General features: G+C 47.8%; 99 protein-coding genes and 1 other annotated feature (1 of these 100 running past the window's edge). Of the genes, 80 read left to right on the forward strand and 19 right to left on the reverse strand.

The window, feature by feature from the left end; translation table 11 throughout:
* Both J7E85_RS12615 and J7E85_RS12620 read left to right on the forward strand, forming a co-directional pair.
* Positions 1 to 134 (forward strand): IS3 family transposase (locus J7E85_RS12615; protein ID WP_215158454.1); only part of this gene is annotated, 134 nt, incomplete at its 5' end.
* 300 nt (positions 135 to 434) lie between these two features.
* Positions 435 to 1,367: a helix-turn-helix domain-containing protein gene (locus tag J7E85_RS12620; RefSeq protein ID WP_215158266.1), complete on the forward strand. Its 933-nt coding sequence runs from the start codon at positions 435 to 437 to the stop codon at positions 1,365 to 1,367.
* Between the two features lie 414 nt (positions 1,368 to 1,781).
* On the opposite strand, the gene J7E85_RS12625 is transcribed toward J7E85_RS12620, so the two are convergent.
* On the reverse strand, positions 1,782 to 2,651 hold the full coding sequence (locus tag J7E85_RS12625) for a cation diffusion facilitator family transporter (RefSeq protein WP_215158268.1): 870 nt from the start codon (positions 2,649 to 2,651) through the stop codon (positions 1,782 to 1,784).
* 226 nt (positions 2,652 to 2,877) lie between these two features.
* The gene (locus tag J7E85_RS12630) at positions 2,878 to 4,824 is read right to left on the reverse strand and encodes a GTP-binding protein (RefSeq protein ID WP_215158270.1); all 1,947 of its coding nucleotides are present in this window, start codon (positions 4,822 to 4,824) and stop codon (positions 2,878 to 2,880) included.
* A 282-nt stretch (positions 4,825 to 5,106) separates the two neighbouring features.
* On the opposite strand from J7E85_RS12630, the gene J7E85_RS12635 reads away from it, so the two are divergent.
* From J7E85_RS12635 to J7E85_RS12660, 6 genes are all read left to right on the forward strand, one after another.
* Positions 5,107 to 5,547 carry a GNAT family N-acetyltransferase gene (locus J7E85_RS12635; RefSeq protein WP_215158272.1) on the forward strand — a complete coding sequence of 147 codons (441 nt, stop codon included), beginning with the start codon at positions 5,107 to 5,109 and terminating at the stop codon, positions 5,545 to 5,547.
* 171 nt (positions 5,548 to 5,718) lie between these two features.
* Complete coding sequence (locus tag J7E85_RS12640) at positions 5,719 to 6,102, forward strand: BlaI/MecI/CopY family transcriptional regulator (protein WP_483311314.1); 384 nt, start codon at positions 5,719 to 5,721, stop codon at positions 6,100 to 6,102.
* A 56-nt stretch (positions 6,103 to 6,158) separates the two neighbouring features.
* On the forward strand, positions 6,159 to 8,120 hold the full coding sequence (locus J7E85_RS12645) for a M56 family metallopeptidase (protein WP_215158274.1): 1,962 nt from the start codon (positions 6,159 to 6,161) through the stop codon (positions 8,118 to 8,120).
* Positions 8,121 to 8,359: 239 nt separating this feature from the next.
* The gene (locus tag J7E85_RS12650; RefSeq protein WP_215158276.1) at positions 8,360 to 9,124 is read left to right on the forward strand and encodes a metallophosphoesterase family protein; all 765 of its coding nucleotides are present in this window, start codon (positions 8,360 to 8,362) and stop codon (positions 9,122 to 9,124) included.
* Positions 9,125 to 9,165: 41 nt separating this feature from the next.
* Entirely contained in the window at positions 9,166 to 9,654 is a 489-nt protein-coding gene (gene infC / locus J7E85_RS12655; protein ID WP_076326055.1) for a translation initiation factor IF-3, read from the forward strand.
* A gap of 88 nt (positions 9,655 to 9,742) precedes the next feature.
* Positions 9,743 to 10,001 (forward strand) — a binding site (T-box leader).
* 78 nt (positions 10,002 to 10,079) lie between these two features.
* A complete protein-coding gene (locus J7E85_RS12660; RefSeq protein WP_215158278.1) occupies positions 10,080 to 11,762 on the forward strand; it encodes a glutamine--tRNA ligase/YqeY domain fusion protein in 1,683 nt (560 codons plus the stop codon).
* 112 nt (positions 11,763 to 11,874) lie between these two features.
* Here the strand turns inward: J7E85_RS12660 and J7E85_RS12665 are convergent, their stop codons facing one another.
* A complete protein-coding gene (locus J7E85_RS12665; protein WP_215158280.1) occupies positions 11,875 to 12,738 on the reverse strand; it encodes a pentapeptide repeat-containing protein in 864 nt (287 codons plus the stop codon).
* 356 nt (positions 12,739 to 13,094) lie between these two features.
* Here J7E85_RS12665 and J7E85_RS12670 point away from each other — a divergent pair, with 356 nt between their 5' ends.
* From J7E85_RS12670 to J7E85_RS12735, 14 genes are all read left to right on the forward strand, one after another.
* Entirely contained in the window at positions 13,095 to 13,520 is a 426-nt protein-coding gene (locus J7E85_RS12670) for a DMT family transporter (protein ID WP_215158282.1), read from the forward strand.
* 52 nt (positions 13,521 to 13,572) lie between these two features.
* Positions 13,573 to 14,274 carry a Crp/Fnr family transcriptional regulator gene (locus J7E85_RS12675; protein WP_215158284.1) on the forward strand — a complete coding sequence of 234 codons (702 nt, stop codon included), beginning with the start codon at positions 13,573 to 13,575 and terminating at the stop codon, positions 14,272 to 14,274.
* Positions 14,275 to 14,313: 39 nt separating this feature from the next.
* Complete coding sequence (locus tag J7E85_RS12680; RefSeq protein WP_215158286.1) at positions 14,314 to 14,775, forward strand: DMT family transporter; 462 nt, start codon at positions 14,314 to 14,316, stop codon at positions 14,773 to 14,775.
* A gap of 33 nt (positions 14,776 to 14,808) precedes the next feature.
* Positions 14,809 to 15,213 carry an NUDIX hydrolase gene (locus J7E85_RS12685; RefSeq protein ID WP_215158288.1) on the forward strand — a complete coding sequence of 135 codons (405 nt, stop codon included), beginning with the start codon at positions 14,809 to 14,811 and terminating at the stop codon, positions 15,211 to 15,213.
* A gap of 339 nt (positions 15,214 to 15,552) precedes the next feature.
* The gene (locus tag J7E85_RS12690; RefSeq protein WP_215158290.1) at positions 15,553 to 16,800 is read left to right on the forward strand and encodes an MDR family MFS transporter; all 1,248 of its coding nucleotides are present in this window, start codon (positions 15,553 to 15,555) and stop codon (positions 16,798 to 16,800) included.
* Positions 16,801 to 16,988: 188 nt separating this feature from the next.
* Positions 16,989 to 17,441, forward strand: a complete 453-nt coding sequence (locus J7E85_RS12695) for a DoxX family protein (protein ID WP_215158457.1) — start codon at positions 16,989 to 16,991, stop codon at positions 17,439 to 17,441.
* A gap of 28 nt (positions 17,442 to 17,469) precedes the next feature.
* Complete coding sequence (locus J7E85_RS12700) at positions 17,470 to 18,096, forward strand: TetR/AcrR family transcriptional regulator (RefSeq protein ID WP_215158292.1); 627 nt, start codon at positions 17,470 to 17,472, stop codon at positions 18,094 to 18,096.
* Complete coding sequence (locus J7E85_RS12705) at positions 18,093 to 18,554, forward strand: DUF2269 family protein (protein WP_215158301.1); 462 nt, start codon at positions 18,093 to 18,095, stop codon at positions 18,552 to 18,554. Before J7E85_RS12700 ends, J7E85_RS12705 begins: the two co-directional genes overlap by 4 nt.
* Positions 18,555 to 18,730: 176 nt before the next feature.
* Positions 18,731 to 21,238 (forward strand): WG repeat-containing protein, encoded by a 2,508-nt coding sequence (locus J7E85_RS12710; RefSeq protein WP_215158303.1) that lies wholly within the window; start codon positions 18,731 to 18,733, stop codon positions 21,236 to 21,238.
* 112 nt (positions 21,239 to 21,350) lie between these two features.
* Positions 21,351 to 21,764, forward strand: coding sequence for a hypothetical protein (locus J7E85_RS12715; RefSeq protein WP_215158305.1), 414 nt, complete (start codon positions 21,351 to 21,353; stop codon positions 21,762 to 21,764).
* A 26-nt stretch (positions 21,765 to 21,790) separates the two neighbouring features.
* Positions 21,791 to 23,011 (forward strand): MFS transporter, encoded by a 1,221-nt coding sequence (locus J7E85_RS12720; protein WP_215158307.1) that lies wholly within the window; start codon positions 21,791 to 21,793, stop codon positions 23,009 to 23,011.
* 142 nt (positions 23,012 to 23,153) lie between these two features.
* Complete coding sequence (locus J7E85_RS12725) at positions 23,154 to 24,740, forward strand: alkaline phosphatase family protein (protein ID WP_483311315.1); 1,587 nt, start codon at positions 23,154 to 23,156, stop codon at positions 24,738 to 24,740.
* Between the two features lie 276 nt (positions 24,741 to 25,016).
* Positions 25,017 to 26,144: a histidinol-phosphate transaminase gene (hisC, locus tag J7E85_RS12730; RefSeq protein ID WP_215158311.1), complete on the forward strand. Its 1,128-nt coding sequence runs from the start codon at positions 25,017 to 25,019 to the stop codon at positions 26,142 to 26,144.
* A gap of 246 nt (positions 26,145 to 26,390) precedes the next feature.
* Positions 26,391 to 27,083, forward strand: coding sequence for an FMN-dependent NADH-azoreductase (locus J7E85_RS12735; protein WP_215158313.1), 693 nt, complete (start codon positions 26,391 to 26,393; stop codon positions 27,081 to 27,083).
* A gap of 27 nt (positions 27,084 to 27,110) precedes the next feature.
* Here J7E85_RS12735 and pdxR read toward each other — a convergent pair whose 3' ends face one another.
* Positions 27,111 to 28,544 (reverse strand): MocR-like pyridoxine biosynthesis transcription factor PdxR, encoded by a 1,434-nt coding sequence (gene pdxR, locus J7E85_RS12740; RefSeq protein WP_215158315.1) that lies wholly within the window; start codon positions 28,542 to 28,544, stop codon positions 27,111 to 27,113.
* 131 nt (positions 28,545 to 28,675) lie between these two features.
* On the opposite strand from pdxR, the gene J7E85_RS12745 reads away from it, so the two are divergent.
* Positions 28,676 to 29,650 carry a DMT family transporter gene (locus J7E85_RS12745; protein ID WP_251035678.1) on the forward strand — a complete coding sequence of 325 codons (975 nt, stop codon included), beginning with the start codon at positions 28,676 to 28,678 and terminating at the stop codon, positions 29,648 to 29,650.
* Positions 29,651 to 29,979: 329 nt separating this feature from the next.
* Here the strand turns inward: J7E85_RS12745 and J7E85_RS12750 are convergent, their stop codons facing one another.
* Positions 29,980 to 30,492, reverse strand: a complete 513-nt coding sequence (locus J7E85_RS12750) for a DUF3231 family protein (RefSeq protein WP_215158317.1) — start codon at positions 30,490 to 30,492, stop codon at positions 29,980 to 29,982.
* Between the two features lie 195 nt (positions 30,493 to 30,687).
* On the opposite strand from J7E85_RS12750, the gene J7E85_RS12755 reads away from it, so the two are divergent.
* From J7E85_RS12755 to J7E85_RS12790, 8 genes are all read left to right on the forward strand, one after another.
* Positions 30,688 to 31,542, forward strand: coding sequence for a manganese catalase family protein (locus J7E85_RS12755; protein ID WP_215158319.1), 855 nt, complete (start codon positions 30,688 to 30,690; stop codon positions 31,540 to 31,542).
* Positions 31,543 to 31,739: 197 nt separating this feature from the next.
* On the forward strand, positions 31,740 to 32,333 hold the full coding sequence (locus J7E85_RS12760) for a DJ-1/PfpI family protein (RefSeq protein ID WP_215158321.1): 594 nt from the start codon (positions 31,740 to 31,742) through the stop codon (positions 32,331 to 32,333).
* 172 nt (positions 32,334 to 32,505) lie between these two features.
* Complete coding sequence (locus tag J7E85_RS12765; protein ID WP_215158323.1) at positions 32,506 to 33,489, forward strand: phosphotransferase; 984 nt, start codon at positions 32,506 to 32,508, stop codon at positions 33,487 to 33,489.
* A 15-nt stretch (positions 33,490 to 33,504) separates the two neighbouring features.
* A complete protein-coding gene (locus tag J7E85_RS12770; protein WP_215158325.1) occupies positions 33,505 to 34,035 on the forward strand; it encodes a GNAT family N-acetyltransferase in 531 nt (176 codons plus the stop codon).
* Positions 34,036 to 34,233: 198 nt separating this feature from the next.
* On the forward strand, positions 34,234 to 34,794 hold the full coding sequence (locus J7E85_RS12775) for an RNA polymerase sigma factor (RefSeq protein ID WP_237566386.1): 561 nt from the start codon (positions 34,234 to 34,236) through the stop codon (positions 34,792 to 34,794).
* Complete coding sequence (locus J7E85_RS12780; RefSeq protein WP_251035679.1) at positions 34,755 to 35,717, forward strand: hypothetical protein; 963 nt, start codon at positions 34,755 to 34,757, stop codon at positions 35,715 to 35,717. Before J7E85_RS12775 ends, J7E85_RS12780 begins: the two co-directional genes overlap by 40 nt.
* Before the next feature lie 117 nt (positions 35,718 to 35,834).
* Positions 35,835 to 36,626, forward strand: a complete 792-nt coding sequence (locus J7E85_RS12785) for a hypothetical protein (protein WP_215158327.1) — start codon at positions 35,835 to 35,837, stop codon at positions 36,624 to 36,626.
* A gap of 131 nt (positions 36,627 to 36,757) precedes the next feature.
* Positions 36,758 to 36,877, forward strand: coding sequence for a YjcZ family sporulation protein (locus J7E85_RS12790; protein WP_215158329.1), 120 nt, complete (start codon positions 36,758 to 36,760; stop codon positions 36,875 to 36,877).
* Between the two features lie 52 nt (positions 36,878 to 36,929).
* On the opposite strand, the gene J7E85_RS12795 is transcribed toward J7E85_RS12790, so the two are convergent.
* Both J7E85_RS12795 and J7E85_RS12800 read right to left on the reverse strand, forming a co-directional pair.
* Entirely contained in the window at positions 36,930 to 38,000 is a 1,071-nt protein-coding gene (locus J7E85_RS12795) for an anthranilate phosphoribosyltransferase (RefSeq protein WP_215158331.1), read from the reverse strand.
* On the reverse strand, positions 37,997 to 38,620 hold the full coding sequence (locus J7E85_RS12800; RefSeq protein WP_215158333.1) for an ANTAR domain-containing response regulator: 624 nt from the start codon (positions 38,618 to 38,620) through the stop codon (positions 37,997 to 37,999). Before J7E85_RS12800 ends, J7E85_RS12795 begins: the two co-directional genes overlap by 4 nt.
* A 355-nt stretch (positions 38,621 to 38,975) precedes the next feature.
* On the opposite strand from J7E85_RS12800, the gene nirB reads away from it, so the two are divergent.
* From nirB to J7E85_RS12830, 6 genes are all read left to right on the forward strand, one after another.
* Positions 38,976 to 41,408, forward strand: a complete 2,433-nt coding sequence (gene nirB, locus J7E85_RS12805) for a nitrite reductase large subunit NirB (protein WP_215158335.1) — start codon at positions 38,976 to 38,978, stop codon at positions 41,406 to 41,408.
* Between the two features lie 12 nt (positions 41,409 to 41,420).
* Positions 41,421 to 41,741, forward strand: a complete 321-nt coding sequence (gene nirD / locus J7E85_RS12810) for a nitrite reductase small subunit NirD (RefSeq protein WP_213644803.1) — start codon at positions 41,421 to 41,423, stop codon at positions 41,739 to 41,741.
* A gap of 25 nt (positions 41,742 to 41,766) precedes the next feature.
* Positions 41,767 to 42,642 carry a formate/nitrite transporter family protein gene (locus J7E85_RS12815; RefSeq protein ID WP_215158337.1) on the forward strand — a complete coding sequence of 292 codons (876 nt, stop codon included), beginning with the start codon at positions 41,767 to 41,769 and terminating at the stop codon, positions 42,640 to 42,642.
* A gap of 8 nt (positions 42,643 to 42,650) precedes the next feature.
* Positions 42,651 to 43,406 carry a uroporphyrinogen-III C-methyltransferase gene (cobA, locus tag J7E85_RS12820; protein ID WP_251035680.1) on the forward strand — a complete coding sequence of 252 codons (756 nt, stop codon included), beginning with the start codon at positions 42,651 to 42,653 and terminating at the stop codon, positions 43,404 to 43,406.
* Positions 43,407 to 43,726: 320 nt separating this feature from the next.
* Positions 43,727 to 45,376 (forward strand): FAD-binding dehydrogenase, encoded by a 1,650-nt coding sequence (locus tag J7E85_RS12825; RefSeq protein WP_215158341.1) that lies wholly within the window; start codon positions 43,727 to 43,729, stop codon positions 45,374 to 45,376.
* 146 nt (positions 45,377 to 45,522) lie between these two features.
* A complete protein-coding gene (locus J7E85_RS12830; RefSeq protein WP_215158343.1) occupies positions 45,523 to 46,854 on the forward strand; it encodes an MFS transporter in 1,332 nt (443 codons plus the stop codon).
* A gap of 49 nt (positions 46,855 to 46,903) precedes the next feature.
* On the opposite strand, the gene J7E85_RS12835 is transcribed toward J7E85_RS12830, so the two are convergent.
* Together J7E85_RS12835 and cypC are read right to left on the reverse strand one after the other, a co-directional pair.
* Complete coding sequence (locus J7E85_RS12835) at positions 46,904 to 47,821, reverse strand: aldo/keto reductase (protein WP_213644798.1); 918 nt, start codon at positions 47,819 to 47,821, stop codon at positions 46,904 to 46,906.
* 213 nt (positions 47,822 to 48,034) lie between these two features.
* Positions 48,035 to 49,291: a CYP152 family fatty-acid peroxygenase CypC gene (cypC, locus tag J7E85_RS12840; RefSeq protein ID WP_215158345.1), complete on the reverse strand. Its 1,257-nt coding sequence runs from the start codon at positions 49,289 to 49,291 to the stop codon at positions 48,035 to 48,037.
* A gap of 238 nt (positions 49,292 to 49,529) precedes the next feature.
* On the opposite strand from cypC, the gene J7E85_RS12845 reads away from it, so the two are divergent.
* Both J7E85_RS12845 and J7E85_RS12850 read left to right on the forward strand, forming a co-directional pair.
* Positions 49,530 to 50,039 carry an AraC family transcriptional regulator gene (locus J7E85_RS12845; RefSeq protein ID WP_215158347.1) on the forward strand — a complete coding sequence of 170 codons (510 nt, stop codon included), beginning with the start codon at positions 49,530 to 49,532 and terminating at the stop codon, positions 50,037 to 50,039.
* Positions 50,036 to 50,188, forward strand: a complete 153-nt coding sequence (locus J7E85_RS12850; RefSeq protein WP_215158349.1) for a hypothetical protein — start codon at positions 50,036 to 50,038, stop codon at positions 50,186 to 50,188. The genes J7E85_RS12845 and J7E85_RS12850 overlap by 4 nt, the downstream gene beginning before the upstream one ends.
* 132 nt (positions 50,189 to 50,320) lie before the next feature.
* Here J7E85_RS12850 and J7E85_RS12855 read toward each other — a convergent pair whose 3' ends face one another.
* From J7E85_RS12855 to J7E85_RS12865, 3 genes are all read right to left on the reverse strand, one after another.
* The gene (locus J7E85_RS12855) at positions 50,321 to 50,854 is read right to left on the reverse strand and encodes a serine hydrolase domain-containing protein (protein WP_215158460.1); all 534 of its coding nucleotides are present in this window, start codon (positions 50,852 to 50,854) and stop codon (positions 50,321 to 50,323) included.
* 131 nt (positions 50,855 to 50,985) lie between these two features.
* Positions 50,986 to 51,705 carry a glycosyltransferase family 2 protein gene (locus J7E85_RS12860; RefSeq protein WP_215158351.1) on the reverse strand — a complete coding sequence of 240 codons (720 nt, stop codon included), beginning with the start codon at positions 51,703 to 51,705 and terminating at the stop codon, positions 50,986 to 50,988.
* A complete protein-coding gene (locus J7E85_RS12865; protein WP_215158353.1) occupies positions 51,702 to 52,442 on the reverse strand; it encodes a glycosyltransferase family 2 protein in 741 nt (246 codons plus the stop codon). The genes J7E85_RS12860 and J7E85_RS12865 overlap by 4 nt, the downstream gene beginning before the upstream one ends.
* 124 nt (positions 52,443 to 52,566) lie before the next feature.
* Between J7E85_RS12865 and J7E85_RS12870 the strand changes: the two genes are divergently transcribed.
* From J7E85_RS12870 to J7E85_RS12880, 3 genes are all read left to right on the forward strand, one after another.
* Complete coding sequence (locus J7E85_RS12870; RefSeq protein ID WP_215158355.1) at positions 52,567 to 53,550, forward strand: phosphotransferase family protein; 984 nt, start codon at positions 52,567 to 52,569, stop codon at positions 53,548 to 53,550.
* A 193-nt stretch (positions 53,551 to 53,743) separates the two neighbouring features.
* Positions 53,744 to 54,655: an NAD(P)/FAD-dependent oxidoreductase gene (locus J7E85_RS12875; protein WP_215158357.1), complete on the forward strand. Its 912-nt coding sequence runs from the start codon at positions 53,744 to 53,746 to the stop codon at positions 54,653 to 54,655.
* Between the two features lie 238 nt (positions 54,656 to 54,893).
* Positions 54,894 to 56,630 carry an ABC transporter ATP-binding protein gene (locus J7E85_RS12880; RefSeq protein WP_215158359.1) on the forward strand — a complete coding sequence of 579 codons (1,737 nt, stop codon included), beginning with the start codon at positions 54,894 to 54,896 and terminating at the stop codon, positions 56,628 to 56,630.
* A 119-nt stretch (positions 56,631 to 56,749) separates the two neighbouring features.
* Here J7E85_RS12880 and J7E85_RS12885 read toward each other — a convergent pair whose 3' ends face one another.
* Positions 56,750 to 57,574, reverse strand: a complete 825-nt coding sequence (locus tag J7E85_RS12885; RefSeq protein WP_215158361.1) for a TerC family protein — start codon at positions 57,572 to 57,574, stop codon at positions 56,750 to 56,752.
* Between the two features lie 266 nt (positions 57,575 to 57,840).
* On the reverse strand, positions 57,841 to 58,764 hold the full coding sequence (locus tag J7E85_RS12890) for a DMT family transporter (RefSeq protein WP_215158363.1): 924 nt from the start codon (positions 58,762 to 58,764) through the stop codon (positions 57,841 to 57,843).
* A gap of 127 nt (positions 58,765 to 58,891) precedes the next feature.
* On the opposite strand from J7E85_RS12890, the gene J7E85_RS12895 reads away from it, so the two are divergent.
* The 3 genes from J7E85_RS12895 to J7E85_RS12905 all read left to right on the forward strand — a co-directional run bounded on the left by J7E85_RS12895 (position 58,892) and on the right by J7E85_RS12905 (position 61,678).
* Entirely contained in the window at positions 58,892 to 59,761 is an 870-nt protein-coding gene (locus J7E85_RS12895) for a LysR family transcriptional regulator (protein ID WP_215158365.1), read from the forward strand.
* A gap of 158 nt (positions 59,762 to 59,919) precedes the next feature.
* Entirely contained in the window at positions 59,920 to 60,513 is a 594-nt protein-coding gene (locus tag J7E85_RS12900; RefSeq protein WP_215158367.1) for an RNA polymerase sigma factor, read from the forward strand.
* Positions 60,479 to 61,678 (forward strand): DUF4179 domain-containing protein, encoded by a 1,200-nt coding sequence (locus J7E85_RS12905; RefSeq protein ID WP_215158369.1) that lies wholly within the window; start codon positions 60,479 to 60,481, stop codon positions 61,676 to 61,678. The genes J7E85_RS12900 and J7E85_RS12905 overlap by 35 nt, the downstream gene beginning before the upstream one ends.
* Before the next feature lie 56 nt (positions 61,679 to 61,734).
* Here J7E85_RS12905 and J7E85_RS12910 read toward each other — a convergent pair whose 3' ends face one another.
* Positions 61,735 to 62,355, reverse strand: coding sequence for a flavin reductase family protein (locus tag J7E85_RS12910; RefSeq protein WP_215158371.1), 621 nt, complete (start codon positions 62,353 to 62,355; stop codon positions 61,735 to 61,737).
* A 100-nt stretch (positions 62,356 to 62,455) separates the two neighbouring features.
* Between J7E85_RS12910 and J7E85_RS12915 the strand changes: the two genes are divergently transcribed.
* Positions 62,456 to 63,145, forward strand: a complete 690-nt coding sequence (locus J7E85_RS12915; protein WP_215158373.1) for an ArsR/SmtB family transcription factor — start codon at positions 62,456 to 62,458, stop codon at positions 63,143 to 63,145.
* A 143-nt stretch (positions 63,146 to 63,288) separates the two neighbouring features.
* Here the strand turns inward: J7E85_RS12915 and J7E85_RS12920 are convergent, their stop codons facing one another.
* Positions 63,289 to 63,828: an NADPH-dependent FMN reductase gene (locus J7E85_RS12920; protein ID WP_213644784.1), complete on the reverse strand. Its 540-nt coding sequence runs from the start codon at positions 63,826 to 63,828 to the stop codon at positions 63,289 to 63,291.
* 307 nt (positions 63,829 to 64,135) lie between these two features.
* On the opposite strand from J7E85_RS12920, the gene J7E85_RS12925 reads away from it, so the two are divergent.
* Entirely contained in the window at positions 64,136 to 65,308 is a 1,173-nt protein-coding gene (locus tag J7E85_RS12925; RefSeq protein WP_215158375.1) for a GNAT family N-acetyltransferase, read from the forward strand.
* Positions 65,309 to 65,322: 14 nt separating this feature from the next.
* A complete protein-coding gene (locus tag J7E85_RS12930; RefSeq protein WP_215158377.1) occupies positions 65,323 to 66,105 on the forward strand; it encodes a GNAT family N-acetyltransferase in 783 nt (260 codons plus the stop codon).
* Positions 66,106 to 66,908: 803 nt separating this feature from the next.
* Here the strand turns inward: J7E85_RS12930 and J7E85_RS12935 are convergent.
* Positions 66,909 to 67,601 carry a DUF421 domain-containing protein gene (locus tag J7E85_RS12935; RefSeq protein WP_215158379.1) on the reverse strand — a complete coding sequence of 231 codons (693 nt, stop codon included), beginning with the start codon at positions 67,599 to 67,601 and terminating at the stop codon, positions 66,909 to 66,911.
* A gap of 480 nt (positions 67,602 to 68,081) precedes the next feature.
* Between J7E85_RS12935 and J7E85_RS12940 the strand changes: the two genes are divergently transcribed.
* The 3 genes from J7E85_RS12940 (at position 68,082) to J7E85_RS12950 (ending at position 71,232) form a co-directional block, all read left to right on the forward strand.
* Complete coding sequence (locus tag J7E85_RS12940; protein WP_202618922.1) at positions 68,082 to 68,228, forward strand: hypothetical protein; 147 nt, start codon at positions 68,082 to 68,084, stop codon at positions 68,226 to 68,228.
* A gap of 452 nt (positions 68,229 to 68,680) precedes the next feature.
* A complete protein-coding gene (gene thrS / locus J7E85_RS12945) occupies positions 68,681 to 70,591 on the forward strand; it encodes a threonine--tRNA ligase (protein ID WP_215158381.1) in 1,911 nt (636 codons plus the stop codon).
* 110 nt (positions 70,592 to 70,701) lie between these two features.
* A complete protein-coding gene (locus J7E85_RS12950) occupies positions 70,702 to 71,232 on the forward strand; it encodes a ClbS/DfsB family four-helix bundle protein (protein WP_251035682.1) in 531 nt (176 codons plus the stop codon).
* A 223-nt stretch (positions 71,233 to 71,455) separates the two neighbouring features.
* Here J7E85_RS12950 and J7E85_RS12955 read toward each other — a convergent pair whose 3' ends face one another.
* The gene (locus J7E85_RS12955) at positions 71,456 to 71,635 is read right to left on the reverse strand and encodes a hypothetical protein (protein ID WP_215158383.1); all 180 of its coding nucleotides are present in this window, start codon (positions 71,633 to 71,635) and stop codon (positions 71,456 to 71,458) included.
* Positions 71,636 to 71,865: 230 nt separating this feature from the next.
* Here J7E85_RS12955 and J7E85_RS12960 point away from each other — a divergent pair, with 230 nt between their 5' ends.
* From J7E85_RS12960 to J7E85_RS13050, 19 genes are all read left to right on the forward strand, one after another.
* Entirely contained in the window at positions 71,866 to 72,987 is a 1,122-nt protein-coding gene (locus tag J7E85_RS12960; protein WP_215158386.1) for a glycoside hydrolase family 88 protein, read from the forward strand.
* Positions 72,977 to 75,145 carry an alginate lyase family protein gene (locus J7E85_RS12965; RefSeq protein ID WP_215158388.1) on the forward strand — a complete coding sequence of 723 codons (2,169 nt, stop codon included), beginning with the start codon at positions 72,977 to 72,979 and terminating at the stop codon, positions 75,143 to 75,145. Before J7E85_RS12960 ends, J7E85_RS12965 begins: the two co-directional genes overlap by 11 nt.
* A gap of 68 nt (positions 75,146 to 75,213) precedes the next feature.
* Positions 75,214 to 76,938 (forward strand): sensor histidine kinase, encoded by a 1,725-nt coding sequence (locus J7E85_RS12970; protein ID WP_215158390.1) that lies wholly within the window; start codon positions 75,214 to 75,216, stop codon positions 76,936 to 76,938.
* Positions 76,935 to 78,524, forward strand: a complete 1,590-nt coding sequence (locus J7E85_RS12975; protein WP_215158392.1) for a response regulator transcription factor — start codon at positions 76,935 to 76,937, stop codon at positions 78,522 to 78,524. The genes J7E85_RS12970 and J7E85_RS12975 overlap by 4 nt, the downstream gene beginning before the upstream one ends.
* A gap of 292 nt (positions 78,525 to 78,816) precedes the next feature.
* Positions 78,817 to 79,737: a carbohydrate ABC transporter permease gene (locus J7E85_RS12980; protein WP_076326113.1), complete on the forward strand. Its 921-nt coding sequence runs from the start codon at positions 78,817 to 78,819 to the stop codon at positions 79,735 to 79,737.
* An 18-nt stretch (positions 79,738 to 79,755) separates the two neighbouring features.
* Complete coding sequence (locus tag J7E85_RS12985; protein ID WP_483311316.1) at positions 79,756 to 80,592, forward strand: carbohydrate ABC transporter permease; 837 nt, start codon at positions 79,756 to 79,758, stop codon at positions 80,590 to 80,592.
* Positions 80,593 to 80,744: 152 nt separating this feature from the next.
* On the forward strand, positions 80,745 to 82,127 hold the full coding sequence (locus tag J7E85_RS12990; RefSeq protein WP_215158396.1) for an ABC transporter substrate-binding protein: 1,383 nt from the start codon (positions 80,745 to 80,747) through the stop codon (positions 82,125 to 82,127).
* 122 nt (positions 82,128 to 82,249) lie between these two features.
* On the forward strand, positions 82,250 to 84,601 hold the full coding sequence (locus tag J7E85_RS12995) for a glycoside hydrolase family 95 protein (protein ID WP_215158398.1): 2,352 nt from the start codon (positions 82,250 to 82,252) through the stop codon (positions 84,599 to 84,601).
* 75 nt (positions 84,602 to 84,676) lie between these two features.
* Positions 84,677 to 85,936 (forward strand): alpha-L-fucosidase, encoded by a 1,260-nt coding sequence (locus tag J7E85_RS13000; protein WP_215158400.1) that lies wholly within the window; start codon positions 84,677 to 84,679, stop codon positions 85,934 to 85,936.
* 37 nt (positions 85,937 to 85,973) lie between these two features.
* A complete protein-coding gene (locus J7E85_RS13005; protein ID WP_215158402.1) occupies positions 85,974 to 87,833 on the forward strand; it encodes a glycoside hydrolase family 35 protein in 1,860 nt (619 codons plus the stop codon).
* A gap of 872 nt (positions 87,834 to 88,705) precedes the next feature.
* A complete protein-coding gene (locus tag J7E85_RS13010) occupies positions 88,706 to 93,685 on the forward strand; it encodes a polysaccharide lyase family 8 super-sandwich domain-containing protein (protein WP_215158403.1) in 4,980 nt (1,659 codons plus the stop codon).
* A 133-nt stretch (positions 93,686 to 93,818) separates the two neighbouring features.
* Positions 93,819 to 95,480: a hypothetical protein gene (locus J7E85_RS13015; protein ID WP_215158405.1), complete on the forward strand. Its 1,662-nt coding sequence runs from the start codon at positions 93,819 to 93,821 to the stop codon at positions 95,478 to 95,480.
* A 26-nt stretch (positions 95,481 to 95,506) separates the two neighbouring features.
* Positions 95,507 to 96,178 carry a bifunctional 2-keto-4-hydroxyglutarate aldolase/2-keto-3-deoxy-6-phosphogluconate aldolase gene (locus tag J7E85_RS13020; RefSeq protein ID WP_213644765.1) on the forward strand — a complete coding sequence of 224 codons (672 nt, stop codon included), beginning with the start codon at positions 95,507 to 95,509 and terminating at the stop codon, positions 96,176 to 96,178.
* 241 nt (positions 96,179 to 96,419) lie between these two features.
* Complete coding sequence (locus J7E85_RS13025) at positions 96,420 to 97,892, forward strand: spore germination protein (RefSeq protein WP_215158406.1); 1,473 nt, start codon at positions 96,420 to 96,422, stop codon at positions 97,890 to 97,892.
* Positions 97,893 to 97,949: 57 nt separating this feature from the next.
* The gene (locus J7E85_RS13030) at positions 97,950 to 99,161 is read left to right on the forward strand and encodes a Ger(x)C family spore germination protein (RefSeq protein WP_215158408.1); all 1,212 of its coding nucleotides are present in this window, start codon (positions 97,950 to 97,952) and stop codon (positions 99,159 to 99,161) included.
* A complete protein-coding gene (locus J7E85_RS13035) occupies positions 99,158 to 99,379 on the forward strand; it encodes a hypothetical protein (RefSeq protein ID WP_076323193.1) in 222 nt (73 codons plus the stop codon). Before J7E85_RS13030 ends, J7E85_RS13035 begins: the two co-directional genes overlap by 4 nt.
* 21 nt (positions 99,380 to 99,400) lie before the next feature.
* Positions 99,401 to 100,495 (forward strand): GerAB/ArcD/ProY family transporter, encoded by a 1,095-nt coding sequence (locus tag J7E85_RS13040; RefSeq protein WP_215158410.1) that lies wholly within the window; start codon positions 99,401 to 99,403, stop codon positions 100,493 to 100,495.
* 157 nt (positions 100,496 to 100,652) lie between these two features.
* Complete coding sequence (locus J7E85_RS13045) at positions 100,653 to 101,432, forward strand: MerR family transcriptional regulator (protein ID WP_215158413.1); 780 nt, start codon at positions 100,653 to 100,655, stop codon at positions 101,430 to 101,432.
* The gene (locus tag J7E85_RS13050) at positions 101,429 to 102,085 is read left to right on the forward strand and encodes a GAP family protein (RefSeq protein ID WP_215158416.1); all 657 of its coding nucleotides are present in this window, start codon (positions 101,429 to 101,431) and stop codon (positions 102,083 to 102,085) included. The genes J7E85_RS13045 and J7E85_RS13050 overlap by 4 nt, the downstream gene beginning before the upstream one ends.
* Positions 102,086 to 102,174: 89 nt before the next feature.
* Here the strand turns inward: J7E85_RS13050 and J7E85_RS13055 are convergent, their stop codons facing one another.
* Positions 102,175 to 102,873 carry an aspartate/glutamate racemase family protein gene (locus J7E85_RS13055; RefSeq protein WP_215158418.1) on the reverse strand — a complete coding sequence of 233 codons (699 nt, stop codon included), beginning with the start codon at positions 102,871 to 102,873 and terminating at the stop codon, positions 102,175 to 102,177.
* Between the two features lie 220 nt (positions 102,874 to 103,093).
* Here J7E85_RS13055 and metE point away from each other — a divergent pair, with 220 nt between their 5' ends.
* The 10 genes from metE to J7E85_RS13105 form a co-directional block, all read left to right on the forward strand.
* Positions 103,094 to 105,388, forward strand: a complete 2,295-nt coding sequence (metE, locus tag J7E85_RS13060; RefSeq protein WP_215158420.1) for a 5-methyltetrahydropteroyltriglutamate--homocysteine S-methyltransferase — start codon at positions 103,094 to 103,096, stop codon at positions 105,386 to 105,388.
* 261 nt (positions 105,389 to 105,649) lie between these two features.
* Complete coding sequence (locus J7E85_RS13065) at positions 105,650 to 107,086, forward strand: N-acetylmuramoyl-L-alanine amidase (RefSeq protein ID WP_215158422.1); 1,437 nt, start codon at positions 105,650 to 105,652, stop codon at positions 107,084 to 107,086.
* A gap of 92 nt (positions 107,087 to 107,178) precedes the next feature.
* The gene (locus J7E85_RS13070; protein ID WP_215158424.1) at positions 107,179 to 107,877 is read left to right on the forward strand and encodes a winged helix-turn-helix domain-containing protein; all 699 of its coding nucleotides are present in this window, start codon (positions 107,179 to 107,181) and stop codon (positions 107,875 to 107,877) included.
* Between the two features lie 3 nt (positions 107,878 to 107,880).
* On the forward strand, positions 107,881 to 109,338 hold the full coding sequence (locus tag J7E85_RS13075) for a sensor histidine kinase (RefSeq protein ID WP_215158426.1): 1,458 nt from the start codon (positions 107,881 to 107,883) through the stop codon (positions 109,336 to 109,338).
* Positions 109,335 to 110,474: a hypothetical protein gene (locus J7E85_RS13080; RefSeq protein ID WP_215158428.1), complete on the forward strand. Its 1,140-nt coding sequence runs from the start codon at positions 109,335 to 109,337 to the stop codon at positions 110,472 to 110,474. Before J7E85_RS13075 ends, J7E85_RS13080 begins: the two co-directional genes overlap by 4 nt.
* Positions 110,475 to 110,724: 250 nt before the next feature.
* A complete protein-coding gene (locus tag J7E85_RS13085; RefSeq protein WP_215158430.1) occupies positions 110,725 to 112,119 on the forward strand; it encodes an ABC transporter substrate-binding protein in 1,395 nt (464 codons plus the stop codon).
* Positions 112,112 to 112,993 (forward strand): carbohydrate ABC transporter permease, encoded by an 882-nt coding sequence (locus J7E85_RS13090; RefSeq protein WP_215158432.1) that lies wholly within the window; start codon positions 112,112 to 112,114, stop codon positions 112,991 to 112,993. The genes J7E85_RS13085 and J7E85_RS13090 overlap by 8 nt, the downstream gene beginning before the upstream one ends.
* A 15-nt stretch (positions 112,994 to 113,008) precedes the next feature.
* Positions 113,009 to 113,887, forward strand: coding sequence for a carbohydrate ABC transporter permease (locus J7E85_RS13095; RefSeq protein WP_215158434.1), 879 nt, complete (start codon positions 113,009 to 113,011; stop codon positions 113,885 to 113,887).
* Positions 113,888 to 113,911: 24 nt separating this feature from the next.
* On the forward strand, positions 113,912 to 115,054 hold the full coding sequence (locus tag J7E85_RS13100) for an efflux RND transporter periplasmic adaptor subunit (protein ID WP_215158436.1): 1,143 nt from the start codon (positions 113,912 to 113,914) through the stop codon (positions 115,052 to 115,054).
* A gap of 220 nt (positions 115,055 to 115,274) precedes the next feature.
* Positions 115,275 to 115,343 carry the 5' end (the start) of a hypothetical protein gene (locus tag J7E85_RS13105; protein WP_215158439.1) on the forward strand. Its footprint extends 387 nt past the window's final position, so the window shows 69 of its 456 coding nt (coding positions 1–69); the start codon lies at positions 115,275 to 115,277; its stop codon lies beyond the right edge, outside the window.

Here is a 115,343-nt window from a genome sequence, read left to right on the forward strand (position 1 = left end):
TCCAGAGTCTTCGCCATCTAAAGCTTGAATTATATGATTATGTGAACTGGTTCAACAAGCATCGCATTCATGGCACATTAGGATACATGACGCCAGTTCAGTACAAAGCTACAGCCCTTAAAAAGATTGTCTGATTTACTGTTGACAGTCCAGTATAATCTCAGGTCGAGATGCAATTTTCCTAGATAAGTTGAATTTTACATCATAAGTTCATAGTAAAGGGAATTTACTACTTCAATATGGTTGAACTAGACATAAGTTATACAAATGTATTGAGAGACGTTGAAGTGAATTCAAGTTTGATTGAAGTAATTGAATCAGATCTACTGACAACAATTAAAGATGTGCATGATTATTTCTTAACATAATTCGTTCATTTTTTGTAAAGTTATATAGCTAAAAATTCTTATAATTAAAATTGAAGGAGGTGGCCAATGGATAACTTTAAAGCATTTGAGGGTGTTGTGGAATATCTGGAGAACATAATTCCTAGCTCTGATGAAGTCGATTATAGTGTCATTTCTAGTATTGCATGCTGTCCATCTCCCTTATTTCAACGCATTTTTGTATATATTACAGGAATAACAATAGCTGAATATTTAAGGCGACGGCGATTGACTTTAGCGGGCTACGATATTAAAAATAGCAGTGATAAAATTATTGACATTGCTATGAAGTACGGGTTTAATTCCCATGCCTCATTTACAAGAGCATTCAACCAGCACCATAAGGTTTCACCATCTGGTATAAGAAAGGTCGGAGTAAAGCTAATTGAATATCCTCGAGCCTCCTTTACAAACATAAGAATAGTTGGAGGAAAACGAATTATGGCAGAACTAAAAAAAATAGAGTATGTAGAATATAGCCCTCGAAAAATTGTAGGAATGATGAAAATGACTTCATTTCAAAAAGCTGGGGAAGAATGCTGGGGCGTAGCATTTAACGAAAACTTATTTGACAGATTTTCTGAAATCGAGAAATGGATTTGCAAAGATATTGATAATTATATTGGACTCGGACATATGAGTAATTTTGTTGGTGAAGATAATTTCCAATACATCATAGGTAAATTTGTAGAGCTTGATGCATCTGTTCCAGAAAAAATGTATGCAGAGAATATATCCGCTGGAACCGTTGCGAAAATATGGATCGAAGCTGATAATCTTAATGATATTATTGATTCTGCATATTTTATTTGTTCTGAAGCGATAGAGAAAACAGGGTATAAAATTGATCATGAGAACTTTTATTGGTGTGATATTTACACGTATGATAGATATTGCACACCACTGGAAAAGGGACAAAAAGTAATTCTTGATTATTTATTGCCTGTAATTAAAGACAACAGAGATATCTGCGCTGACTAACTGCCGGAAACCCAGTCAGGCTTTCGGCCTTAAAGTCGCTTCTCCTATATTTGGAATGAGTAACTTCCTTAGAGATAAATCCACATGATATATAAGCCAACTAAATACACAAATGTATGGTTTGTTTCGAAGGATGGAAACTACAACGACTGGTTAATTAAAGACTTGCTTACTGTGTAGTCAAAGAAGTATAAAACTGCAGATAACATAGCATTAACGCAGTCATACCTGTAGGCCTCTTGATCTACAGAAGCTTATTCGGAGAAGCATGAGCAGCAGATAACCCTGCGAGGCTAAGTCTACGACACGTCGCTAAAGTTAATCGAAAATACAGAATAGACGATGAAAGGTCCGGCCAATAGGAATATGGCCGGACCTTCTTCGTTGGTTATGACACTTGGTAATTCTGAAGGTTTAACTCGGTTCTATATGAACATGTACGTCATAAACGCCGTGTGTTTCTTTTAATTCATGCTCTACCTGGTCAGATATATCATGGGCGACCCGGATATCCAGATTCGACCTGACCAGGATGACGATGTCGACAACCGTGTTGCTGCCGTAATTCCTTGCCCGAATGTCCTTGACACCCTTAACGCCAACCACTTGTTTTACGGTTTCTTTGTAGTCTTTGACAATGTTCTCATCGAATCCATCGGTTAAATGATGAGAGGCATCCCGGAATATATCCCAAGCGGTTTTACATATCAGGAAGCCTACCAATACGGCGGTAAGCGGATCGAGCCATGGCAGATGAAATTGAGCGCCGATGATACCGACGACCGTACCGATGCTGACCCAGGCATCCGAGAGATTGTCCTTGGCCGCTGCCATTACGGCTTGGCTGTTTACTTTGGTGGCCAGGCGCTTGTTATAGCGGTAGACCAAGTACATCACAATGGCGCAGACAATGCCGGTCCATGCGGATATGAGATCAGGCGATTCATGGTTTCCTTCAAACATGGAAGAGACGGCCCCGAACAAGACCTGGATCCCGACAGCCATCATAATAAAAGAGGCGATCAAAGAGGCTACCGTTTCCGCTTTCCAGTGACCGTATGGATGATCCCGGTCCGCAGGTTTTTGCGATAATCGCAGTCCGATCAATACAGCAATGGATGCCACGATGTCTGTAGCATTATTTAATCCGTCCGCCCGCAGGGCCTCGGAGTTCGCGGTGTACCCTATCCATAATTTAATTGCAGATAAACAGATATAAGCAATGATACTGATGATGGCACCTTTTTCACCCAATTTTAAATCATGATAACGTTGTTGTTCCAAATCTAGCCGACTCCTTCCGCACGCCCAAAAAATAGTACCTGACTATATTACCAAGCAGAGCAGGGGTGGGTCTAGAGCAACGTTTTTTCCTATCACTTAATAAGTGACAAGGGGCAAAAAGAGTTGCACCAGACTAAGAAAGATAGAGTGACGCTAGGATTTTAAGCACATCAAAATAGCGGGCGAGATCATCTCTCGGCACCGCTATGGATTGATACATATGTTCTTACATGATCTTGTTCAAATGAAGCATATATTCACCGCGGTTTAGCGGGTTGACTTGTCGCCGTTTATTCTCAGGGACGGTGGCTTGCACCTTCACGTAGCCTCCTGGTTTTACGGAGAGCATGCCCTCACCGCTTGTTAGAGAATGGACTTCGGCTTTCAGCAAGTCGGTCGTTCGCACGGGGATGGTACCATGAATGTGGACGGCATGGTTGTGGAATGTGGGTTCCTGATAGGTCCCTTCCAGTGCCGCCAATCTGGATAACGCTTTGCTCAAACTGGTTTCCGGCAGAATGAATTGGATCACGTTTATGGGCTCATATACTTCCGTTCCGGCTTTGTTGAGCGCAGCCATGAGGACGAGCGGGGTCAGACTGCGAAAATCCTTTGCCGTCGAAACCGGACTTGCGTAGCCGGTATGCGTCAGCGTCACGATCACATCGGTCACGGACCAGCCATACAGCCCCTCCTGCAGCACCTCAATCACGGTGTCTTTAATCGCTTTCTGAAAGGATAAGGGGAGGGAGCCCAGCTCCACTTCCAGTCGATAGTGAAGTCCAGTTCCTCTCTCGCCAGGTTCGACTCGTAAGCCAACAGTTGCATAAAAAGGACACTCGCCCATATATTCAACAGCCTCTCCCATCACAACAGGCTTCTCGATACAAATGACCCGCGGAGCTGAAAATACAGCTTCGATGCCGTATTGCTGCTGGATCGTTTCCAGCAGAATTTCTTGCTGGACTTTGCCGAATACGTGGATGATATGTTCCTTGGTATTTGTATCCTGGATATATTGCAGGAACGGATCCTCTTCAGTAAGATCGCTTAAGGCTGTGTGAAGTTGATGCTCCTCCGCAGGATTCTTGGCTGAGACTTGGACTTGAATCGGCGGCTTCTGAAAGTGAACCCGCTTCATCCTGTCGGAAACAGCACCGATGACGTCGCCCACCTTGAGTTCATCGGTAATGAGAATCGCAATGTCTCCGGCATCGATCTGATTCACCGAACTGGATTTGCCATGATCGAGAGCATGTAGGTGTTTTACCTTGAACATGGTGGTGTTTCCGTTCTGCGTGATCACCGTAATCTCGTCTCGCGCCTGGATACTGCCGGCGAACAGCCGGAGGTAGACGTTACGTTCCCCATTCGGAAGTTTGATTACTTTGAACACCAAGCCGGATAACGATTCATGCTGAAGCTCCGAGGCGTCATTAACGGGGAAACATTCACCAAGCGCATGAAGCAGCGGCTCGATGCTGATCCCTTTGGCTGCTGATCCTGCAAAAAGGGGGTATACTTTACCTTGCTGGGTTTGCCTGTGTAATTCTTCCTGCAGCCGTTCGCGAGATATGGGAATATCCTGAGCATAGTCGTTCAGTAGATCGTCATTGGTCAGTGCCAACATTTCGACCCACCCGGCGTTATGGGGATCGGCCACATCCACCCGAACGGCTGTACTGCCTTCCTGAGTTACAGAGCTCATCTCGCAAATATGTTCATCCAGCAGATTACGTATCATGGTAGTGACTTTCTCGTAATTCGCGCCCATTCGATCGATCTTGTTCATGAATAGAAGGGTGGGAATTCCTTGTTCTTTCAGTGTTTGCATGAGCACCCGCGTCTGGGCCTGTACGCCCTCAACCGCGGAAATGACCAGAATGACGCCATCCAGCACACTTAGTGAATGCTCGACCTCCGAGATGAAATCGGCATGTCCCGGCGTATCAATCAAGTTGATTTTTAGATCGCCCAGCATGAACGATACCGCAGCGGATTTTATCGTGATGCCTCGTCTCCGTTCAATGTCCAGCGAATCCGTGATGGTATTGCCTTGGTCAACGGAACCCGCTTGATCAATAATTCCGGATCTAAACAGGATTTGCTCCGTTAGTGTGGTTTTACCGGCATCAACATGGGCCAAAACCCCAATATTCAATATTTTCTTCATATATAATAACCCTCATTCGTTTCATTGTTAGTTGTCCTTTCCGTTGGTTGTTATAGTTGAATTGCCGCATAAAGAATCGCCTCCATGAAAAATAAAGTTACTTCTAGTTTATCCATTAAGAGATATTCGGAATATGTAATAAATGCTTATAATCATTCATTATCTTGTTCTCTATCTGGCAACGTGCAGCGTCATATTTGAATTTACATATTTAATACCGTGAAAAATGGTCGGCATTGGATTAGGATAAAGGCATACACCATATATGAAGGAGTCTTGCATTTGATAACACTTCATGCCATAGATAAGGACAATTGGGAGGATTGCATTCGTCTTAAACCGAGACCTGAACAGGAGAAGTGGATTGCCCCCAATCTATATTCAATAGCGGAAGCTCAATTCATGGAGGGCTTCGAAACGCGTGCGATCTACCATGATGAAGAGATGATCGGATTTGTAATGTATGGTCTGCACCCACACGATGATAACTACTGGATATACCGGTTTATGATCGATGGTAAGTTTCAGGGACTGCATTATGCCAAACCCGCGATTCGTTTGGTTCTCGAGGAGATTCGGACCTCGCCGGATACAACGGACGATGTTATGCTATGTTACAAACCCGAGAATGAGCGTGCAAAAAGGCTATATTCCGAAATTGGATTTAAAGAAGCCGGGTATGCCCCCTGGGGAGACGTGTTGGCTAAATATAGTTTTATATGAAATCAGATTCCCTCCCATTCATCTTAAAACCCGCATGTCGTGCGGGTTTTTTGCGTAGGAGGAAAATTAATCTTGCGGTAGTGACGAAAATGATTTGACAAATAACGATTACAACTGTAATCTAATAAACATCAATTGATTACATGCGTAATTTGAAGTAGGAGGATATGAATGATGAAGAAAATTCCGCGGATTTCTGAAGCTGAATGGGAAGTGATGAAGGTGATCTGGAACCAATCTCCGACAACAGCGAATGATGTCATTGCAGTATTAAGCCGTAATTCGGATTGGAAGCCTGCAACCATCAAATCTTTGATAAGCAGGCTGCTTAAGAAGGAAGCGATTGGATTTCACCAAGAAGGGAAGACCTATTCATATTTCCCCTTAGTTAGTGAAGAGGAGTGTATTAAAGCAGAAAGCAGTTCATTCTTGCAGCGGCTTTACGGCGGGGCCCTAAAACCGATGTTTGTTAATTTCCTCAAGGAAGAGAAGTTAACTGAAGATGAGGTTGAGGAACTGAAAAAAATGCTGGATGAGCGGAAAGGGAAGTCATGAATTTCGTTTCCGATTTTGTATCTTCCTTCATCGGTTGGTTAACCTTGAACTCATTCATGGCATCTGTAATGGTTGTTATCATCTTCGCGTTACGATTTACTCTGAAGAATCGTGTTCCCCTTCGGTGGCAATACCTAATGTGGATGGTTCTGATCATAAGACTACTGTTGCCATGGGCACCGGAGAGTCAATTCAGTCTGTATAATGTGTTCTCATTTACAGATCATCAGAGCACCAGGATCATTATTACAGCTGATTATCTTGAAAATACTAGACCAGTAATACCCGCGGAGGAGACGTTAGCATCTGGAAACCTGGAGTCGGAAACAGTGGCTCCATCCAATGTGACAAGTGATGAAAGGCCCCCAATACCATGGAAATATTTGATAATATTTGGTATCTGGTTAATGGGGGTCATCACATTTGCCTTCTATATGATCAAAGTTAACCGAAAGTTTAACCGAAGTATCGTGAACGACTCCACAGATGCTCTAGTCCCTAGTTCCCAATGGGTTCACGTGCTCGAGGATTGCAAAGTGAAGCTTGGTATGAAACGCAGTCTGCCGTTGCTTGTTACTAATGCTGTTAAAGGGCCTACCCTGTATGGATTCTTTCGTCCCCGAATTCTGCTTCCCAATGCGGGAATGGACGGTTTCAGCGATAAGGAACTGAGCTACATATTCCTCCATGAGCTGGTGCATTACAAGCGGAGAGATATACTTGTCAATTGGATTATGACCGTTCAACTGCTCCTACACTGGTTTAATCCGATTCTATGGGTGGCCTATCGAAAAATGCGGGAGGATCAGGAAATCTCCTGCGATGCTATTACCATTTCACATATCCGTGCTGATGAAATAAGAGAGTACGGATATACCATCGTCAAGATGCTGGAAAAAAAATCATCAAGATCACAACGCCTGCTGGCATCCGCTAATTTTTCGATGGGTTCATCACAACTTAAGAGGAGAATTAGAATGATAACGAGGTTTAAGAAAAATTCGTATAAATGGTCCGTAGTCGGATTATTAACTATGATATTGCTGACTACTGTATCACTGACCAATGCAAAAGCAGATCATATGAATCCAACATTGGTCAAAGAACTAGCTGCGATGGAAAAAAAGAATGCTCCTATTCTTGCCGATCTTAACTCTTCCATTCGTGGTGAGGTTGAGCAGACCATCTACGATGTGATGCATGATCTTGGTAAGGCTCTCCCGCTGAAGGAAATGAGTGCGGTTCCTGAGAGCCAGCAGTGGTTCCTTGAATTCATCGGTGATGGTACAGGGCACACCTATATTTGGGTGAATGAGAAGACAGGCAAGCTGGAACGAGTTAAACTTGGTATTGATTTGCCGCTGGACAGTGTGGATTCAACTATGTTGGGCCTCGCCAAACAGGCGTTGAAGGATGAAGGATATGAAGGGCTAACGGACTTTATGGCTCATCGCGTGATTGAATTTGATCCGGAACTAGATTATTCCTACGAGGTTCAAACCAGATTCGTTGACGGCCCTGCAGAAGTATTATTTTCGAATGATGAGATTAGCCAGGTATTCTTTGAGATGAATCCCGACCATGTGACGGAAGAACAGAATCAACGGGGACAAGCAGCCTTGTCTACCCTTCGGGAACAGGCTGGAGATCAATTAATCGCTGCCCACCGCCTGATCGCGGGCGAAGAGGGATATATCAATCTGCAGTACAAGGACGGCAGTCACGTGAATTACCACCCTGAATCGTATGAGATTAGCCAAATTGCGATTTCGGAGACGGCTGTGGAGAAGGAGCAAAAAGTCATTAGCATGACGCCAGAACAATTAACCAAGACAGCGGCTCCTATTGCTTCGGAATTGTTTCAAGTGGACTTAGGCGAATATACTTTGACGATGCATAAGAAAGTGCCTGGAACAGCGACGTTCAGTAAAGAGGGTCAGTTCAATATCCATGTCTCTTATAATAAATATGGGGAGATTTACTTTATCGACAGAAATAATCTGGATTATTCAAAATAGGCTATATTAGAAAAGCTGTGCGTCCAACCATTTCCTATGGCAGAACGCATGGCTTTTTAGCTCGATTCTTTATGGAGGCGGATGAATTAGGACTGTACACGAGTGTTTTTTTTTACCAAAAGCAGAGGTTTGCCAAGAGAAAGGAAGTTTGGTTCCTCACAAGGCGTAGCTCCGAATTCAATTGCATGTTGGTATGAAGGAGAATATGCTATTATACCTAAATAGCAAAGTTGCTCGGAATGGAGGGGACTACGATTCGAATATTAGCGATTAGCGACATTCATGGCTGCTACGATGAATTCAATCAGTTATTGTCTGACGTGCAGTACAATCCTGATAAGGACAAGCTGATCTTGCTCGGGGATTATGTGGATCGCGGATTAAGAAGCAGGGAAGTCATTGAGCAAGTGATGGAATTGCGCGATGAAGGTGCCATCACTCTTCGGGGGAATCATGATCAGATGATGCTGGATGCCATTTTGCTTGATACGGATGAAGTGAACTCACGCTGGATTCGCAATGGAGCTCGACATACGATTGAAAGCTACTGCGGCGCTGATTTTTTTGAGGGTGAAATGGAACGCGCCAGATATAACGAAGGTAAAGCCTATATTAAAAAAAAGTTCGAGCATCATTTATCTTTTCTTGATACGCTGGCTCTCTATTATGAAACAGACACTCACATATTCGTGCATGCAGGAATCAATCCGGGTGTTGATGACTGGAAGTTGCAGCCTCATCATGATTTCATCTGGATTCGCGATCCGTTCTATAATTATCCAACAGGCCTTAACAAAACCGTGGTGTTCGGGCATACGCCGGCCATGAACTTGCATGATTCGGAGGGGATTTGGTTCTGTGAAGAAGGGGACAAAATCGGTATCGATGGAGCGTGCGTGTACGGTAAACAGCTTAACTGCCTGGAAATCACGGAAGAGCAGGAATATCGAACGCATATTGTTCGGTTCATGCACAAAGATGTGAACGTAGAGGAAGAGCAATAAAATAAACGAATATATACTCTCGACAGGAGGATCTATCCACCATGTTAATTATGAATGAAAAGATAAAAGCTCGCGAAGTAGAGCTGACCGGCCTAAACGGCGAAGATCTGGGAGTCGTCTCCAGGGATGAGGCGCTTGCGCTGGCGAAAAGTCACAAAGCCGATTTGGTGTGTACCTCGCTATTCAGCAGTCCCCCGCCCTGCAAGCTCGTCAGCCGGGGGCAGGCGAAGCAGGAGGCCGTGATAGAGAAGAAGGGCCAGACAGCTTCATCAAGTCCGGTGAAAGTAAAGGAATTCCGCTTGTCTGTACATATTGAAGAGCATGATTATGACACCAAGCTGTCGCAAATGCATAAGCTGCTGGAAGCGGGCAAAGCTGTCCAGCCCGTTATTCGTATTCAGGGCAAGGAGGGCGAAGCCGCTCGCAAGCTGCTTGAGCGACTCGTTCAAGATCTGGCTGAGGTAGGCAAGAAGGAGACGGGCATTCAGGTCAGCGGCAAACAGGCTACCGTGAAGCTGCTGCCGATCTAAGCTGACGGAACGCATATTCAGGCGTTTCATTTTAGTGAGGTTCCATGGTTTACTTTTTTATATTTAGATGATACTATGGATCAAATTTGTAAACGCCATGAAGAGAAGAGTAGATGAGCAGGAATCCCCACAGAGAGCTCCGGTAAGCTGAAAAGGAGTTGGAAGCCATTCATTGAACCAAGTCTCTGAGCGGCGCATCGGAACTTATGGATAAGGGATGGTGCGACAGGAGCTCCTGTTACAGAGCTAGGGTATAAGCGATCGCGTGATGGCCGTACCTGATAAGGCTGGTATCGAGAGATATCGGCGAATAGGGGTGGCACCGCGAAACCAATCTCGTCCCCAAGACTTATGTCTTGGAGACGGGATTTTTTTGTTTTTTACGGAGTTACGGCAGAAAAAATCAACGTAAGGAGGAGTCAGGTATGAGCGAGAACAAAAACAAGGCAGAAGAAACGGTGGATTTTTTGACCAAGATGATCAAAGAGGATGTAGACAACAGCGTGTACCACAGGCCAGTGGCTATGCGATTTCCGCCGGAGCCCAACGGTTATCTGCATATCGGCAGCGCCTATGCGATTTACATCAATCATTCCATCGCCAGCCGGTTCCATGGGACTTTCAATCTTCGGTTCGACGATACGAATCCACTGAAGGAAGATATCAAATACGTGCATGCGATTCAGGAGGATATCCAGTGGCTTGGACTTAAGCCGGACGTTTATTTCGGGTCGGATTATGCGCATCAAATCGCTGAAGCGGCCAAGAAACTCATAGCTAAAGGGAAGGCTTACGTCTGTGATCTCACGCCTGAACAAATGACGGAATACCGGGGGACGCTGACAGAAGCTGGCATCAATAGCCCTTTTCGGGAGCGCAGCATTGAGGAGAATTTGGCGTTATTTGAGCAAATGATCGCAGGGGCATTTCAACCATCGGAAAAAGTACTCCGAGCCAAAATCGATATGTCTTCCCCTAACATGAACCTGAGAGATCCAGTCCTGTATCGTATCATTCATGCGGAGCATTACCGTACGGGAACAACGTGGTGTGTATATCCGATGTACGATTTTGCCCATCCGATCCAGGACTGGATCGAAGGAATTACCCATTCGTTATGCTCAGCCGAGTTTAAAGATCATCGCCCGTTATACGAGTGGGTGCTTACGGAACTGGAAGTGACGGAGCCTCCGAAGCAGCGGGAATTCGGAAGGTTGAATATCTCGGGATACGTAACGAGCAAGCGATACCTGAGGGAATTGGTGGAGGGAGGTTTTGTCGACGGATGGGATGACCCTAGACTGCCAACGTTAAAAGGATTACGGCGGCGAGGCGTGACACCTGAGGGCATCCGGCGTTTCCTGGGGGAACTCGGGGCGTCTCGCGGCAACAGCCTGGTGGACTCGGGCATGCTAGATCATTATATCCGTCAAGACTTGAAGGAACGGTGTTATAACGCGATGGCCGTCATGAGGCCGCTGAAGGTGATCATTACGAATGTTCCGGAAGATTACACCGAGATGCTGACCATACCGAATCATGAAAGTGACGAAACATTGGGTGAGCGGGAGGTTCCTTTTTCACGAGAGCTGTACATCGAACAAGAGGATTTTATGGAGGAGCCCGTTCCCGGATTTCATCGGTTATCCCCTGGCAAGGAAGTGCGCCTGAAAGGAGCCTACTTCATCCAATGCGAACATGTCGTGAAAGACCCAGCAACGGGGGAAATCATGGAGATCCACTGCACGTATGATCCACTAACGAAGAGCGGGAGCGGATTTAATGAGCGGAAGGTGAAAGCAACGCTGCATTGGGTGTCTGCGAAGCACGGGATTCAGGCGGAACTTCACTTGTATGATAAGCTGCTGAAGGAATCAGCCGAGTTATCAGAATCGGATAACGTCTGGGAGAATCTGATGAACACCGCATCGTTGATTCGAGTCGAAAACGCCATATTGGAGCCTTCCATGATGGAGGCGACGATGAACAGAACGTACCAATTCATCAGACACGGCTATTTCTGCGTGGATTCCAAATATACGACCGAACGTAGGCTGGTGTTCAACCGTATCGTTCCTTTGAAGGATTCATGGAAGAAACGCGCTTAAAGTCGTTGAGTATGAAGCATTTGGCTAATACCAAAAAGCCGGGAGCAAGTTAGCTGCCGGCTTTTTGATGTTTTTAGTAAATCATCATCTGTTCTATCCTATATATTGAGCGTTAACGCGTCCAATGTCCCGGTCGAGATAAGGAGGGGGGCAGCTTGGTGCTGGCGTCTCCTTTCGCTGCGTTAACCTGGAATTGAGTAAGGAAGAGGCTGGTTGCTAGATTGGCCCCCCTAAGGTCCGCGTCCCTGAAATCGGCACCGATCAGATCGGCAGCACGCAGATCGGCCTCTCTGAGGTCTGCGGCAATGAGATAAGCGCCTCTCAGATTGGCGTATCTCAGGTCTGCTCCCTTAAGCTTTGCTCCCATTAGGTCAGCACCGCGTCCTCCGATCTTTTGACGCACGGGCGGCCCTTTATGCTTCTTGCGCGCATCATCCCGCACAAGTTCACTGGTTCGAAGAAGCAGCTGATTCACTTCTGCCCGATGAGCTGCCACATCCAGCCGTAACAGGGATTCGGGAGGAAGCTGAGTCAACCGCCGCGTCTCTTCCAGCGACAATCTCAAATCGGTATGAATGTCTTGAGCCGGTTGCAAAGTCAGGGCTTCGTTCAGATACCATAACAGCTCGTGAAGCTGTCGCATGATCGGGAATACGTCGAACATTTCTTTTGCTGTCCCAGGGGCCTGCCGCCAGTCGCGTCCGTTATAGGTGACCTGTGAAACCATTTGACCTGCTCCAAAGCAGTCGTATACGGTGCAGCCTCTCATACCTCGCTGTCTCAAGCTGCTGTGCACACCGCAGCGGAAGTCGGATTGCAGATGGTGACAAGGGGTTCCGCCGCCTTTATCCATGGCAAAATCCGTGGAGGCGGCGAAGGGTAAAGCGACGCAGCATAATCCAAAGCAGCGTTCGCAATCCGCTTGTAATTGTAATCCGCCCTGTTCATCGGGGACTTGTTCTTGTTTGTCTAGCATAACGTTAGAGGAGCTCCTTCCAAGTCGGTGTTACGTCAATGAGTGACATCTAGTTATATTTTAAAACAAAATGATCATAGAGTCCTAGATGCAATCTTGGTTTAAACTGTTTTATACCGAGGGAATGGGTTAAAATCATAACCCCCCGATGCTATAATGCATCTTAAGCTGCCAAGGAAATTCCGGCAGCTTTTTGTATGTTATATGCAAAGCCAACCGATAGTATATAATGAAATTCGTGTCTATGGACATCGCTTTATTTGGAATTTCCGTCATTTCAGGACATATGTCCTTTCCTGAGTTTGGGGAATTAACTTTTAATAGTATACAGACCTATAGAAGAAGGAGTATGTATCGTGAGAGGAATCTTATTTGCATTCATTGGCGGTGCCTGCATTACGCTGCAAGGTGTGGCCAATGCCCGGATTAGTCAGGATATGGGCACCTGGCAAGCTGCCGCGGTTACGCAGTTGACCGGATTTATTATGGCCTTCATTATTCTGCTATTCGTTCGCGACGGAAGCAGACAAGGATTTGGACAAGTGAAGCCGCTGTATCTGATCGGTGGTGCCTTGGGGGCACCCATTATATACAGTGAGGTGACCGCGATTCAGAATATCGGTGTCACATTAACGATATCCGCGTTATTGATCGCCCAGTTATTCTTAACGTTCCTGATTGATAGCAACGGATGGTTCGGCGTGGTGAAAAAGAGAATGAGCTTGCCTCAATTCATCGGGATTGGGATGATGATCGCTGGTGTCGTGATTATCAAATTATAATGTGAAAGCAAGCGGTTCATTAGATGGAGTGCTCAGGAAAGGAGAGAGGGACGTGAAGGAAATTCATAATGCGGAGCTCATGCAGCATTTTTTGCTGAGCAACCAGATCCAGTCCGTATTTCACGATAATTTAATGCCTTATATGGTGTTATATCACTACGATCAGGGCGACATCGTCTGCACGCAAGGCGAACCGGCCGAGATGCTGTACATCCTGGTTCAAGGGAAGATTAAAATCTTCACGACCTCTGCGGAAGGTAAAGCGCTTGTGCTATCTTTCAAAACACCGCTTGAGGTGATCGGAGATATTGAATACATTCAAGGAAATCCGTTGATCAATACGGTACAGGCCGTATCACCTGTCTATATGATCGGCGTGCATTATCGCTGGCTTCGCAAATATGGACAGGAGCATCCGCCGCTGCTTCAATTTTTGCTGCGGATCATTACGCGAAAATTTTATATTAAATCCAATTTCATGAGTTTCAATTTGCTGCATCCGGTGGAGGTACGACTGGCGAGCTATTTATTGTCCGTTTCGGAGGGGGAGTCGGATATGTTCGCTACCAATAACCCGGCCGCGTTCAACCTGACCGATATCGCGAATTTACTTGGAACCAGTTATCGGCATTTAAACCGAGTGATCTTGAAATTCAGTCAGGAAGGGCTGATTGAGCGTCACAAGGGGTACATTCTGATTAAAGACCGGGATGCGTTAACGAATGTAGCGGGAGGCAATATTTACGAAGAATAACACACGGTGATGATGAAACATGAAGTAAGGAGATGGAACATGTTAGCAGGATTGGTATTGGCACTAATCGCGGGTTCATTGGTTAGTTTGCAGAACATTTTCAATAATAGAGTGAATGAGAAGACAGGCTCCTGGTCTACAACAACGTTGGTGTTAGGCATGGGCTTTGTGGCTTCGTTCGGCATGAGTCTTGCTGTAGAAGGCAAGGGGACGTTCGCCGCCCTTCGAAACATGGAGCCTTGGTACTGGATTAGCGGGTTGATTGGGGTCGGCGTGGTGATTTGCCTGGTGCAGGCGACAAAGCTGCTGGGTGCCACATTCGCCATTTCGATTGTCATGACCTCGCAGCTCGGTTTCGCACTGTTGTGGGACTCCTTGGGATGGTTAGGGTTAGAGAAGGTTCCGTTTACAATGAACCAGCTGATCGGTGTTCTTGTCATTGTCGGGGGGATACTGGTATTTAAATTAGGCGGAAAACGGGAACAACAAGAGACGGCTTAGCATGGAGTTTATAACATGAGGGGAGGAATCCGTATGATAACGGAGATTGACAAAATCGCTTGGATCCACATCGTGGACGGACGCATATTGGGCGCTCGTTCCAAAGGAAAGGATACGTACTATCTGCCGGGAGGAAAACGGGAACCGGGAGAATCCGATATCGATACGCTGGTGCGGGAAATCAAAGAGGAGCTGTCCGTTCGTATCAAACCGGAGACCGCGGCGAATGCAGGCAGCTTCCGGGCTGGCGCTCACGGCAAATCGGAGGGTGTTCGAGTAACGATGTCCTGTTACACAGCGGAGTATGAGGGAGAGCTAAGCCCGGCTTCAGAGATCGAAGAATTGGCTTGGTTAACGTATAAGGATCGGGACCGGGTCTCTGAGGTTTGCCAGATGATCTTCGATCATTTGCATGAATTGAAGAAGCTGGCTGATTAAGCCCCCGGTAGGGAAAGCAGACTGCATCCAGGCTTCCAACCTGATGAGTATAGTCTATATCATGCTGATCCAACGGAAGGATACATCAATATATCCATGCACCGAAAAAAGACGCTCCCGAGGGAGCGTCTTTTTTATTTAGAACAAATGTTCGTTTTGTGGAGCATCTAAATTAAATCGGTCGATATTCGGCTTTCATATTATTAGTATAACTTAGCGCTCATTATAAGTCTATATTTTGCCAGGGAAATGTTTTATAGTTTGTAATACCCCGGCCGGGGAACGTGCTATATTGTAAGGTTTATAACTTGTGCTGTTCGGATAGAGAGAGGGAGTCTTGTGCAAATACGATTATGGGATAACAATTTAAAGGTTCGATTATTGGGCGAAGCGCTGTTCAATATGCTGTTTTGGATGTACTTTCCCTTCATAACGGTTTATTTCGGAGCGGCTTTAGGCAATCATATCGCGGGAATCCTCATGACGGTTCCTCCGATATTCAGCATCATCGGCAGCTTGCTCGGCGGCGCTTTAGCTGATCGGCTGGGACGCCGCCCCATCATGCTGCTTGGCGCCTCGCTGCAGACAGTCATGTTTGCGCTGTTCGCGTTATCGCCTTCGCACTGGATCGATTATGCCGCTTTTATCGGCATCGGATTCGGGGGAGCCATCTATAGACCTGCCAGCTCCGCGATGGTTGCCGATCTGGTCCCGGTTCAAGAACGCCGGCAGGTATTTGCAACGTTTACGACTGCGAACAACTTGGGTGCCGTGCTTGGTCCGGCACTCGGTGCGATTTTCTTTTTTCAGTATCGGCAAGAGCTTCTGTGGTCTTGTTCTTTCGTATTGCTGATTTATTTTATCGCGATTTACTTCATCGTTCATGAAACCCTACCGGGGCCTGCCAAAAGTGTAAAGGCAACGGGGTCGATTCTTCAAGTATTCAAGGAACAGTGGAAGGGATATGGGATCATTTTTCGGGATAAAGTGTTCCTGGTGTACATACTGGCGGGGATTTTTGCCCTTGTGGCCATCATGCAGCTGGATCTGTATTTGGCGGTATATGTGATCGATTATGTACCATCCCAGGCGCTGTTCTCCTGGAACGGACATTCCCTTATGCTATCGAGCACGGAGATATTAGCGTGGGTCCTGGGGCTCAATGGTCTCTTGTTTGTTCTCTTTATTCTCCCGGTCACCAAGTGGCTTCGGAATTGGAAGGAGCGTGATGTATTCGTACTATCTTCCTTGTTATCCGGAGTAGGTACTTTTGCACTCGGATTGAATACGAACATCTGGTTCTTATTCTTTGTAACCATTATTTTCACTTTCGGCGAAATGGCTCGTTCCCCGGTGACGCAAAGCTTTATTAGTCGTTATGCTCCAGAGCATGCAAGAGGACAGTATATGGGAGCGGACAGCTTACAGTTTACGATCGGAAGATTTCTGGCTCCGATGACGGTATTTCTGTCCACTTGGCTGCCGCCTATGGGTATATTCAGCATCATCTTGCTATCGGCATTAATCAGTGTGGCGCTGTATATCCTGCTATTTAGAATGTATGTAGAAGAAAAAGACGCAGCATAGCTGGCCTATAATATCAAGCAGAAAAGAGGGCAAGCCCGGTTGTAGCACAGCCGCATGCTTGCTCTCTTTTTTAATAAGATACTGAACATGCCTGAAGTCTTTAAAGGAATAGATTTGAAATTCTTATTTACAAACCGATGGTCGGTATATATAATGAGATTACGAAATTCGGAAGGTTGGTGGAGTTGATGATACCCTTTGTCGCCATGTTGGTTTCGTTTCTTTTGTTTCGGACGCTGGGTTTTGCAGGCTGGGAGTATGTGAATGACTGGGTCATTTCGTTCAGGTTTGCGGTTGCGGTCCTGTTTCTGGTAACAGCTTCTGCCCACTGGGGAAAACGAAGACCCGATCTGATTGCCATGATCCCGCCGGGAATACCGAAAGCTGCGCTCATGGTTACCATCACCGGGGTGCTGGAGATTGCAGGCGCGATTCTCATCCTTATTCCGGCTACCACCGCTTTGGCATCTGCAGGTCTCGCCTTGATGCTGGCAGCCATGTTTCCTGCCAATGTATACGCGGCGAATCACCATTTGTCACTCGGCGGCAAGCCGGTCACTCCAATCGGGCAGAGAACGATTCTGCAAATCGTGTTCCTGGCAGCGGTTCTCATGGCGGGATGGCTTCCACCACTGGGGTAATCAATGATCATCAAGGAGGAATTATTAGATGAAGCAGGAAGAAAGACGAGAGCAAACCAAGCGAATACTGCTTGAAGCCACGGAAGAATTAATAAGGGAGCAAGGCTGCAGCCAAACCACCCTTAATGACATCATGAAGCGTTCGGGCTTGTCCAAAGGGGCCATATTTCATTATGTTTCAAGTAAGGATGAGCTGTTTGTGCACGTATTACGAGCTAAGCTTGCCGAGCAGAACGAGCAGTTCATGAGTGAAGTGAACAAGCAAGGGGACATTAAACAGTTTGAAGGACCGATGAATACCATTACCAACAGCATGTCGAGACTGGAAAGCCGTGACGATGTGAGCAACCTGATCTTAATGTACCTTATTGGCAAAAGCGATCAGCCCGAAATCGCCGACATTGTGGCTGGCTTCTATAGAGAAGCTACAGCGACTTCAAAGAAATGGATTGTTACAGGCCAGGAAGCGGGGGTCATACCGGAAACCATCGATGCGGAACGGACGGCAGAACTGTTTGAGCTGTTGTCGTTCGGACTGCGGATGCGGGGACTAATTGGCGTAAATAGTCATATATTCGGCACGAAAGAATATGCGGATTTCATCATCGATATTCTTCGGCCCGGGCACCGGGAAGAGGGGAAGGATGGCTTATGACATTGTGGTTATTTCTGCACATCGCCGGATGTGTGTTATTCCTCGGCAATATCATTACGGCGGCATTCTGGAAAGTAAGAGCTGATCTGAAAGGGGATCCGGCAGAAATCCATAACACGGTTAAGAATGTCATGTTAGCCGATATGGTATTTACCCTGCCAGGTTTGCTGCTGATCATCATTTCAGGCGTTTTGATGGCTGTTCAAGCCGGATATGGAATGGGCGGAATGAGCTGGCTGATGGCTTCATTGATTTTGTTTGGTATGACGGGGATCCTGTGGTGTGGTTTATTGATTCCGCTGCAAAAAGGGATGATTCGGCATAGTAAACAATCCATTAGGGATGGGGTCATTACAGCAGGTTATAAAAGAGCTTCGGCGTATTGGGCGGTAGGCGGGACGATAGCCACGCTGCTGCAGGTCGTTATTTTGTATTTCATGGTCAGCAAACCATTTTGAAGTGAAGAGAACGATCTGATTGCCTAACGTGATCAGGCCGTTTTTTTGTTTTGCGGTCATCCGCCAATGGAAACATGGGACTTAAGAAATGCTCTCCGCCCCGCCCGCAGGTGCATATTTAACCATCGTCTGCATACGATTAGGCGAGAAAGCTCTGAATAAGGGAGGGTGCCCAAATGTCCGTTAATGATCAGCAACTGGCACAAATCGCTATGGCCTATCTGCCGCACGGTGCTGAACTTGTACGAATCGATAAGCCTGCAGAACATCCTGCAGTTGTCGCAGTCGACATCACGGGAGATCACATCCCAGAGATTGTCGGTGTGTCCCGATTGAATCATGAGCTTTATTTATTTGTGCTGCTTTACCGCAATGGCGGATATGAGGTCGTTGCCAACGTCTTGGGGCAGGGATATGGGGTTACTTCATTGACGGCGGCCCCTGTGTTGAACCCAGGTATGAATCAATTAATCGTAGGTTGGCAGCTCGGTTCCATTTGGTCAAAATTGTCGATCTACGCTTGGACGCCAGAGGGCCTTCAAGATATCGCACCAGCTGATATATATTACAGTTATATCGATATTGCGGATATGCCGGGTGCTTCGGGTCCGGATGGTCAGGCTGAAATCGCGCTTTGGATTCACGATACAGGCGAAGCTTATCGAGTCGAGGTCGTCAGATGGAGCCAAGGGGCGTTAGTGACTGCACCGGATGTATACCCCTATTATTTCCCTGTCGTTGTAAGGTACTACGAGAGATTGACGCAAGAACATCCGGATTATTCTTATTACTGGTATTACCTGGCGGATGCACAATATCGGGCCGGGATGCCGGAAGCGGCCCTTGTGTCGGTCCGCAAAGCACTTACGTTCGCAGAACCCTACCCGGCGCGTGAAACGCTGCTGGATCTTGAGAGGCGAATCAAGGAGATGCTAGCAGGCAGAGGGCAGCCGCAGCAGCATGCCGGTTTATTTCCGGCATCCGTGAAGACGACGGACGGAACGAAGTGGGGATACATTGATCGTAGCGGAAGTATGGTCATTGAGCCAAAGTATGATGATGCACAGGATTTCCAGGACAATGGTCTTGCCATCGTAGGCGTGAACGGTAAGTATGGCCTCATTGACAGGTCTGACCGTTTCGTAGTGAAGCCTATATATCAGTCCATCAGCCCGTTCTCGGAGCATCGAGCGACCGTGATCGATGATCAAGGTTTTAAGATGATTAACGAACAAGGGGAAGTGCTGACACGACGAGGATTTCCGTATATAGCAGGGCTTCGAGAAGGAAGGGTGGTTTATTATGTAACTGATAATGGCAGTGGAGATGGAGCGAACAGCCGATACGGCTACCTCGATTCCGCGGGCCAAGAGGTGATCCCAGCGCAATATGAGGAAGCGAATGATTTTGTCAATGGCAAAGCTGTTGTGAAAATAAAAGACAATCTTTACGCGCTCATTGATCTCTATGGACGCCGATTGGCCAATTATCCGTTCGCCTACGTCGGACCGCCTGGCGATGGCTTGCTGGCCTTTCAGAAGGATAGTACTGGCAAATACGGATATATCGATGAGCAGGGGAACATCGTCATTCCGCCGACCTATACTTCGGCATTTCCTTTTCATCATGACAGAGCGATCGTTAACACGGCAGAAGATTACAAGTCGAAGTATGGCGTCATTAATAAGCAGGGCGAGTGGGTAATCAAGCCGGAATATAACGATATCCGGGACTTGAATGAAGACCGGTTTGCGCTTGGGCGTGCGATTAATCCTGAACAGCCTTATATTGGTTCGATGTATGCCATTGCAGATTGGGATGGAAAGAGGTTATCTGATTTTGTATATCGGGAAGTTTCTGATTACAAGCGAGGATTGGCCTCGGTTTATGATGCGAAGCAGACGTATTTTATTGACCGAACCGGCAGAGCGGCGCCGGGGTATCCTCGAGTGAACGGCAGCGGTTCGCTCACGCTGGAACCAGGCGGACTAATTAAAGCCCTGGTCGATCAGCGTCTATCTTACCTGGATCGGTCGGGTCACCTCATATGGAAGCAGAACACGGTGATTCCGCTGCAACCACCTTATAAGGTAATGGAAGAAAAGTATAAACCTAATCCGGATTATTTAGTCTACTACCCACAGATCGACGGAATAAGGGATCAAGCAGCTCAGCACACGCTGAATACGAAGCTTAAAGAAATGTCACAGGTGAAATTCATTCCTCCGAATCAACAGCTTGATTATACGTATACAGGCGATTTTGACGTCATTTTCTACAAGCAGAAACTGCTTGAACTGGAGTTGAACGGTTATAACTATCCCTCTGGTGCCGCACACGGCATGCCAACGAAAGTTTACGCCGTGGTCAATCTTGAGAACGGCAGGATGTATGAATTGAAGGACTTGTTTAAGCCGGGCAGCGATTATGTGAAGGAGCTCAGCCGCATTGTTGGTAAACAGATTCAAGAGGATCCGCAGTATTCGTATGTATTCCCAGATAGCTATAAGGGAATTGCAGCAAACCAGCCCTTCTATGTAACCGGGGACGCATTACATCTGGTGTTTGCACCGTATGAGATCGCCCCTTACGCAGCGGGTTTTCCGACGTTCACGATTCCTTTTGCCCAGATCAAGGACATAATCGATACCGAGGGTGAGTTCTGGAGGGCGTTTCATTCCTAACCTTCCATCTTCTAGAATTGAAGCCGTGTCGAATCTTTCCATATGACCGAACAAGGTTTAGAATAGATAAAACTCCCCTTAAATACGGCAGCTGGAACTAGGAGGTTTGGTTATGTCAGATGGTATTGCAGGCAAAGAAGATTTTCTTATCACATGCGAGGAGGATTGCGGGAACGCACCGAAGAAGGAGTTGCTGAAGAGACTCCACATCGCTTTGGCTGGCATGGATACACAATTTATGAATGAGAATTTCACGGATGGGATTCAGATGAGTTACGTTGGGGAAAGAATCGTTCATGGGAAGGATCAAGTGATTGAATCGTTATGTCAGGTGAAGTATGGCAAGACAGCCGAACTGCATATTCATCATCTGATAACGCACGGCAGCACCGGTGCAGCGGACGGAATCCTTGTATTCGATGACCGGAAGCGCCTGGCATTTTGTAACGTATACCGGTTTAGCAGCACCCTTAATGCTGCCAAAATTAAGGAGATTACTTCCTATTTCATCCCATTGTCTGAATGATCACAGCGTAGAAAGGACCATTATTTGTGGTAACATTTTTTCTTCTAATTATTTATTTGGCCTTTATCAGTTTAGGGCTTCCGGATTCCTTGCTCGGGGTCGCCTGGCCGGCCATGCAGCCGGATATCGGTGCTGCCTTCGAATCCGCAGGGTTGCTATCGATGGTCGTAACCGGAGGCACGATTGTATCCAGCTTGATTAGCGGGAGCGTAATCGAACGCTTCGGGACGGGTATGGTTACGCTTGTCAGCTGTTTGTTGACAGCGAGTGCGCTGCTCGGTTTTGCGTATGCGCCATCGCTGTTCTGGCTCATTCTGCTGGCGATTCCGCTGGGTTTAGGCGCAGGGGCCGTCGATACGGGATTGAACCATTATGTGGCAAACCATTATAAGGCCCACCATATGAGCTGGCTGCACTGCTTCTGGGGCGTGGGCGCAACTTTAGGGCCGATTATCATGTCCTATTCCATGGGTGCTAACGATACATGGAGAGACGGATATTATACCGTATCCATGCTGCAGTTCGTTCTGGTCTTCATCCTGCTGCTCACGCTCCCACTCTGGAGGATCGTGGCAAGTCAGCATCGGCAGCCCGAAGGCATGTTTGAAGAACAAACGGGAAATGAATCAACGAACAGCGATGAAGCCATTGTCCAGAAGCACGGAAAACCGCTCCAAATTAGAGGGGTAAAGATAACCCTGTTGGCGTTTTTGTTCTATTGCGGAGTGGAAGCGACCGTCGGTTTATGGGGAGCGAGCTTTCTCGTAGGAACCCGAGATCTGCCTCCGGAAACAGCAGCAGTATGGGTGTCCATGTATTATGGAGGCATCACATTCGGCCGATTTATTACAGGATTCGTAACGCTGAGGTTGAACAATCGGACGCTCATCCGTGCAGGGCAAGTGACGGCCATTGCCGGTGCAGTCCTCTTATTGCTGCCGCTGCATTCCTATCTTTCTCTCATCGGACTCATTGTTATCGGACTCGGGCTTGCACCCATATTCCCTTGTTTGCTGCATGAAACACCGGCCCGCTTCGGCAAAGCCCAATCGTCCAGAATCATGGGTTATCAGATGGCTGTTGCCTATACCGGCACCACGATATTACCCCCTCTGTTTGGTATCGTTGCAGCTCAAATATCGATAGGTTTATTACCCGTCGTTATTCTGTTGTTTGCCCTGATCATGCTGGTGAGCTCCGAGAAGGTGAACCGGATCCTTTCTCAAAGCAGGAAAAACGAGGCTTGATTTGAACCGGCGAACATCATATTTGAACATAAATGGATCATCGTAATATGCAAAATATCCCTCGAATGACATTTCCACTTTAGTGACAAAATGTACTAAGGTGGTGAATGTGAAAATGCGGATAAACAGGATGATCCTCGTAATGCTGTCCCTTGTACTGATCACGGTCATGGGATGCCGACATCAAAAACCTGCCGAACAGGATTTGCTGCGGGTTAAATCCGAACAAGGTCCTACACATAAGAAAGTCATATTCCTGATGGTCGACTCATTAATGGCACAGGCGATTGATAAGGGCATTTCTCAAAAACAGCTGCCCACCTTTCAATATTTGATCGAACATGGACAATATTACAAGGAGCTGGTCAGCTCTTTTCCTACGATGTCTGTCACGATTGACAGCACGATGTCGACGGGAAAATATCCGAATGGCCATGGCGTACCAGGGCTCCTATGGTATTCGTCCGACGATAAAAAGATGATCAACTACGGAACCGGACCGATGGAAATCCTCAAGCAAGGCATCAATCCGGTTCTGACGGATGCATTAATCCATTTGAACGGGAAACATTTAAATCCGAATTCACGTACGATCTACGAAGAATTAGCCCGTCTTGGCTTGAAATCAGGGTCGATTAACGGCTTAATATATCGGGGACCGATCGAGCATACGCTGACGATCCCGGATTGGATTCAAGGTCCGACTTCCCTGCAGAAACACATAAAAGTCAAAGGTCCGGATTTTTTAACCCTGGGAGCCTTGTCCAATCCCCTGGAAGGCTCTAAAGATACCAAGAATCTGCCTGACGATCTCACGGATCGGATGGGGCTGAACAATAAGTATGCAATCGAAGCCGTAAACTATCTGATTCAAGCCAACAAGCTGCCTGATTTTTTGTATGTTTATTTACCGGACTTGGACCAGAAGCTTCATAAAAAGGGTCCGTCAGAGCTTGAAGGCGTCAAAAAAGTGGATCAGCAGCTCCAAGCCTTACTAAATGCCTTCGGATCGCCGGAAAAGGCGTTCAAAGATGCGATTTTTGTCATCGCTGGGGATAGCGGAATGACACAGCTTCTTCCGGCGAAGCAACGTTCGGAGATTGATATGCCCGCTATGCTGAAAGGCATCTCCGTTCTAAAGCCGGGTGAAGAGGTGAAAGCGGAAACCGAGGTCGCCCTCGCAGTCAATGAAACGATGGCTTATGTATATAATTTCAAGCCCAGTCGTTCCCTGCGAAGCTTGGCGAATATCCTGAGCAAGGATGACCGCATCGATTTTGTTGCTTGGAAAGAAAATGGATGGATTCATGCTCTTCAAGGATCCACTTCGAAGGAACTCCGATATAAGGCGAAAGGTAACCTGATCGATCGCTATAAACAAACGTGGACCGTGAAGCAGGATGCCGAGGTGCTGGACCTTAAATTGAATGCCGATCATCGAACCTTGGATTACGGACAGTATCCCGATGTGCTGGAGAGGTTGTCCGGTTCGCTAAATTCTCATAAAGGAGAATTTTTGGTCGTGACGGCTAAACCGGGATACGAATTGGCGGACCGGAGCTCTCCGACGCATGCGGGGGGCGGAGGGCACGGCTCGATTCGCCAAAAGGAGTCGCTTGTCCCGCTGATCATTGTTGGAACTAACGAAAAGCCTACGTATCTACGAATGGTTGATCTCAAAGCCTTTTTGCTTGATCTGTTGACAAATCACGCACAGAAGACAAAATAATTTGCAAGATATTAGGCACTCTTTTCGATTTTCATGGAAAAGGGTGCCTTTTTCGTAGCGATTTATTTGAACTTTACCGTTATAATATGATGTAACTTCGGCTTCTCGATGATGATTGAGTACGAAGCTGATTATGAAGCCTATGTGCATCCGCAGCATGTTGAATTCGTAGAGAACCGCTGGAAGAAGGTAGTGCGAACAGTTTTTGGAGATTTGATTACAGCGAAGTATAGAAGATGAATACACATAAATCCACGGCAACGGAGGGAGAACATATTGAATCAAGCTGAGGAAGATAAAAAGCTGCAAATAACACCGAGGCAGGCATTAGGACGGTTGATGCCTTACACGGCAGGTAAGCCCATCTGGGAAGTGCAGCAGGAATACGGCTTGGCTCGCGTCATCAAATTGGCTTCCAATGAAAATTCACTCGGTCCTTCGCCCAAAGCATTGAAAGCCATCCAGGAGAAGCTGCCTGATCTGCACCGTTATCCCGACGAGCGTTCTTCAGGTCTTACTCAAGCGCTTGGCGAGCACTTGGGATTGGCAGCGAATCAATTCATTGTGACAAACGGCGGTGATGAGCTGATCATGCTAATTTCTCGGGCGTACCTTGAGCCTGGTGACGAGATCGTCGTTCCTGATCCGACATTCAGCGAATACGAGTTTGGTGCTTTTCTTATGTCCGGTACGGTCATTAAGGTACCGCTGCGTGAGCAATATGCTTTCTCTGCAGAAGATATACTGGACGTGATGACGGAAGGAACCAAAATCTTGTATCTATGTACTCCCAATAATCCAACAGGCACCTACATTTCCGAGCTTGAAATGAAAAAGCTTCTGGATCGTCTTCCTACTCGTGTTCTGGTTGTGATCGATACGGCATATCGTCATTACGCCACAGCTCCTGATTACTCGGACGGGATTCGTTTCATCAAGATGGGATATCCGGTCATCACCCTGAATACCTTCTCCAAAATCTACGGACTCGCGGGTATTCGCATCGGCTATGGCGCTGCTTCGGAAGGCATCATCCGCACACTGCTTAAGGTTAAGGAGCCCTTTAATGTCAATGCGCTGGCACAAGCGGCGGCATTGGCCGCACTTGGAGATGGGGAGCACGTCCAGGCATCATGCCGGATGAATGAACAAGGCAGACAGCAAATCTATGAGGGACTGAGTCGGTTAGCGATTCCTTACTACGAGAGCATGAGCAATTTCATTCTGGCGGAGCTTGGAGAACATGCAGACATTATATACCACAAGCTGCTGGAGCGGGGGATTATCGTCAGGTCCGCCAAAGGCTGGGGACTCCCAGGGCATATCCGGATTTCGGTAGGAACAGCGGAAGAAAATCAAGGATTCCTTGATGCTTTAGGCGAAATCTTAGTGCATACCACGTAACCTTATGGTAAGTATAAAGTGTTAAAAAGTGATGCTGGCATCCGGCAAAAGCACGCAGCAAGAGCAGGTATGCTAAAATACGATAAGGACCGCAGATGTGGTCCTTTTTTTGATGGATTTTAACTAACTATTAGATATTATTTCCATCGCGGCCTTCGATTTATGCATAAAATCATAAGTTGATGTCACAATTGGATCGCCTTATTTGTCTACATTATGAAATAGATGAAAAAGGAGAGATATCCGATGGAGAACATGCTCATTATCAACGCACATCCGAAGGTGGAGTCAGCAACATCTGTCAGCTTGCGGGTGCTTCAGCATTTTTTGGAGGCGTACACGAAATGGAATCCAGCAGGAGCTATAGAACAAATTGATTTATACCGTGATTCTATACCCGCCATCGATCATATGGTTCTAGAGTTATGGAGCAAACAGGGAAGAGAGGAGCCGCTTAACGAAGAGGAGCAACAGATAACGGACCGCATGTCCGCCATCCTGCAGCAGTTTAAGGCAGCACGGAAGTATGTTATCGTCATGCCGATGCACAATTTCAACATTCCTTCCAAGCTTAAAGATTATATCGACAACATCCTGATTGCACGCGAGACATTTCAATATACGGAGAATGGATCGGAAGGTTTGCTAACCGATGGCCGCAGTCTGCTGGTCATTCAGGCAAGCGACGCCATTTATACGAATCATGACTGGTATGCCGAGGTGGAATACTCTCATAAATACCTTAAGTCTATGTTTAATTTTATGGGGGTAATGGATTACCAGATCATCCGGGCACAGGGAAATGCAATCCTGGATCGAGACCAAATCCTCGCACATGCCTTTCAGGAAGCCGGAGAAGCTGCGAAACGGCTGGCGAGCACGAAGCCAACGATAAAGATTAATAGGAATGGACGCATGGAGAACAGAATGGTGACTTAAGTATTAAAAGGCTGCCTGATGGAGCCTTCACTGTTTGGATGGAAGCTTGAAGGAATCTTGAGGTTGTGATAAGTATCCTTGATTCTTCAAATAAGCCTGCAGCAGGGAGATGCCACCGTGGATTTTAGCAGGTTCCAGATGACCGTAGCCGAACAATAACTTGTTTGCATGGATCCCTTTTTGAATACAATGGTAGTCCAGCGGCGTGATGCGTATCTGATCCTGCCGGGCTTTCTGCCTGAAAGCCTCGTCAAAGACCGCCCCGGGAAATTCAACAGCCAGATGCAGACCGGCTGCATCTCCCCAGGAACGCCAAGTATCTCCGAAAAACTCATGTAGCGAAGATAACAGGACCTGCCTCCGCTCGCCGTAGATCTTGCGCATTTTCCCAATATGCCTGTCAAATTTCCGGGTGTGTAAAAACTCGGCTAAGGCAGCTTGCTCAAAAGGGGGATTCTGCACATCGGTATGGGTACGCAGATGCCCCCAGCGCTGTTGAAGCTTACGGGGCACAATCGCATACCCTATCCGAAGGGCCGGGAACAGAACTTTGCTGAAGGTGCCAACATAAATGACCCTATCGGGATCCATGGCATATAAAGGTGCGACCGAATCCCCGCTATATCGGTACTCGCTATCATAATCGTCCTCGATGATATAGCTGCCATTTTTTCTGGCGTAGCGGATGAGCGCAGCACGACGATCAGCCGGCAGAATCCCTCCAAGCGGAAATTGGTGAGAGGGTGTTACGTACACGGGACATCCAGGCTTGTCGTTCAAGTGCTCAGTCTGAATCCCGTGTTTATCCACGGGGACATGATGAATTCGATACCCTTTGTTTATAAACGTCTGTAGCATCTCGATGTTGCAGGGATCTTCAAACCATATTTCCTGATTTTCATGGTAGAGTAAGTTTGCAAGGATATTCAGTGCATGTGTCGCACCTGCCGTTATGTATATATCTTGAGGATCAACCTTGAGGCCTTTGCTGCGATAAAGCCACAATGAAATTTCGTCACGAAGGGCGGGCAGGCCCTGAGGACCTGTATAACCTAGCAGCGTGGGGCTCATATCGTTGAGCGTTTTCATTGAAATTTGTTGCCATACGTACTGTGGAAATAGCCGGAGTTCAGGCTGTCCTGTCCGGAAATCCACTGCAAATTCAAGAGGAGCTTCTTTCTGCGGCGGCGGATCTACCTCAGCCAGGGTATCCAGTACAATGCCTTTCGCAACCCGTGTCGGAGCCCCTTGTCGGCTAACGACGTAGCCTTCGACGTTCAACATGTCAAACGCTTCATTGACCGTGTTACGAGATACCTTGAGTTCTATCGCCAATTGACGGGATGAGGGCATGGCTTCTCCTGGCTGCAAGAATCCTTGAACAATCCTTTCTCTTATAGCTAAATAAATTTGCCGTTTAAGCGATACTTCGCTGCTTCGGTGCAGTGTGATTCCCCACATGAGGCTCGTCCTCCAACTGGTCTGCATAAATTCACGTTTAACTGGATCTGTAACCATACCAGTCTATTCCCTATGATTGTAGCATAGATTCAGTTGCTATTGATCTGTGATATCTGGGGGATGTGATCTAATTGGAACGATGGAAAGGGATACTTTATTTATGCGGGGCGTTCACGTTTGCAGGGACTTCGGTCATCACGGCATGGTTTTTGAACGGAAAATTAGGGACGTTTACGATCACAGCGACCAGCTTGTTATTGGCTTTGTTATGTACGCTTCCTCTATGTAGGAAGGAACTGGTGAGGTCGGTTCGACAGTTAACACGCCGAGAGTGGGCGCTTCTGTTCTTTCAGGCGTTACTTGGGATGTTTCTGTTTCGGATGCTGCTGCTGCAAGGTCTTCTTCATACCAGCACGGCAGAAGCAGGAATTCTAACAGGCGCAACACCCGCCTTTACTGTCATGCTGGCATTTGGGCTCCTGAAAGAATCGGTGAACGGCATGAATTTGGCAGGCATTCTTAGCACGGTGGCAGGCATTATGATCATACAAGGAATACTCACGCCGGGCCATGCATTCGAGGTACAACATCTGTACGGTAACCTGCTTGTGCTCTGCGCAGCATGGAGTGAATCCGGCTTTAACCTGCTGTCCCGCATCGGTTCGATGCAGCAAACGGCTTCACAAAAAAAAGCCATTCATCCTATGGTCCAGACGACGCTGGTCTCGGTGATCGCCTTGATGTTATGCCTGATACCCGCAGGGTTCGAGAATCCGCTGGCTTCACTGGCAGCAATAGGTTTGCAGGAATGGCTTGCGCTTGTTTGGTATGGACCAATCGTGACGGCCTTGGCCTTCATGCTGTGGTATGCCGGTATCAAGCGCTGCCATGTATCAACAGCTGCCGCTTTTTCTGGTATGATGCCTTTTACGGCTTTGTTGTTATCGGTCATCGTATTAAAAGAATCCGCAGGATGGGAGCAATGGTGCGGCGGTATCCTGGTCATTCTAGGCATGTTCCTCATCGGCTGGCATCAGGCAGCCATTAACCCGCTGCCCCAACAGCACCCGCCGGAACATGGAATCATCGTTGGCGCCAAGGAATGAGTTGAAAACAACAAAAAGAAGCAGCATCCAAGCTGGCTTCTTTTTGTTGTACATAGAAAAGGGTTAGCGTCTCAGCAGATTAAGATGCCAACTGTCTGAGCGACTAAGCGAGCGCTTGTTACGTGCTGTATTCACGGCGCTTACAAGTAAGAAAATCAAGACAGAAGAACTTACATTCTATTCATGAGGGGGTCATATGGAAATAGACAGATCGAAAATGAAAAGTTTTTAAGCGATAAAAGGTTATAAAAGATACAAACGAGATTAATAGAACTGAACAGCAAAAACACTCTGAGCCTCATCAGATCAGAGTGTTTTTTTGTTATAAGCTATTTTTCTTCGGGTCTCTTGATTTGAAGCGGCGGCGGAATGAGCCAGCCTTTTTCCTTATTCATCTGTAGGATCCGCACACCCAGCGCAGTCTTGGTGAGATGATATTTAGCAAATAACGCGCCAATATCTTCCCGGATGGATTGTCCCATGGTTTGACTGCATGATACCAATCCGAGTGATGTATCAGCAGCGATTTTGGCCGCAATTTCCGGATCCGTGAATCTTGCGCCCGCCGGAATATCCTCAAGTTTGACCGGGGGTCTTTCGGGAAGTACCGGTGCAGGGGCGATTCCGTTGTCGGTAAGCAATTCATCACATTCTTTAATCTCAAGTTTAGCTTGATCCAACAGATCATTGAGGATTTTTTTGAGGTCTTTATCGCCTGCATGATTCAAATAAGCCTCGTAGCAGGACACCATGCCTTTTGCCAACGTGGATGCTGTCCATACGCTAAATATTTCCCCATAATGCATGGGCTCATTTTTAGGATTACCGCTTAAAATTCCCAATCTAATTCGCTCCTTTAATATTTATTCAAACAGAGTTATTATGCACAGGAGATTGTTATTTAATTCTTTCGAGGTAAGCAGAATAGGCCTATGGCAATTTTTAGGAAATCATTGTGACGGATGCAGGTGCATGGAAAATGGAATGGAAACGCAAACTGGATTCGTGACTATATTGAGGAAGCGGGAGGATATTACATGTATTTTTATAAAGAGGACCTGATCAATCTGATCGTTCCGGATCAACCTGATCCAGCAGCTGCAAAGGTGTTGCAGGAAACGTTAGGCGGCCGATTCGGCGAAATGCGGACGATGATGCAATTCTTCTTTCAGAGCAGCAATTTCCGAGGGAATGCCATTCAATATCGCGACTTGATCCGTGGCGTTTTCTTGGAAGAGATAAGCCATGTCGAGTTGGTTCAACATACAATAAACCAGCTGCTTACCGGCGCTGGCGCAGAAGGCGCCGGTAATTCCGGTATGGACGAGGCCCCGCTCGATGAAGCGATCAAGCATGCGAATCCGCATCACTTTATCATGGGAGCCCAAAGTTCTTTGCCTGTTGATGCCGCAGGAAACCCATGGCAGGGAAATTATGTGTACGATCACGGAAATTTGGTTAGTAATTTGCTCGATAACGTTGTGCTCGAATCAACGGGAGTGCTTCAAAAAACGCGAATCTATGAGATGAGCACTAACAAAACTTTCCGTGAGACGTTGGCTTTCCTGATTGTCCGGGATAATGCGCATCAAAATGCGTTTGCCAAAGCGCTGGAGACGCTTGGCGTTGAATGGGGTAAAATATTCCCTGTTCCAAATTACGACATCCATAAATATCCGGAATGTCAAAAATACGTAGATATGGGCTTCCATAACGCACAGTTCAACTTCAGGCTGGATGATACGCGAATCGGCGAAATTTTTAGCGGTCAAACACCAAGCAGAAATGGCGGGGAGCTACAAGTGGTTCAACCTCCGGAAGGGTTTCCGTTACCTGTAATGCCTGAGCTGGCCAACGAGCACGCACCTGGGTTATATGATTTAAATCATTAATTCAACATCCGTTCAGATATGCAGGTTATTGAACAAACAGAGGCAGTCATCGGGCTGCTTCTTTCGTATTATCAGGTTAGCCAGAATCTTCTGGTTGGCCTTTTTTTGTGGTCGTTTTACGATGGGGGGAGCCGGGAGAACGTGGCGGCTTTAGGGGCAATGATCCCGTAATAAAAACTGTTCTCTCACGATGGCTTATGAAGAAAGTGCTTTTGCTGTTGGCGGATGGATTTGAAGCTGTGGAAGCGAGTGTATTTACCGATGTACTAGGGTGGAACAAGCTGGAGGGTGACGGGACCACCGAGGTTGTGACCGCGGGACTGCATAACAGGTTGAAAAGCACGTGGAACTTTACCGTCATTCCTGAGGTCACACTGGACTCGGTTAAGGTGGAGGATTACGATGCTCTGGCGATTCCTGGCGGGTTCGAGGAAGCGGGCTTTTATAACGATGCATATGACTCCAGGTTCTCCAGGATCATTCAGGAATTTCATGCGCAGGGCAAGTGGATTGCTACGATTTGCGTTGCAGCCCTTACGCTTGGCAAAGCCGGCGTGCTGAAGGGACGACGAGCCACGACTTATGATCACCCAACCAGTATCAGAAAATCGCAGCTGCGGGAATTCGGTGCCCATGTCGTGGAAGAACAGATTGTTGTTGATGGTAACCTGATCACTTCATGTAACCCGGCAACGGCTTTTGATGTGGCTTTCACTTTGCTGGAAAAGCTGACATCCTTGGAAAATACCCTGCATGTGAAAGAACTTATGGGATTTACAAGCAAATCCTGATCGAAGACGAAATGGATTGAAGCAGTGAGCCTGTCCGAAAGAAGACAGCGCTTATTGCTTTTTTTTGTGAGTACGACGTACCGTGGTTTATATAAAAAATAATTATAATCATACACCCTATATGTAAGAGTGTGTCGGGGATGATACCCTTGAATGCAAGGAGGGATTTGGGTTGAGTTTATTTCCTGTCACTTACTCGCTTCTGTCTAAACAAGCGGTAGGGTTGCATATCCAATACAATTATGAGATAGGTTCCGTTGTAAATATTCAGTATTTTCTGCGGGGTATGAACGATACGTACGAAGTAAAAACGGATGTTGATAAGTATATTTTCCGTATCTACAGGGCTGATCGAAGAAGCCGGTCTGACATCGAGTTTGAATTGGAATTGCTGCGGTTTCTCAGTGCGAACGGGATCAGCCTGTCAGAGCCGATTCCGGGAAAAGACGGTGCATACCTTAGAGGGTTTGATGTCATGGAGGGAATTCGATACGGGGTCCTATTTCAATATGCGGAAGGGCACGAAAGGCCGATTCTCGCCGCTGCGGACAGTTACCGATTCGGTGAATCCATTGGCCATATGCATAAGGCGGCGGAACATTTTGAAAGTCGTCATGCAAGGGAACAGTTGGATATGGAGTTTCTTATAGATAGGCCTCTATCCATCATCAGACCCTATATGGAGCATCGATTGACGGATTATAACTACCTAAGTGAAATGGCAACGGAACTAAAGAAACGAATCTCGGATCTCGAGGTTAAAGGTTTAGATTGGGGCGTATGCCACGGAGATCTTCATGGAAATACGAATGCCGCATTTGCAGAGGACAGAAAGTTGACCCATTATGATTTTGATCTATGCGGTTACGGCTGGAGAGCTTACGATATTGCCGAGTTTAGGTTGGCCAGAGAGATACATAGCGGGCATGACCCGGAGGAAGTGGAAGGATTATGGGACGCCTTTCTGAGAGGATATTGTAGTGTCAGATCTCTCAGCGAATATGATCTTGCTGCTGTCCCTGTTTTTGTTGCCATTCGGCAGCTTTGGCTCTTTGGACTATGTTTTCAAGACTCGGAATTTGTAGGGATTGCCGACTTTGATGAAGGTTTTATAGATAGCAAAATGCAGTATTTCAAGAGTTTGGATTACGTCTAGGACGGAGGAGAACATATGAAAGTTTCCGTGGAGCTAACCGATACTTCCACCAAATTTATCATTAATAATATATATCCACTGTATTTGCATGATTTATCAGGGATATGGGGGTGGAAGCCGAATCGATATGGCGTCTATGAGGATGATGACACAAGAACCTTGAATGACCAGATCCAAGTTTTTGATATATGGTGGGAGAAACCCTCGATTTTGTTTCCTTATCTGATTCGAGTGGATGGCATCCCGGCAGGATTTGCTCTGGTCGCAACCCCGCCATACACATATGGCAGTGAATTTTACATGAATGAGTTTTTTGTTATGAAACCCTTCCGAGGCAAACATGTTGCGGAGAATGCTGCATCACAAGTTTTCGACAAGCATGCCGGCAGCTGGGAAGTCCAGACGAATGCCACGGATCGCAATAAGCGGGCGCAGGCATTTTGGAGAAAGACGATGAACAACTATGTTTTGGACTCGCGCGTGCAGGAATTTGTTGCTACGAGGGACGACAATGAGAAGTTGATCTTTCAGATTGAATCATCGTGAGTGCAGAGTCTGTCGCACATATCGTTTTCTGAACAAAAGAAGTGATCGACATTGTAGAAAAACAATTCATACTTGAGGTATGAGTTGTTTTTTTATTTACGTTACAGGTGTCCCTTTTTTGGAAGAAGAGGTGTTATACAAACGTAAATAAGATTTACGCGGAGGTGCGTCTTCGAATTGGATTCGATAGAGGAGTGCGTGAGGCGCGTTAAGGCCGGTGAGGTGGATTGTTTCGAGCCTATCGTCGAAACGTACAAAAAACAGATCTACATATATTGCTGCCGGATGCTCGGCTGCAAGCAGGACGCGCAGGATGCCGTCCAGGATATCTTCATCAAAGCGTTCACCAAGCTTCATACCTATGAAGCGAAGGCTTCGTTCTCATCATGGTTATACAAGATTGCCTATCATCATTGTCTCAATCTGCTTCGCAAGAGACAAGTTCGCATGCGAGTGAGCCGACTCATCGGATCGAGAGGGTATGCTGATAGCGTGGAACAGACACTGGAGCGCAGGTGGTTCAGCGAACCGCTGGAATATGCCATGACCAAGCTCTCGGTGGAAGAGCGGAATCTGCTCGTACTGCGGGTGTTCGAAGATAAACCGTTCTCGGAGATCGCGCAGATTCTGGATAAGAATCTCAGTGCAGTGAAGAAAAAGTATGCTCGTATGAAACTGAAAGTCATCAAGCTGATCCAGGAGAAGGAGGGGACGGAGTTATGCGAGATTCGGGACAGTCGGAGCAAGATCGAATTCTGAGAGGCATGGAATTGCACTCCGTGGAAGAAGAGGTGGACGTAACCCCCGCCATCATGCACAAGGTGCGTCAAATTCACCAGAAGAAACAAGGAAGAAATGACGGAAATCGTAAGAAGACCTTGATTATTGCGATGCTTACAGCGATTTTGATTCTTTCGTCGAGTGTTTACGCAAGTAATTACTTGATTCAGATCAGGAACAAGGAAGGCGAAGTCATTCTGTCTACCATAAAGCCATGGAAATATTCCAAATCGGAATATAATGCCAAACGTGTAAAAGAGTCGGAAGAAGAGCTGAGTAAGAGGTTAAAGCCGGGAGAACAGGCTGTATTTTATATCAAGGATCTACACATGACTCCACTCGTCAAAGAACAACCACTGAATTATTTTTATATGTTGACTAAGCATTCAAATTATCAGGAACTCGCAAAAGAAATCGAGGAGAAGGGTGCGCCATTGCTTGGAGAACCTGATTATGTACCGGAAGGGTATCGATTTGATTTTGGACAGATTCAAATTAGGAACACGCCCGTATGGAATACGCCGGAGTATAAAATTCTTGTGAATGAACTCAAAGCGCAGGCTGAGAAGTCGGATGAAGAACAGGGACTGTTCTATAAGATTGTTCCTTGGCTCGATATTGCCTCTACAGGAATGGAATATCGTAAAGGCGAAAATCGGATCAAGATAGTTGCTTTTGCACGAGAGAAGGGCTCAAAAGCCGGGGTGCCCACAAACCAAGCCGTAAAAATAAAGGTGAAAGGGAAAGAAATGATTTTGTCAGCCAGTCCATCAAGCCCCTCGCGCAACTTGACTTGGTTAAGCGACAGTGAAGAGGTACTGTATATTATTACGGATGATTCAAAGGATCCGCTATCCAAGGAAGAGTTTGCGAAGATTGCAGCCGGTCTTGTTTCGGAATAAAAAGATTTCTACTTTTTTTGGATAAATGTCCCTTTTGTTGTCGGCAAGGTGTTATACGAGATGTATTTAAAAAATAACTTTAAAGGCCTTACCGCCGAAAGGAGCACGAATTTTACCATGATGAAAAACAAAATGAAAGTTGCATTATTTATTGCAACAACGATGATGGTCGGATCCGCGAATGTTTACGCAGCAAGTAATGCAAGTACATCTGTTCCACAGACGACAGCAGCGGTTTCTGCTGCCATACCGGAGAATACATCCGTTTCATTTGATGATCGTATTAAGGAGTTGAGTAACAAACTTAAGGCAGGACAGATGGTTGCCTATTATGTTGCGGACCAGGAATATAACCGGCTAGATGAAATCTATTTTACATCCAAAGGTTTTGCCTATACCAAGTATGCGGACTATGTGGCAAACGCGAAGGTCATGAACGCTCCAACGCTAACCATTCCTGCTGACTTGCCGCAGAGTTATTCATTCCAGAACGCGATTTTGTACTTAAAGAGTCCTGAAAGAACGTCAGACTTGTACGAGAAGCTGGACCAGGAATTGAAGGAGAAGGCCGCAAATGGCGAGCAATTTGTTTACTCCGACATCATGAAGATGAATGAAGCATCCGCGGCCATCCTGAATTTTGATAAGGGAAAAGTAAAGCTTCAAGTTGTTGCAAGTTATATTGTTCCTGAACTGCCAATAGACGGAACACCTGTGCCACAGGAGAAACCGAACGAGAAAAAGGAAACCATCGTCATTAACGGAGTGGAATGTGTCTACACCGCCGACTCCAAGGGAAGGGATCACCTGGATTGGATGGATGACGAGCAACAGATTCGTTACAGCATTTGGGCAGAGAGCGCCAAATCGGATGTGCTGAACTATGCCAAGAAAATGATTGCGAAGTAAGGCTTCGCTTTAAGAATCCGGATTCATGTTGACCCAATTCCTGTCTGCCTTAATTTTTCCTCTAGAGTCTACGCCCTTTGATATCACGAGCATAGGATGTTGTGTTCGGAAAAGTAAAGGAGGTTGGAACAATGGGTGAAGTAGCTGGATACGGTGGCGGAGGATATGGATCATCTGTTGGAGCAGTACTGGTTCTCTTTATTCTCTTGGTCATCATCGTTTCTGCGTTCGGATTTGGATTTGGGATTTAATAGGTAATGAAAAAGAAACCCGCACCGCTTGCTCGGTGCGGGTTTCTTCTGTTCAATGGGTTGCATGTCTGACGATGGGCGAGGTCCAATCATCATTCGGGAGGGGTTCTAAAAGCAAGGACAGCCACTTGTCATACAGCTCCCACGGTTTACCCGAGTCCAGCAGAGCCTTGCAAGTATAGATCCCTTCCTCGACGGATCTGACCTTATCCGCCAAGTGTAAGCGAACAGCTCCATTCAGCAGAACCTGGTAGATAAAAGTGATGTCCCCCTTACCCTGCAGAACCTGCTCGGTAACGTTAGCTTGTTCGGAGGGGGTCCAGATTATGTCCGGAACGGGGGTATCGAGTCCGTACGCTTCCGGATCGACGATCTGGAGGCTGGCTTCACCGTTCTCAACTCGGTAAGTCCGCGTGGGCCGGTGAATGAACAGTTCATCCGAGCCTTCACTGCCCTGAATGATGATCGCTTTCCGATAACCGAGTTTCGTGATCAGTCTGCTTAAACGGTCAAAGACCGTGTTATGGTATACACCGAAGGTTAGGAAAGAGGAATGGGAGTAATCTACAAACTTTTCGGCCGTGTTGAGCACGGTTCGCATACCCAGCTCCTCTCGGATCGGGCGAAGATTCTTAAGCGGGGGACACCAGTCTTCAGCATGTACATATAATACACCCGATTGACGGGCAGCGCGGATGCATGATTCTTTTGCCAGTAACGGTCCGGTTATTCCCTTCGCCGCGAGTATATCCGACAATGTAACCCCCCACTTCGGGGGCAGTGATGCGGTTCCGTGCAGAGTGACAGGCAGATCAGCAGCAGCCAGCACAAACGAGGTGGCTAACGTAGAGAAAAAGGAGGACTTTCTGCCATCATAAGGTCCTGCGCAGTCTACACCCTCATGTACAAACGAACGGTCCGCATATTCACGGCAGACCTTCACGAATGCCTCCAATTCTTCTACACTTTCCATTTTGATGCGTTCCGCAATCAAAAAGGCACCGATCTGTGCAGGGGTTGCCTGCAATCCGAGAATCGATTCTGCAGCCTGCAGCGCTTCCTCGTAAGTCAGATCGCGCGCGCCCCGTTTGCCGCGGCCGACTTCTTTTAATAAGTGGTTCATGATTTTTTTGCACCTCCTGTACCGGTCTCCTGCAGCAATTGATACAACTTAACGATCGAGGTTGCGACATCCACCATTCTTTTTCTTTCATTCATCGCCTGTTTGCGCAAGACATCGTATGCTTCGGATTCCGAAATATTTTCCATCTTGCATAGAATGCCTTTGGCCATATCAATCCATTTTCGCTCTTCAATGCGGGCAAGGAGCTGCGTTCTTTCATTATGCCACTGCTCTCGTTCGTAAAAATGCTTGGAACTAAAATGCAGCGTCCAATGCAACTCATGCTCCTTCATAGTGGGAAATAAAAGTCCATCAATTGTAACATCATCCTCACATGATTCGAGAGATTGCGAAGCGGCATGATCGCTGCACCACCACAGAACCGGAACGCGTTTTTGTTGTTCGAGGGCGCTGGTCCACAATTTGATTGCGGCAACCGGGAGGTGGAGAATCGTACCGTCTGCTTCCATGATTCCGGCCAGCGCTTGCTTCTCACTGCGGGCAAGGTGGACCTTGTAGCCATATGAACGAAGGATAAACTCCGGAAGAAGCGCCTTGGCATCTGTGTCACTTCGCTCTGAAGCAGGGACCGGATGGTGAATAACCAGCAATGAACGCATGGATTGACGCTCCTTTCATAAATGAATACTATCAGAGTTTAAGCTGTTAGCGCGAGTAGTTATTATGTTAAATTATATAACATATATCACAGGTTGATGTCGATATTTAATTAAATTTCTTTGTTCAATGTCAAATATGTTGACAGTTGGCTTAGGTGTAGTGTATATTTCCCTCAAGAAACTTTATATTTCCCGGATACAACGGTGTATCCCATTAGCGGCAAAGAAGCCTGCTTCGTTCCCGGTAAGAGTGTGCCTACTCTACTGGAGCGAATGCAGGCTGTTTTGATTTTTTAAGGCTTCTGATGCATGAACAAGTACATTCTAAGGTGTTAGATGGAGGGGAGCGCAAACCATGACAAAAAAGAAGTTAGTCATGATCGGGAATGGTATGGCAGGGGTGCGGGCAATTGAGCATTTGATTAAGCTTGCGCCGGATGCTTATGAGATTACGATATTCGGGTCGGAGCCTCATCCGAACTACAACCGGATCATGCTGTCATCTGTTCTGGCAGGTGGTACTGATATGAAGGAAATCATCATCAATGATTGGGATTGGTATAAGGAGAATCGGATCCAGTTATATGCAGGTCATACGGTGAACCGGATTGACACGCAGATGCGTAAAGTTTTCTCCGATCATGGAGCCGTCGCTGACTATGATGTTTTGCTTATAGCTACCGGCTCGAATCCATTTATGCTGCCTTTGCCTGGTGCCGACAAGGAAGGCGTTATCGCATTCCGGGATATCCAGGATTGCGAAACGATGGTGAAGACGTCGCGGCAATTCAAGAAAGCGGTGGTTATCGGTGGAGGCCTGCTGGGTTTGGAGGCTGCTAGAGGGCTTCTGCATCTGGGCATGGATGTATCTGTGGTTCATCTTAACCCCTATCTGATGGAGCGACAGTTGGACGAAACGGCGGCTCGAATGCTTCAGCGTGAACTTGAAACCCAAGGAATGAAATTTCTGCTGAGTAAAAATTCGGAGTCCATCTCAGGGCGGAAGCGGGTGAAGGCCCTTCATTTTACGGACGGGAGCCGTGTCGATACCGATCTGATTGTAATGGCCGTCGGGATCAAGCCGAACGTTTCCTTGGCACAATCCTCCGGGATTGAAGTCCATCGCGGAATCGTTGTTAACGACTATATGGAGACGAATATCCCCGGTATCTATGCGGTGGGCGAATGCGCTGAGCATCGAGGAATCGCTTATGGTCTTGTGGCACCGCTATACGAACAGGGAGCAGTTCTTACCAAGCATCTGGCGGGTGTGGAGACGAGTGGATACGCCGGTTCCGTAACGTCAACGAAACTAAAGGTATCCGGCGTAGATGTGTTCTCGGCAGGTCATTTTGCAGACCCGGAAGGAACAAGATCGATGCGATATCAAGATGAAGTTGATGGAGTATACAAAAAAATCGTGATTCGCGAAGACCGGCTTATCGGAGCCGTTATGTTCGGCGATACGGGGGATGGGCCAAAGCTGTTCTCGCTCATGAAAAGCGGCGAATCCATCAAGGGGCGAGAGAAGGAGCTTCTGTTAGGCTTTACGGGTAATGCGGGTACAGTATCGACGGAACAGCGGCTGGCTCAGCTGGCGGATGATGAGATTATTTGCGGCTGTAACGGTGTAACGAAAGAAGCGATAAAAGATGCCATTCATACGAAAAATTGCAGCACCGTTGCTTCCGTTAAAGCTTGTACAAAAGCATCGGGATCCTGCGGCGGCTGCAAACCTTTTGTTGAGGGACTCGTTCAGTTATACGCCGGAGATGCAGCAGGGGAACCCGTAAAAGAAGGGATATGCGGGTGTACTTCGCTAGGACGGGATGAGATTATCGCAGAAATTACCCGTCTTGGACTTGGAACCGTCAAAGAAGTGATGAATGTGCTGGGTTGGGACAATCCGGAAGGATGTTCTAAATGCAGGCCATCGTTGAACTACTATCTGGGCATGCTGTTTCCGGAATCCTACGTGGATGAGAAGGAATCTCGCTTCACGAATGAGCGATATCATGCCAACATTCAGAAGGATGGCACTTATTCCGTCGTTCCCAGAATATATGGCGGGGTGACGTCGCCTTCGGAGCTAAAGAAAATCGCAGAGATTGCGGAAAAATTTGATGTGCCGATGGTTAAAATTACAGGCGGGCAGCGGATCGACCTGCTTGGCGTCAAGAAGGAGGATCTGCTGAAGATGTGGGAGGAGCTGGATATGCCTTCCGGTTATGCTTACGGTAAAGCCCTTCGTACGGTTAAAACTTGCGTGGGGTCCACGTTTTGCCGATTCGGCACCCAGGATTCCATAGGCATGGGTGTGCGCTTGGAGAAAGAGTTTGAGCGGCTTAGCACCCCGGCCAAAGTAAAACTCGCGGTTTCCGGATGTCCTCGCAACTGCGCAGAAGCGACCATCAAGGATTTTGGAGTCGTAGCGATTGATGGGGGATGGGAACTGCACGTCGGCGGCAATGGAGGCGTTCATGTTCGGGCTACGGAGTTATTATGCACCGTGAAGACGGAAGATGAGGTGCTCGAATGGGCCGGGGCGTTTATTCAATACTATCGGGAAAACGCACAGTGGAATGAGCGGACATCGGTTTGGATCGAGCGAGTAGGCTTGGACCGTGTGAAAAAAGCATTAGAGAAGAAGGAGGAGCGCGTCGCGCTCTTCTCGAGAATAAAGCTGGCTTTAAGCAAGCAGAAGGATCCGTGGAAGGAAATTACGTCGGACAGCGGGCTTCGTAAAAACTTCGTGCCTTTGCCTGATGCTGAACCTGTGACGAAATAGGGGGAATCCAAAATGACGAAACTTCATGTAGGATATGTGAACGAAATTGATCATAAGGGCTCAAGGACCATTGAGGTCGGTGGAACGGAAATCGCTCTGTTCCGTTTATCGGATGGGGATATTCTGGCCGTGGAGAACAAGTGCCCGCATAAAGGAGGCAAGCTTTCGGATGGAATGGTGTGCGGGAAGCAGGTGCATTGTCCGCTGCATGATTGGAAGATCGACTTATGCAGCGGGCAGGTTCAAGAGCCGGATACGGGCAATGTAAACACCTATCCAGTTGAAGTTGATCCGGTAAGCGGCGCGATTTACCTGCAGGATCGTACGGCTTAACGTATAAGAGGGGGTGCATGATGATATGGATTATGTGAAACCGAATCAGGTCATGTATGACATGATCGAAGCCGGAGCCGCGAAAGCCCGGCTGAAAACTTCGCAGATGCTCATCCGCGGCATGTTGTCAGGCGCCATCCTGGCGTGTGCCACCACGCTAGCTTTTACCGCTTCAAACCAAACGAATACCCCGATGGTGGGCGCACTCCTATTTCCGGTTGGCTTTGTGATGATTGTACTGCTGGGCTTAGAGTTGGTAACTGGAAGCTTTGCACTCCTGCCATTAGCCGTCCTGCAAAAGAAGGCTTCAAGTGCCTCCATGCTTGCGAATTATGGATGGGTTATTCTCGGACATGTGATAGGTTGTCTGATTTATGGGGGGCTCTATGTACTTACCGCTACCAGGATGGGGATGGATATGAGCCATCCGATTGTTCAGATGATCATCGACACGAGCGAGACAAAGACACTCGGCTATAAGGAGCTGGGCATGAGCGGCATGCTGCTGGTGGTGATCAAGGCGATGCTCTGCAATTGGATGGTAACGTTAGGCGTAGTCATGGCGTTTACGTCAAGCTCAACGATAGGAAAAATCGTTGCGATGTGGCTGCCCATCCTGATCTTCTTCGGTCAAGGATTCGAGCATGCTGTGGTAAATATGTTTGTCATTCCGGCGGGCATGATGCTCGGGGCGGATGTCAGCATGGCCGATTGGTGGCTCTGGAACCAAATCCCCGTGCTCATAGGTAATTTTATTGGCGGAGCGGTATTTACCGGGGCGATGTTGTACTTATCCCAATACGGATTCGGAAAGCGCAGCGAGGTTAAACCGATAGCGAAGGCCCAGCATGGACTCAGGGTTATGGAGGCGACGGCGGTTCCGGTCGATAAAAGACGATGAGGCCGGGCATGGTGTTTATTGTTGGCGCAGGTCCGGGAGATCCGGAGCTGATCACGCTGAAAGCTCTCCGGCGTATTCAGGAAGCCGACGTCATTATGTACGATCGACTGGTGAACGATGAGCTGTTGAGTTACGCGAAGAAGGATGTTTTGCTCGTATACTGCGGTAAGGCACCGGGCAACCATTCCATTCCGCAGGAGAGGATTAACGAGAACATGGTGACCTTTGCCCTTGCCGGTCATGATGTCGTAAGGCTCAAGGGAGGTGATCCGCTGATCTTCGGGCGGGGTGGTGAAGAGGCATACGAATTGGCTGCGCGAGGCATTCCCTTCGAGATCGTGCCCGGCATTACCTCGGCTTTGGGCGCAGCCTCCTCCACAAGGATACCTCTGACTCACCGTGGAGCCAGCACTTCGGTAGCTTTTGTCAGCGGAACGAGCTGCCATGGAAACGAACGAAGCGTGAGGTGGGACTTGCTGGCTCACAGTGTGGATACGCTTGTGGTGTACATGGGCGTCAGCAGAATGGACGACATCTGCAAGGAGATGCTCGCTCATGGCAAGTCGCCGTCAACTCCCGTTGCTATCGTTGAACAGGGGACACGGGCAGAGGAGCGAACCATCACGGGAACGCTCGGAACCATCCACAAGATTGCCCTTCTTATGAACGTGCAGAATCCGGCGCTTCTGATCATCGGTGAAGTTGTGCGAGTGAGGGATCAGCTCCTCAAACTGGCTGCGGAGGCGGAGGAACGAACAGGATAAAGCTTATGCAGGTGTGAGGACGATGGATGACGAAGCATGAGCATCGTTTAGTACATTGGAACGAAATACAGATACGCTGACAATAAAAGTGAACTCTTATCCACTCGGGGTTCACTTTTATTTTGGTGTTAAACATGTTTGTGCCACAGGGAAGGTATACACTATATGAATCCGGCAATATGAGGTTCCACGATTTCAATTCGAAGCAAGAGGGAAACGCTTACACATCGGAGAATATCATGTTTACACAACCAGCCATGATATTGCCAGAGTGTTGTTGGTTTTACTTGTTTATATCTGAAAAAAATGGGGGGGCGCATATGAAATATGACGTAATCGTGGTGGGAGCAGGCTTATCCGGTCTGGTGGCAACCGCGGAGATGGCCGAGGCCGGCAAGCGGGTGCTGCTGCTTGATCAGGAACCGGAAAGTTCGCTGGGCGGGCAGGCATGGTGGTCTTTTGGTGGATTATTCCTTGTTGATTCGCCCGAGCAGAGAAGACTAGGCATCAAGGATTCCCGTGAACTGGCATGGCAGGACTGGCTAGGAGCCGCTGGTTTTGATCGGGAAGCTGACGAGGATCGATGGGGACGAACATGGGCTGAAGCTTATGTTGACTTTGCGGCTGGCGAGAAGCGGGCATGGCTTCATTCGTTAGGGGTTCGGTTCTTTCCGGTTGTAGGCTGGGCCGAACGCGGCGGATATCTCGCGGAGGGTCATGGCAATTCCGGGCCACGCTTTCATATTGTGTGGGGAACAGGTCCTGGAGTCGTACAACCATTCGAGTCCAGAGTCAGAGACGCCATACGTTCAGGAATGGTTGATTATCGCCCCCGTCACCAAGTGAACGAACTTATTACGCGGGATGGTGCCGTGACAGGCGTAAGGGGTTCAGTCCTTGCTCCGAGTTCGGCTTGTCGTGGCGAAGCAAGCACACGGGAAGTGGTCGGCGACTATGAATTTTTTGCAGAGGCCATTGTTGTCTCCAGCGGAGGAATCGGCGCCAATCATGAGCTGATCCGGCAGCATTGGCCGTCTCGGCTCGGTAAGCCTCCCCAAGCGATGCTCTCTGGCGTTCCCGCACATGTGGACGGACGGATGCTGGGGATTACGGAGCAAGCAGGCGGGCGGGTCGTCAATAGAGACCGGATGTGGCACTACACGGAAGGGATTAAGAATTGGAGCCCGGTCTGGTCACAGCACGGCATCCGGATACTGCCGGGTCCTTCTTCTATTTGGCTTGATGCCAAGGGGCAAAGGCTCTCTGCCCCGAATTTCCCGGGCTTCGATACGCTGGGAACCCTGAAAGCCATTCAGGATACAGGCTTTGATTATTCCTGGTTCATTCTCACCAGAAAAGTGATAGAGAAGGAATTCGCCTTGTCCGGATCAGAGCAAAACCCGGATTTGACCGGAAAGAGCATCCGGAAAGTGTTAGGCAGAGCAGGTTCGGGTATCCCGGGGCCGGTGCAGGCATTCCTGGATCATGGGGAGGATTTTGTTGTTGCCGATTCCCTGCCCGAGCTAGTGGACGGCATGAATAAACTGACAGGCAGCGATCTGATCAAGCGGGTGGACATGGAGCGTCAGCTGGCGGCAAGAGACCGCGAGATGGATCATGCATTCACCAAGGATTTGCAGATTACGGCGCTTCGGGGTGCAAGGAATTACATCGGCGATCGGCTGATACGCGTAGCCAAACCACATAAATATCTTGATCCGGCCCATGGTCCTTTGATCGCGGTACGCTTACATATTCTTAGCCGGAAAACGTTGGGCGGGCTGCAGACGGATCTATCTGGGCGGGTACTGAATGCACACGGCGAGCCGGTTCCCGGACTCTACGCGGTTGGAGAAGCAGCGGGATTCGGAGGGGGAGGCGTTCATGGATACCGTGCATTGGAGGGAACGTTTCTGGGAGGCTGCCTGTTCACGGGGAGACAGACAGGCCGGAGCATTGCGAAGCTCTGATGATAGGCTGTCCATGTTTTGGGTTAACGCACGGCAGATTGCCGGTTAGCTGGCAGATCCTATATGACCAAGTGTAATGAAAATTTCTTCTTACTGTAAGGTAGTCTATGGTATCCTGTTTGGTAGCACATGAAAGGAGAATGTCCATGTCCCATGAACAGGATATTACTGAAACCAACACAAAGCGGCTATCCCATATTCAATCTTACATAGATTCGCCTGACTTGCAGAACAAGCTGTATAAAAAGACCCTCATCGTTGTGATCCTCTCGCAAATATTCGGTGGGGCTGGTCTGGCCGCAGGATTGACGGTCGGCGCGCTTTTGGCACAGGATATGCTCAAGACGGACGGCTATGCAGGAATCCCTGTTGCTCTTATCACGGTCGGTTCCGCACTAGGTGCCTGGTATATTGGCCGGCTTACCCAGCGATATGGAAGAGGGCCGGGTTTGGCAGCCGGATTCCTGGCGGGTGGAATTGCCGCGATCGGAGTCATATTGGCTGCCGTTTATCATAATATGTATCTGTTGTTTGCTTCGTTGTTGATTTATGGTGCAGGTACCGCCACGAATATGCAAGCTCGTTATGCAGGCACGGATTTGGCTAAACCTTCACAGCGTGCAGGAGCGGTCAGCATGGCGATGGTTTCCACCACCTTCGGTGCCGTTGCGGGTCCGAATCTGGTGGGGGTTATGGGGAACGTTGCGGAATCCTTCGGGATTCCTGCATTGGCAGGGCCGTTTATGTTGGCGGCCGTGGCTTTTATTCTGGCAGGCCTGATACTGCTATTATTCCTGCGCCCGGATCCCTATGCGATAGCCCAAGCGATTGAGGAAGCTAACATTAAAATTTCCGGCGATTCTTCTGCTGGAACGGTGAACAGATCAGAACGAAACAAACGGGGAATCGTGGTTGGAGCATGTGTGATGATATTGACTCAGGTGGTTATGGTCTCGATCATGACCATGACGCCCGTCCATATGAAACATCACGGACATGACCTGAGTGCGGTAGGTTTGGTGATTGGCATTCATATCGGAGCGATGTACCTGCCCTCGTTGATCACAGGTTTCCTCGTGGACAAAATCGGCCGCATCAGCATGTCAATCGCTTCCGGAGTCGTGCTTCTGAGTTCCGGGATTCTAGCCGCTGTCGCTCCCGCCGAATCCATGGCGCTGATCATAACGGCGCTGGCTCTGCTGGGTCTGGGTTGGAACCTTGGCTTCATCAGCGGAACGGCACTCATCATAGATGCTACCCATACTTCCGCCCGCGCCAGAACGCAGGGAACGGTGGACGTCTTGATTGCTTTAGCGGGAGCATCGGGCGGCGCATTATCCGGTATGGTGGTTGCCAATACCAGTTACAGTACGCTCTCCATTGCTGGAGGTTTGCTGTCACTGGTGATGATACCTGTTTGTTTAAGCTCGGTCTATAAGCGCAAACCTTCGTCATCTTCAAAAGACGCGGCATTATAATGAAACAGCCTCCTATCGTGATCGATAGGAGGCTGTTTTGTATGGGCCATTAAGGAAGGATGTTGCCTGCCGCACGGTAAATGGCATACCATTCTTCGCGGGTGAGCGTTACATCGCCGGCTTTAATGCAGTCTTGCAAACGACTGATATTCATCGTCCCGATGATCGGCTGCATGTGTGCAGGGTGACGAAGAAGCCATGCGATGGCAATCGTGGTGTTGGTTACGTTGTATTTTTCCGCAATCTCATCGATCTTCTGATTAAGCTCAGGGAACTTGTCGCTTCCAAGGAATACGCCTTCAAAGAACCCGTATTGGAAAGGCGACCAAGGCTGAATCGTAATGTCGTGAAGTCGGCAGAAATCCAGTACGCTGCCGTCACGGTTAACTGCTGCATCATTTTCCATGTTGACGTTGATCCCGCTTTGAATCATGGTGGTGTTCGTGATGCTAAGCTGCAGCTGGTTGGCTACGAGCGGCTGCTTCACTGCTTTTTTCAGAAGCTGGATTTGCATCGGATTCTGGTTGGATACGCCGAAATGACGCACTTTACCGGAGCTTTCGAGTTGATCGAATGCTTCAGCCACCTCTTCAGGCTCAACTAACGCATCCGGACGGTGAAGAAGGAGTACATCAAGATACTCGGTTTTTAGTCTTTTCAGGATGCCATCGACGGAATTCAAGATATGCTCTTTGGAGAAATCGAACATGCCCGGACGAATCCCGCATTTGGATTGCAGAATGATTTTCTCGCGGACTTCTGCATTCATATGTATAGCATCTGCAAAAATTTCCTCGCAAGCTCCGCCGCCATAGATGTCGGCATGGTCGAAGAAGTTAGCGCCTTCCTCCAGTGCGGATAACACGAAACGCTCGGCTTCCGCTTTTTCCAGCGAATTTATACGCATACAACCCACGGCTACAACAGGTACTTCTAGTGAACTGCTTCCAAGCTTCATCGTTTTCATGATTACGGTCCTCCAATTCAAAAATAGGTTGATTGTGCGACCACCTCACTGTAGTAGCAGGGGCAGCAGAGAACTTGTAAGCGAAACTACGTAGATGAATAGGTCCATGCTGACAGTCTCTAGTTTATTGTGACATGCAGGTGGTGAGGTGTACAAGCTTAAATTTGACAAGAGTGCTGGGATGATATAAATAGCAGCATGAGACTTGGCTTATTACAGAGCTTTGACATTCCGGATGACGATACGGCTGTGAGGAAGAGACGGCATATTATGAAAGCTGAAGCTTACGTCCTGTACAGGCACTTCATAACTCATCTTGTTCGCAAGAAAGTCGAGGCTCTCCTTCATGATCTCGAGCGTAATCCACTCCCCGGCACAGCGGTGTCCCATATGATGGTCTCCGCCTCCCTGGGGGATGAAATTAAAGGGGCTCCCGTTCCAATCGTCGAAACGATCCGGCTTGAACAGCTCCGGCAGATCCCACAGACCCGGATGATGGTTCGTTCCGTATAAATCGAGGATCGTGAGCACGCCTTTATCGAATGCATATCCGTTCCAGGTAAAATCTTTCCGTGCACGCGCAGGTGCAAAGGGGAAGAAGGGGTAGAACCGCCGTACTTCCTGAACAAAATTCTTGAGTTGCTTCTCGTCGGACGTCATCAATTTCTCACGCTCTTCGGGCTGCTGAATGACAGCTAAAGCAGTAAAGCACACGTAAATGGCAACCGCTACGATGGGACGAAGAATGTTAAGGATTTCTACCGCTGCGGTTTCCTTGTCCAGGAGCTCGCCCCTAAGATCGCGGTGCCAGGACATTGTATGCAGGGTGCTGCCCTGTTGCGGATCTATTACTCCACTGCGCACGTCATCTACGAGGTACTGTATCCATTTTTCCGCTTTAGCCCGGGCATATCTTCCCTTCCTATGCTTGATACCCAAGGCTGCTGTAGCCTCAATCATGTCAGCAAGCCAGCCCGTTTTCTCTTTCACTTCCGCTTCGGGAAGTGGCACAGCCGCCCATTTGCAGGCCACTCGGCACAGAATTTCTTGAGCTTCTTTATAAATTTCGACTTTATCCTCAGATTCCCATCGTCTTACAGTAAGCTCCCAATGTTTGCGGGTGATTTCTCTCATGCTGTGAAGAGCCTCCCTGGACATCAAGGACATGAACATCGCTTTGCGATGATGATGCTCTTCGCCATCCAGCGTCTGTACACCGTCTTCACCGAACAGGGTTTTCAGCACGCGTTTCGGTGCTGCACCACCTCGAACAAACTTCTCCTGATCATAAAATAGCCTGGCCGCTTCTTCTCCGCGCATACAGATGGCACGTTCGCCCAATAGACGCGTCTCGAAAAGATCAGATTGAAAGCCGATGGTTCTGTTGGTAATGAACAAGTAACCCTCGCGCAGCACTTTCAAACTGTGGTCCAGCCCCTCTTCCTTGGGGATCGGTTTGATATTTTCCATAGCGGTCGCCTCCTGGATATTCAAGATTAGAAATGATAACGTGCTTCCAAGACAATACATCTTACATACCCGTTCTCATCCGATTTGAACAAACCAAGTTTTTACTTCCATGTCTAAAGACTGGCCATCTAGAGTATAAATATGCGGGCTTATGGTCCATCCTTTGCAGGATTCTCATGCTTGCGAGAGAATTCAATTAATATGTACATAACTATAAATGAGCAGGAGAGTGAGGATCGTGACAGCAGAAGTAACCAAGGTATATAAAGAACATATCCCGTCAGCTCGCTTGATCGGCAAACGCTATTCCGATGAGCATCGGAATGCGGCCGGAAGCTTCGCGGACCGATGGGATGAATGGTTCGCCAATGGCTGGTTCGAAGAAATCGGGAAGCTTGGCGCACTGCCGGAATCTGAGGGTTCTTCTTACGGTCTCATGCGAATGAGCGGGAATCAGTTTGAATATTGGATCGGGATGCTGTTCCCGGAGCACACGGAAGTTCCGGTAGGGTTTGATTATGCGGACCTGGCGGAAGGCGATGTGGGGATCTGTTGGTTGTACGGCAATAGGGATAATGGTGAGCTTTTCGGTATGGAACCCCATAACGCATGTATGGCTAAAATCGCCGAACAAGGCTGGATCTTGGACGACAATCCGTGGTTTTTCGAACGCTATCACGATATCCGGTTCATGACGCCAGATGAACAGGGGAATGTCATATTGGACTACGGTGTTTACGTGAAATGAGACGAACACGTCAGAACCTGATCGCCAAACGACCGGATATCCTCCAGATAGTTGTAGCCCGGCAGATTGGGCTCTGCCTGATTATACATCCGGACAGCAACGATCTTGTGATCGGGGATGACCAAGCAAGCGCAACCGGTGATTCCTAATATTTGATATGTACCGCTGGGGAGCGTGCTACCTATTTCCGAGATGGCTCTCGGTTTGTCTTGGATCCACTAAGTATAACCGTTTCTCGGCAAACGATGGTCAAGAGCCGGAGGGCTTTGATTGGTGGTAGTCTATTCAAAAATGTCGCGAGGGATGATCTGCTTCCCCTGAATGAATCCTTTATTCAAGTGAAGATACCCCCAAAATGCCAAATCGCGTGCACTCACAAATAGATTTGCTTGATCACCGCTTTCGGAAGTATATTCTTCGCCTAACCATACCAGATGTTCGTCTCTGTCCATGGTCCATCCCGTCTCCATGAGATGACATGGCCGGAAGACATGGTGCATCATAACCTGGGCGAGAGACATATCAAAGACCTGCTGAATAAGTCTATTGAGCATTTTAATGCCAACGTTATTGTAATGCCATCCGGTTCCTGCGGGAAACCGCCTTTGCTGATGGTTTAAGAGCCCGTGCGTATGGGTCAATAAGTGTCTAATGGTCGTTCCCCTCACGATATCCGTGTCCAAATCCACCAGGTAATCTGCGATCTCATCATCAATGCTTGCTATCTTTTGTTGGTGCACCGCTAACGCGATGGCAAAGCCGATGTATGATTTGCGGACGGAAGCTACGTTAAAGCGGGTAGGGGCTTCAACGATTTTCTTGTCAGATTCATATGTTCAACCCTTTATGCGGCGTAGCCTGCATGCTTAATTTCACCTCGTTCACTGGAATTTTATGAATGACTCGAGCTCTCCGTTTCTAGGGGAAGGCTCGAGTCACCATTCGTTCAGCTTCTGCTCGCGAATTTCTTTGCGTTGTCTACTTGTAGCCTTTTAACGTGTTGAGTTAATAGATTCTTGTCACTTACCATCCAGGTGTGATTTTTGGAGTTCCGTCTTCGATTCGCTATGAAATGGTAGGGACTACCAGAGTATATTCTAAAGTTACGAGTTATACAATCAGCACAAAACTTGACGCACTCGCTGCGATTTTGGTTCGGAAACGCTACCTGATTGAATACGTTCCGTCTAACCAGAAGGGTCGCCCCTTGAACAAGGGGAACCCATTGATTGGCCATGTTGGGGTAACGGTACAGAAGATCCTTTTGACCGGCAAGCTGCATGAAGTGAGCCCTTTTTCCTACAATATCAGCACGAGTCTTGATCATGAGGTGGACGCTGTCTTTCAGATAATCGGGAGCGTAATAATCATCGTCGTCAAATTTAGCAATGATGCTGTGCTTGGAGACCTTTACTCCAAAATTGAGGCAGCTGCCGAGCGATAAGTCTTCAGGCTTACTATATATTCTCACGTTACGATATGGCTTGGCTGCCATTTGATATTCCGATAGCTTTAGGCTGCTATGATTTATTATGACGATTAACTCTTTGTGCCTGTAATTCTGTCTGACGTAATTCTCTAACAGATTGTGCAGGCATTCCGCTCTTTTGGTACAGGTGATGATCGAAACAGTGGGCTGCGATGGAGAGATTGACGTTCTCGTCAAGTTCGATCGCCTCCAGATTTCCGCTGAACGAATGTTTTGTAGTCTTTTACGTACGGAACCTTAGGGTGATTGTCGGTAAGTTCTTTATCACTGATGACCCATGTATGGCTGGATGAATTTTTCCGTCGTACTGCCGCAAAATGATACTTATCACCGGAATAGATCCTGTAACCCTTACTCTTACTTCTCATGCAAAATAGATCGTCTTCACCAACGTTTTGATTTGGGAATCGTACTTTGTTAACGACGTTCTTTTTAAACATGAGCGTAGCACCAGGGAGTTTGGTTACGGAGCGATTTTCATCGTTAGGAAAACGTAGAATCAGAGTTTTGGAGCCTTGTAAATACATATAATGTGCGCGTTTTCCTATAATATCGGCGTTCGATCTTCTTAATGACTTCAGGCTGTCCGACAAATAGTAGGGGGCGTAATAGTCGTCGTCATCGAATTTGGCAATGATGCCGTATTTCGTTTTGCTCACGGCGTAATTTAGACATGCACCCAGCGTGACATGTTCGGGCATGCGGTAAATTTGTATGTTTCGATGCTTGTTGGCCATTTGTTGGTAAGGAGAGAGGGCGATTGAACTATCGTTGATGACGATAATGAGCTCTTTCTTGGAGTGGGATTGTCTAGTGAAATTATGAAACAAGTTTTTAATATAATTAGGGCGATTGGTACAGGTAATAACCGATACGCCTTGCGGTGTTGAACTATTTTTAAAGCTAGCTGCCATTATATCACTCTCCTTATCTGTGAAGATGATTTCATATATCACATTAGAATATGTAAACTATAAATAGAGGTAACGGCATTACTGCATGTCAACTTTAAAATTTTTATAATAGGAGGGCATCGAGATGAAAGAAGGATGGGAACGCGCAGTGCCGCCGATGCAACTAGACATCACACAAATTCATGACATCATTTCACCCGTATTCCCCGGTAAAAAAGTAGCAACCGCTGAACGGATCGGTACCGGACTTAGCAATACCAACTACAAAATTCGTCTGGAAGGCAGTGCAGAGCCTTTCGTGCTGCGCTTGTTCAGGAAAGGTCGGGAGATTGCCGAAAAAGAGCTGGCTATCATTCGAAGAGTACGCCAAACTGTTCCTGTTGCCGATTATATCTATGCGGATATGAGTTGCGGCGTATTCGATAAGCCATGGGCGATAATGGAGTGGAAGGAAGGCGGACTTCTTCGTGACGTGATGCGCGACGGAAGCGAGCAGGATCTCGTTGCCGCTGCAGCCTCCGCCGGACGCACTCTCGCCAACATCCATAAACACACTTTTACGGAATCCGGTTTCTTCAATGGGGACATGACAGTCCAGGATCCGATGAGGATGGACGGGGAACGGTTTCTCGCATTTATTGAACAAAGCCTCTTTCAGGATCTATGCGGCCAATGGCTCGGGGAAGAGCTAGCTCAATCGGTATGGTCCTTCAGTCAAACGTACAGTCATTTATTGTCGGAGATTGAAGATACGCCTATGCTTGTTCACTCAGACTATAATGGATTAAATATATTAATGCGGCATGGTCCTGAAGGATGTGAGGTTTCGGCAGTGCTTGATTGGGAGGACGCTTTTTCATGGAACCGATACGTAGATATAGCCAATATGCTTCGATACGAACCCGATGGATCTGTATTTGAAAAGAACTTTGTTCGTGCATATCGTGAGGAAGGAGCGGTTCTGTATGTTCATTGGAAAATCCTGTCCAAGCTTGAGGATCTTGTTGCCTTGTGCGATATGTTAACCCATTCCAGCTTAGCTACGCCCAATCGAATGCATGATCTTCAGCGTTTAATTGCGGGAACCGTTCAGGTTACGAAGGGCTGAATTTTTATTCTATTCGTAAATCAAAATAAGAATTTGAATTGCATTATAGACTGTCTTTATCTATAATAGACATCATAAGTCTGTAATAATGAATCTTGGTGGCAGTCTTCCTTGAGCACGAAGAAAAACAAGAAGGAATGTCTTCTTGTACTATTATTATAGACATTAAAGATCCAGAAAGGTGTTGGTATAAATGAGTGAACAAATGCATGATGTCCTTATTATTGGCGGGGGGCCGGCAGGCTTGAATGCTGCGTTGGTATTGGGGAGAGCTAGAAAACATGTGGTGCTGATGGATGAAGGGAAGCCGCGAAATCGGGTTACCCGCGAAACCCATGGTTTTCTTACCCGAGATGGCATTAGCCCATCGGAATTTCGCAGGATCGCAAGGGAACAGATTAGCGTTTATCCTTCTGTTAGTTTTGTAGAGGATACAGCCGCTTCGGTCACAGGTGTCGATGGTGATTTTCAAATCACAACAGGTCAGGGGACGGTATACCGTAGTAAAAAGCTGCTCTTTGCCGTCGGAAAGAAAGATATCCCATTGGATATTAACGGATTGGCAGACGTATATGGGAAAAGCGCCTTCGTCTGCCCATATTGCGATGGATGGGAACTGCGGGATCAGCCGCTTGTCGTGATTGCCAAGGGTGCGGGTGCAGCGCATTTTGCCAAAGTCATTGCAGGTTGGAGTGATCGTTATACGATCTGTACCAATGGACCGGATGAACTGACGGATGAACAGCGCCAAGAATTGGAGGAGCATAACATCCCCATATTCAGCTCCCCAATTCATCGCATTGAGTCGAACGAAGGGATGGTACGGCAAGTCGTGTTGGAGGATGGAGAGAGCATTCCTTGCACGGGCATCTTTTTTGCGCCGAAGCTGGTCTCCGGCTCTGAATTGCCGGCCGCTATCGGCTGTGATATCAATGAAGCCGGAAGCGTGGTCATTGATTCTTTTGGCAAAACGAGCGTGCCAGGCGTCTACAGCGCCGGTGATGCAGCCACCGAAATGTATCAAGCCATTGCCGCCGCTTCAATGGGAGCCTTGGCTGCGGCAGCCATCAATGGTGAGCTGCTTAACGAACGTTGGAATCGTTAAAACTTGAATATACGAGAGGCAGGCTTGGTTAGTATCCATGTCTGCCTTTTTAATACCCTTAGGGGATTTTTTGATTATAAATGATTCTTACACTCCGGGGTGGTGCCGTTTGTGGGTATGATGGAGTTATCAAGTAAAAGGAAGGGTGTTTGGAATGAGAAAAACAATGGACTACATCATGAATCAAGTTTGGAGGGATATGAACATTTAACCCTCCGACATTATGGAGGAGATCGATTTGAATTCTCGAACCAAGAAATTTTTGTCCTATTATAAACCGTATCTGGGGTTATTATTTGCAGACTTGGCATGCGCTTTTGTGGTCTCGGCCATTACACTCATGCTTCCGCTCTGTATACGATATATCACCATCAACGTGTTGGAAGGGAATTCCCCGAATCCGCTGAACCAAATCTATGCGGTGGGTGCCGTCATGCTGGCCATGGTCCTCATCCACACCTTCTGCGATATGTTCATTTCTTACAAAGGACATATGATGGGGGCTTATATGGAGAGTGACATGAGACGTGAGCTGTTTGACCATTTTCAGAAGCTGTCTTTTGGGTTCTACGATGAGAACAAAACCGGGCAGCTCATGACCCGCACCACCAATGACATTCTATCGCTAACCGAATTGTATCACCATGGACCCGAAGATATCCTCATTTCCGTTCTGAAGTTCCTCGGCGCATTCATCATCTTAATGTATATTGACGTGAAGCTTACCCTGATCGTGTTTCTCTTTCTGCCGGTCATGGCCGTGTTTGCTTTTTATTTTAATAAGAAGATGAATGTGGCGCTGCGGGTAAGCAAGGATCGGATCGGGGATATCAACGCGCAGGTGGAGGATTCTCTATCGGGTATCCGCGTGGTGAAGTCGTTTACGAACGAACATGTGGAGAGGAAAAAATTCGCCTACGCTAACGGGCGGTTCGTTGACAGCAGAAGGGAAGGGTATAAGAGCGAAACCTACTTTCACGAAGGGTTGGTCGGGTTTACCCAACTCATTACCATAGCGGTCATTGTGTTTGGCGGAGCCGCAATTGTGGATGCCTCGCTGGAACTGGCGGATTTGCTGACGTTTTTCTTATGCATCGGCATTCTCATCGAACCGATCCAGCGGCTGGTTAATTTCGCCAGGCTGTATCAGGAGGGTATCACGGGATTCGACCGGTTTATGGAGATTTTGGAGGTAGAGCCGGATATCGAGGATTCCGTGGATGCTGCGGCGATCACGCAGGTTCAGGGGAATATCACATTTCAGAACGTAAGCTTCCGATACAAAGATAACTATGGATATGTGCTGAAACATGTATCTCTGGACATCGAGCCCGGTGAGTATGTGGCATTGGTAGGTCCTTCCGGCGTCGGCAAGACGACATTGTGTTCGTTGATTCCGCGCTTTTATGAAGTGAGTGAAGGACGCATTATGCTGGATGGACACGATATCCGGGATATCACACAGCACTCGTTAAGAAGTCATATTGGGATTGTTCAGCAGGATGTATATTTGTTTGCGGGGACCGTCTTCGATAATATCCGGTATGGCAATATGGAGGCCAGCGAGGAGGAAATCATCGAAGCTGCAAAAAGAGCGAATGCCCATGATTTCATCATAGCACTGCCGGACGGTTATGATACGGATATCGGGCAGCGCGGCGTGAAGCTGTCCGGGGGACAGAAGCAGCGGCTCAGCATTGCACGCGTGTTCCTGAAGAATCCGCCGATCCTCATTTTTGATGAAGCGACCAGTTCCCTGGATAATGAAAGCGAGCGAGCCGTCCAGGATTCGCTGGAACGGTTGAGTAATAACCGCACAACGCTTGTCATTGCTCATCGCCTGACAACGGTACGGAATGCGCAGCGAATCGTCGTTTTATCCGAGGATGGAATTGAAGAACAGGGCACGCATGATGAATTAATTGCTCGTCAAGGCGCTTATGCGAATTTATACAATATGCAATTAACCATATAAGCAGGAAGAAAGGCGATTTGTGATCGGTTTATGCACCGGTCAGCAAATCGCCTTTTCCTATTGTTGGATCGATCTATAGATTGCGTGGTTGCGTTGCCCAGTTTCATCCGAAACAGGATTTACCCTTGAAGCGTTTTTCCAGGCTGCTGATCTTCCACTTCCTTGATTGCATTGTCCTCGTCTTGTACTTTCTCTTTCGATGAACTAAACCATCCGATAACGGCAATCAGCACAAGAACAATATAGAAGGATGCCTTCCAGATCGAGCTCTCCGGGAAGTGATGGTCGATAAGGGCAACATCGGGATGCGCAAGGGTGATGACTGCAAGTTTGACCCCTACCCAACCGACAATGAGGAATGCCGCCACTTCAAGTCCGGGGCGCTGCTGCAGCAGCTTCACGAAGTAGGATGCCGCGAAACGCATGATGATCAGACCAATGAATCCTCCCAGGAAGATGACGATAAATTGACCTCCGTCCAAGCCGCCGATGTTCGCCAGACCGCTTGGAGGCAGTGCCACAGCCAGCGCTACGGCTGCAAGTATCGAGTCTACGGCAAATGCGATGTCTGCAACTTCCACTTTGAAGACGGTCATCCAGAAGCCGGATTGCTTCTTGAGTTTGTCCGGTTTCGGCTTAGCGTCTTCCGTCGGTTTCTTGCCTTTGATAACGTGTTTCAATGTGTGATTGATCGAAATGTAGAGAAGATAAAGTGCGCCAATGGCTTGTACCTGCCATACGTCCACCAGGAACGAGATTAAGAACAGCGATCCGATGCGGAAGACAAACGCACCGAGCAACCCGTAAAATAAAGCCTTTTTACGCTGTTCCTCGGGTAAATGTTTTACCATAATGGCAAGGACCAGCGCATTATCTGCTGCAAGCAACCCTTCCAGTGCGATGAGCACCAACAGTACCCATCCATACTCCAATAAAAGCTCCATACTAGTTCCTCCTAGTTTTGTAGTATTGAAGGCACAAAAAGACCTCCACCGGCAGGTGAAGGCCCTTTATAATCCAAAAGAGACCTTCACCACAGAGTGTGTGGTAAAGGTCTCGCAAACAACGTATCGTTGCCAACAAAGCCGGGGAACTTTCCCGTAATGACGACTTTGTTGTGTCAGCTACTCCCCTTTAATCACGTTCCTGCATAACTGATATCGTCATCAGTTAAGCCGTGATATAAAGATATAAATTTTTGGGGCATAAGTCAAGCTTTTTTACTTGAATTCAGCAGAATACGACTCCATCGGAACGGTCTATTCTTAATGGTAGAGCGTCTCCTCACTTTTACATTAACGCTTGATAAAACCACGCTAAGGAACACAAGGGCAGCACCCCAATATTGATTGGAATTCATGATCTCGTGAGCAAACCAGAATCCGACCAGCGCCGCGAATACAGGTTCCAGGGAGAACACAAGTCCCGTCCGGGTAGCCGTGGTATATTTTTGGGCGATCGTCTGGAAGATGAACCCGACCGCGGTGCATACAACGCTAAGAACAAGGACGGCAATCCACGAGTGGGTCGTGCTCGGCCATACTGGAGTTTCAAAGAGTAGAGACGAGATGTACGCATACAATCCCGTGAACCCAAGCTGCAGGATGCCGAGGCTTAGCGTATCGACCTTCTGCGCGGCAGTGCTTACCATATTAATATGAAGCGCATAACATAATGCCGCCGCTATACAGAACAGATCACCGATCTTAAATGTAAAAGGAAGCTGGATGGTCAACAGCGCAATGCCGGTTAAGGCTAGCAAAATACTGACAATCACTTTGTTCTCTATTTTTTTCTTAAATAGAAACGTATGTAATAAAGGGACAAACACCACCGTTAAACTGACCAGAAATCCGGCATTGGATGTTGTCGTGGTCTTCAGACCGAAGGTAAGCGCGGTGAACATGATAAATAATATAAAGCCTAGGAGCATGGCATACCGAATCGTCTTTACGTTAACCTGGCGCAAGCGGGGGAAGAAAATCACTCCTGCGAGTATAAAGGCCAATCCGAAGCGTAGGGCTATCAAATTAAACTCTCCTAGCGAATCCAGTCCCATTTTCATAAAAAGATAGGACGAGCCCCAACAAATGGTGATGAACAAAATCATAAGATCGGCCTTCAGCGGTTTCAAGTTCTTTTTCCTCCTTCTAGTGATTGAACAAAATCAGTATACTCACGTACAATAGACAAGTAAAACGAATGTTTCTAATAATAAATATGAGTAAAATTAATGTATGAAATGATCAGGAGGATTTCCCGTGAGTATAAATAAATTCAAAGTATTATTGAAGGTCGTCGAGCTCGGTAGCTTAACCAAAGCCGCCGAAGTCATGGGATTTACACAGTCCGGTGTCAGTCACATGATCAACAGCCTGGAAGATGAGTTTGGTTTCTCGTTGCTGATCCGGAACCGTTCAGGAGCGAAGCTGACGACCAATGGTGAGGAGATTCTGAAGACGATACGTGAAATCCTGAAGTGGAACGAACATTTGGAGCAGCAGGTAGCTTCCATTCATGGTATCGAGCTGGGTACCATCCACATCGGTACCTTTACCAGCGTCGGTGTTCACTGGCTGCCGGGGATTATTCAGGATTTCCAGCGGGATTATCCCCATATCGAGATTCGATTGGTTGAAGGAGATTACCGGGAAATTGAGGATTGGATCGCGGAGGGCAAGATTGATTGCGGGTTCCTGTCACTTCCAACGTTGGATATATTCGATGCGATTCCCCTGCATCAAGACCCGATGCTCGTATTGCTGCCTATGGAACATCCGCTCAGTGCTGAGGACTCTATTACATTATCCCAGATTGAGAATGAACCGTTTGTTATGCCCAGTAAGGGTTCCGATTATGATGTGAACCGGATGCTGGAGAAGGCCAGGATCAAGCCGGATATCAAATATACACTTAGTGACGATTATGCCATTATGGCCATGGTGGAGAAGGGCCTCGGCATCAGCATTCTTCCTGAACTTGTGCTGCGAGGGCAGCAGCGAAATATACGGTTGATCGAATTGAAGGAGAAGAGCTTCAGATCGCTTGGCATTGCCGTAAACTCCATGCGGGAAATATCTCCAGCTACGAAGCGATTCTTGAATTATGTTAAGAGTTACCCCAAGCTGTAGCTACTAAACGGGGGCTAAATGAGGCTCGTACCTAGCATCCAGACTCTATTACAGGGCAAGAGCTTCGTTCATGTTATTTCACTACATAAAACAATTCGTGTCACAAAATCGCTTGTTGGGATTGTTATATAGGTAAACAAAGAAGGAGGTGAGCTCGCTTGCAGCCAACCATCCCCGGGGAAGCGGAAGGAAAGAGAGAAGCCATTGAAGCGGTTGTAGAACAAGTCAAATTAGGAGATAAACACGCATACCAAGCGATCATCCTCCAGTTTGAGCAGCAGATGTACACGTACTGCTACTATATTCTAAAAAATCATGCGGAGACCGAAGATGCGGTACAAGAAATTTTTATTCGTGCCTATGAACATCTTCATCAGTACAAGAGACAAGTGTCTTTCTCCGCCTGGTTGTATAAAATGGCCTATCATCATTTGATCAATATCAAAAAGAAGCAGAGCCGTTTTCTTAACCTGATCGAGCATTACAAGGAACAGCAGCCGGTTATGCAAATATCTCAGCACGAGCCGGTTGTGTACGAGCTGTTAACCTACCTGACAGCAGAAGAACGACACATACTGCTGCTGAAGGCGGTTGAACAGTATACCTTTGAGGAAATCAGCGACATTATGGGAATCAAATCAGCAACGATACGAAAGAAGTATGAACGGTTACGACATAAACTGTTGGACCGAATAAGCCAAAAAGGAGAGGTGGCACGTGGGACAATTGCCGAAACAAACGGAATTCGCTGAAATGAATGCACTAGAAGAAATGATTCGTGAATCGTCTTTACCGAAGAATAGCATGAGCTATCAAATTATGAACAGGATTGGAGAACGTGAAATGACAAGGACAAGAACATCATCCAAACGGCAACCGAACGTTTTAAAAAGAACAATACTCGTTGCATCCGCAGCTGCTGTGCTGGGAGGAAGCGTAATCGGGTCAGGATTTGTATCGCCGGTCATGGCAGCAACCCTGAAACAAATTCCAGTGCTCGGCGTGTTATTCGAAGGAACCAGCGAAGATGCAGTTAAAGCCGCTATAGAGCAAGGGATTCTATCCGAACCTAACTTGAGCGTAACTCACGATGGCGTGACGTTGAAGGTAGCTGACGTTCTATATGATGGAACCCGGTTGTCCTTTATACTGGAGCGCGAGGGAGTGGATTTGCCGGGTACAGCTTCTCCTTATATAAGCGAAGATGCTAAATTCATCGGTAATCCTGATAGCGAGTATATTAAGTCGAGGACAGTAGCTAAGGAAGATCAGGAAAAAGGTTATATCGAAATGCCGCGAATTCTGGTAGACGGACAAGAAGTGGCGATGGGTGAGGGCAACTTCGGAGACTATCCTAAACAGGACAATGCCTATATCGTTGAGCTTACCAAGGGTCTGAATTTGCCTGATCAATTCGAGCTGTCCATTCAGGCCAACGTAACTCAAGTGAATGAAACCTTTGAATTCAAGGTCCCTGTGAATGTCACTAATAAATCGGTTGTCGTGAAGCCGGAGCAGGCTACGAAATCGGATGGACAATTCAGTTATACCGTCAAGCAATTGGATATTTCACCGGTATCGACCCGCCTGGTTCTGGACAGTAAAGGCGAGGTGCCGGCTTCTGCAGAGCAAACAGGCGACTACAGCGCCAGCATGGTCTATTATGAGCTTGTGGATGATCAAGGAAATGTCCTGAACCCAAGAAGATTCGGTTACTTCCATAGCGAACCCAAAACCGAATACCATATCGATGAACTGTACAGTCCTATTAACGGAACTCCGAAATCCATAACGATTAAGCCGTTTACCCTGACCGTAAACAACAAGGATTGGAGCGTTGTCGGTCAAGGGAAGGACAGCCACGGGGATAAAACATATCTGAAGGATCTGGAAATGACCATTCCGGTTCAACCATAACAACGAGTGTAAGTATGGGAGAGGCCCGCATAGCTGCGGGCCTCTCTTTCATATGGTTAAGTTTCGGCCCGAAATGTTTTGCCTAACGGATTGCCAAGGCCATAATAATGCCGAAAATTATAGATTAGCGGACTCCATTTGGCGGGATCAATGTGATGTTCATTCAAGATGATATTGTTATGGGCGTGTACATGGATCGCCTGTGTTTCGACAATGGCAAACATGGAAGAATAGTCGGGAATCCGAATGTTTTTCACGGTAGCCTCGATTTGAATGGGACACTCCATAATGCGAGTTGGCTTTACGGTGACAGAATCCGCAGGCGTTAACCCACATACCGCATATTTATCTTTTTCATATGAAAAACCGTTCTTTGCCTTATCATCAGGAACTGGATATTTTCCTGTGTGAGGGGCTAACTGCTCAACATTTTCCCATATGGAAGGGTCAGGAAGGTTGATGACACATTCCGGATGTCTTTCCAAGTTCTCTATCGCTTTACCCCCGAGTCCGATTCCTAAAATAATATATTCCCCGAGCGCCCATGAAGAGGATATGGGACTAATATTTACGGTATCATCTTCATTTAGCGTATTGAGTAAAATAACCGGAGTTCCATAGTAAAGAATTTTCGGTTTAATGATGTCCGTGCCGATCATGCCAGTAATTTCCTTCATAAAAAGATTCCTCCCAAATGATCTGTTCTATCCAAAATCATTGTAAAATAGAAAAGATTCGATGCTCATCGAAATGTGGATTACATGAGGAGGGATGTAGATGTATGCGAATCCAAATGCAGCCTTGGTAGCATCACTCGTTAGTGAGGCATCGAGAGCGGCTATATTAACCGTCTTATTGGATGGGCGCTATCACCCGGCAAGCGAGCTGGCGTACATGGCAAAAATTAAACCGCAAACGGCCAGCTTCCATTTATCGAAAATGGTAGCGGCGAATCTGGTCACCGTCGAACAACAGGGAAGACATCGTTATTACGGAATACAGGATCAAGAGGTTGCCCAGGTCATGGAGACACTTCTATCCATAACGCCTCCTGTCGAAATAAGATCATTAAACCAAGCCACGGAGACTGAAGCCATACGTCAGGCAAGGACTTGTTATGATCATCTTGCGGGGAATTTGGGAATCCAATTGACAAATTCGCTGCTCAGCGCCGGGGTCATATCCGAAGTGGAAGATCAATATATGGTTACAGAAAAAGGGGAGAACTTCTTCAAGGAATTTCAGATTGATCTGAGTCGTGTTAAGCGCCAACGCCGCTCTTTCGCACATCGATGCCTGGATTGGAGTGAAAGACGCCATCACTTGGCTGGAGCATTGGGCCATGCCCTGCTCGAAAGATTACTCGAGTTACATTGGATACAACGCGTTCCAAGAACAAGAGCCATACAAATTACGCCTGAAGGCAAAGAGGGGTTAAAAGAAACATTCCATATTGATATGGAGTAGGAACGGGGTTTAGGTATAGGACTAATGGTGCAGATCGACGATGCAGATAAATTTATGGATGCAGAAATATGAATGCAAAAAAAAATAAAAAGGACTGCCCTCACCTCATCGGAAGATGAAGGGGACAGTCCTTGAATTAGAGATTAGCGCAGTGTTTTCAATGCTCCGCTCCATGCAAGCACTTGGTCAAGCATGCCATTCAGGTTGACGAGATGAAGATCAGCTGGTTTGAACACAGAGCCATTCTCGAAATCAGTGAATAACGAAAGTGCTGGGTGTACACGGACATCCGCTACGGACAATTCGCCCAGAATTCCACGCAGATGTTCGGCTGCACGAGCGCCGCCAACAGAACCATAACTTACGATACCTGCAGCTTTATTGTTCCATGGCTCACGAGCAAAATCGAGTGCATTTTTCAAAGAGGCAGAAATACTGTGGTTGTATTCTTGTACGATGAATACAAAGCCGTCAAGACTATTCAGCTTATTGTTCCAAGCGGTAGCTTGCTCTGTAGCATCAGCTTCGCCCAAAAATGGGAGCTTGTAATCAGCGATATCTACGATCTCGTAGTTTGCATCTCCGCGTTCATCAGCAATACGTTTAACCCATTCACCTACTTGTGGGCTTAAACGGCCTTGACGGGTACTTCCTAAAATGATACCAATATTCAATTTAGACATGTTGTTACCTCCCGATTATTTTAAATGTATTTTTACCGTGATGTGTTTGTTATTTTGCATGAGCTAATCATAATCTCAGGGAATTAACTTTGTCAAGTAGCTTACAAAAAGTTCGTGGAGAATATTGCGATTTTTTTGTTTATCCAAAGTACGGTTGGATTTGTGCCTGAATCGGACGGTATTTTGTACCCGTATAGGCAACAGCAATGTTATACTGATCATATGCCCTGGAACAAAATTTCTATGTCAAGAAAAATGGTAATCCAGCAGCAAAAGTACATATAAAGATTGGTGAGGTGAATCAAGTATGGAACTTAGACAATTAAGAGCCGATGAGTTTGAGATCAGTACAAAATTATCTGAATATGCCTTTCAATATACGCTAACACCGGAGCAGCGAGAATCCAGTCAAAAGCATTTTAAACCTGAACACTTCTGGGGGATTTTTGATGGAGAAGAGCTGCAAGCGAAACTGACCATCATCCCGCTGCAAGTTTATTTGCATGGAAACATATTCGATATGGGCGGTATTGCCGGCGTGGCAACATGGCCGGAGAACCGCAGACAGGGACATGTATCTACATTGCTCAAACATGCATTGCAAGAAATGAAGAGCAAAGGCCAGATCCTTTCCTTCCTGCATCCATTTTCGATTCTGTTCTATCGTAAATTTGGCTGGGAACTTTACGCGGAATTTAAAAAGTACATCATTCCAGTTTCTAAATTCCCGCGTAAGGTGGAAGTGCCTGGCCGCATTGTCAGAGGCGTAACCGATATTCCTACATTGGACGGCATGTATCATGCCTATGCCAGTCGCTATAACGGTACGCTTGTGCGGGATGAAGCATGGTGGACAAGATCCGTGCTGCAGGGTGACAGTCATAGCGTTGTTTATTATTCAGCTGAAGGCAAACCGACGGGCTACGCGTTATATGAGCTCAAAGACAAAGATCTCGTGTGCGACGAATTTGTATACCTGAATGAAGAAGCACGAAGTGCACTCTGGACCTTTTTTGGAAACCATGATTCCAGAATTGAGCAGGTTACGATGACAATGGTGCCTGGAGATGATCAGCTGCCATTTATGCTGCCGGATCCACGCGTTACCCAGGAAGTGGTCCCATACTTCATGGCCCGCATCGTGGATTTGAAATCCTTTGTGGAGCAGTACGCTTTTGAAGCGCATCGGGAAGCCGAGATGACTATCGAGGTGGAAGATTCCGCTGCGCCTTGGAATGCAGGCCGATGGAGTTTGTCGGTTAATCAAGAGGGGAAAGCGGAGCTGTCGGAGCTTCCGTCCGATCATGGGGAGCAGACTGATCTGTCGACCGATATTCAGACGTTGTCGGCGCTGTTTGCGGGATACAAAAGACCACAGGAGTTGCATGCCATTCACCGTCTGACCGGAAATCCCAAGGCTGTAACACAATTGGAGTCGATGATTCCCGTCGGTCAAACCTACCTCATGGATTTCTTTTGAGAAAGGGAGAAGATTTGGTAATTCGCAGACTGTTGCCTGAAGAGCTGGGGAGCCTCTTGGATACGATCAACAGAGATCAGCATTTCTTATATTATTCCTACCTTACGTGCCGGAAGAATCAGACCGTTCATTATGGGCAGTTCTCAGAACATGGAGAGCTGCTGGGTGTTGCGGCTTTTCTGAAAGGGTTGCCTTTCTATGCCTTTTCGGTTTTTCCTCTTCAGACATCATTTCGATTTCAGTCCGTGCTGTCCCGAATGAAACGAGATCTGGAATTACCCGATGGGGCAAAGGGGAGCTTTATCGTGAATGAGGATGAATGGGAGGTTCTGGACGCTGAGATTGATGTGATGAAACCTCCCGCAGGTATCCTACTCATGAAGCATCGGCATCTTGAAGATTTGCCGTTAGGAGATGACGAGGTGTTTCGTTTAAACCCCTCATACTTTGATATGATCGAGTCGAAAATGGTTGAATTCCATTCGATGGCTTTTGCAAGGGAAGAGCTTCAAAACCCCTTCTATGGGGTTGTTCAGAATCAGGAGCTCATCGCTCTCGGCGGATACCATATCTATAGCGATGATTATGTTGAGCTTGGGATTATTGGCACGGATGCTGCGTGGAGAAGACAAGGGTACGGCAAAAAGGTATGCGCGGAATTGACCCGTAAGGGGCGTGCAATCACTCCCCACGTGTATCTGAATGTGCTGGAGAAGAACGTAAACGCGATACGTTTATATCAGTCCCTGGGATATGTTACGGTGTGCAAACAGTACATCGTTGAATTCGCTTTGTAGTTAGGAGCAAGGAAAAGAAGCCTGACCAATCAGGCTTCTTTCGTATGATTAGGTCAACCAGAAACAGCTGGTTGGCCTTATTTTGTAGTTGCTTTAAATGGTCGATATCTGGTCTAACCAGGGGCTTCTAGAGGAACCGTCCCGAAACAAAACTGTTTTCCCACTACCGTCCCGTGAGTTTCTCTCGTTTGTACGATTTTTGGTACAAATCTCTTACAGCCGCTGGCATTTGGATCTCGTTTGTACGATTTTTCATACAATTGTTCTATTACGGCTCCCCTTCGTGCCCGTTTTGTGCGTTTTTTCGTACAAATCTCTTGAAACAGCTAGCATTAGACTCTCTGTTGTACGATTTTTCATACAATTGTTCTATAACGGAACCCTTTCGTGCCGATTTTGTACGATCTTTCGTACAACTTCATCGGTGGTACCTCTTAACCCTCAGATTGTAAGTTGTTCCGTACAATTTTATGTTGGACTAAATGACCCACACATGTTGGTGATCATATCGCAGAATTCAAGTGTATTATAAGTCGATTACTATAGTGAATATAGCGAAAAAGAGTGGAGTAGGCTTTATTTACGGACTAAACCAGTTCGAGCAATATCTTGATGACGCGTTGCAAAACAAGAAACCAGCTTGGCCTTATTTTGTAGCTAGCTTCGAGGGGTGTTACAACCTGTTTTCCGAAACGACGCACCGTGTGCTTGCGGGTAGCCTACGGGGCGAAACTGAGTCGGAAAATCTGGAGAAGAGACAGGAAGGTCTCCTGCAAAATCAAGGTGGGATAACCTATATAAGATCATTCCAGAACCTCCCTTTTGGGAAAAATATACAACTCCCCGTTATCTCCATATTCCGCATAAGCAATATCCTCCAAGGAGTCAAAGCCTTGCTCCCTCGCCTTTTGTTTGATCTCGTTGTGATCAATGGGTTTGCCCAGCATCGATTGTTCAAGCAGTTTGCCCTTGTCGATGACCGTAACCGTTAAGATGTCCGGCTTGGCTTCCATCCCCATATCCTGGGCCGTCGGCGGTTCGAACTCGGGTTTGCGCATAACAGATAGCGATCCGTCTGTCTCCAGAATCGCATACTTGACTTCATTTAAGGAGAAGATGCCTTGCCGTCTTAGCATGGACAGCAGCTGTTTATATTCCATTTCGTATTTGTTCAACCACTTTTGGTTGATCCTACCGTTATTAATCAGAAGTACCGCTCGGCCTTCAGTCAAATATCCAAACTTAACAAAGTGGGTGGCAGCCTTCTCGAAGAGGTAAGATACGGTCGTCCAAAGAGCAAGAGCGAACAATAGATGGCTGATTTTAACGGTATCATCATACAGGGTGTTGCCGACAATTTCGCTTAGTACGAGGGATGTCAAGAAGTCAAGCGGTGTAAGCTGACTGATGGTTTTTCTCCCCGTAACAAAAGTAATAATCCATAATCCAAAAAAGCTGATGACCAGTTTAATCCCTATATCCATATACATGTCCATGGGTCAGCCTCCTTGAATGGTAATATCATATGCTATGATATTAAACGCTTTGACTTTAAGTAGAAACAAGGTAAGTCTATACGGGAATGATCTGAATACGCAGGGAAACCTTTCCTATTGATAAGCAGTCTTCGGGTCGAATTCAAACATTCGATGTCTTCTACCAATCTGGATATGGACGGGGTTGAAATCACCCCTATATCAATTGAGGAATCGATATTTAATGAAATAACGAGGTATGTATTAATATTAAACAGCAACTAGACAAGCCGTTTCACCGTGCGGAAGAGCAGCAGCATTCATCAATTGTTGGAGAAGTTACCGGAGGAGTATGACACACAGGCCAAAGAAGAATTTATTGATGTTATAAACAATATGGAATAAACACTTGAAAGTGACGCGACGTCATCTTGTAAGATGTATTTTGTGATAGAAAATTACGATCTATGTCATAAATACATACAGAGGGAGATGGACGGAATGAATAAGGGAGATGTCATTATTTACGCTTGCGTCATCATCGGGGCGGGTATTGGTTTAGCTCTGGGAAGTGCGTTTCCAGGAGTTCTGGTCGGTTTAGGCGTTGGATATCTGATTAAAATGTCTATGAACAATGAAGAAAAGTGACCATGATAGAGATACTGACATAGGATGTATTGGGAGACTGGAGGTTATCCATATTAACATGGATCTGTCAGTCAGATTCTGTTTGACAATTACAAAAAACTGACTTATAGTACTTTACTATCAGCAACCATCAAAGACATGATTCTTGAAACGACCTGCCCAGAGAGGGAAGCGATTGGTGAAAGCTTCCTCCGTGCTTGCTTCTTGGATTACCCCTTTGTAGCTGTGTTTTTGAACCCTGATCGGTCGTTTGACTATCGAGATATGGAACTAGAAAACACCGAGTCATCCCCGTTACCGGATGTCTGAATGAGGATCGAAAAGAGCACGCTGGCCGTATGAGCGAATGCAACTTTCGATCAAATTAGGGTGGAACCACGAGCTGAACGCACTCGTCCCTTAGGGATCGAGTGCTTTTTTGCGTTCAAACAAAATTTGATGGAGGGATAACAATGTCAATTGTAGTAACGCTGCCGGACGGAAGCCAAAAGGAGTATCCCGCACAAACGACGATGAGCCGCATCGCGGAATCCATTCATTCAGGTCTAAAGAAACAGGCTGTTGCAGCCAAAGTGAATGGGAAACTCGTGGATTTGGATTATGAGCTGTGTCAAGATGCGGAAGTAAGTATTATAACGCTGGATTCAGAGGATGGACTATACGTGTATCGGCACAGCGCGGCTCATCTGATGGCCCAGGCCGTTAAACGAATCTATGGCAGGAAGTCCGTCCATTTTGGGGTAGGGCCTGTCATTGAGGATGGTTTTTATTACGATATGGATCTGGGGCATTCGATTACAACCGATGATTTGATTGCCATTGAGGGAGAAATGCAGAAGATCGTTCAGGAAGACCTGCCGATTATTCGCAGGGAGGTTGGTCGTCAGGAGGCTGAACGTATTTTCAAAGATGACCCATACAAGATGGAGCTGATCCGTGAATTGCCGGAGGACGAGGTCATTTCGGTCTATGAGCAAGGGGAATTCATTGATTTGTGCAGGGGGCCGCATCTTCCTTCAACGGGCAGAATCAAGGCATTCAAATTAATGAGTGTGGCGGGTGCTTATTGGCGGGGGAACTCGGACAATAAAATGCTGCAACGAATATACGGAACGGCGTTTCCGAAGAAGTCGCAGCTCGAGGAGCATCTATTGCTGCTGGAAGAGGCTAAGAAACGGGATCATCGGAAGCTGGGAAAAGAGCTCGGGCTCTTTATGTTCTCAGAGGAAGCGCCCGGCATGCCTTTCTTTTTGCCAAACGGGATGATCATCCGCAATGAACTGGAGCAATTTGCAAGAGGACTTCAATTCCATAACGATTATGATGAAGTGCGCACGCCGCTGATGATGAACAAGCGGCTGTGGGAAATGTCCGGTCACTGGGATCACTACAAAGACAATATGTATTTCACGCAAGTGGACGAGACGGAGTATGCGCTGAAGCCGATGAACTGTCCAGGGCATATGTTAGTCTACAAAAATTCGCTGCACTCCTACAGAGAGCTGCCCATTCGTATTTCCGAATTTGGTCAAGTGCACCGCCATGAGTTCTCAGGAGCTCTTAACGGCATGATGCGGGTGCGCACGTTTTGTCAGGATGATGCGCATATTTTTGTAAGACCAGATCAGATCCAGGAAGAAATCAAGCAGGTTATCGATTTTATCAGCCAGGTTTATCAAGTTTTTGGCTTTGATTATACAATCGAGTTATCGACAAGACCGGAAGATTCCATGGGCTCTGAAGAATTGTGGGAGCAGGCGGAGTCATCGCTCCAGCAGGTGCTGGATCAACTAGGGCTGCCGTACCGGATTAATGAAGGGGATGGCGCGTTTTATGGACCGAAAATCGATTTTCATATCTTGGATTCCTTAAAGCGAAGCTGGCAATGCGGTACCATCCAACTGGATTTCCAATTCCCTGAAAAATTCGATCTTTCCTATATCGGAGAAGATAACCAGAAGCATCGGCCGGTTGTTATTCACCGGGCGGTATTCGGATCTATCGAGCGATTTATCGGAATTCTTACAGAGCATTACGGTGGGGCTTTCCCGATGTGGCTCTCTCCCGTACAGGTTATGATCATACCGGTGTCAGATCACTATATCGATTACTCGTTAAAGGTGAAGAAACGTCTGGAGAATGCCGGCATACGAGTGAACGTCGATGTAAGAAATGAAAAGCTGGGTTATAAAATCCGTGAAGCGGGTCTGTTAAAAACGCCTTACACGCTGGTTCTTGGCGAGAAGGAAATGAACTCCGATCACGTATCGGTCCGTAAACGGGGCGAGGGTGAACTTGGTGAAAGCTCCATAGATCAAGTGATTGAACGGCTTCAGAAAGAGATAGCGTCAAGAGAATATTAATTCTTCGAACGGACTGCCCCTGTAAAGGGGCAGGATGATTTTCATCACCGTACATAGCCTCAGGGCATGGTATAATTTGGATGCCCCTGTTAAGTGGGTGGAACATGTAAATGATGAAGGAGAGGGTACCGTTGCAAACGTACCAGAGCAAAGAAGCTTTAATCACTGAAATTCAAAAAACGTACAAGCTTTTTGACCAAGAATTTGATGATGTTCCAGAGGATAAAAGGAATCTTCGTATTGGCGAAGTGGACAGAACACCCCAAGAAATGATCGCCTATCAGCTCGGATGGCTAATGCTGGTAATGAGCTGGGAGAAGGATGAACTTGCGGGTAAAGAAGTTACGACGCCAACCCCTGACTATAAATGGAATCAATTGGGGGCGCTGTATCAGCAATTCTATCATACGTATGATGGATATTCTTTGGAAGAATTACGTTCGTTGTTGAAGCAGAGGACAGAAGAATGGTGTGAATGGATCAACCAATTGAGTGAGGAAGAGTTATTTCATTCGGGTGTTCGCAAGTGGACGGTAACCAGTGCCAACTGGCCGATGTGGAAATGGCTGCATATCAATTCCGTCGCACCGTTCAAAAGCTTCAGAACCAAAATCAGAAAGTGGAAGAAGTACGACGGCTAGACTATATCGCTCGGCAGACATGAGGGGCCGTCCCATTTAGATCTAGTTGCTTGACGTACGGCTCTCATAAACAGAAAGTGTGTCAAATAAAGCTATGGCGGTGCTCAGGATGTTATTCCCACACCGCTATAGTTTCTGTTTGATCAGATAGAGCTGGTCCATGGTATTTGAATGTACAAAAGAAACCGTTCCTTTCGTAAATGGTTTGGGTAGCACCTCCATTTTACCAAAGAACGGTTTCTTTGCGTCTAAAAAAGTATGAAATCTGCACGGCGTAGCGGAGAGGACGAATCGATTCCGGACAAGCGTCAGCGCTCGCCATTGCCCCCCGCATTTCGTCCTTGCTCAGAACCATTCCAAGAAATTTGGGGGCAACAGCGATGGTAGGAACCATTTCGTACATGGAGCGTCTTCTAACAGCAAGAAGGGGCTTCCGGCAAGATCTAAGATCTTTTGGGACTCTTTTTTTAGTTGGATTCGAGCGAAAAGGAATAGGCTTGTTCCATTTTTACCGCCCTAGGGACCCGAAAGTCAAAATATTGCACATCAAGGCAAAAATCGGCTCTACAAGAACGGGGTGACTCTCCTTATCATGAATCGTAATCATGATCGATTTGAAGGGAGCAAGAGGTTATGTGGAGCAGTGCGATTAAAGACGCCGTAGAGAAAATTCGGAAGAACATGGATACTTTCGGGACAAGATTTCCCCACGTCAGCAGGGACGGAGCTTATTTGCTGAATGACAATGACGACTGGACGAACGGCTTCTGGAGCGGCCTTCTCTGGCTATGTTATGAATACACAGGTGACGAGGCCTTCAGATTGGGGGCTGTGCGAACCGTAGAAGATTTCCGCCAACGCTTTGCGGATAAGAGGGTGCTGGATCATCACGATATCGGATTTCTGTATTCCTTGTCCTCCAAAGCGGAATGGATCGTTGATAAGGACGAAAGTGCCCGCCAGTTGACACTTCATGCTGCGGACTTGCTGCTGAAACGCTGGCGTCCGGGCGGAGGATATATTCAAGCCTGGGGTCCTGAAGGGGATGAACAGGAGGGTGGCCGCATCATTATCGATTGTTTGATGAATCTGCCGCTCTTGTTCTGGGCGGGACAGCAAACCGGCAATCCGGTATATCGGGAAATAGCAATCATGCAGGCGGATAAGACAAGGCGTTATCTGGTGCGGGGAGACGACAGTTCATACCACACCTTCTTCTTTGATCCGCATACCGGGGAGCCGATCGGAGGTGCCACGCATCAAGGTTATACGAACGGGTCGACATGGACGCGGGGACAAGCCTGGGGGGTATACGGCTTCGCACTGGCTTATCATTATACAGGAGATCATGTATACCTCGATACTTCTAAAAGAATGGCGAGATATTTCCTTGCGCACTTACCGGGGGATCATGTCGCCCTTTGGGACTTTAATGCTCCCGTAACCGCCGAGACTTATCGCGACAGCTCGGCCTCCGCCATTGTGGCAGCAGGCTTGCTGGAACTGATTGGACATCTGGAGGAGGAGGATCCCGAAAGAGCCGACTTTGAACAAGGTCTGAAGGATTCCATGACCTCGTTGGTACGAAATTACTCCACGATCGGCCAAGAGACGGAGGGCCTGCTGCAGCATGGCTCTTATCATGTGCGCGGCGGATTGTCCCCGGATGATTTCATGATCTGGGGGGATTATTTTTACCTGGAAGCTTTGATTCGGATGGAGAACGGCAGCAAGGGGTACTGGTATGAACGCTGATGCTACGGAAGCTTCGGTGGATGCCGTTTTAGCGGTTTTGAATCTGGAGGATCCCGCTATGCGTCCGATGCAAGATGCAGACGACCAAGGTCAACGGCACGATATACTGAGTAAGCTGCACAAGTACTTCTCTTGTCGGAGGACACCCGGATGGTGGACGAGCAGTGAGGATAAGCAAAAAGTTACGGAATATGTGAAGCAATACTGTGCAGATGAACTGGAAACGGTGATGATGACAGCGGATGAGGTGGTGCGGCAGACGTTCCTGTTCCGCTTTCCATGGGATATGGAACGTAGTGTAGTGCCCGTCACATTTGACGGTGATATAGACTGGTGCCATATTCCCGATCAAGACGTGGAGTGGGCTTATATGCTGAATCGCCACCGCTATTGGGTGGCATTAGGACAAGCGTATGCAATGACAGGCGATGAGATGTATGCCGGGGTGCTTTGCAATCAGCTTGAAGACTGGATACAGCGGAATCCAGTCCCCGAAGAACCTACGACGGATACGTTGACATGGCGCCCGATCGAAGCAGGCCTGCGCAGCGCGAACTGGATCAAGGCACTTCGATACATGATCGGCAGTCCATCCCTGACTCCGTCGCTGCTTTGTAAAGTGCTGATTTCGCTTCATGAGCACGGGGAGTATCTGGCCGCTTCCTTCACCAGCTGGAAGCATATCAGCAACTGGGGTGTCCTGGAGACTTGCGGTTTATACCATATTGCACTGTTCTTCCCCGAATTCCGTAAGTCGGCACGGTGGCGGGAATTGGGGGAAGAGAGACTGAAAGAAACGGCTAGGCTTCAGATCATGGCGGATGGCATTCACTGGGAGCAATCGCCAACGTACCATCATGAGGTACTGGCTTGTTATCTTGACTGCGTTCACCTTGCCAATCTCAACGGGGTGGAGCTTGACGGTTCATTTCGTCGTACGGTCCGCGATATGGCCAGAGCCTCTCTGTACTGGGCGAAGCCGAATCACAGGCAGCCGATGCTGGGAGATAGCGACGACAGTGATATCCGTTCCATTCTGACCTATGCCGCGTGGCTGTTTGGCGATTCCGTTTTGCGCTTTGGCGGAAATGCTCGGCCGGATTATGATAATGCCTGGCTGTTCGGCATAGAGGGAATCCGTGATTACAAAGCAATGGTTCCCTCGGAGCCGCTATACCTGAGCAGAGCATTTACCCATTCCGGTCATTATACGATGCGAACGGGCTGGGACGAAGAAGCGCTGTACCTTTATTTTCACTGCGGTCCGCTCGGGGGAGGCCACGGGCACGCCGATATGCTGCATATTGATCTCCATGCCTACGGCCGTGATCTGCTCACTGATCTTGGAAGGTACAACTATAGCGATCATACACCGCTGAGAAAAGCATTAAAGGAGAGCTCGGCCCATAACACAACGGTCGTTGACGGAATCGGGTTTACCGGGGTCAAGGACACCTGGTCTTTCGACCGGATTGCCGGGCCACTAGGCTGCAAATGGATCAGCAGGCCGGAGTTTGATTATGTCGAGGGGGCGCATGACGGCTATCTCTATGGGAATGAGCCGTTGTATCCGCGCAGAAGGATCATCTTTATCAAGCCGTATTATTGGCTGCTGATCGACAGCTTGGTGTGCCTTGAGCAGCATACCTTTACTCAGCATTTTCATTTTCCGCACCCTCCAGGAGAAGCCTTGATGGAAGCGGAATCATTGATTTGCCGTACAAACACCCTTGGGGAAGCGAATCTATCCATCATCCCCGTAACCACAGACGGCCTGCGTGCGGAAGTGGGCGAGGGCGTGATCTCCCGTGAATATAACCTGCTGGAACCTAATGCGAATGCGGCCTACTCCCGGACAGGGAAAGGTTTGATCAGCATCATGCAGGTGCTTTATCCTCATCGTCCAGGCGAAACAGCCGCTCCGCGAGTCCGTAAGGTACCTGTATATCGTCATACGGGCGAACGGGTTCATGACGGGCAAGCTGAGGCATGCGGGGTTCAGCTCCCGGGTATGGAAGAGGAGTTTATTCTCGTTGTTAGTCACCGTGCGCCATCCGGTCATTATGATTCTTACGTGGTGGAGGACATGCAGATCTTCGGAGAGATTGTGCTGATGACCGTCCAAGGCAGAAATAAGCAAGTAACCGTAATCATTTAATGAATGCTTCCGGCACAGAGGACTGATAGAATAAAGAGGACAATAGCATAAGAGAGGCGCAGAGAAAAATGTTCAAATTCACCTACTACAAACGCATCCAGCTGTCGTTTCTTTTGCTGATCTTTATTCCGCTGATTGCGGTTTCTATCATTTCGTTTGTTCTGATCCGGGATACGATGGTAGAGAAGCTGCAGCTCAGCAACGAGAATTTCCTGAACGTCATGACGGATGAGCTGAGCAAAACAATTGACGATGTAACGTTTGCTTCCCATTTTATCGTGAACGATACGAATGTTCGCAATATCCTGAAGTCATTTGCAGACACAAAACGGCTGGCTACTTATCAGGATTATGTGCATTTTAGACAAATTCAGGATGTGTTTTCCCTGATTAACTCCAAGCCGCTGAATAATAACGTCCGCATGTACTTGGTCAACCGTCAGCATTTCGTCATCTCTTCCGGCACGGAGGATTTGACCGCCATTAACGGAAGTGTCGACAAGCTGATGCAGCGCGTCGATCTCAATAAACCGGAAAGCCTGCAATGGCTTGGGATGGCGGGCGGCGACTCGGCAGGGAAGGGGAAAAGTTACTATATCGCCAGGGTCATTTATGACAGCCGCGAGAAGAGGCAAGTGTCCGTATTGCTCAGCGCCATTTCCGATACGTACTTCAACAGGCTGCTTGGTACGGTCGACTTTGGCAAGGTGGCGCTCTTTGATACAACCGGGGAATTCATCGCAGGCGATTCGGGGCTAATCCCGAATCATACGGAGACTAAGGGCAGTGTCCGAACGGACAGGACCATTTTGAAATCGAACTGGAAGCTGGCCTATGAGGCTTCGGAGAAAGAGTGGTCGGGGCAAATCTCCCGGACTTTTTATACCGGTCTAGCCGGGGTTATTCTGCTGTTTCTCGTTTTCTCCGGGATGTCCATCCTGATCGCCAAAAGGCTGCACAGTCCGATTCTCAAGCTGCAGCGGGTTGTACGCCAGTTCGGAATGGGAAACCTGGATGTCAGACTGGAGGTCAAGGGCAAGGATGATATCGCCGAATTGGGGCAGACGCTGAATACGATGCTCGATCAATTACAGCGGCTGATTCACGATATCGAACAGGAGCAGGAACAGAAGCGGGTGATGGAGCTCGAAGCCTTGTTTATGCAAATTCGCCCTCATTTTTTGATTAACACGCTGAATTCGATCAAATGCAGCTTGATCTTGACGAAGGATACGCTTCACAGCGGAATTATAGATTCACTGATGAGTTTGCTCCGAGCCTATCTCAAGGTCAATGAGCCGGCCACTTTACGCGAGGAATGCAAGCTGCTGGGCCATTATGTCGACATTATGAAAATCCGCAATGAAATCCCGCTTCATTTAGAGGTTGATCTGGATCCGGAAACCGAGGGGCTCATTTTGCCGAAGCTTATTTTGCAGCCTGTCGTTGAGAATGCCATCGTCCACGGGCTTGTCGATCATCAGACTCCACGCATTGAGATCCGTTCCCGAAGCAATCCGGACGGAGTCCGAATTGAGATTACAGACAATGGCTTCGGGGCCGATGAAGATATGCTCCAATGTCTGAACCGTAGGCTGGGAAAACCAAGCGGCGAGCAGGATGGAGCTTATGAGAGAGTGGGTCTAATGAACATCGTCCAAAGACTCCGATTGACCTTCGGACCGGAAGCGAGTTTGACACTCGCCAACCTTCCGCAGGGTGGAATGTCAGTTTCACTGTATTTGCCCCAAAGTCATCATCATGTTTTTTTACCGGAGGGAGAGGAAGAATGATGTATAGAGTAATGCTCATAGACGATGATGTTCCTATGCTCAAGGTACTGCAACAGATGATTGACTGGGAGGCAAACAATCTGCAGATTGCTGGCAGTACGTATTCCAGTGCGAAAGCGCTGCATATGTTTGAGGAATTACGTCCGGATATTGTCATTACGGATATCGGACTGCCGCAAAAAAACGGCATTGAGTTGGCGGACCACTTTATTCGCGTGAAGCCGGAGGTTCGGATTATCTTCCTGACCTGTCATGAGGATTTTCATTACGCCCAGCAAGCCGTAAAGTTGCAAGCGGATGATTATTTGATCAAGGATCAGCTTACAGCTGAGCAGTTGGAGCAGAGTCTTGGCAAATCCATGCACTTGTTAAAGACGCGGGCCGGTCTGATTAATCGCGAGGCGGCGAGTTACAACAGCCAGCTCTTTCGGCAGGATTTGCTGCAAAGGGTAATCAATGGCTCACCGTCCGAAGCTACTTTGGCTTATGCGGCACAGATCGGCATCTCTTGGACGTATCCGTGGTTTATGCTGGGACTGGTCAGCATTCAACTGTCCAGCTTTGACAAGCGTTTCAGACAAACAGAATTTCCACTGATTTTATACGCTGTCTACAATATCGCGACGGAATTGTCCGAATCGTATGAAGGAATTACGCCGTTCATGGAGCAGGGGAACATTGTGATTCTGCATAACTTTAGGGTAAATCTCGCACAGAATGCCAGCTTGAATCTTCATAATTATTTGCAGCGGCTGTGTTACCAGTGCGTTCACTTTCTCAAAATTCAACCAAACGTTATCGCGGTCACAGACAAAATGGAATTAAGCTCGATTGGTTCCATCTATCAGGAAATTCTCCATGGCAAGTGCGAGTTTTACGCAAATACCGACTATACGATATCCGAAATTTCGCAAATAAGGTCGCGGTGGTTTCAAGCTGCGCCACAGGGGTTTCTTGACAGCTACGTTTCAGAGATCGAACGGATGCTCATCAAGCAGGATCTCGACGGAATACGCGCTGCGCTTCAGAAGATCGCCGGGACCGCAAAAGAGCTGTCGATTGATCCGAACGACTTTGCCAGGGACCTTTCCTCCATGCTACGCGGTATCGAGCTGATGTTCTCCAGTCTGAAATTCGATGAGGATCTGTTTGCCTATCTTGCTTTAGCTCGCACCTTGGAGGATATGATGGAACTGGTGGAGAGAAAGCTGATCCAGATTATTGGAACCCGGCAAACGGGAGTAGGAAGCTCCCCGAATGAGCCGAAGCTGCAGGTGATCCAGCAATATATCGATCAGCATCTTGACGATAACATCACGTCGATCGATATGGCACGCTATCTGTTCTTGAATCCGAGCTATTTTTCGCGATATTTCAAACGGATGACGGGGTTGACCTTCACGGATTACGTGCATCAGTACAAAATGAAGATGGCTACCAAAATGCTCAGAATGTCTGGACAAAATCTGGAGTCTCTTGCTATGGGATTAGGTTATTCGGATCGGACGTATTTTTCAAAAGTGTTTAAAAAATACGTGGGGACCACGCCGAGCGAATATAAAGCGAAGTACACCGCGCGAAAATAAGTGGACCGCTACAGTTCAATTAACATATACAGCAGTAAGCCGCCCGACAAGGGCGGTTTTTTATGATTTTAGAATGTATGAGTTTAAGCGAAGCGCAAGCAATAATGTATTTGCATTTATATGTTTTGGGGTCCCCGCAAAGTATTTGGAATCAGCATCGAAGCATAGGCTCCACTTTGTGAGGCTTTTTTTAGGTCAAAATCTTGCACATGGCTGGTCATAATCCCTCCTTCTTGCCGATAGCGGATGTATTACTATAATGACAACTTACAAATTGTTGAGGTGATGCTACATGGAGGCTGTACAACAACCTGTGCCCAAGAGCCGACGGAAGTTTTGGACCCCCAAGCGGAAAGAGGCTTTGATCGGGTGGCTCTTTCTGGCCCCGGAAATCGTCGGAATGCTGCTATTAAACGTATTTGCCCTTGGATTTTCTTTGTATTTGAGCTTATCCGATTGGGATATGCTGTCGGGTGTCCAGGGTATCGAATTTACCGGACTGGATAATTTCATCAAGATGTTCCATGATCCAACCATTATGCAAGCGATAAAGAACAACTTGATTTATATGGTTCTTACGGTGCCGATTCCGATTGCGATCGCCTTGGTGCTTTCGGTATTGATTCACAACAGCGTGTTCTTCAAGAGTTATTTTAAAGTCGCGTTCTTTATTCCTTATATCTCTTCGATCATCGCAGTTGCTGCGGTGTGGAGCGCATTATTCCACCCATCGCTGGGGCCGATCAACCAGTTTCTGATGGACATCGGGATCAGCAGTCCGCCGAAATGGCTGGTCGATCCGAAAACGTCGCTCTTGGCGATTTCGATTATCAGTTCCTGGGCGGGCCTGGGCTACACGATCATAATCTACATGGCTGGGCTCACGAACATTTCGAATGAAATTTACGAAGCGGCGGATATTGACGGTGCCAGTTCGATCAAAAAGTTTTTTGCGATCACGGTTCCGATGCTCCGCCCGACGACCTTCTTCCTGTTGATTACGATGTTGATTGGCTCGTTTAAAGTGTTCGACATCATCGCCTTTTTAACGGAAGGCGGCCCGAACAATTCTTCTACCGTGCTTGTATTCCGCATCTATGAGGAAGGCTTTAAATACTACAATATGGGATACGCTTCGGCCATTTCCTGGTTGCTGTTCGCGATTATCGGTCTGATTACCGCGCTTACCTGGAAAATGAGAAATGAAGAATAAGGAGGGAGAGGAATGTACATGCAGCTGCTTCGAAAAAACGTGTCCAAAGTGATAATCACCCTTATCATGGGGGCATTGTCCATCGTGTTTCTCGTTCCGCTCATCTGGATGATTTCCGCGGCTTTCAAATATGAGAAGGATGTTATGCGATTCCCGATTCAATGGATACCGGAAAAGGTGAATCTGGCGTACAATTTCAAGATGGTCTGGATGGGAAGAGTTCCCTTCTATGATTTCTACTTTAATTCTTTTAAAATAGCGATTATTACGACCTTAATCACGCTGATTATCTCATCCATGGCAGCTTATGCGCTGACAAAGATTCGATTCAAAGGACGGAATCTCGTCTTTATGGCCTTGCTCTCGTTCATGATCATTCCGGATCAGGCGACGCTGATTCCGCGATTTCTGCTCATTCGCTGGTTTGGTCTCTACAATACACATGCGGCCATCATATTCATGAGCATGTTCTCAATCTACTTCACGTTCCTGCTGCGTCAGTTTATGATCGGGATCAGTGATGAATACTTGGAAGCGGCCAGAATTGACGGAGCGGGTCATCTGCGGACATTTGCTTCCATTATGGTTCCGCTCTGCAAGCCTGTGCTTGCTACAGTAGCGATTATTAAATTCATTTGGACCTGGAACGATTACCAGAATCCGTTGATCTTCTTGCTGGACAAGGACTTGTACACCATTCCGCTGGGTATGACGCTGTTCCGCGATGACTACACCAACAACTATGCCATTATGATGACGGCGGCTGTATCGGCGATCATTCCGCTGGTCATTGTGTTTATCGCATTGCAAAAGCAGGTCATAAACGGCATTGCTTTAGGCGGGGTAAAAGGTTGATACTAAGTCTAAAGTGAAAATCAGAAGTTTTCATAAAAGTCAAAAATGTAATCCTAGAACCTCAAAATTTTGCACTTGATCGGCCTTGCTGGTGCCTATAATGAACATGAAAACAGCACGACAACTAATTTATCTGTGCAGGGGGAAGTAAGATGAAGAAAAAAAGCAAACACAGATTATCCGTCATTCTTAGCACGATCCTGGCGAGCACCCTGGTATTAAGCGGCTGCGGGAATTCCGGGTCAGAAACGGGTGCCAGCAAGGACGGCGGAAGCGGTCAGGCGGACAAGCAGGTCACCGTCAAGTATTACAACTGGGATAACGAAGCTCAACAGGCGGGTACGGACGCCATGCTCCAGGAATTCATGGATCAGAATCCGAATATCAAGGTCGAACACGTGGTTCTGGTTCCGGGCGATTCCGTGGAAATGTTGAAAAAGCTTGATTTCCTGATCTCCTCCGGTGAAGCGATCGACGTTATTCAATTCCCAAGCTTGGGCGGAGTTCTCGAACGGGCTACACGCGGAGCTCTTGCTCCCCTGAACGAGTTCTATGAGCAAGAAAGTCTGGTTCCGGAAGACGAGTACTTCGTAAATGCCAAGGTAGATGACAAGTATTATGGCATGCAGTACACCAAGAGCATGAACTATGTGATGCTCAACAAGAATGCTCTGGATGAAGCGGGACTTGAAGTTCCGAAATTCGGCTGGACTTGGGATGATTACCGCGATTATTCCAAAAAGCTGACTAAGGGCGAAGGCGTTGACAAGCGTTATGGGTCTTACTTCCATACGTGGGAGCTTTATATGAATGCTCCGGCGCAAACCATGATGAAAGATCCGTTCGTATATGAGGATGGAACTACCATTCTGTCGGATCCGACTTACAAGTATTTCTTCCAGCTCCGCAAAGATATGGAGGAGACGGACAAGTCGGCCAAACCTTACAGTGACGTACTTGCCGCGAAGCTGAACTACCGTACTGAATTTTTCAATGAAGAAGCCGCTATGATTCTTACAGGCAACTTTACGATAGCGGATCCAGGCAATACCGATCAATATCCGCATGATTTCAAAACAGCCTTCGCTCCTGTACCTGTGCCTCCTGCTGGCTGGGAGCCTAAAGAGTATGAAGGAAAATACTTCACGAGCGGCAGTATGCTGGCGATGGGCGCCAATTCCTCCAACAAGGAAGCTTCCTTCCAGCTTATGAGATTCATGACAACTGCCGATTCGGACAACAGACCTGAGTTCTCTGGTTACAAGAAGGCGAATAATGAAGAATTGTTGACGAAGCTAGTTGCCGGTAAAGAGGATAAGTACGATATGGATTCATTGAAATATACGCTGTTTAGCGATGAAATCCAGTATCTTGATGCAGCAAAAGTCATGGTGACAGCTACCTCGGAATTGACCAAAATCATTGATGACGGCTTTGCGAAATTCATGCTTAGCAATGAGCCGATTGATGAAGTTCAGAAATGGATGGTTGACGAAGCAACGAAGCTCATCAACGAAAAAGGCGTTGTTAAATAATCGGGCCTTGATAGAAACCGCAAGGTTGATGCTTAGCTATTGATTGGAAGGGCTGTCTTCAGTGATCATACATCTGAGGCAGCCCTTATTCTATTGTGATACTCAAAAATAGGAGCAGAGCGATGATCAACGATAATAGAAAGCTTGTAGAACGACGGCCTGCACAGGTCTGGACGGAGGCTTTTCCCGTCGGCAACGGGAGACTCGGAGCGATGGTATTTGGCGGTGTGTCCACCGAGCGGATTGGTTTGAATGAAGATTCCGTATGGTATGGCGGACCGAAACAGCATGACAATCCAGAGGCGTTAGAAAAGCTGGATGATATCAGATCTCTTCTTCACTGTGGGGAGCTGCGAGAGGGGGAGCAGTTGGCGCTTACACATTTTACGAATGCTCCGCAATACTTTGGACCTTACCAGCCGCTCGGAGATCTGCTGCTTCAGTTCAAATCCGGCACGTCAGAAGTTAATCATTACAGGCGGGAGCTGAATCTGAGGACGGGCGTTGCTTCCGTAAGCTGGGAAGAGAACGGTATTCTCTATGATCGGGAAGTCTTTGCTAGTGCTGTTCATCAAGTGATTGTCGTTCGTATTTCCGCATCGGAACCTGCAGCTATTCATTTATCAGCCCGGTTAAGCAGGCGACCCTTCGATGGTAACATAAAGCGAGAAAATGAACGTACATTGGCGATGGAGGGCATATGTGGGCCGGATGGTGTTAAATACGCGGCAGTACTTCATGCTTATACGATTGGCGGCAAGTGTCAAACGGTTGGCAATTACCTCAATATCCAGTCTGCCGATGTCGTTACTTTGCTGCTCGCCGCTCAAACATCGTTTCGCTGTGATGACCCGTACCGGGAGGCGCTGCGACAAGCGGAATCCGCTGTATTGCTTCCATATGGCTCATTGCTGGATGAGCATATTGCTGATCATTATGCTTTATTTGAACGAGTAAGTCTGGAAATTGAAGCGGCTGATACATGGATAACTCCGGTAACGGAAGAGGGCCCTTCAGAGGCAGAAGATGCACTTGTTGATAGGTCTACTTCGGAGAGACTACAGCTTTATCGGCAAGGGGTGAATGATCCTGGGCTTGAGGCGTTGTTCTATCAATATGGTCGTTATTTACTGATGGCAAGCTCGAGACCTGGGAGTTTACCTGCCAATTTGCAGGGAATTTGGAATGAGAGTTTCACGCCACCCTGGGAGAGTGATTATCATCTGAACATTAATTTGCAGATGAACTATTGGATTGCCGAGACAGGTAATCTGCCGGAATGTCACGAGCCATTGTTCGATTTTATCGATCGTTTGGTCATAAACGGGCGGAAGACTGCGACATCTCTGTATGGGGCGAGAGGTTTTACGGCGCACACTTCATCAAATCTGTGGGCAGAGAGCGGCTTGTTTGGAGCATGGACACCCGCTATTTTCTGGCCGATGGGCGGGGCATGGCTGGCACTGCATTTATGGGAGCATTACCGCTATAGCCTGTCAGAGTCATTCCTGCGTGAACGGGCTTATCCAGTCCTGAAGGAGGCTTCCTTGTTCTTTCTTGATTTTCTTGTTTTTGATGAAAACGGTTATCTGGTTACTTCGCCTTCGCTCTCACCGGAGAACAGCTATATTAATGAGAAAGGACAGATCGGTTCCTTATGCTCTGGTCCTTCGATGGATTCACAAATTTTATATGCGTTGTTTACCGCCTGTATTGAAGCAGCGGAGATTCTGGAGCTGGATGAGGAATGGAGTAGACAATGGAGTGGTACGCGGGCGAAGCTTCCTCAGCCTCAAATCGGCCGATACGGGCAGGTCATGGAATGGGCTGTTGATTATGAAGAGTTTGAGCCGGGTCATCGCCATATCTCCCATTTATTCGCTCTTCACCCGGGAGAACAGATTATCCCTCATCAAATGCCCGAGTTAGGGGAGGCTGCCAAGGCAACGCTGGAACGGCGCTTGAAGAATGGCGGAGGACATACCGGTTGGAGTCAAGCGTGGATCACGAATTTCTGGTCAAGACTTGGCGAGGGAGAGAAAGCGCATGACAGTCTTCGCGAGCTGCTGGTCAAGGCAGTACATCCGAATTTGTTCGGTGACCATCCCCCTTTTCAAATTGATGCCAATTTCGGCGGAGCGGCCGCGATCCAGGAGATGTTGCTGCAATCCCATGGCGGCGAAGTTCGTTTGCTTCCTGCTCTGCCGTCCTCATGGGCAAGTGGTTCGGTGAAGGGACTGCGTGCTAGAGGCGGTTATACAGTAAATATTAGCTGGAAAGAAGGCAAGCTTGAAGCGGCTGAGATTTATTCGGAGAATTTCCGGGATTGTGTTTTATTTAGCGGGCAGCAGCTTGAAATACTTGATTCCACGCATGTTCCTGTACCTATAACATGCCTAAGCTCAGGCTTGGGTTATCAATATACGTTTGCGGCTGAGGGGGGAGAGACCTATCAGATTGCATTAAAAAGATAATGAACCATGTTATTTACTGAGTTGGATCCAAGTTTCATACTGAAGCAATACTCATGTGAGAGGGAGTGAATAAAGATGAATGATGATTTGAAGCAGCATACGGATTATCTTGCGGCTTTGCCGACCCCAGAGCAGCTAGCCTGGCAGGACATGGAGCTCGGGATGTTCTGCCATTTTGGAATCAATACGTTCTGTGACCAGGAATGGGGGGAAGGGAAGGATGATCCGGCTTTGTTTAATCCGGACCGCCTGGATGCCAAACAGTGGGTCAGGTCCGCGAAGGAAGCGGGATTCCGTTATTTCATATTGACGGCCAAGCACCATGACGGCTTTTGCCTGTGGCCGACGGCGACAACGGATTACTCCGTAGCCTCGAGCCCGTGGAAGGATGGGCGGGGCGATGTCGTAAAAGAATGCGCAGATGCTTGCCGGGAGGAAGGGATCGGCTTCGGTATTTATGTATCCCCTTGGGACAGGCATGAGCCGTGTTATGCCGACCCGCAAAAGTATGATGACTTTTATTGCAGACAATTGGAAGAACTCTTGTCTGGCTATGGTCCGCTTGTGGAAATTTGGTTTGACGGCGCGGGGTCGGAAGGCCGCGAATATGACTGGCCTCGAATCATGGATCTCGTTAAAAAGTATCAGCCCAGCGCCATGGTGTTTAATATGGGTGCGCCCACGATCCGTTGGGTCGGCAATGAGGATGGCGTAGCTCCGTATCCTTGCTGGAACACGGCCGATTCTTCGCGGGGCAGCATGTTTAGCGAAGAATCGCTGAGGTGGCTGCCGGAGACGCCGGGCTGGGTGCCCGCGGAATGCGATGTCCCTATCCGTAAAGACCGCTGGTTCTGGCATCCAGACGAAGAACACCTGCTGTTGTCTGTTGATCAGTTAATGGAAATCTATTATCGGTCGGTTGGACATGGGGCGACCTTACTGCTCAATGTCGCTCCAGACTATCAGGGGCTGCTTCCAGAGACCGATGTAAAGCGGCTTCTGGAATTTGGCAGAAAGATCGAGCAGTGGTTTGGGTATGCCCTGGCCGAAAGCTCGGGATCGGGAGAAGTCGTTGAGTTGACCCTTCCACAAGTATGTGGGATTGATCATGCCGTTGTGATGGAGGAAATTGCTTACGGGGAACGGGTAAGTCAATATGTGCTGGAAGCCTTCATCGATGGAGAGTGGTTCGAGCTTACACGCGGCAGCGCGATCGGTCACAAGAAAATCGATGCGTTCTCTCCAGTATCTGCGGACAAGGTGCGTTTGCGGGTACTGGGATCGGCCGCAAGTCCCAAAATTAAAAAAATGGCGGTTTATCGCTTCGGGCAATAAACCTTGTATTTTAACTATAAAGTGGAGGAGAGTCGTAATGGGCATGCTTACTTGGAAGAATGGACGATATTTATTGAACGGGCAGCCGTACCGGATTATATCGGGAGCGATTCACTATTTCCGGGTAGTTCCTGAATATTGGGAGGACAGGCTATTAAAATTAAAGGCTTGCGGATTCAATACCGTTGAAACTTATATTGCCTGGAATGTACATGAACCCAAGGAAGGGGAATTTAACTTTAGCCATATGGCCGACGTCGTATCGTTTATCGAATTAGCCGGGAAATTGGGCCTGCACGTCATTGTCAGACCAAGCCCGTTCATCTGTGCGGAATGGGAATTTGGAGGTTTGCCAGGCTGGCTGCTTGGTTATGGAGAAGTCCGGCTTCGTTGCAGTGACCCGCTCTATTTGAGCAAGGTGGATCATTATTACGACGAGTTGATCCCGAGACTGGTTCCGCTGCTGTCCACACACGGAGGGCCGATTCTGGCCGTTCAGGTCGAGAATGAATACGGTAGTTACGGCAACGATCACGCTTATCTGGAGTATTTGCGCGCAGGACTGGTGCGGCGAGGCGTTGATGTGCTTCTCTTTACCTCCGACGGGCCAACCGACGAAATGCTGCTAGGCGGGTCACTTGACGATGTGCACGCGACTGTGAATTTCGGTTCCCGGGTAGAAGAATCCTTCCGCAAATACCGGGAATATCGTACGGAAGAGCCGCTGATGGTCATGGAATTCTGGAACGGCTGGTTTGATCACTGGATGGAGGACCATCATGTGCGGGATGCAGCGGATGTCGCCGGCGTACTGGATGAAATGCTCGAGAAGGGCTCCTCGATAAATATGTATATGTTCCATGGTGGAACCAATTTCGGCTTTTACAGTGGGGCGAATCACCTAATTACATATGAGCCAACGACGACAAGCTACGATTATGATGCCCCTTTGACGGAATGGGGGGATAAGACGGAGAAATATGAGGCGGTCCGGTTGGTGCTCAGCAAGCATGGTTTTGCGCCGGGTTGTGTCTTCCCTGAGCCCGTTCCAAAGATAGCCTACGGAAAAGTCGCTTTGTCTGAAATGGCCGGTCTGTTGACGGATGCCAATCTAAAGCATCTCTCAGAACCCATACTAAGCGTATGCATCCAGCCGATGGAAAAATTCGGACAGTCCTATGGCTTTATATTGTACAGCACATTTCTTCAGGGACCGCGGCAAGGACAGCAGCTGCATATTCAGGAGGTTCGAGATCGCGCCCAGGTATTTCTGGACGGTCGGCCGCTCGGCGTGATCGAACGTTGGAATTCAGAGCCGCTCGATATTACCGTTCCCGCAAACGGAGCAAGGCTCGATATTCTCGTCGAGAACATGGGCCGGATCAATTATGGGCCGCTTATCCGTGATCCCAAGGGAATCACGGAAGGCGTGAGAATCGATAACCAGTTCTTGTATGACTGGACGATCCGGACCCTACCGCTGGAGCCGGAAATGCTGGCATCACTCACGTATAAACCGGTTACGGATGATGGGCAGATGGAGCAAGAAGAGCTGTCCACGTCGGAATCGGAAAACGCAGACCTGCCCGGATTTTACCGCGGACATTTTCAGGTGGAGGACATCGGGGATACGTTTCTTCGCTTCGATGGCTGGACTAAAGGTGTCGCCTGGATCAATGGCTTCAATCTGGGCCGGTACTGGAAGGCGGGGCCGCAGTGGGCGTTATATATTCCCGGCCCTTTATTGCGTAAAGGGGAAAACGAACTGGTTCTATTTGAACTGCATGGCCGTCCCGAATCTTGCGAAGTAGAACTGTCAGATCAACCGGACCTCGGACAGACCGCTGCTGTGGACGAAGCTGTGCTCAATTTCGTACAGGACGGAGAAGACAAATAGTCCATACAGACACGGATATTGTACAGTTCGTCGAGTTCAACAAGGGGCCGTCCCAAGAGTAGATTTAGTTGCTTGACGTACGGCTCCCATAAACAGAAAGTGTGTCAAATAAAGCCATGGCGGTGCTCAGGATGTTATTCTCACACCGCTATGGCTTCTGTTTTGATCATTGGCGCCTTCTTGAGACAAATTATGGGAAGTTGAAAGCCACCCGACCTCCAGGCTCACTTTCCCTCGTTCATGCTCCTCCTGTTTCTTTAGCCACGGCGATGGTCGAAAACAATGTCTGGACCTTCTCCTAGAGCTTCGCTTTGTGCTTGACGACCGCTTTGCCCCAGACGAACGTATAGCGGTTGGCATTCGCTTCGATCTTGGTGCCGTCCACAAAGTTCTGTTCCAATTTGACGTAATTCTCGGTAGCACCTCCATTTTACCAAAGAACGGTTTTTTAGCGTCTAAAAGTAAGCAATCTGCACGGCGTAGCGGAGAGGACGAATCGATTCCGGACAAGCGACAGCGCTCGCCTTTGCCCCCACATTTCGTCCTTGCTCAGAACCATTCAAAGAAATGTGGGGGCAACAGCGATGGTAGGAATGATTCGTACATGGAGCGTCTTCTAGGGCCTCCCGCAAGATCTAAGATCTTTTGGGACACCCCCTTTAACGTATGTGCCCGAACAGGAGTCCAGGACAATGTCAGAAATGTATACGCTTTCGGTCAAAATCCTCCACCTTCCTATTTTTTCAACTAAGTAAGATTACAAGTAACACATGGCCTGATGCGGGTATTGAGCCGGAAGGAGGCTTAAGGAGCTGAAGCGTACTCATACCAGGTTTGTGGCTTGTACTTTAACCATATGGCGGGGTGAATTAATGCGAAAAACCAGTCTGGTGTTAGCGCTTATGCTTGGGATAGATCTCCTGTCCGCAAGCATCGGGAGTTTCACAGCCGGGGTAGCGTCGGCTGCATCTACCAATCTTATGCTTAATGGAAGCTTCGAAGAAACGACATCTACGGTAAGCGGGGCCTGGAAAGGGATTGCCGATCCGATTCCGGTTCATTGGGATTTATGGATTCCAACCGGCAGCGGCAAAGAGCCGAACAAAACGGCAACGGTCAAAATCGATACGGAACACTCGCATGAAGGGAAACAGTCACTGTTGTTTGATGCTTTTAACACGAGTCGGGTATCCGTCAAGCAGGTGGTCACATCTGTGACACCCGGCAAATCCTACAAGCTTAAGCTGTGGCTGAAGACGGATAATGTATCTGGTCAGGGCGTTTACTTCCGGACACAATACTATAATACGGCCAAGGTAGGGGACGGACCTGCTTCCGAGAAATGGACAGGAACCCGGGATTGGACGATGCAGCAGGTGGTTCTGACGATTCCTGAAACAACAACCAAATTGACCATTGAGCCATTTCTGGAGACAGGGAAAGGGAAGGTCTGGTTTGACGATCTGGTGCTGGAGGAATATTCAGGTTACACCGGAATCACGCTGGATCAAACGGCCTTTTCCATGGCAGTTGGTGGCCAGGTTACGTTGTCTCCGACCATGATGCCTTCTACGGCATCGGACAATAGTGTAAGCTGGACTTCGAGCAACCCCGATGTGGCGATTGTAAATGATCTTGGGGAGATTACCGGCGTAGGTATCGGTACGACAACAATCAGAATTTCAACACCGGATGGTCTGACGTCTGCAGAATGTTTGGTAAATGTGGAATCAGCTTCAGACATGGAGGCCTACGAAAGCTTACGTGCAAAATGGCATGCACGTCTGACTGGCGGCGCATTTGACGAAAGTGATCCTGATATTGTCGCGGCTGTAACCGCCCAAGCGAATAAGGCTTCTGGATTCTGGAAGTCGCTGGACAAGTCACCCGGGCGCACATGGTTGTGGAGTGATCTGACCAGCACGACTGATTCCAGCCAAATCACGACCGCTTATAACCGATTAAAAACGATGGCATTAGCATATTCCGTTCCGGGCTCCGATTTGTTCGAAAACAAGGAGCTTGCGAGCGATATTGTCAGCGCACTCGACTGGATGTACGCAAATCGCTACAACGGCAGTAAAAAAGCCTACAATAACTGGTGGGACTGGGAGATTGGTGCTCCGCAAGTACTTAATGATGTGATGGTTTTGATGTACGACCACCTATCTCGGGAACAAATCACCCGTTTCATTTCGGCAATCGATACATTCTGTCCGAATCCGAAGGTAGGATCCGTGCTTGGCGTCAGCGGGGTCAAAATGACCGGTGCCAATTTATTGGATAAAGCGTTTGTGGTTACACTTCGTGGAATTATCGAAAAAAATAGTGCCAAAATTATGCTGGGTAGAGATTCGATCGGTTCCGAATATGTTTATGCGACAAAAGGGGACGGCGTATATCGCGACGGATCCCTTGTGCAGCATTCGAATATCGCTTATACCGGAGGTTATGGATCGGTATGGTTGAAAGGCACGGCGGACATGTCCTATCTGTTGACCGATTCGCCATGGCCGATCACGGATCGTAACGTATTGAATGTGTATGATTGGGTATCGCAGACCTATGAGCCGATCATTTATAACGGGCAGTTCATGGATATGGTCAACGGAAGGGGGATCTCCCGCAGTGGCAGCGGCAGTGCCCGCAGTACGATCATTGCTTTGCTGCGCATGGCGGAATCTGCACCGGCTGATGTGGCCATATCCATCAAACAAATGGCAAAGGAATGGATATCCAAAGATACAACCTACAGTAATTATTACGAAGGATTGTCCCTTGGCGATATCATGGTCATCAAAAAGCTGATGAACGAGGATGCGATTACACCGAGGGGCCACCTGGTAAAAAATCAAGTGTTCGCAGGCATGGACCGGGTCGTTCACTTGCGGGATGGTTTCGGGTTTGGGCTGAGCCTGTTTTCGGATCGCATCTCGGCCTTTGAGAAGGGAAATAACGAGAACCTGAAGGGCTGGTATACAGGCATAGGCATGACTTATTTGTATGACCGGGATTTCGGGCAGTATCGCAATGACTTCTGGCCGACCGTCGATTCCTTCCGTTTGCCGGGGACCACAACGGACGGATCCGGACAAGGGCGGGTTCCCGGAGAATGGACCTCATACATGAATACTCAATCTTGGGTCGGGGGCGTATCGCTGGATGGCGAATACGGAGCCGCCGGCATGGATTTCTCGCTGGCTAAAGTGACGGGCAGCGATTTGAAGGGCAAAAAATCCTGGTTCATGTTTGATGATGAGATCGTCGCGCTTGGCTCCGGCATTACAAGTAATGGAAGCGGGCCTCAAACGGTTGAAACCCTAATCGAGAACCGCATGTTGAATGCTGCCGGGGACAATAGACTCATTATGGACGGCGTTGACCAGCCGTTAGCGACCGGATCCCCATATAAGACGAGCGGTGTGCATTGGGCACATCTCGACAGTAATACGGATGGCGCCGGAACGGGGTATTATTTCCCGGATGCAGCGGAATTGTCGGTACTCCGTGAGAACAGAACCGCCAGCTGGAAGGAGATCAACAGCTCGCAAGCGGATACTCCGATTACGCGGAATTATTTAAGTCTGGCCTTCGATCACGGAGAAACACCAGCTAATGCCTCCTATTCATACGTTCTGCTGCCTGAGCAGGGTGGGGAGGCAACCAAGCAGTACAGCGAGAATCCGGATATCGATGTGTTGGCAAGCACGATAGACATCCACGCGGTGAAGGAGAAGACGCTTGGCCTCACAGCGGCTAATTTTTGGAATCCGGGTACCGTGGGCGATCTGCGTTCGGAGCAGCCGGCTTCGGTGATCATGAAGGAAACGGACGACGGTTTAAGTATCGCGGTCTCCGATCCGACACAGCAGCAGTCGGAAATAACGCTGTATTTAAATCGCGCAGGGCTTGTATTAGCAAGTGCTGATCCTACTGTAACTATTGAACAAACGGCGCCGTACATTAAACTGCGCTTGAACACGAACGGATCATTAGGTGCGGCGCATACCGTTGTTTTTAAGAAAGAGGTGCCTGTCTCTTCCTTATATTCGACGCTTCAAACCGAAACGAGTGTCGATCTGGAATGGACGGTCCCGGATGGCGTGTCGGGAATAGAAGGTTATGAAATTACCAAGGACGGTATTACGGTGAGTGACGCTACTTACCGTATAGTGACATCTGACACCTACACCGCGACCGTGGACGGCCTGCTGCCTGGTACCATTTATCACTTTGAGGTATCGGGCCTTGATGGAGGCGGCCAGCGGGTGGGAGACAGTCGGGAGATTACGGTCGCGACTCGTGATGACACCCCGCCAAGCGCGCCTGTGCTGAGTTATACATCGGTGACAGATACTTCAATTGCCTTAAAGTGGTCCGAGTCTTCCGACAATGTAGGAGTATCCGGCTACAGCCTTTACAGAGATGGGCAGTGGGTGACGAGTGTGTCTGCATCGGTGTATAGCCAAACGCTGGACGGGTTGCTTCCTGCAACCGAATACGTGTTTAGTGTGAAGGCATCCGATGCCGCAGGCAATCTGTCGGAGAGCAACAAGCTGCGAGTAACGACGGATACATCCTCTACCGAGGGTGGCACGGATAATGGCTCCGGTAACGGGAATGGATCGGAGAGCAATTCGCACGACAACACGTCCGGCAATGAAGGGATGCAAGGTAATTCGGACACTTCAACGGAAACGAGCCATCATGAAGCGACCCACGGGGTCAAAATCGTGAATGAGAAGACGCTTCGGGCGCCAGTGGACGGCGTAGTCTCGATCTCACTCGCTGAAGAGGAAACCAAGATCAGCCTGCCCCAACAAGCCGGAGCGCTGCTTGGAAAAAGCAAGCTGGAAATCAAGAAGAAGGGCGTAACTCTTACACTCGATTCGGCGCTGCTTTCGGCAATCGAAGCCGATTCGGTCGGCCATACGGCGGTGCTGCTGACATTCGAACCGGTTGGGGAACAGGAAGCGTCCGTTTTAGTCGGTGGTTCTCGTGGATCGAATCTTCAGCTACGATCCGGCAGGATGATGAAATTCGGCGTATTTCTTGTCGGGGCAGATGTGGAAAAGGAATATAATCAACCTTTTGTGGTGCCTGCCCGGATCCGTTTTGACGCCTCGGTTTATGCCGGATTGGATCCTCAACTGTTGGGGATTTATGTATATGATCAAGATGTTCAAACATGGAAGTATGTCAGCGGGTTAACCGGGAATCACAAAGAATCAATCGAAGCTTACATAAATAGTCCTGGATTATACATTGTGCTGGAATACAACAAAGGGTTTAACGACCTGCCTGCTTCGCACTGGGCGCAACACGCTGTTAAAGTATTGACCGCACGGCACATAGTAAATGGTCGGACGGAAACGGAGTTTGCTCCGGACTCGGCGGTAACACGCGCCGAATTTATCTCATTGATCGTACGGACTTGGGGTTTCACGGCGAGTGACAAAGACGCATTTGATGACGTCAATCCGCAGGCCTGGTATGCGGATGCGGTAGCCGCTGCCTATGAAGTCGGGCTTGTAAAAGGTAAAGCGGATGGCTTATTTGACCCCAATGGGCTGATCAACCGGGAGGATATGGCTGTCATGGCTGCAAGACTTTCAACGATTATCAAGGGCAGCACGGAAGGACAGGTTAAAGAGATCAATTTCATAGACGCAGATCAAGTATCCGCTTATGCACGGGAAGACCTGAAGCTTGTCGTAAATCTTGGTTTAATGCAGGGAAGGGGAGAAGCTTTCCATCCCCAGGCACAGACTTCCCGTGCAGAGGCGGCACAGGTAATGCTGAATATGATCAATTTGCTGGGTATGGATAACCCATTAAAAGAGGGCCGTTAGGCCCTCTTCTGGGGTAAAGGGCAAGTCATGCAAGGTAAATGAAGGCTTTGGTTTTTAAATATAGCTTCCCTTTTTGTTCATTTAGGTTTTTAATGTTTATATAGGTTCGAATTAGGTTGGGGAAGGAGAACAAATGAACGATTATAAAGAGAGAATGAACCGGATTGTTCAGAACGTTGCGGGACAAGCATGGAGGCAGCCCCTGCTATCCAGCGGGCTGTGGTTTCACAGGGATGTTCGTGATAACTTCTATTACGCTTCTTATCTGTTTGCAGCTTCGGTAGACTTCGAGAATGATCCGCAGTTCAACCGGCAGGAAGGTAAACGATTGGCAGAGGAGGTTCTGGATCGTGTGCTGCGACTGCAGAACCGGGATGCGAAGAATCCCATGCACGGGCACTGGCCGCTGAACCTGGGGACGAAGCCGGAAGAGGCGAGTCCGCATGCGCTGCCGGTGGAATTGATGGGAAGCTTGATGGTTTTTTTCCATCGTAAGTTTGAAAGTGAGATGAGCAAGGGCTTGGCGGCGGAGTTTGAGGCTGCGCTGGAACACATCTACCACGGAGGATTTTTTCGCAAGCCCCTTACCGTGTGCAATCATCATGAGGCTAAATATACGGCAGCCAAGTTAATATTCGGCCAGCGCTTCCGCGATAAGGAACTTCTGGAGGACGGAAAACAAAGTCTTCGGGATACCCTGAGTCTGATCCGCCGGGAAGGTATGGCTGAGTACGGGTGCCTGCCGTGGTTCTGGCATTGGACACAGGCATTCACCTGCGCACTGGAAATGGTGGAGGAACCGGAATTGAAGCAGGAGCTGTATGAACTGCTGGATGAGCTGTGGAGCCTGCGCACGTCCTATTATTTGAAAGGGGCGTGGGTAGGAGCCCACTCCAGGGGATGGCCGCATGATGCGCCGAGGGATGCCAATGTGCTTCATGATTATGTCCAGTTCGGTGATTTCAGCCTTCCGGAGGAGATGCCGCGCACGGAGTATGCCGGTTTTCTGTTTCACGAAGCCCCAGAAGCTAAACGGTGCCTTGCCTTAAACAGAAGCGAACCGTCGGAAGTGCGCAAGGTTCTGGTGAAGTCGGTTGACGGCGAGATGCGGCAGCTGCACTCCTATGCTTATGTGACGGAACATTTTGCGGCGGGCGGATTGTGGGAGCGGGTTCGTGAGTTCGACAACGAGCAGTTGCGCTGGATGTTCAGCCTCCCAATTCGCGACGGCGGCAAGGCAAATCAGCTGTATTTTTTTCACCCGGGAGAGGGATATGATCCTTCTGGTGGTGATCCCCGCCACCAAAGTGAGTGGATGGAGGTGCTGTATCACAAAAATGTGGTGCTGGCGCTGTATCCGCTGCCGGAACCAGCAGGTGCCGGGGGTGCGGAAATTGTCGGCGTTCTACCGGAAGGGGAATGGTTGTATGAGTCAGAAGCTTTGTACGGTAAAGTAGATGATGTCTATTTTGCCGTACATTTGAGTCCAGGGACTACTTATGACATTAGGGAACAGTCCGGATATCATCAGGTCGTTTGCCATGGCGCCGGAATAGCTCTCACCGTAGAAGCGGTGTCCGTCCCGGAAGCGGAGAACAGGGGGATCGGACAGCTGGCGGCGTTCGCACGGCGAATGTCCGAGCACAGGCCGGAATTCAAGACAGACGGCGAGTTTGAGATTGCATATACAGGATGGAAGACGGAAGAACGACTCATTCTGAAGCATATGACTTCAGGTAGCTCGGCGAGAACGATAAACGGAGCGGAGTGTACGTTTGAATCGTACTCTGTGTAGTTACCGAATAGAAAAGAGGAGTTAAGATGAAGAAACTGCAGCTGATTCAAAAAATCACGGAGGAAGGCGTGGTCGCGGTCCTGCGCGGCGAAACGCCGGAGCAGGTTGTGGAGATGGCCGAACAGGCGATTGCCGGTGGCATCAAAGTGATCGAGGTGACGATGACCGTACCGTTTGCGCTCAGGGCTATTGAAACGTTGTCGCGCAAATATTCATGGAACGCCGAAGATCCTTCCTCCTATGCCATCATCGGGGTAGGTACAGTGCTTGACCCGGAAACCGCGCGTGCTGCGATATTGAGCGGTGCCCAGTTTGTTGTTGGGCCGTGCCTGAGCAGAGACACCATGATGCTGTGCAATCGTTATCGGATTCCAGTCATGCCGGGAGTCATGACGATCAAGGAAATCCAGGAAGCCCTGGAATTGGGGGCGGACATTATTAAGCTGTTCCCTGGCAACTTGTATGATCCTTCGATGATCAAGGCGATCAAGGGTCCGCTGCCGCAGGCGAATATTATGCCGACCGGTGGTGTCTCGCTCGATAACCTTGGCGAATGGATCAAAGCGGGGGCGATAGCCGTCGGTATTGGCTCGGATCTGACAAACGAAGCTTTGAAGCGTCAGGACTACAGCTTGATTGCTCAAAAAGCCACCGAATACAAGCGAGCCTATCTGCAAGCTAAAGGGTTGACGCATTAACAATACTTTAATATGGTAGGAAATTTTGATCAGATAACGCCTGTTGTGGACTCCCTGAGTCTTCCATAGGCGTTTTTTTTTTTTTTGAAAGTTCATTTTGAATATCAAATGAATATTAGCAGTCTGTAGAAAAAGTATATTATATCCAACTGCGGGAACAGTAGAGGAAAAGATAAATGAGGGTCATTGAATTCCTTGTAAGGCAAAGCTGGCCATGAGGGAAAAACGAGGAGTCGTATACATGACGGATAAAACCACACGCGTTCATGTTTCACAAGAAAAATTGCCGGTTTCCATAGCGCAATTTATCGAAAATATAAAGAGTCGATTCGGGAAGAGCGAGGATATCATCTACCGAGAGCTAATGGTGGGGGCTATCCCCACAGTGATGGTCTATATTGAAGGGATGGGAGATCCCCGATTGCTAATCGAAGCGATTCATGCAGATTTACCTCTATTTATTGAATTTCCAAACCAGTCACCGGAAGTACGCATGAAAATGCTCAAAGAACTCACGATCACGATGGGAAAAGTGGGAGAAGCCAGCACTTTTCAAGAAGTTGAAGGGAAATTGTTGTCCGGGAATACGATCATCTTTATGGATGGGACATCAACCTCACTGTACGTTGGTACTGAAGCACTGAAGCAGCGCGGAGTTGAGGAAGCCAGCTCACAATCCGTAGTAAGAGGGCCGAGGGAAGGCTTTACCGAATCCCTTCGCGAGAATACGGCTCTAGTCCGGCGAAGAATTCAAAGTCCTAGGCTGCGTATTGAAGAAAGAACTGTAGGCGAGCACACCAATACGCTAGTGGCCGTGATGTACGTGGATGGATTATATGATATCGAAGTACTTGATGAGCTGCGCAGAAGATTGGATGAAATCAAGCTGGACAGCGTTCTTGAGAGCAATTATATCGAGGAAATGATTCAGGATCATCAGTACAGCCCTTTTCCGACGGTATATAATTCAGAGCGGCCAGACGTTATCTCATCCGCTTTGCTGGAAGGACGAATTGCTATTTTTGTGGAAGGAACGCCCTTTGTGCTGGTGGTTCCGGCGTTGTTCGTTCAGCTGTTTCAATCGAGCGAAGACTATTATCAGCGATGGGATTTTGCCAGTCTTGTTCGGCTTCTTCGATATTTGTGCTTTGGGATAGCGCTTCTTACCCCCTCAATATATATTGCGATCACCACATTTCATCAGGAAATGCTGCCGACTAACTTGCTGACAAGCTTAATCGGCCAGCGGGAAGGGGTGCCCTTCCCCGCATTTATCGAAGCGCTGATCATGGAGATCACGTTCGAGATCCTGCGCGAGGCCGGCATTCGATTACCTAAATCGATCGGCCAATCCGTCTCCATCGTTGGTACTTTGGTCATTGGACAGGCCGCTGTCGAAGCGGGTCTCGTATCGGCCGCGATGGTTATCGTTGTGTCCATAACGGCGATTGCCAATTTTGCCCTACCATCTTTCAATATTGGAATATCGGTGCGGATTTTGCGATTTGGGCTAATGGGAATAGCAGCGTCGTTTGGATTGTACGGGATGATTATCGGCATGATTATAATTGGCCTTCACCTGTGCAGCCTGCAGTCCATGGGGGTTCCTTATATGTCTTCTTTTGCGCCTATACGATGGCGAAGTCAAAAGGATGCTTTGCTGCGAATGTCGCGTCACAGCATGAAGAAATATGTAACCAAATCCAAACCATGAGCCTTCTGTAAGTCATGACAGGGGTTCTTTATTTTAAGCAGAGAGGACAGATTATGTATGTTCAAAAGAAAAATACGATCAGTCCTGCTTATATTAAGTCTGGTGGTTTTCATATCTGGATGCTGGAGCAGAAAAGAACTGAATGAGCTTGCCGTCGTCATGGCACTTGGAATTGATACGCATGAGAATGGGTACGCCATTTCTGCTCAAGTGCTCAATTCCGCTGAGGCGGGCTCCAAAAAAGGCGGATCGACGGGGAGCCTTCCGGTCGTAACCTACAAGTCAGTCGGCAAAACCATCCCCGACGCCCTTCAGCGCACGTTAAGCATGGCACCTCGGATGCCGTATCTGTCCCACGTCCGCGTGTTGGTATTTGGTGAAGACATGGCCCGGTCAGGGGTCAGCGATGTGCTCGATTATATCTCCCGGAATCATCAGCTTCGATCGGATTTCTTCATGCTCGTTGCCAAGAACGGAAAGGCCTCAGAGATCCTGGAGGTCGTTACGCCATTCGAGTACGTTCCGGCGAATTCGCTCTATTCCTCGATTCTAATATCGGAAAAAAAATGGGCAGCAACGGGGAAAGTCACGATACAGCAGTTTGTGACGGAGCTCAAACGCAACGGCTCAGACCCTGTATTATCCGGGGTCCAATTAAGCGGCAGTTTAGCCGAAGGACAGTCTATGGGGAATGTCAAGAAAATCAATCCTTCAACGCTTCTTCAACATACGGGACTCGGCGTGTTTAAAGGGGACCGGCTAGTAGGATGGCTGGGGGAACCGCCCAGCAAGACCGTCAATTATGTCCTCAATAAAGTCGACACTACAGCGGGATATATTTCATGTCCGGATAGCGGCATTGTCGGGTTCGCGGTGAATCGGGCAGACACAACGCTTGATGTTGCGCTCAATGCGGAGGGGATTCCCGAATTTTCAGCCGAATTGGAGATCGAGGCCGACGTGAATGCCGTTCAATGTCAGATTGATATCAGTCAACCAGCCGTCATAGACGAATTAGAGAAGGATATCGAGGATAAATATAATGCAAATATTCGGAAGCACATCGGGCTGGTACAGCAGCGTTATGGATCCGATGTTTTTGGATTCGGCGAGGTGCTGCACCGAAAATATCCGGACGTTTGGAAAAAATACCGGGATCATTGGGGAAAAAGCTTTAAAACGATGAGCATCCGCGTGGATGCCGATGTAGCGATCCGGCGGATCGGATCCATCATACAACCCTTAAATCGGGAGGTCGATGAGCCGTGAATTGGCATTGGTTGTTGATATTGTTCTTGTTTATCGTGTTCGTTACGGAAACCCGGCATCTTCTGCAACTGCGCTCCCTCAGGGACATGATCGTGTTCTATACGGTGTGGGGAGTCACATTGCTGGCCTTGATAGGGGATATGATGGAGGTGCCTTATCTAAGACCACTGGATTGGATCGGTGCCATCATGCAACCGCTGAACAGGTTGATCTCATAATGAAGAAGGGTATGGTAACACGTGATCAAATTCAAGGATATCGCAGCACGGCAATTCTTTATACTGGCCTTCGGCTTGACCATCGGAACCTCAATCCTGGTTACCCCCTCCGGGTTAGCACATACTGCACGGGAAGATGCGTGGATGGCCTCCCTCTTAAGTATCTTCATTAATCTCCTTATGGTTGTGCTGTACATAGCCATCGCGCGTGTCTTTCCAGGTCAAACGATCTTCGAGATCCATGAGAAGGTGCTCGGGAAGCTGCTGGGAAAGATTCTCTCGCTGGTCTACCTTTTTTATTTTTTGATTCTTACAGGCACTTTGCTTGGCAACTTGGGTTTTTTCCTGAGCAGCGAAATGATGCCGGAGACGCCGATCGAAGCTATTCAAATTTTGTTCTTGATCGCGGCCGTCATGTGCGCCAGGATGGGCATCATAATCTTGGCCAGGGTCGGTGAATTGATGTTTCCGTGGATCATATTTCTGTTTATGGTCCTTGTCCTCTCACTCATTCCCCAGATCGATTGGAACCATATCAAGCCTATGCTTGAGGAAGGCTGGATGCCTGTTGCCAAGGCCGGATTCCATGCTTCCATGTTTCAGGAACTGATTGTGCTGATGGTATTCCTGCCTCTGGTCAAGGGGGAGAAAAAAGGGGAGAGGGCACTGATGGGGGGAGCTGTCGCAGGCGGGTTCGTGCTGAGCATCATCGTCCTGCTCAGTGTGCTGATTCTGGGAATTGAACAGACGGAGAATAGCACGTTTCCGGCATTTGCACTCGCGAAGACGATTAACCTAGGGAACTTCTTTCAACGTGTTGAAGGTATATTGATTACGCTTTGGATCCTTACTTTTTTTATCAAGATCTCTCTATTGTATCTTTCCATTCTTCAAGGAATGAAGACCGTGTTCCGACTGAAGGAACAAAATCCGTTAATCTATCCGTTGTCCGTGCTGTTTATCATCGTGGCCTGGAATACATACATCAACACCGTCTATGTTGCTGATATCATTCAGAATGTATGGTCGAGTTATGCCCTTCTCCACTTGTTGGTGATTCCCATGGGTCTTTATCTGATCTGGTTAACCAGAACGAAAATCCTCAAATGGAAGTGAATTTCAGTATGTGTTTGAACAAGCCCGATAGCTCGGGCTTTTTTTGTCGCTTGCTGCATCGAATCACAATTGTACTAATTTTTCGTGAAAAAGCTTGAAAGTGACGTAACGTCATCTTATATACTGGAGATATCAGAGAGAATTAAGAAAGCAGGTGATGAAGTCGATTCCCATTCAAGAATTGTCTAAACAGACGGGTATTACGGTAAGAACGCTGCGCTATTATGACCAGATTGGCTTGCTGATTCCTGCCGCCAAAACACCTGGCAAACATCGTATATACAGTGATGATGAATTAAAGAAGCTGCAGCAAATACAGTTTCTAAAAGGGCTGGGTTTCAGTTTGCAAGAAATATCGGATATGATTTCAAATCCGGAATGGAACTGGTCCACCAGTTTGATGAATCAGTTGGACTTCGTTTTGAATGAACAAAAAAAGCTGGACCAGATGGAATCGGCGCTGCGGGCTGTGCTTCATAGCATTGCGGTGGAAGGTGAGACAAGCTGGGATGTCATTCAGAAATTAATTCACCTCTCCGGAAGAGACCCATCGTTAAAGCATTCCTTCCGACAACACATGTTTGAGAAGCGGGAAGTAGAGTTGTTAAATCTGCTTCCTAATATGAACAGCACGGATCCCGACTCTCTCGAGTGGATTGCTCTGTTGGGACAGCTCAATAGGCGGATGCAGGACGGACCCCACTCACCAGTTGTTCAACGAATTGTGCGGCGTATGGATGAGAAACGACTGGAGGTTTTTGAAGATGAAGACCCCTTCGTAGATAAGCTGTGGGAGATTCGTAAATCTCCGGCGCAGTCCGAGCAGATGGGGTTATATCCCATCGAGGATGAACTTCTTCAATTCATGGAACAGGCGTTTGAGATTTATGTGTTACACAAAGACAAAGAACAAATTGAAGAGGGGGAGACATCTTGACGCTGGAATTGCTGCTCTCCATTGGAGCCTTATCACTATTGGACACGCTGAGTCCAGCCACGCTTGGCGTAACGGTGTATCTGCTCTTGACCGAACGGGACCGGTTAATCCCGCGTTTATTCATTTATTTATTCACAGTGGCGGGTTTCTACTTCCTGGTAGGAGCTGCGCTTATGCTGGGGTTGGATGCTGTTCTGCAATCCGTAACCGGCATCTTTCAGAATCGAGCGGTCAGCTGGGTCATGGCCGTGGTAGGCGGAATCCTGTTTGTCACCAGCTTCTTTATCCCAACGAAAAAAACATCCGAGCCGCGCCGTCCAAGATCCAAAAGCTTCGGGGCCATGATCGGACTTGGGTTCACGACTGCCCTGCTGGAGGTAGCAACAGCCCTTCCGTATTTTGCGGCAATCGGGCTGATGATAAAGGCGCAGTTGACTACGGTTCAATGGATGCCCATCCTGGCTGCATACAATATCGTGATGGTGCTGCCTCCATTGATATTGCTCGGATTACACCTCGTATTAGGCCGCATGATGCAGCGTCCGCTGGAGAAGCTGCGCCTGAGAATCGCCAAGAGCTCCGGATCGATTCTGTCATGGGTGTTGTGTATTGCCGGGCTGATCCTGGTGCTGAACAGCATTGACAACTTGTAAAGATATCCGATTTTGAATTGAAAACTCGTTAGGTGTGAGGGGGCCGAGAATCGTCGGCAACCTCTCCCGAAATCGGGAGGGTCAACTCATTAAGAGTCAGCTTGGAGCGATTTATGTACAGCTTCAATGGCATGTATGAAGGTTGTATCAAACAGAGGAACCTTGGAATCCTCGGGTTTTATTAATAATCCGATCTCCGTACAGCCTAGAATAATTCCTTCAGCTCCATCTTGAATTAGCCGTTCAATGACTTCTTTATAATAAGCTTTTGAATCCGATTGGATGTTGCCGAGACATAATTCCTCATATATCACTTTATTTACGATCTCTCGATCTTGTTTGTTGGGGATGAGCACTTTGATATGATTAGATTCTAATCTTTGCTTGTAAAAATGCTGCTCCATGGTATATTTGGTTCCAAGCAAACCTACTGTACGAATCCCATGTTCACGGATTTGATTAGCCGTGGCATCGGCAATGTGCAGCACAGGGATGCTTATTTTTTCTTCTATATCCTCTAGTACCATGTGCATCGTATTGGAACATATCAATACAAAATCGGCACCGCCTTTTTCTAAAGAAAGTGCAGCCTCACCCAAAGTTTCACCGGCTTTTTTCCAATTCCCCTCGGATTGATAGCGTTCAATCTCTGCAAAGTTCACGCTGTACATCAGGCATTTGGCCGAGTGGAGGCCACCCCATTGACTTCTCACCTGCTCATTTATAATTCTGTAGTATTCAATGGAGGATTCCCAACTCATTCCTCCGATAAGTCCAATCGTCTTCATAGATAAGCTCCTTTACAATCCTAAGTAATCTCATTATAGAGTATTATGAAAAAAACGTGTTCATCTCGCGGTTTTTTGTAGGTGGCGTATAACAAGAATACATATACACCAGTCTGGATATAGCCGTAGGCTATAACTAGATATAGCTTATATGAGTTACACTATACCGATCAATACATGATATCTTTCTTGTAACAATTTGTATAGGAGTGTTACATAGATGGCAAAAAGCAGTGTACTGGGATATCCGCGTATTGGCGCTGATCGGGAATGGAAAAAAGTCCTGGAAGCATTCTGGGCAGGCAAGCTTGATGAATCGGAGTTTCACCGGCAGCTGCAGGAGATTCGGTTGAATCATTTACGGAAGCAGCAGGAGAGCGGGATCGATCTTATTGCGGTTAATGATTTTAGTTATTACGATCATGTTCTGGATACGGCAACGATGTTTGGTATCGTACCGAAGCGCTTCTCTTATGAGGGCGGTGTTGTGCCATTGTCTGTATATTATGGTATTGCACGCGGAACGAAGGATGCTACAGCAAGTGAAATGACCAAGTGGTTTAACACCAATTATCATTATATCGTGCCTGAATTGGATGGGGCTACACCAGTTCTTACGGAGAACAGACCGCTGGCAGCCTATCGGGAGGCTAAGGAGAAGCTCGGCATTGAAGGCAAGCCGGTTATTGTCGGTCCGTTAACCTTCTTGAAATTGTCCAAAGGGTACCAGCCGTCAGAGACGGATGCCTGGCTGGAAAAATTGCTGCCGCTCTACGTACAGATTCTCCAGGAGCTTGCCCAAGAAGGCGTTCAATGGGTCCAGATTGATGAGCCGATCCTCGTAACGAAATTAAGCGATGCCGATCTTAAGCGGTTAACCAGCATTTATGAAACGTTTGCGGCTTCGACACCAGGACTGAACATCATGCTGCAAACCTATTTTGAATCCGTAGAAAACTATCAGGACATCATCCAGCTTCCTGTTAGCGGTATCGGGCTTGACTTGGTGCATGGATACCATGGCAATGTGCAAGCCATTAAACAATCAGGGTTTCCTGCGAACAAGGTGCTTGGCGCCGGGATGATTGACGGACGCGGCATCTGGAAGGCGTCGCTTCGCGAGAAGCTGTCGCAATTGGAAAAGCTGACGAAATACGTAGCCGCTGAACGGTTGATCGTTCAATCTTCGTGCAGCTTGCTGCATGTTCCGGTGACTGTGAGCAGCGAAACGAAACTGCAGCCTGAACTAAAAGGGGCGCTCGCCTTTGCAGACGAGAAGCTGAATGAGTTGGTTCTTTTGACGAAAGCAATCTCCACAGGCACAGCCCGGATTGCCAAGGAACTGGAAGAATGCGATGCTGCTCTTCAGGAGCTTAAACAATCCGAAGAGCGCAATCGACATGACATTCAGCAGGCAGTTGCCGAGATTAGTGTGCAGAATCCGGTTCGCACTCTGCCGTTCGCGGAGCGTCATGCCGCTCAACAGGATAAGTGGCAGCTGCCGATTTTTCCGACCACGACGATCGGCAGCTTCCCTCAGTCAGCCGAGGTGCGCAAGGCACGCCAGGCGTGGCGCAAGGGAGAATGGAATCATGAGCAGTATGAGCGCTTCATTCAGGAGCAAATCGATATTTGGATCAAGCTGCAGGAAGAGATCGGCCTGGATGTGCTTGTGCATGGCGAGTTCGAAAGAACGGATATGGTTGAATTTTTCGGTGAGAAGCTTGGAGGCTTTGCCTTCACTCAGTATGGATGGGTTCAGTCCTACGGCTCACGCTGCGTGAAACCGCCTGTAATATTCGGGGATGTCGCATTCGAGAAACCGATGACGGTGGAGGAAACGAAATATGCACAGTCGAAGACTAACCGCCCCGTGAAAGGGATGCTAACCGGCCCGATTACAATCATGAACTGGTCGTTCGTCCGCGAAGACATCTCGCGGGAACAGATTGCCTATCAATTGGCTTATGCCCTAAGACAGGAAGTAGAGGCGCTGGAGCAGGCGGGCATCGGGATGATTCAGGTGGATGAGCCTGCGGTGCGCGAAGGGCTGCCGCTCAAGGAGGAAGATCAAGCGGATTATCTCGCTTGGGCTGTTAAAGCCTTCCGTATGACCACATGCACGGTACAGCCGACCACGCAAATTCATACGCATATGTGTTATTGCGAGTTCCATGACATGATCGATTCGATTGAGGCAATGGATGCCGATGTCATCTCGATTGAAACTTCGCGCAGTCATGGCGAGCTGATTCACAGCTTCGAAGTCAATACCTACAGATTAGGGATTGGCCTTGGCGTGTACGATATCCACAGTCCGCGGGTACCTCGAGTGGAAGAGATGACAAGCATGATCGAGCGTGCACTGCGGGTCCTGGATCCGAAGCTGTTCTGGATCAACCCGGACTGTGGTCTCAAAACACGCGGTAAGGAAGAGACGGTCGCATCCCTCCGTAACATGGTTCAAGCCACGGAGATCGCTCGTTCGTCCTATTTTCTGAACGTGCAACCGTGAATTTGACTATTGTCAGGGTGGGTAGAGATAAGGACAGTTAAGATAGAAGCAGGCTGCGTCGGCAGCCTGCTTCTTTTTTTTACTAACCAAGCCGACATCATGATGCGTACAGATATAGAACGGAATGAAAGCCTCCTAACATTTACATAGAGTGGGGTTGGACACAACTTGTTGACATCTTGGTAAAATCGTTATCACATCCGGCGATTATATTCTTCTTATGGAATCGTATCTAGCACGATCACCTAAGAAGGAGGAACCATGATCTATCACAAAAAACACAAGAAGTTTACCAGAGTCTTCTTTATTCTATTCATTGCAATCCTATTTATTGTCGGCTTCAAATTGGCATGGCACGTCGGTTCATCAACGGTAGAGTTGGTGCCGGCATCATCTGCTAGACTTGCAGAGACCTATAAGACGCTTCCTGCTGCGACTAATCCTAATAAAACGTATCGGATCGTAATCGATCCCGGTCATGGGGGAAAAGATCCGGGAGCTACCGGAGTAAGCGGTGCATATGAGAAATTGTTCAATCTATCTCTTGCCGGGCGGGTTGTTGACCTCCTGGAGGAGGACCCTTTGTTTGAACCTCTCTTGACACGTTCGGATGATCAATTCGTTGAATTGGATGAACGGGCAGCCAAGGCGAATGATTGGAATGCGGATGTGATGATTTCCATTCATGGCAATACCTATACGGACCCCATGACATCGGGTACGGAAACCTTGTACCGACACGAGGACAGCATCCCCTTGGCCCAAACCCTTCAGGAGCATTTGGTGAAGGGAATTGGCCTTCGTGATCGCGGGATCAAGGAAGAACAGTTAAAAGTGCTATCTACGCCCACGATGCCGGCAGTGCTTATCGAAGTTGGATATCTCACCAATGCGGAGGATGAGCGTTTCCTGCTGAGCAATGAAGGTCAAGATCTTGCCGCACAAGCTATTGTTGATGGGCTCAAGGACTATTTTGCGGAATCGCAGGAACTCTCGCTTGGACACCAAGCAAACGGTGAATCAGATGAAAGATCATCCGGCACTCCGCAAAGTGGGAATCAGTCTATGGAGAAAAAGGTGTATTTTAATGGATCAGCCCAGGACGGTAAACAGGTCGCACTTACATTCGATGATGGACCGGATGCCATTGTTACGCCCAAAATCCTTGATATCCTGAAGGAAAACGATATTAAAGCCACCTTTTTCATTCTGGGAAACCGGGCTGAGGCCCATCCTGAGACTGTGCGGCGGATTCAAGAGGAAGGTCATGTCATAGGAAATCATTCCTGGTCACATCCCAACTTTACAGAATTATCGATGGAGGAAGCGCTGAATCAGGTGAAGAATACGCAGGATGAACTGAACGACATTATCGGCTATCGTCCATCCTTGTTTCGGCCGCCTTATGGCGCTTTGGATGAGGACAAAGTGGAAGCTATACAAAATATGGATTTAGCGATCGTGAACTGGTCCGTGGACACGATGGATTGGTCAGGTCTGCCCGCACAGGAGATCATGGGAATCATCCACAAGCAGTTGAAGCCTGGAGGCATCATTCTTCAGCATACCGCAAACGGCAAGAACCATCTTGCCAACACGCTGGAGGCACTCCAACTGTTAATACCGGATTTGAAAGATCAAGGCTACTCATTCGTCACGGTCCCGGAACTGCTGCATTTGCCTGAATCGCAGTCTTAGTAAGCTTGTATTGGATCAGACTTATCATTTGTCAACGGTATATGCTAAAATCGATTCATCAAATAGGCCTATGGAATAAGAATGGAGACTTCATGAAAAAAACAAAAATTCTCATAATCGAAGATGAGGGGCCGATTGCCGACTTGCTTGCCTATGGTCTCAACATGGAGGGTTTCGAAACCCGTATTGCGGCCAGCGGAGCTGCGGGCTTAAGGGAACTTGAGTCATTTCTTCCCGATTTGCTCCTTCTGGATTGGATGCTGCCCGATCAGAGCGGACTCGATATATGCAAAAAAGTAACCGCGAACTATAACCTTCCCATATTCATGATAACCGCTAAATCCGACATCACGGATAAAGTGCTCGGACTTGAATTTGGTGCCGATGACTATATCACAAAGCCGTTTGACTTAAGGGAGGTTGTTGCCCGAATTCGTACCATTCTCCGGCGGCTGGACCAAGCGAACCACGGGGATAGGGAAGTGGCTCAGGAGGCCGTGATCCGTGTTAAAGGCATCGAGATCGTAACGGAGGAGCGGCTGGTCAAGAAAGACGGCAGCTTGGTTGATCTCACGCCTAAGGAATTTGACCTGCTCATGACCTTGTACGGTCACCGGGGGAAGATTTACACGCGTTCGGAACTGCTGGATTTGGTTTGGGGATATGATTTTATTGGGGATACACGTACCGTGGATACGCATATTCAAAGGCTACGCAAAAAGCTGGATGCCAGCGATTTGATCACAACTGTATTCGGCATCGGCTATAAATTCGAGAAGCAGGCGGAATAAGATATGATCCGGACCATCAGAGCCAAGTTTATTGTTGGTTTTTTTCTGATCTTCTGCCTATCGTTCCTCGTACTCAATCAGACCGTGAAGGAGATCATTCGGACAAGCAATCAGGAGATCGTAAAGTCGGATCTGGTCGGACTCAAAAACAACAGCAATATATACGTAAGGCAAGCATTTCTTATCAACCATTTCACGAATAATAAGCTTTATTTCGGACAGATGGCCGAGGAAATGGTGAATGATTTGAATCATGCGACATCAAGCCATGTTAGTGCTTACACCGTAGATGGCAAGTTATTGTTCTCATCAGACCAGAGAGAGTTCTCCGGACAGTCGGACGAGGATCTTCGGCAAGCGATCGAGGGTAAAACGGCTTATACCATCACTTATGGCCGGAATAGCGGAACCGTTCTATATTCATACCCGGTTATCATCGATGGAGTGAAGGTGGGCATCTTGAGGTTTACCAAAGATTTCACCCTGCTCTATGAACAAAGCGGGCGCATCATGGACATCATTTTCTACATCGCGCTCGCCATATTTGGAGCGGCATTCCTATTCTCCTATATGCTATCCCGGCATATCACCATTCCATTAGTGAAGCTGACCCGGGCTTCCACGGAAGTGAAGAACGGGAATCTCGATGTTCGAATCCCGTTCCGGCGAAGAGATGAAATTGGCGAGCTGGCTTTGAATTTCAATGACATGATTGACCGGATCGGAAGCCAGATTTCCACGATTGAGGGTGATCGGGATCGCCTTCAGGAGCTTAACGATCAGGAAAAACGTTTTTTCGACAATGTCACCCATGAGCTTAAGACGCCACTGACGTCCATTCTTGGTTATGCCGAGATTATTCGGGAGAAAGGGGATGACGACCGGGAGTTCTTCGATAAGGGCATGAATCACATTGTTGAAGAGAGCCGGCGGCTGCATAACATGGTGCTGAAATTGCTGGAGGTGTCGCAGCACAATGCTGGTGACAAGGATATGGAGCTTGTAGATTCAGGGAAAATTCTGAGCGATGTATGCGACTCGATGTCGTTTCGGGCCAAGAGGTATAAGAAGAGCATTTTCAGTGAAATCGAAGATGACTTATTCGTGCTTGGTCAACCTGACCGGTTGCGCCAGCTCTTCATTAATCTTCTGGATAACGCCATCAAATATAGCGCCGCTCAATCGGTAATCTCCGTCAAGGCTGAACTTGCTGCCGGAAGAGTCCGCTATATCTTCAATAATCCCGGAGACCCCATTCCGCCGGACCAGCTTGCGAAAGTGTTTCAGCCATTCTATTCGGGCGGGCAGAAGCAGAAGGAAGAGGGCAGCGTTGGGCTGGGGCTCAGCATCGTTAAATCCATCGTCGATGATCACGGCGGAACCATCCGTATCGTCAGTGAGAAGTCTCATACGGTCGTCTATGTGGATATTCCTTATGTAAATGCGGAGGGAGCTCAATGACATTTAAACGGTTTAGATTATGGTTTGCTGCTCTTGTCATGACGCTATTGTCCGGATGTGCAGGCGGACTGCAATCAGAGACCATCATCATACCAAGCACCGAAGATATCCATACCGTGGATGAGGGGAGTCGGCCGTTCCAGGTAAAGACGATTTATCGGCTGCCTGAATACATTACAGATCAAGCTGAATTACTCGGATGGGCATCTGCCGAGTCAGTGATCCGTCTCGTTTATGAAACGAGAGCATCTGATCGGGGCAAGCTGAATATGCAGCGCTTATCCCCCCCTTACGATCGTCCTGATACGTTGTTTGAGATGGAACTGAATAAGTTCCCTCACACATTGTCCCCTAATGGAAAATATATCTCAGCCATTTCCAAGTCGAATGAAGGTGTATCATTGAAATTGATCGCCTACCCGAGTGGCGAGGAAGAGAACCTCGAAGCTACGTCGACTTCCAATCAGCAGCTATGGTTTGAAGAACCGACGTGGTCGGATAATAGTCAATTCATATCTTATCTTGTCTTGGATTCAAAAAATAGGGAAACCGGCATCGGCATTTATGACAAGGAATTAGACAAGGCTCAGGTTTATCGGCTGAAAGGTCATGAAACGGAGGGTTTTCCAACGAAGGCTATCATCTCGGATGATGGCCGGATGGCGCTGATCGTCATGGATCAATACAGTCAAGGCCTCAGTGTTGCGTTGGGGACGGTAAACAGCAGCGGGATTGATGTTCAATATGAGCATGAAATCGGAAGCGACCAGATCGCCTGGTTGAATAACGACCAATTTGTATTCTTGGGAGCGGAGGGAATCCTGTACGAGTATGACCGCCGGAATCACGAGCTGTCCATCCTGTTGGAGAAGATAGATAGCTTTGCGTTCTCCATGGATCGTAAGTTTGTCGCATATTCCCAGAACGGGGAGGATACACTCTATGCAGGCAAGCTTCAAGGCAAGAATATACTGAACGCAGAACCAATCTATCATGGGATCATACCGTCCGAGATGAGCTGGAGCCCGGATCATAACCGACTTCTCGTGCATGGGCGAAAAACCTATTCCAAACAGCAAGGACCCAAGGTGGTCGAATCATTAGATCATCAGCCGTTTATAATAGAATTCGAGTAAGTCGAAGATAGCTCCGAATTCGATAAAATTTACTCCATGATGCGGCAGACCGAACGATAAACGTTCGGTCTGCCGCTTTTTCGTTGACAAATTGTTTACAAGTAGATGAAGTTTTGGCGACATCGTCACTCTATATTGGTAGGAGTCCGAGGTATTGGGCAGGCCGAAAAGCAGAGTAAAGGAGCGCAAGACATGATTTGGTCAAGAATAAAGTTTCGACATATTGAACCCAAGAAGGAGAGTTGAAGAGATGAAGAAGTTCGGATTATGGATGGCTGTGTGCTGCGCTCTTGTCTTTACATTAACAGCGTGTGGGAGCGGCAGTTCAAGCGATAGCGGGACAAGCATCGGGAGTGATGCTTCAACGGACTCAAATAAGGCCGCGTCGGGTGCCGGAGCAGATGAGAAAGATTCCAATACAGGCGGCAATAAGACCATTGTATTCTCGACCTTTTTTCTAGATGAGCGGTTTCAGGCTGCGAAGAAGAAATACGAGAAGCTTCATCCGAATATTGAAATCAAATTGGAGTATGTGGAAACCGACGACGCCCATATGGAAGCTGAAATGGAGAAATACATTACGACGACCAATACGGCGATGCTCGCGGGGAAAGGTCCTGATTTGCTCCAAATGGACTTGCTACCTACCGATAACTACGTGAAGCACAATCTATTGGCGGATCTCGGGACGATGATGGATCAAGATTCATCGCTCAGGAAGGAAGATTACTTCACGAATATTTTGGATGCCGTACGAACAGATGACGGGCTGTACAGCATGCCGCTCTCGTTCTTTCTGATGGGCTTCGCTGGAGACGAGGACGCAATCACAAAGTCTGGTATTAAGGTGGACGATAAAGCTTGGTCGTGGGAGGATTTTACGGAGATCGCTAATCAACTGGTGGCCACCAAAACGAATGGCTATTCGTCCGCATTGATTTATGGCAGTCCCGAAAACTTATTGGCCGATATTGTATTGGATAACTATTCCTTATATGTTGATAAAGCCAGCGGTACAGCTCAATTCGATATCGATAGGTTTATGTCACTAATGGATCAGGTCAAAACGATGTATGTCAACCATATCATCAATACAGATTACCGCAACGGTGCTTATTTTAGAAACATACAGATCAATTCACCATGGGATTATCTGGTTTCCCTGCGGGAATATGGGGAGAATATCTCATTGTTCATCAAACCGCATGACTCGGATAAACCGGCCGGAGGATATTTCCTTACATACCGGGACGTTGGAATCAATGCAAATTCAAAGGTACAAGCGGAGGCATGGGATTTCCTTACCTTTATGATGTCAGAGGAGATACAGACACCACCTACGAAGGCAGGATTTCCGATCAACAAGAACGCATTTGCCAAACAGATTAAGCAATTGAAGGAAGAGGGAAAGGTGCAGGCATATAAGGAGGGACCTCTTCAAGGACTTATCTTTAAAGTCGACGAAGCCAAACTGGATCAACTGGAGCGTTTTGTTAACGGCGCCATCCATAAGGTGGAATACAAGTCAGACAAAGTGCGGGATACCATCATCAAGGATACCGTCGCCTACTTTACCGGGCAGAAATCTGCCAATGATGTTGCCGGACTTATTCAAAATAAAGTGACTACGTACCTGAATGAATAAGAATTCGGTACGAACGCTCCTGCGCAGCGACGGAGTCAAGGCGATATGGTTTCTGGCTCCAAGCCTGATCGGGTTTGCAGTTTTTTATATCATTCCTTTCTTGATGGGCATCTACGATTCCTTCACGGACGGAACGCTCGGCGGAGAGTTTGTCGGGTTCGCTAACTACAAGGAAGTGCTTGGGAGCAGCTCTTTCCGTACGGCATCGCTGAATACGCTGCTCTTTACCTGCATCGGCGTTCCACTGCTTATCACGTTATCCCTGTTGCTGGCTTTATTGCTGAACAAGTCATTATACATACGCAATTGGCTCCGAAGTTCGTTTATTTTGCTGCTGGTTGTTCCGGTTGCATCCATCGTCATGTTCTGGCAGATTCTATTCGATTGGAATGGGTCACTGAATGCCTGGTTACATCATTTCCATCAAGAGCGGATCGATTGGATGCAATCCGATTGGTCGATGAGCGTCATTATCCTGATGTACATCTGGAAAAATACCGGCTATAACATGATTCTATTCTTGGCCGGTCTGCAGTCTATTCCAAAGGATTATTACGAGACGGCACAAATTGAAGGTGCGGGCAGAGTGCGCCAATTATTCCACATTACATTCATCTACTTAACACCTACGATGTTTTTCGTCGTTCTTATTTCCATCATAAATTCGTTTAAAGTCTTCCGGGAGACGTACCTGCTGGCAGGTGAATATCCATATGATCGCATCTATATGATGCAGCACTATATGAATAACATGTTCTTCTCCCTGGATATTCAGAAGCTGACGACGGCTGCCACACTTATGGTCGCATGCATTGTGTTTCTGGTAACCGGACTACTGAGTATAGAACGACGTTTTCGCGATAATTTGGGTTGACCCGGGAGGAACAGCATGAACAAAATACAGTGGATTCCAAGGTTGATGTTGACACTGCTGCTCGGCGCAGCGGCGATCCTGATGCTTGTGCCGATACTGCTTACCTTGACGAACTCCCTTATGACGGAGCAAGAGATCGGGCGAAATTACGGACTGATCGGTCAAATGATTGACGTATCCCAGGGCGGCAAAGATCGATTTGTCAATTTAAAGATCGTTCCCGATTGGGTTTCCTTCGGCCAGTATGCCGAGGTGCTGATCTTATCCACCAAGTTTCTGATGATGTTCTGGAATTCGGTCAGCATGGTTGTACCGATCGTTGCCGGACAAACCGTTGTCGGCTCGCTTGCAGCCTACGCTTTTGCCCAGCTCAGGTTTTCTGGAAGAGATAAGCTGTTCATGCTTTATTTAATGACCATGCTTATGCCGTTTCAGGTAACGCTTGTTCCGAATTATATCGTTATAGACAAGCTTGGACTTATGAACCATACCGCCGCCATTATTTTGCCCGGCATCTTTGGAGCCTTTGGCGTCTTTATGATGCGGCAATTTATGGCGCATATACCGGGAGCCTATTCCGAGGCTGCCATGATGGACGGAGCGGGACAATGGGTGATCTTTCGGCGGATCATTCTACCGCTGGTCAGGCCCGGGCTGGCAGCGCTGATGGTTTTACTATTCGTCGATTATTGGAACATGATCGAGCAGCCACTCATATTTTTGCAAGATTCCTATAAACAGCCGTTGTCTCTATTTCTTGCACAGATCAACAAAGACGCACTGGGAATCGGATTTGCCGCATCGGCATTGTATATGGCACCCATGATTCTTCTATTCCTGTATGCCGAGTCTTATTTTATTGAAGGCGTTCAATTGTCGGGCATAAAAGGTTAGTTTCAGTACTAGGAGTGATGGATATTGGAAGAGGTAATTTCCCGGTCAAGAAAACGCAAGGTTAGCATAACAGCCGGACTGTTCACAGGTCTTCTGCTTATACTGACTTTTGCAGGTAACACCCTACAAGCCTTGACGCTGCCTAAGGTAGTGATTACATCGGTAAACAAAGGCTCGCTGGTTCATTCCTATGTCGGCCGATCGACGATAAATCCAAAGGAGGAGAGGGAACTTATCCATCCTTCGGGCTGGAAAGTCGACAAGGTGCTCGTTAAAAAAGGTGAGATGGTGCGTAAAGGACAAGTTCTTATACAATATGATGGCAGTGAGGTTAAGCAGCAGATTGCTGTGGAGCAGTCTGCTCTGAAGAAGCTGAATCTATCAATGGAACTTCTCGAATATAATGTCATTCAAGCGATGCAGGAAGAAGATGAGTCTCTTCTTATAAGTGCATCCAGCGCGTTCGAAACGGCAAAGCTTGATATTGCTGCACAACAGCAGCAGATCGAGAACCTGAAACATACGCTTTCAGTTAATCAGCAGATGGCAGCCCCTTTTGACGGTATCGTTATGGAGATTGGTGCGATGGAGGGATTAGGTCCTACCGGGAAACCGGATATCACGATGAGCCATTTGGCAAAAGGGTATGGGTTAGAAATGTACGTACCGTCAGGTATCGCTGCCATGCTGAGCGTAGGGGATATTCTGGATAACATCACGCTTGAAGGCAAGGAAGAACCGTCGATTACGGGTGAGATTGATAGGATAGAAGAGGAGATGAACTCGCTCAGTCCCGATGTTGACGACGACGCTGAGAAATCAAGCAGTTCCATGACACGTTTGTTCGTTAAATTAAAAGGCAGTGGGCTATCCGGGGGTGAACAAGTGAGGATCAGTATCGTGAAAACTAAGAGCAGCGAAGGGATTCTCATTCCGAATAAAGCCGTTCACAAGGACAGCGAGGGCGCTTATGTCTACACCGTAAAAGAAACGCAAGGCCCTCTCGGCAATGCATATTATGCTGTTCGCACATCAATTCAAATTACCGATTCCAACAGCCAGACCACCTCCGTTGGCGGTGGTCTGTTCGATCAACAGGAAATCATCGTGGACAGCAGCGATCTTATTATGGATGGAGCGCGTGTTAACGTATATAACCAGAACTAACACCAGGATGTCGCCAGCCAGAAAAATAGGATTGACAGTACAAACCAAAAGATGTTAAATTATCCGGCAACCAAAGCATGGTTTATGGAGTTTATATAGTGATAGGTGCTAAGCTTATAATGAGGGGAACTTATTTATTATTTATGTGCAATGGAGGGAGATATGAAAAATACGCTTATGAGAAAACCCGAATTCCTTAGGTTTTCAAGATGGAATCGTGATGAGTGACAGGTCATGGCGAGTCTTTTTTATTGTCGTTGCATTGATCGTACTGACTGGAGTCGTCTAT

The organism is Paenibacillus sp. ISL-20 (assembly GCF_018613005.1).
Taxonomy (GTDB): domain Bacteria; phylum Bacillota; class Bacilli; order Paenibacillales; family Paenibacillaceae; genus Paenibacillus_AQ.

What these genes read in the sequence shown, in the direction of transcription:
- J7E85_RS12970 (WP_215158390.1), top strand. Translation starts at nt 75,214, where the DNA reads ATGTTCAAATTCACCTACTACAAACGCATCCAGCTGTCGTTTCTTTTG.
- J7E85_RS12985 (WP_483311316.1), top strand. Translation starts at nt 79,756, where the DNA reads ATGCAGCTGCTTCGAAAAAACGTGTCCAAAGTGATAATCACCCTTATC.
- J7E85_RS12645 (WP_215158274.1), top strand. Translation starts at nt 6,159, where the DNA reads ATGGCATCTGTAATGGTTGTTATCATCTTCGCGTTACGATTTACTCTG.
- J7E85_RS13065 (WP_215158422.1), top strand. Translation starts at nt 105,650, where the DNA reads ATGATCTATCACAAAAAACACAAGAAGTTTACCAGAGTCTTCTTTATT.
- J7E85_RS12995 (WP_215158398.1), top strand. Translation starts at nt 82,250, where the DNA reads ATGATCAACGATAATAGAAAGCTTGTAGAACGACGGCCTGCACAGGTC.
- J7E85_RS12965 (WP_215158388.1), top strand. Translation starts at nt 72,977, where the DNA reads ATGAACGCTGATGCTACGGAAGCTTCGGTGGATGCCGTTTTAGCGGTT.
- J7E85_RS12850 (WP_215158349.1), top strand. Translation starts at nt 50,036, where the DNA reads ATGAGACGAACACGTCAGAACCTGATCGCCAAACGACCGGATATCCTC.
- thrS (WP_215158381.1), top strand. Translation starts at nt 68,681, where the DNA reads ATGTCAATTGTAGTAACGCTGCCGGACGGAAGCCAAAAGGAGTATCCC.
- metE (WP_215158420.1), top strand. Translation starts at nt 103,094, where the DNA reads ATGGCAAAAAGCAGTGTACTGGGATATCCGCGTATTGGCGCTGATCGG.
- J7E85_RS12705 (WP_215158301.1), top strand. Translation starts at nt 18,093, where the DNA reads ATGACATTGTGGTTATTTCTGCACATCGCCGGATGTGTGTTATTCCTC.
- J7E85_RS13090 (WP_215158432.1), top strand. Translation starts at nt 112,112, where the DNA reads ATGAATAAGAATTCGGTACGAACGCTCCTGCGCAGCGACGGAGTCAAG.
- nirB (WP_215158335.1), top strand. Translation starts at nt 38,976, where the DNA reads ATGACAAAAAAGAAGTTAGTCATGATCGGGAATGGTATGGCAGGGGTG.
- J7E85_RS12620 (WP_215158266.1), top strand. Translation starts at nt 435, where the DNA reads ATGGATAACTTTAAAGCATTTGAGGGTGTTGTGGAATATCTGGAGAAC.
- J7E85_RS12920 (WP_213644784.1), bottom strand. Translation starts at nt 63,828, where the DNA reads ATGTCTAAATTGAATATTGGTATCATTTTAGGAAGTACCCGTCAAGGC.
- J7E85_RS12960 (WP_215158386.1), top strand. Translation starts at nt 71,866, where the DNA reads ATGTGGAGCAGTGCGATTAAAGACGCCGTAGAGAAAATTCGGAAGAAC.
- J7E85_RS12695 (WP_215158457.1), top strand. Translation starts at nt 16,989, where the DNA reads ATGATACCCTTTGTCGCCATGTTGGTTTCGTTTCTTTTGTTTCGGACG.
- J7E85_RS12830 (WP_215158343.1), top strand. Translation starts at nt 45,523, where the DNA reads ATGTCCCATGAACAGGATATTACTGAAACCAACACAAAGCGGCTATCC.
- J7E85_RS12715 (WP_215158305.1), top strand. Translation starts at nt 21,351, where the DNA reads ATGTCAGATGGTATTGCAGGCAAAGAAGATTTTCTTATCACATGCGAG.
- J7E85_RS12640 (WP_483311314.1), top strand. Translation starts at nt 5,719, where the DNA reads ATGATGAAGAAAATTCCGCGGATTTCTGAAGCTGAATGGGAAGTGATG.
- J7E85_RS12710 (WP_215158303.1), top strand. Translation starts at nt 18,731, where the DNA reads ATGTCCGTTAATGATCAGCAACTGGCACAAATCGCTATGGCCTATCTG.
- J7E85_RS12770 (WP_215158325.1), top strand. Translation starts at nt 33,505, where the DNA reads ATGAAAGTTTCCGTGGAGCTAACCGATACTTCCACCAAATTTATCATT.
- J7E85_RS12785 (WP_215158327.1), top strand. Translation starts at nt 35,835, where the DNA reads ATGATGAAAAACAAAATGAAAGTTGCATTATTTATTGCAACAACGATG.
- J7E85_RS12910 (WP_215158371.1), bottom strand. Translation starts at nt 62,355, where the DNA reads ATGAAGGAAATTACTGGCATGATCGGCACGGACATCATTAAACCGAAA.
- J7E85_RS12865 (WP_215158353.1), bottom strand. Translation starts at nt 52,442, where the DNA reads ATGGCAGCTAGCTTTAAAAATAGTTCAACACCGCAAGGCGTATCGGTT.
- J7E85_RS12665 (WP_215158280.1), bottom strand. Translation starts at nt 12,738, where the DNA reads ATGCTAGACAAACAAGAACAAGTCCCCGATGAACAGGGCGGATTACAA.
- J7E85_RS12735 (WP_215158313.1), top strand. Translation starts at nt 26,391, where the DNA reads ATGGAGAACATGCTCATTATCAACGCACATCCGAAGGTGGAGTCAGCA.
- infC (WP_076326055.1), top strand. Translation starts at nt 9,166, where the DNA reads ATGTTAATTATGAATGAAAAGATAAAAGCTCGCGAAGTAGAGCTGACC.
- J7E85_RS12935 (WP_215158379.1), bottom strand. Translation starts at nt 67,601, where the DNA reads ATGGACATGTATATGGATATAGGGATTAAACTGGTCATCAGCTTTTTT.
- J7E85_RS12660 (WP_215158278.1), top strand. Translation starts at nt 10,080, where the DNA reads ATGAGCGAGAACAAAAACAAGGCAGAAGAAACGGTGGATTTTTTGACC.
- J7E85_RS12700 (WP_215158292.1), top strand. Translation starts at nt 17,470, where the DNA reads ATGAAGCAGGAAGAAAGACGAGAGCAAACCAAGCGAATACTGCTTGAA.
- J7E85_RS12725 (WP_483311315.1), top strand. Translation starts at nt 23,154, where the DNA reads ATGCTGTCCCTTGTACTGATCACGGTCATGGGATGCCGACATCAAAAA.
- J7E85_RS12630 (WP_215158270.1), bottom strand. Translation starts at nt 4,824, where the DNA reads ATGAAGAAAATATTGAATATTGGGGTTTTGGCCCATGTTGATGCCGGT.
- J7E85_RS12780 (WP_251035679.1), top strand. Translation starts at nt 34,755, where the DNA reads ATGCGAGATTCGGGACAGTCGGAGCAAGATCGAATTCTGAGAGGCATG.
- J7E85_RS12990 (WP_215158396.1), top strand. Translation starts at nt 80,745, where the DNA reads ATGAAGAAAAAAAGCAAACACAGATTATCCGTCATTCTTAGCACGATC.
- J7E85_RS12790 (WP_215158329.1), top strand. Translation starts at nt 36,758, where the DNA reads ATGGGTGAAGTAGCTGGATACGGTGGCGGAGGATATGGATCATCTGTT.
- J7E85_RS12915 (WP_215158373.1), top strand. Translation starts at nt 62,456, where the DNA reads ATGTATGCGAATCCAAATGCAGCCTTGGTAGCATCACTCGTTAGTGAG.
- J7E85_RS12870 (WP_215158355.1), top strand. Translation starts at nt 52,567, where the DNA reads ATGAAAGAAGGATGGGAACGCGCAGTGCCGCCGATGCAACTAGACATC.
- J7E85_RS12955 (WP_215158383.1), bottom strand. Translation starts at nt 71,635, where the DNA reads ATGTACGAAATGGTTCCTACCATCGCTGTTGCCCCCAAATTTCTTGGA.
- J7E85_RS13010 (WP_215158403.1), top strand. Translation starts at nt 88,706, where the DNA reads ATGCGAAAAACCAGTCTGGTGTTAGCGCTTATGCTTGGGATAGATCTC.
- J7E85_RS13085 (WP_215158430.1), top strand. Translation starts at nt 110,725, where the DNA reads ATGAAGAAGTTCGGATTATGGATGGCTGTGTGCTGCGCTCTTGTCTTT.
- J7E85_RS12755 (WP_215158319.1), top strand. Translation starts at nt 30,688, where the DNA reads ATGTATTTTTATAAAGAGGACCTGATCAATCTGATCGTTCCGGATCAA.
- nirD (WP_213644803.1), top strand. Translation starts at nt 41,421, where the DNA reads ATGACGAAACTTCATGTAGGATATGTGAACGAAATTGATCATAAGGGC.
- J7E85_RS12885 (WP_215158361.1), bottom strand. Translation starts at nt 57,574, where the DNA reads ATGGAGCTTTTATTGGAGTATGGATGGGTACTGTTGGTGCTCATCGCA.
- J7E85_RS13025 (WP_215158406.1), top strand. Translation starts at nt 96,420, where the DNA reads ATGACGGATAAAACCACACGCGTTCATGTTTCACAAGAAAAATTGCCG.
- J7E85_RS13070 (WP_215158424.1), top strand. Translation starts at nt 107,179, where the DNA reads ATGAAAAAAACAAAAATTCTCATAATCGAAGATGAGGGGCCGATTGCC.
- J7E85_RS13030 (WP_215158408.1), top strand. Translation starts at nt 97,950, where the DNA reads ATGTTCAAAAGAAAAATACGATCAGTCCTGCTTATATTAAGTCTGGTG.
- J7E85_RS12650 (WP_215158276.1), top strand. Translation starts at nt 8,360, where the DNA reads ATGGAGGGGACTACGATTCGAATATTAGCGATTAGCGACATTCATGGC.
- J7E85_RS12950 (WP_251035682.1), top strand. Translation starts at nt 70,702, where the DNA reads ATGATGAAGGAGAGGGTACCGTTGCAAACGTACCAGAGCAAAGAAGCT.
- J7E85_RS13045 (WP_215158413.1), top strand. Translation starts at nt 100,653, where the DNA reads ATGAAGTCGATTCCCATTCAAGAATTGTCTAAACAGACGGGTATTACG.
- J7E85_RS13095 (WP_215158434.1), top strand. Translation starts at nt 113,009, where the DNA reads ATGAACAAAATACAGTGGATTCCAAGGTTGATGTTGACACTGCTGCTC.
- J7E85_RS12800 (WP_215158333.1), bottom strand. Translation starts at nt 38,620, where the DNA reads ATGCGTTCATTGCTGGTTATTCACCATCCGGTCCCTGCTTCAGAGCGA.
- J7E85_RS12975 (WP_215158392.1), top strand. Translation starts at nt 76,935, where the DNA reads ATGATGTATAGAGTAATGCTCATAGACGATGATGTTCCTATGCTCAAG.
- J7E85_RS13055 (WP_215158418.1), bottom strand. Translation starts at nt 102,873, where the DNA reads ATGAAGACGATTGGACTTATCGGAGGAATGAGTTGGGAATCCTCCATT.
- J7E85_RS12815 (WP_215158337.1), top strand. Translation starts at nt 41,767, where the DNA reads ATGGATTATGTGAAACCGAATCAGGTCATGTATGACATGATCGAAGCC.
- J7E85_RS12795 (WP_215158331.1), bottom strand. Translation starts at nt 38,000, where the DNA reads ATGAACCACTTATTAAAAGAAGTCGGCCGCGGCAAACGGGGCGCGCGC.
- J7E85_RS12980 (WP_076326113.1), top strand. Translation starts at nt 78,817, where the DNA reads ATGGAGGCTGTACAACAACCTGTGCCCAAGAGCCGACGGAAGTTTTGG.
- J7E85_RS12685 (WP_215158288.1), top strand. Translation starts at nt 14,809, where the DNA reads ATGATAACGGAGATTGACAAAATCGCTTGGATCCACATCGTGGACGGA.
- pdxR (WP_215158315.1), bottom strand. Translation starts at nt 28,544, where the DNA reads ATGTGGGGAATCACACTGCACCGAAGCAGCGAAGTATCGCTTAAACGG.
- J7E85_RS12835 (WP_213644798.1), bottom strand. Translation starts at nt 47,821, where the DNA reads ATGAAAACGATGAAGCTTGGAAGCAGTTCACTAGAAGTACCTGTTGTA.
- J7E85_RS12760 (WP_215158321.1), top strand. Translation starts at nt 31,740, where the DNA reads ATGAAGAAAGTGCTTTTGCTGTTGGCGGATGGATTTGAAGCTGTGGAA.
- J7E85_RS12875 (WP_215158357.1), top strand. Translation starts at nt 53,744, where the DNA reads ATGAGTGAACAAATGCATGATGTCCTTATTATTGGCGGGGGGCCGGCA.
- cobA (WP_251035680.1), top strand. Translation starts at nt 42,651, where the DNA reads ATGGTGTTTATTGTTGGCGCAGGTCCGGGAGATCCGGAGCTGATCACG.
- J7E85_RS13015 (WP_215158405.1), top strand. Translation starts at nt 93,819, where the DNA reads ATGAACGATTATAAAGAGAGAATGAACCGGATTGTTCAGAACGTTGCG.
- J7E85_RS12925 (WP_215158375.1), top strand. Translation starts at nt 64,136, where the DNA reads ATGGAACTTAGACAATTAAGAGCCGATGAGTTTGAGATCAGTACAAAA.
- J7E85_RS13020 (WP_213644765.1), top strand. Translation starts at nt 95,507, where the DNA reads ATGAAGAAACTGCAGCTGATTCAAAAAATCACGGAGGAAGGCGTGGTC.
- cypC (WP_215158345.1), bottom strand. Translation starts at nt 49,291, where the DNA reads ATGGAAAATATCAAACCGATCCCCAAGGAAGAGGGGCTGGACCACAGT.
- J7E85_RS13005 (WP_215158402.1), top strand. Translation starts at nt 85,974, where the DNA reads ATGGGCATGCTTACTTGGAAGAATGGACGATATTTATTGAACGGGCAG.
- J7E85_RS12825 (WP_215158341.1), top strand. Translation starts at nt 43,727, where the DNA reads ATGAAATATGACGTAATCGTGGTGGGAGCAGGCTTATCCGGTCTGGTG.
- J7E85_RS12680 (WP_215158286.1), top strand. Translation starts at nt 14,314, where the DNA reads ATGTTAGCAGGATTGGTATTGGCACTAATCGCGGGTTCATTGGTTAGT.
- J7E85_RS13075 (WP_215158426.1), top strand. Translation starts at nt 107,881, where the DNA reads ATGATCCGGACCATCAGAGCCAAGTTTATTGTTGGTTTTTTTCTGATC.
- J7E85_RS12940 (WP_202618922.1), top strand. Translation starts at nt 68,082, where the DNA reads ATGAATAAGGGAGATGTCATTATTTACGCTTGCGTCATCATCGGGGCG.
- J7E85_RS13000 (WP_215158400.1), top strand. Translation starts at nt 84,677, where the DNA reads ATGAATGATGATTTGAAGCAGCATACGGATTATCTTGCGGCTTTGCCG.
- J7E85_RS13080 (WP_215158428.1), top strand. Translation starts at nt 109,335, where the DNA reads ATGACATTTAAACGGTTTAGATTATGGTTTGCTGCTCTTGTCATGACG.